This is a genomic window from Bradyrhizobium sp. BR2003, from assembly GCF_009720285.1.
Classification (GTDB): Bacteria; Pseudomonadota; Alphaproteobacteria; order Rhizobiales; family Xanthobacteraceae; genus Bradyrhizobium; species Bradyrhizobium elkanii.
Genome location: NZ_SMYJ01000035.1, coordinates 229,254 through 341,317 on the forward strand (window position 1 = coordinate 229,254; position 112,064 = coordinate 341,317).

At 64.8% G+C, this 112,064-nt stretch carries 113 protein-coding genes (2 of these 113 cut by a window edge); 56 read left to right on the plus strand and 57 right to left on the minus strand.

The window, feature by feature from the left end; translation table 11 throughout:
- Positions 1-430, plus strand: partial view of a PEP/pyruvate-binding domain-containing protein gene (locus E2I15_RS30050; RefSeq protein WP_137478363.1) — the end only. 1,196 nt of this gene lie to the left of the window's left edge; only the last 430 of its 1,626 coding nucleotides appear in the window; its start codon lies beyond the left edge, outside the window; the stop codon is at positions 428-430.
- A gap of 31 nt (positions 431-461) precedes the next feature.
- Here the strand turns inward: E2I15_RS30050 and E2I15_RS30055 are convergent, their stop codons facing one another.
- Positions 462-932, minus strand: a complete 471-nt coding sequence (locus E2I15_RS30055; RefSeq protein ID WP_137478362.1) for a nuclear transport factor 2 family protein — start codon at positions 930-932, stop codon at positions 462-464.
- Positions 933-955: 23 nt separating this feature from the next.
- Positions 956-1,759, minus strand: coding sequence for an alpha/beta hydrolase (locus E2I15_RS30060; protein ID WP_137478361.1), 804 nt, complete (start codon positions 1,757-1,759; stop codon positions 956-958).
- A gap of 229 nt (positions 1,760-1,988) precedes the next feature.
- Here E2I15_RS30060 and infC point away from each other — a divergent pair, with 229 nt between their 5' ends.
- From infC to rplT, 3 genes are all read left to right on the plus strand, one after another.
- Positions 1,989-2,528 (plus strand): translation initiation factor IF-3, encoded by a 540-nt coding sequence (infC, locus tag E2I15_RS30065; protein ID WP_026192043.1) that lies wholly within the window; start codon positions 1,989-1,991, stop codon positions 2,526-2,528.
- Between the two features lie 294 nt (positions 2,529-2,822).
- Positions 2,823-3,023: a 50S ribosomal protein L35 gene (rpmI, locus tag E2I15_RS30070; protein ID WP_137478360.1), complete on the plus strand. Its 201-nt coding sequence runs from the start codon at positions 2,823-2,825 to the stop codon at positions 3,021-3,023.
- Between the two features lie 75 nt (positions 3,024-3,098).
- The gene (gene rplT / locus E2I15_RS30075; protein WP_018269297.1) at positions 3,099-3,458 is read left to right on the plus strand and encodes a 50S ribosomal protein L20; all 360 of its coding nucleotides are present in this window, start codon (positions 3,099-3,101) and stop codon (positions 3,456-3,458) included.
- A 14-nt stretch (positions 3,459-3,472) separates the two neighbouring features.
- Here the strand turns inward: rplT and E2I15_RS30080 are convergent, their stop codons facing one another.
- Positions 3,473-3,883, minus strand: a complete 411-nt coding sequence (locus E2I15_RS30080) for a hypothetical protein (protein ID WP_155262627.1) — start codon at positions 3,881-3,883, stop codon at positions 3,473-3,475.
- A gap of 207 nt (positions 3,884-4,090) precedes the next feature.
- Between E2I15_RS30080 and pheS the strand changes: the two genes are divergently transcribed.
- The 5 genes from pheS to E2I15_RS30105 all read left to right on the plus strand — a co-directional run bounded on the left by pheS (position 4,091) and on the right by E2I15_RS30105 (position 10,173).
- Positions 4,091-5,173, plus strand: coding sequence for a phenylalanine--tRNA ligase subunit alpha (gene pheS, locus E2I15_RS30085; protein ID WP_137478359.1), 1,083 nt, complete (start codon positions 4,091-4,093; stop codon positions 5,171-5,173).
- Positions 5,174-5,364: 191 nt separating this feature from the next.
- The gene (locus E2I15_RS30090) at positions 5,365-5,799 is read left to right on the plus strand and encodes an endonuclease domain-containing protein (RefSeq protein WP_137478358.1); all 435 of its coding nucleotides are present in this window, start codon (positions 5,365-5,367) and stop codon (positions 5,797-5,799) included.
- Positions 5,796-8,204 (plus strand): phenylalanine--tRNA ligase subunit beta, encoded by a 2,409-nt coding sequence (gene pheT, locus E2I15_RS30095; RefSeq protein WP_137478357.1) that lies wholly within the window; start codon positions 5,796-5,798, stop codon positions 8,202-8,204. The genes E2I15_RS30090 and pheT overlap by 4 nt, the downstream gene beginning before the upstream one ends.
- A gap of 214 nt (positions 8,205-8,418) precedes the next feature.
- Entirely contained in the window at positions 8,419-9,195 is a 777-nt protein-coding gene (locus tag E2I15_RS30100) for a sulfite exporter TauE/SafE family protein (RefSeq protein ID WP_137478356.1), read from the plus strand.
- A gap of 33 nt (positions 9,196-9,228) precedes the next feature.
- Positions 9,229-10,173, plus strand: coding sequence for an MBL fold metallo-hydrolase (locus E2I15_RS30105; protein ID WP_137478355.1), 945 nt, complete (start codon positions 9,229-9,231; stop codon positions 10,171-10,173).
- Between the two features lie 395 nt (positions 10,174-10,568).
- Here the strand turns inward: E2I15_RS30105 and E2I15_RS30110 are convergent, their stop codons facing one another.
- Complete coding sequence (locus E2I15_RS30110; RefSeq protein ID WP_137478354.1) at positions 10,569-11,978, minus strand: flavin monoamine oxidase family protein; 1,410 nt, start codon at positions 11,976-11,978, stop codon at positions 10,569-10,571.
- Between the two features lie 199 nt (positions 11,979-12,177).
- On the opposite strand from E2I15_RS30110, the gene E2I15_RS30115 reads away from it, so the two are divergent.
- On the plus strand, positions 12,178-13,059 hold the full coding sequence (locus tag E2I15_RS30115; RefSeq protein WP_246668012.1) for a YiiX/YebB-like N1pC/P60 family cysteine hydrolase: 882 nt from the start codon (positions 12,178-12,180) through the stop codon (positions 13,057-13,059).
- 3 nt (positions 13,060-13,062) lie between these two features.
- Here E2I15_RS30115 and E2I15_RS30120 read toward each other — a convergent pair whose 3' ends face one another.
- Complete coding sequence (locus E2I15_RS30120) at positions 13,063-15,267, minus strand: TonB-dependent receptor (RefSeq protein ID WP_422109830.1); 2,205 nt, start codon at positions 15,265-15,267, stop codon at positions 13,063-13,065.
- Between the two features lie 146 nt (positions 15,268-15,413).
- Here E2I15_RS30120 and nikR point away from each other — a divergent pair, with 146 nt between their 5' ends.
- Complete coding sequence (gene nikR, locus E2I15_RS30125) at positions 15,414-15,851, plus strand: nickel-responsive transcriptional regulator NikR (RefSeq protein ID WP_137478352.1); 438 nt, start codon at positions 15,414-15,416, stop codon at positions 15,849-15,851.
- Between the two features lie 113 nt (positions 15,852-15,964).
- On the opposite strand, the gene E2I15_RS30130 is transcribed toward nikR, so the two are convergent.
- Both E2I15_RS30130 and E2I15_RS30135 read right to left on the minus strand, forming a co-directional pair.
- Entirely contained in the window at positions 15,965-16,912 is a 948-nt protein-coding gene (locus E2I15_RS30130) for a hydroxymethylglutaryl-CoA lyase-like TIM-barrel protein (protein ID WP_137478351.1), read from the minus strand.
- 7 nt (positions 16,913-16,919) lie between these two features.
- Positions 16,920-18,089, minus strand: coding sequence for a CaiB/BaiF CoA transferase family protein (locus E2I15_RS30135; protein WP_137478350.1), 1,170 nt, complete (start codon positions 18,087-18,089; stop codon positions 16,920-16,922).
- A 169-nt stretch (positions 18,090-18,258) separates the two neighbouring features.
- Here E2I15_RS30135 and E2I15_RS30140 point away from each other — a divergent pair, with 169 nt between their 5' ends.
- The 3 genes from E2I15_RS30140 to E2I15_RS30150 all read left to right on the plus strand — a co-directional run bounded on the left by E2I15_RS30140 (position 18,259) and on the right by E2I15_RS30150 (position 21,739).
- Positions 18,259-19,182 (plus strand): LysR family transcriptional regulator, encoded by a 924-nt coding sequence (locus E2I15_RS30140; RefSeq protein ID WP_137478349.1) that lies wholly within the window; start codon positions 18,259-18,261, stop codon positions 19,180-19,182.
- 186 nt (positions 19,183-19,368) lie between these two features.
- Positions 19,369-20,781 (plus strand): MFS transporter, encoded by a 1,413-nt coding sequence (locus E2I15_RS30145; protein WP_137478348.1) that lies wholly within the window; start codon positions 19,369-19,371, stop codon positions 20,779-20,781.
- Positions 20,782-20,986: 205 nt separating this feature from the next.
- Positions 20,987-21,739 (plus strand): sulfate transporter family protein, encoded by a 753-nt coding sequence (locus E2I15_RS30150; protein ID WP_137478347.1) that lies wholly within the window; start codon positions 20,987-20,989, stop codon positions 21,737-21,739.
- Positions 21,740-21,862: 123 nt separating this feature from the next.
- Here E2I15_RS30150 and E2I15_RS30155 read toward each other — a convergent pair whose 3' ends face one another.
- From E2I15_RS30155 to nth, 6 genes are all read right to left on the minus strand, one after another.
- Positions 21,863-23,365: a DHA2 family efflux MFS transporter permease subunit gene (locus tag E2I15_RS30155; RefSeq protein WP_137478513.1), complete on the minus strand. Its 1,503-nt coding sequence runs from the start codon at positions 23,363-23,365 to the stop codon at positions 21,863-21,865.
- Between the two features lie 62 nt (positions 23,366-23,427).
- A complete protein-coding gene (locus E2I15_RS30160) occupies positions 23,428-23,940 on the minus strand; it encodes an isoprenylcysteine carboxyl methyltransferase family protein (protein WP_137478346.1) in 513 nt (170 codons plus the stop codon).
- On the minus strand, positions 23,937-24,989 hold the full coding sequence (locus E2I15_RS30165) for a type III polyketide synthase (protein ID WP_137478512.1): 1,053 nt from the start codon (positions 24,987-24,989) through the stop codon (positions 23,937-23,939). Before E2I15_RS30165 ends, E2I15_RS30160 begins: the two co-directional genes overlap by 4 nt.
- Positions 24,990-25,127: 138 nt before the next feature.
- The gene (locus E2I15_RS30170) at positions 25,128-26,756 is read right to left on the minus strand and encodes an MFS transporter (RefSeq protein WP_137478345.1); all 1,629 of its coding nucleotides are present in this window, start codon (positions 26,754-26,756) and stop codon (positions 25,128-25,130) included.
- Positions 26,743-27,894, minus strand: coding sequence for an HlyD family secretion protein (locus tag E2I15_RS30175; RefSeq protein ID WP_137478344.1), 1,152 nt, complete (start codon positions 27,892-27,894; stop codon positions 26,743-26,745). The genes E2I15_RS30170 and E2I15_RS30175 overlap by 14 nt, the downstream gene beginning before the upstream one ends.
- 106 nt (positions 27,895-28,000) lie before the next feature.
- Positions 28,001-28,786: an endonuclease III gene (gene nth, locus E2I15_RS30180; RefSeq protein ID WP_137478343.1), complete on the minus strand. Its 786-nt coding sequence runs from the start codon at positions 28,784-28,786 to the stop codon at positions 28,001-28,003.
- Between the two features lie 22 nt (positions 28,787-28,808).
- On the opposite strand from nth, the gene E2I15_RS30185 reads away from it, so the two are divergent.
- Together E2I15_RS30185 and E2I15_RS30190 are read left to right on the plus strand one after the other, a co-directional pair.
- Positions 28,809-29,360, plus strand: a complete 552-nt coding sequence (locus tag E2I15_RS30185) for a DUF2244 domain-containing protein (protein ID WP_137478342.1) — start codon at positions 28,809-28,811, stop codon at positions 29,358-29,360.
- Positions 29,361-29,417: 57 nt separating this feature from the next.
- Positions 29,418-30,314, plus strand: coding sequence for a methylated-DNA--[protein]-cysteine S-methyltransferase (locus tag E2I15_RS30190; RefSeq protein WP_016841513.1), 897 nt, complete (start codon positions 29,418-29,420; stop codon positions 30,312-30,314).
- Between the two features lie 123 nt (positions 30,315-30,437).
- Here the strand turns inward: E2I15_RS30190 and E2I15_RS30200 are convergent, their stop codons facing one another.
- The 8 genes from E2I15_RS30200 to dnaK form a co-directional block, all read right to left on the minus strand.
- Complete coding sequence (locus E2I15_RS30200) at positions 30,438-31,061, minus strand: 2,3-bisphosphoglycerate-dependent phosphoglycerate mutase (protein WP_137478341.1); 624 nt, start codon at positions 31,059-31,061, stop codon at positions 30,438-30,440.
- A 47-nt stretch (positions 31,062-31,108) separates the two neighbouring features.
- On the minus strand, positions 31,109-31,921 hold the full coding sequence (gene dapB, locus E2I15_RS30205; RefSeq protein WP_016841511.1) for a 4-hydroxy-tetrahydrodipicolinate reductase: 813 nt from the start codon (positions 31,919-31,921) through the stop codon (positions 31,109-31,111).
- A gap of 71 nt (positions 31,922-31,992) precedes the next feature.
- Positions 31,993-32,289, minus strand: a complete 297-nt coding sequence (locus E2I15_RS30210; protein ID WP_016841510.1) for a DUF1330 domain-containing protein — start codon at positions 32,287-32,289, stop codon at positions 31,993-31,995.
- Between the two features lie 21 nt (positions 32,290-32,310).
- Positions 32,311-33,021 (minus strand): orotidine-5'-phosphate decarboxylase, encoded by a 711-nt coding sequence (pyrF, locus tag E2I15_RS30215; protein ID WP_137478340.1) that lies wholly within the window; start codon positions 33,019-33,021, stop codon positions 32,311-32,313.
- A 6-nt stretch (positions 33,022-33,027) separates the two neighbouring features.
- Positions 33,028-33,606, minus strand: coding sequence for an NADPH-dependent FMN reductase (locus E2I15_RS30220; RefSeq protein ID WP_137478339.1), 579 nt, complete (start codon positions 33,604-33,606; stop codon positions 33,028-33,030).
- 51 nt (positions 33,607-33,657) lie between these two features.
- Entirely contained in the window at positions 33,658-34,260 is a 603-nt protein-coding gene (locus E2I15_RS30225; protein WP_069279064.1) for a class I SAM-dependent methyltransferase, read from the minus strand.
- 99 nt (positions 34,261-34,359) lie between these two features.
- Complete coding sequence (gene dnaJ / locus E2I15_RS30230; RefSeq protein WP_018269310.1) at positions 34,360-35,487, minus strand: molecular chaperone DnaJ; 1,128 nt, start codon at positions 35,485-35,487, stop codon at positions 34,360-34,362.
- A 170-nt stretch (positions 35,488-35,657) separates the two neighbouring features.
- Positions 35,658-37,559 carry a molecular chaperone DnaK gene (gene dnaK / locus E2I15_RS30235; RefSeq protein ID WP_026192053.1) on the minus strand — a complete coding sequence of 634 codons (1,902 nt, stop codon included), beginning with the start codon at positions 37,557-37,559 and terminating at the stop codon, positions 35,658-35,660.
- Between the two features lie 567 nt (positions 37,560-38,126).
- On the opposite strand from dnaK, the gene E2I15_RS30240 reads away from it, so the two are divergent.
- From E2I15_RS30240 to E2I15_RS30255, 4 genes are all read left to right on the plus strand, one after another.
- On the plus strand, positions 38,127-39,062 hold the full coding sequence (locus tag E2I15_RS30240) for a hypothetical protein (protein WP_137478338.1): 936 nt from the start codon (positions 38,127-38,129) through the stop codon (positions 39,060-39,062).
- A gap of 84 nt (positions 39,063-39,146) precedes the next feature.
- Entirely contained in the window at positions 39,147-39,857 is a 711-nt protein-coding gene (gene pncA, locus E2I15_RS30245; RefSeq protein ID WP_137478337.1) for a bifunctional nicotinamidase/pyrazinamidase, read from the plus strand.
- Positions 39,858-39,879: 22 nt separating this feature from the next.
- The gene (locus tag E2I15_RS30250) at positions 39,880-40,734 is read left to right on the plus strand and encodes an AraC family transcriptional regulator (protein WP_137478336.1); all 855 of its coding nucleotides are present in this window, start codon (positions 39,880-39,882) and stop codon (positions 40,732-40,734) included.
- A 68-nt stretch (positions 40,735-40,802) separates the two neighbouring features.
- Positions 40,803-41,222, plus strand: a complete 420-nt coding sequence (locus E2I15_RS30255; RefSeq protein ID WP_137478335.1) for a VOC family protein — start codon at positions 40,803-40,805, stop codon at positions 41,220-41,222.
- 54 nt (positions 41,223-41,276) lie between these two features.
- Here the strand turns inward: E2I15_RS30255 and grpE are convergent, their stop codons facing one another.
- Positions 41,277-41,882 carry a nucleotide exchange factor GrpE gene (grpE, locus tag E2I15_RS30260; protein ID WP_137478334.1) on the minus strand — a complete coding sequence of 202 codons (606 nt, stop codon included), beginning with the start codon at positions 41,880-41,882 and terminating at the stop codon, positions 41,277-41,279.
- 164 nt (positions 41,883-42,046) lie between these two features.
- Entirely contained in the window at positions 42,047-43,135 is a 1,089-nt protein-coding gene (gene hrcA, locus E2I15_RS30265) for a heat-inducible transcriptional repressor HrcA (protein ID WP_016841498.1), read from the minus strand.
- 182 nt (positions 43,136-43,317) lie between these two features.
- On the opposite strand from hrcA, the gene rph reads away from it, so the two are divergent.
- The 3 genes from rph to hemW are packed head-to-tail and all read left to right on the plus strand — an operon-like array spanning position 43,318 to position 45,822.
- Positions 43,318-44,031 (plus strand): ribonuclease PH, encoded by a 714-nt coding sequence (gene rph, locus E2I15_RS30270; protein ID WP_137478333.1) that lies wholly within the window; start codon positions 43,318-43,320, stop codon positions 44,029-44,031.
- Positions 44,032-44,042: 11 nt separating this feature from the next.
- On the plus strand, positions 44,043-44,678 hold the full coding sequence (gene rdgB, locus E2I15_RS30275; protein WP_137478332.1) for an RdgB/HAM1 family non-canonical purine NTP pyrophosphatase: 636 nt from the start codon (positions 44,043-44,045) through the stop codon (positions 44,676-44,678).
- Positions 44,665-45,822, plus strand: a complete 1,158-nt coding sequence (hemW, locus tag E2I15_RS30280) for a radical SAM family heme chaperone HemW (protein WP_137478331.1) — start codon at positions 44,665-44,667, stop codon at positions 45,820-45,822. Before rdgB ends, hemW begins: the two co-directional genes overlap by 14 nt.
- An 88-nt stretch (positions 45,823-45,910) precedes the next feature.
- On the opposite strand, the gene E2I15_RS30285 is transcribed toward hemW, so the two are convergent.
- Positions 45,911-47,125 carry a penicillin-binding protein activator gene (locus tag E2I15_RS30285; RefSeq protein ID WP_137478330.1) on the minus strand — a complete coding sequence of 405 codons (1,215 nt, stop codon included), beginning with the start codon at positions 47,123-47,125 and terminating at the stop codon, positions 45,911-45,913.
- Between the two features lie 321 nt (positions 47,126-47,446).
- Here E2I15_RS30285 and rsmI point away from each other — a divergent pair, with 321 nt between their 5' ends.
- The 5 genes from rsmI to E2I15_RS30315 all read left to right on the plus strand — a co-directional run bounded on the left by rsmI (position 47,447) and on the right by E2I15_RS30315 (position 51,388).
- The gene (gene rsmI, locus E2I15_RS30295; RefSeq protein WP_137478328.1) at positions 47,447-48,400 is read left to right on the plus strand and encodes a 16S rRNA (cytidine(1402)-2'-O)-methyltransferase; all 954 of its coding nucleotides are present in this window, start codon (positions 47,447-47,449) and stop codon (positions 48,398-48,400) included.
- Complete coding sequence (locus tag E2I15_RS30300) at positions 48,345-48,773, plus strand: YraN family protein (RefSeq protein WP_422109829.1); 429 nt, start codon at positions 48,345-48,347, stop codon at positions 48,771-48,773. The genes rsmI and E2I15_RS30300 overlap by 56 nt, the downstream gene beginning before the upstream one ends.
- 25 nt (positions 48,774-48,798) lie before the next feature.
- Positions 48,799-49,746 (plus strand): glutathione synthase, encoded by a 948-nt coding sequence (gene gshB, locus E2I15_RS30305; RefSeq protein WP_137478326.1) that lies wholly within the window; start codon positions 48,799-48,801, stop codon positions 49,744-49,746.
- Positions 49,747-49,929: 183 nt separating this feature from the next.
- Complete coding sequence (locus E2I15_RS30310) at positions 49,930-50,901, plus strand: MBL fold metallo-hydrolase (RefSeq protein WP_137478325.1); 972 nt, start codon at positions 49,930-49,932, stop codon at positions 50,899-50,901.
- 211 nt (positions 50,902-51,112) lie between these two features.
- The gene (locus E2I15_RS30315) at positions 51,113-51,388 is read left to right on the plus strand and encodes a hypothetical protein (RefSeq protein WP_137478324.1); all 276 of its coding nucleotides are present in this window, start codon (positions 51,113-51,115) and stop codon (positions 51,386-51,388) included.
- Positions 51,389-51,430: 42 nt separating this feature from the next.
- On the opposite strand, the gene E2I15_RS38895 is transcribed toward E2I15_RS30315, so the two are convergent.
- Positions 51,431-51,571 (minus strand): hypothetical protein, encoded by a 141-nt coding sequence (locus E2I15_RS38895; RefSeq protein WP_170991467.1) that lies wholly within the window; start codon positions 51,569-51,571, stop codon positions 51,431-51,433.
- 90 nt (positions 51,572-51,661) lie between these two features.
- Between E2I15_RS38895 and E2I15_RS30320 the strand changes: the two genes are divergently transcribed.
- The 5 genes from E2I15_RS30320 to E2I15_RS30340 all read left to right on the plus strand — a co-directional run bounded on the left by E2I15_RS30320 (position 51,662) and on the right by E2I15_RS30340 (position 57,699).
- Positions 51,662-52,408 (plus strand): DUF3800 domain-containing protein, encoded by a 747-nt coding sequence (locus E2I15_RS30320; protein WP_137478323.1) that lies wholly within the window; start codon positions 51,662-51,664, stop codon positions 52,406-52,408.
- Entirely contained in the window at positions 52,405-52,617 is a 213-nt protein-coding gene (locus E2I15_RS30325; RefSeq protein WP_137478322.1) for a hypothetical protein, read from the plus strand. Before E2I15_RS30320 ends, E2I15_RS30325 begins: the two co-directional genes overlap by 4 nt.
- Before the next feature lie 534 nt (positions 52,618-53,151).
- Positions 53,152-54,702 (plus strand): YifB family Mg chelatase-like AAA ATPase, encoded by a 1,551-nt coding sequence (locus E2I15_RS30330; RefSeq protein WP_137478321.1) that lies wholly within the window; start codon positions 53,152-53,154, stop codon positions 54,700-54,702.
- Positions 54,703-54,833: 131 nt separating this feature from the next.
- Positions 54,834-55,355, plus strand: coding sequence for a hypothetical protein (locus E2I15_RS30335; protein WP_155262631.1), 522 nt, complete (start codon positions 54,834-54,836; stop codon positions 55,353-55,355).
- A gap of 103 nt (positions 55,356-55,458) precedes the next feature.
- The gene (locus tag E2I15_RS30340; protein ID WP_137478320.1) at positions 55,459-57,699 is read left to right on the plus strand and encodes a PAS domain-containing hybrid sensor histidine kinase/response regulator; all 2,241 of its coding nucleotides are present in this window, start codon (positions 55,459-55,461) and stop codon (positions 57,697-57,699) included.
- Positions 57,700-57,868: 169 nt separating this feature from the next.
- Here the strand turns inward: E2I15_RS30340 and coaA are convergent, their stop codons facing one another.
- The 7 genes from coaA to hisB all read right to left on the minus strand — a co-directional run bounded on the left by coaA (position 57,869) and on the right by hisB (position 62,703).
- The gene (gene coaA, locus E2I15_RS30345) at positions 57,869-58,825 is read right to left on the minus strand and encodes a type I pantothenate kinase (protein WP_026192056.1); all 957 of its coding nucleotides are present in this window, start codon (positions 58,823-58,825) and stop codon (positions 57,869-57,871) included.
- A gap of 35 nt (positions 58,826-58,860) precedes the next feature.
- A complete protein-coding gene (locus E2I15_RS30350; RefSeq protein ID WP_028335793.1) occupies positions 58,861-59,184 on the minus strand; it encodes a phosphoribosyl-ATP diphosphatase in 324 nt (107 codons plus the stop codon).
- A 149-nt stretch (positions 59,185-59,333) separates the two neighbouring features.
- Positions 59,334-60,110, minus strand: coding sequence for an imidazole glycerol phosphate synthase subunit HisF (gene hisF, locus E2I15_RS30355; RefSeq protein ID WP_028335794.1), 777 nt, complete (start codon positions 60,108-60,110; stop codon positions 59,334-59,336).
- Between the two features lie 9 nt (positions 60,111-60,119).
- Entirely contained in the window at positions 60,120-60,848 is a 729-nt protein-coding gene (gene hisA / locus E2I15_RS30360) for a 1-(5-phosphoribosyl)-5-[(5-phosphoribosylamino)methylideneamino]imidazole-4-carboxamide isomerase (RefSeq protein WP_137478319.1), read from the minus strand.
- Positions 60,845-61,495 carry an imidazole glycerol phosphate synthase subunit HisH gene (gene hisH / locus E2I15_RS30365; protein ID WP_137478318.1) on the minus strand — a complete coding sequence of 217 codons (651 nt, stop codon included), beginning with the start codon at positions 61,493-61,495 and terminating at the stop codon, positions 60,845-60,847. The genes hisA and hisH overlap by 4 nt, the downstream gene beginning before the upstream one ends.
- Positions 61,492-62,022 carry a DUF2628 domain-containing protein gene (locus E2I15_RS30370; protein ID WP_137478317.1) on the minus strand — a complete coding sequence of 177 codons (531 nt, stop codon included), beginning with the start codon at positions 62,020-62,022 and terminating at the stop codon, positions 61,492-61,494. Before E2I15_RS30370 ends, hisH begins: the two co-directional genes overlap by 4 nt.
- 87 nt (positions 62,023-62,109) lie before the next feature.
- The gene (hisB, locus tag E2I15_RS30375; protein ID WP_016841476.1) at positions 62,110-62,703 is read right to left on the minus strand and encodes an imidazoleglycerol-phosphate dehydratase HisB; all 594 of its coding nucleotides are present in this window, start codon (positions 62,701-62,703) and stop codon (positions 62,110-62,112) included.
- A gap of 182 nt (positions 62,704-62,885) precedes the next feature.
- On the opposite strand from hisB, the gene hslV reads away from it, so the two are divergent.
- The 5 genes from hslV (at position 62,886) to E2I15_RS30400 (ending at position 67,169) form a co-directional block, all read left to right on the plus strand.
- Positions 62,886-63,443: an ATP-dependent protease subunit HslV gene (gene hslV / locus E2I15_RS30380; RefSeq protein ID WP_028335798.1), complete on the plus strand. Its 558-nt coding sequence runs from the start codon at positions 62,886-62,888 to the stop codon at positions 63,441-63,443.
- A gap of 2 nt (positions 63,444-63,445) precedes the next feature.
- Entirely contained in the window at positions 63,446-63,931 is a 486-nt protein-coding gene (locus E2I15_RS30385) for a GNAT family N-acetyltransferase (RefSeq protein WP_137478316.1), read from the plus strand.
- The gene (locus E2I15_RS30390) at positions 63,928-64,524 is read left to right on the plus strand and encodes a DUF2585 domain-containing protein (RefSeq protein WP_137478315.1); all 597 of its coding nucleotides are present in this window, start codon (positions 63,928-63,930) and stop codon (positions 64,522-64,524) included. The genes E2I15_RS30385 and E2I15_RS30390 overlap by 4 nt, the downstream gene beginning before the upstream one ends.
- Before the next feature lie 61 nt (positions 64,525-64,585).
- On the plus strand, positions 64,586-65,890 hold the full coding sequence (hslU, locus tag E2I15_RS30395) for an ATP-dependent protease ATPase subunit HslU (protein ID WP_016841472.1): 1,305 nt from the start codon (positions 64,586-64,588) through the stop codon (positions 65,888-65,890).
- 148 nt (positions 65,891-66,038) lie between these two features.
- Positions 66,039-67,169: a hypothetical protein gene (locus tag E2I15_RS30400; RefSeq protein ID WP_422109828.1), complete on the plus strand. Its 1,131-nt coding sequence runs from the start codon at positions 66,039-66,041 to the stop codon at positions 67,167-67,169.
- 18 nt (positions 67,170-67,187) lie between these two features.
- Here the strand turns inward: E2I15_RS30400 and E2I15_RS30405 are convergent, their stop codons facing one another.
- The 3 genes from E2I15_RS30405 to E2I15_RS30415 are packed head-to-tail and all read right to left on the minus strand — an operon-like array spanning position 67,188 to position 70,073.
- Positions 67,188-67,778 carry a Smr/MutS family protein gene (locus E2I15_RS30405; protein WP_137478314.1) on the minus strand — a complete coding sequence of 197 codons (591 nt, stop codon included), beginning with the start codon at positions 67,776-67,778 and terminating at the stop codon, positions 67,188-67,190.
- Positions 67,775-69,391 carry a murein transglycosylase A gene (gene mltA, locus E2I15_RS30410; protein WP_246729454.1) on the minus strand — a complete coding sequence of 539 codons (1,617 nt, stop codon included), beginning with the start codon at positions 69,389-69,391 and terminating at the stop codon, positions 67,775-67,777. The genes E2I15_RS30405 and mltA overlap by 4 nt, the downstream gene beginning before the upstream one ends.
- Positions 69,369-70,073: a Tim44/TimA family putative adaptor protein gene (locus E2I15_RS30415; protein WP_018269325.1), complete on the minus strand. Its 705-nt coding sequence runs from the start codon at positions 70,071-70,073 to the stop codon at positions 69,369-69,371. Before E2I15_RS30415 ends, mltA begins: the two co-directional genes overlap by 23 nt.
- A 420-nt stretch (positions 70,074-70,493) precedes the next feature.
- Here E2I15_RS30415 and secB point away from each other — a divergent pair, with 420 nt between their 5' ends.
- On the plus strand, positions 70,494-70,985 hold the full coding sequence (secB, locus tag E2I15_RS30420) for a protein-export chaperone SecB (RefSeq protein ID WP_137478313.1): 492 nt from the start codon (positions 70,494-70,496) through the stop codon (positions 70,983-70,985).
- A gap of 181 nt (positions 70,986-71,166) precedes the next feature.
- Here the strand turns inward: secB and dnaQ are convergent, their stop codons facing one another.
- From dnaQ to E2I15_RS30440, 4 genes are read right to left on the minus strand one after another with little or no spacing between them, the layout of a single operon-like run.
- Positions 71,167-71,892 (minus strand): DNA polymerase III subunit epsilon, encoded by a 726-nt coding sequence (gene dnaQ, locus E2I15_RS30425; protein WP_137478312.1) that lies wholly within the window; start codon positions 71,890-71,892, stop codon positions 71,167-71,169.
- A gap of 30 nt (positions 71,893-71,922) precedes the next feature.
- A complete protein-coding gene (coaE, locus tag E2I15_RS30430; RefSeq protein WP_137478311.1) occupies positions 71,923-72,522 on the minus strand; it encodes a dephospho-CoA kinase in 600 nt (199 codons plus the stop codon).
- Between the two features lie 29 nt (positions 72,523-72,551).
- Positions 72,552-73,160, minus strand: a complete 609-nt coding sequence (locus E2I15_RS30435; RefSeq protein WP_137478310.1) for a Maf family protein — start codon at positions 73,158-73,160, stop codon at positions 72,552-72,554.
- A 10-nt stretch (positions 73,161-73,170) separates the two neighbouring features.
- Positions 73,171-74,007 (minus strand): pyruvate, water dikinase regulatory protein, encoded by an 837-nt coding sequence (locus E2I15_RS30440; protein WP_016841463.1) that lies wholly within the window; start codon positions 74,005-74,007, stop codon positions 73,171-73,173.
- A 447-nt stretch (positions 74,008-74,454) separates the two neighbouring features.
- Between E2I15_RS30440 and hemJ the strand changes: the two genes are divergently transcribed.
- Complete coding sequence (gene hemJ, locus E2I15_RS30445; RefSeq protein WP_155262633.1) at positions 74,455-74,904, plus strand: protoporphyrinogen oxidase HemJ; 450 nt, start codon at positions 74,455-74,457, stop codon at positions 74,902-74,904.
- Positions 74,905-75,156: 252 nt separating this feature from the next.
- Complete coding sequence (gene rho / locus E2I15_RS30450; RefSeq protein WP_016841461.1) at positions 75,157-76,422, plus strand: transcription termination factor Rho; 1,266 nt, start codon at positions 75,157-75,159, stop codon at positions 76,420-76,422.
- Positions 76,423-76,539: 117 nt separating this feature from the next.
- Here rho and E2I15_RS30455 read toward each other — a convergent pair whose 3' ends face one another.
- Positions 76,540-76,818, minus strand: a complete 279-nt coding sequence (locus tag E2I15_RS30455; protein ID WP_246668011.1) for a hypothetical protein — start codon at positions 76,816-76,818, stop codon at positions 76,540-76,542.
- On the opposite strand from E2I15_RS30455, the gene mnmE reads away from it, so the two are divergent.
- From mnmE to E2I15_RS30480, 5 genes are all read left to right on the plus strand, one after another.
- Positions 76,718-78,043 (plus strand): tRNA uridine-5-carboxymethylaminomethyl(34) synthesis GTPase MnmE, encoded by a 1,326-nt coding sequence (mnmE, locus tag E2I15_RS30460; RefSeq protein ID WP_137478308.1) that lies wholly within the window; start codon positions 76,718-76,720, stop codon positions 78,041-78,043. The two genes, E2I15_RS30455 and mnmE, sit on opposite strands and share 101 nt — an antisense overlap.
- A gap of 234 nt (positions 78,044-78,277) precedes the next feature.
- The gene (mnmG, locus tag E2I15_RS30465; RefSeq protein WP_137478307.1) at positions 78,278-80,161 is read left to right on the plus strand and encodes a tRNA uridine-5-carboxymethylaminomethyl(34) synthesis enzyme MnmG; all 1,884 of its coding nucleotides are present in this window, start codon (positions 78,278-78,280) and stop codon (positions 80,159-80,161) included.
- A 136-nt stretch (positions 80,162-80,297) separates the two neighbouring features.
- Positions 80,298-80,963 (plus strand): 16S rRNA (guanine(527)-N(7))-methyltransferase RsmG, encoded by a 666-nt coding sequence (rsmG, locus tag E2I15_RS30470; RefSeq protein WP_137478306.1) that lies wholly within the window; start codon positions 80,298-80,300, stop codon positions 80,961-80,963.
- A gap of 31 nt (positions 80,964-80,994) precedes the next feature.
- Complete coding sequence (locus E2I15_RS30475; RefSeq protein ID WP_137478305.1) at positions 80,995-81,846, plus strand: ParA family protein; 852 nt, start codon at positions 80,995-80,997, stop codon at positions 81,844-81,846.
- A 141-nt stretch (positions 81,847-81,987) separates the two neighbouring features.
- Positions 81,988-82,878, plus strand: coding sequence for a ParB/RepB/Spo0J family partition protein (locus E2I15_RS30480; RefSeq protein WP_155262634.1), 891 nt, complete (start codon positions 81,988-81,990; stop codon positions 82,876-82,878).
- A 129-nt stretch (positions 82,879-83,007) separates the two neighbouring features.
- Here E2I15_RS30480 and holA read toward each other — a convergent pair whose 3' ends face one another.
- From holA to E2I15_RS30500, 4 genes are all read right to left on the minus strand, one after another.
- Positions 83,008-84,039, minus strand: a complete 1,032-nt coding sequence (holA, locus tag E2I15_RS30485) for a DNA polymerase III subunit delta (protein WP_137478507.1) — start codon at positions 84,037-84,039, stop codon at positions 83,008-83,010.
- Positions 84,040-84,167: 128 nt separating this feature from the next.
- Positions 84,168-84,725 carry an LPS assembly lipoprotein LptE gene (gene lptE / locus E2I15_RS30490; protein WP_069279092.1) on the minus strand — a complete coding sequence of 186 codons (558 nt, stop codon included), beginning with the start codon at positions 84,723-84,725 and terminating at the stop codon, positions 84,168-84,170.
- The gene (gene leuS / locus E2I15_RS30495; protein ID WP_137478303.1) at positions 84,712-87,369 is read right to left on the minus strand and encodes a leucine--tRNA ligase; all 2,658 of its coding nucleotides are present in this window, start codon (positions 87,367-87,369) and stop codon (positions 84,712-84,714) included. Before leuS ends, lptE begins: the two co-directional genes overlap by 14 nt.
- Before the next feature lie 388 nt (positions 87,370-87,757).
- Positions 87,758-89,449 carry a sensor domain-containing diguanylate cyclase gene (locus tag E2I15_RS30500; protein WP_137478302.1) on the minus strand — a complete coding sequence of 564 codons (1,692 nt, stop codon included), beginning with the start codon at positions 89,447-89,449 and terminating at the stop codon, positions 87,758-87,760.
- A gap of 108 nt (positions 89,450-89,557) precedes the next feature.
- On the opposite strand from E2I15_RS30500, the gene E2I15_RS30505 reads away from it, so the two are divergent.
- Complete coding sequence (locus E2I15_RS30505; protein WP_137478301.1) at positions 89,558-90,274, plus strand: YggS family pyridoxal phosphate-dependent enzyme; 717 nt, start codon at positions 89,558-89,560, stop codon at positions 90,272-90,274.
- 43 nt (positions 90,275-90,317) lie between these two features.
- Here E2I15_RS30505 and E2I15_RS30510 read toward each other — a convergent pair whose 3' ends face one another.
- Positions 90,318-91,109 carry a 2-keto-4-pentenoate hydratase gene (locus E2I15_RS30510; RefSeq protein WP_137478300.1) on the minus strand — a complete coding sequence of 264 codons (792 nt, stop codon included), beginning with the start codon at positions 91,107-91,109 and terminating at the stop codon, positions 90,318-90,320.
- Positions 91,110-91,212: 103 nt separating this feature from the next.
- Positions 91,213-91,752 carry a L,D-transpeptidase family protein gene (locus E2I15_RS30515; RefSeq protein ID WP_137478299.1) on the minus strand — a complete coding sequence of 180 codons (540 nt, stop codon included), beginning with the start codon at positions 91,750-91,752 and terminating at the stop codon, positions 91,213-91,215.
- 241 nt (positions 91,753-91,993) lie between these two features.
- On the opposite strand from E2I15_RS30515, the gene E2I15_RS30520 reads away from it, so the two are divergent.
- Positions 91,994-92,680, plus strand: a complete 687-nt coding sequence (locus tag E2I15_RS30520) for a response regulator transcription factor (protein WP_016841446.1) — start codon at positions 91,994-91,996, stop codon at positions 92,678-92,680.
- A 57-nt stretch (positions 92,681-92,737) separates the two neighbouring features.
- Positions 92,738-93,178 carry a cyclic nucleotide-binding domain-containing protein gene (locus tag E2I15_RS30525; RefSeq protein ID WP_016841445.1) on the plus strand — a complete coding sequence of 147 codons (441 nt, stop codon included), beginning with the start codon at positions 92,738-92,740 and terminating at the stop codon, positions 93,176-93,178.
- 61 nt (positions 93,179-93,239) lie between these two features.
- On the opposite strand, the gene E2I15_RS30530 is transcribed toward E2I15_RS30525, so the two are convergent.
- The 4 genes from E2I15_RS30530 to E2I15_RS30545 all read right to left on the minus strand — a co-directional run bounded on the left by E2I15_RS30530 (position 93,240) and on the right by E2I15_RS30545 (position 98,745).
- Complete coding sequence (locus tag E2I15_RS30530; RefSeq protein WP_137478298.1) at positions 93,240-94,055, minus strand: exodeoxyribonuclease III; 816 nt, start codon at positions 94,053-94,055, stop codon at positions 93,240-93,242.
- A 62-nt stretch (positions 94,056-94,117) separates the two neighbouring features.
- Positions 94,118-94,924 (minus strand): outer membrane lipoprotein carrier protein LolA, encoded by an 807-nt coding sequence (locus E2I15_RS30535; protein ID WP_137478297.1) that lies wholly within the window; start codon positions 94,922-94,924, stop codon positions 94,118-94,120.
- A gap of 100 nt (positions 94,925-95,024) precedes the next feature.
- Entirely contained in the window at positions 95,025-97,502 is a 2,478-nt protein-coding gene (locus tag E2I15_RS30540) for a DNA translocase FtsK (protein WP_137478296.1), read from the minus strand.
- A 16-nt stretch (positions 97,503-97,518) separates the two neighbouring features.
- Positions 97,519-98,745: an aminotransferase class I/II-fold pyridoxal phosphate-dependent enzyme gene (locus E2I15_RS30545; RefSeq protein WP_137478295.1), complete on the minus strand. Its 1,227-nt coding sequence runs from the start codon at positions 98,743-98,745 to the stop codon at positions 97,519-97,521.
- 178 nt (positions 98,746-98,923) lie between these two features.
- Here E2I15_RS30545 and E2I15_RS30550 point away from each other — a divergent pair, with 178 nt between their 5' ends.
- Positions 98,924-99,397, plus strand: a complete 474-nt coding sequence (locus E2I15_RS30550) for an NUDIX domain-containing protein (RefSeq protein ID WP_137478294.1) — start codon at positions 98,924-98,926, stop codon at positions 99,395-99,397.
- Positions 99,398-99,466: 69 nt separating this feature from the next.
- Here the strand turns inward: E2I15_RS30550 and E2I15_RS30555 are convergent, their stop codons facing one another.
- The 3 genes from E2I15_RS30555 to E2I15_RS30565 form a co-directional block, all read right to left on the minus strand.
- Positions 99,467-99,871 carry a GFA family protein gene (locus E2I15_RS30555; RefSeq protein ID WP_016841439.1) on the minus strand — a complete coding sequence of 135 codons (405 nt, stop codon included), beginning with the start codon at positions 99,869-99,871 and terminating at the stop codon, positions 99,467-99,469.
- A 230-nt stretch (positions 99,872-100,101) separates the two neighbouring features.
- Positions 100,102-101,550 carry an ammonium transporter gene (locus E2I15_RS30560; RefSeq protein ID WP_016841438.1) on the minus strand — a complete coding sequence of 483 codons (1,449 nt, stop codon included), beginning with the start codon at positions 101,548-101,550 and terminating at the stop codon, positions 100,102-100,104.
- Positions 101,551-101,589: 39 nt separating this feature from the next.
- Positions 101,590-101,928, minus strand: a complete 339-nt coding sequence (locus tag E2I15_RS30565; protein ID WP_026192063.1) for a P-II family nitrogen regulator — start codon at positions 101,926-101,928, stop codon at positions 101,590-101,592.
- A 675-nt stretch (positions 101,929-102,603) separates the two neighbouring features.
- Between E2I15_RS30565 and E2I15_RS30570 the strand changes: the two genes are divergently transcribed.
- The 6 genes from E2I15_RS30570 to E2I15_RS30595 are packed head-to-tail and all read left to right on the plus strand — an operon-like array spanning position 102,604 to position 110,351.
- On the plus strand, positions 102,604-102,849 hold the full coding sequence (locus tag E2I15_RS30570) for an acyl carrier protein (protein ID WP_016841436.1): 246 nt from the start codon (positions 102,604-102,606) through the stop codon (positions 102,847-102,849).
- 19 nt (positions 102,850-102,868) lie between these two features.
- Positions 102,869-104,056, plus strand: coding sequence for an acyl-CoA dehydrogenase family protein (locus E2I15_RS30575; RefSeq protein WP_137478506.1), 1,188 nt, complete (start codon positions 102,869-102,871; stop codon positions 104,054-104,056).
- 1 nt (position 104,057) lies between these two features.
- Positions 104,058-104,981 (plus strand): amino acid--[acyl-carrier-protein] ligase, encoded by a 924-nt coding sequence (locus tag E2I15_RS30580; RefSeq protein ID WP_137478293.1) that lies wholly within the window; start codon positions 104,058-104,060, stop codon positions 104,979-104,981.
- A gap of 15 nt (positions 104,982-104,996) precedes the next feature.
- Entirely contained in the window at positions 104,997-105,995 is a 999-nt protein-coding gene (locus E2I15_RS30585) for a DUF1839 family protein (RefSeq protein ID WP_137478292.1), read from the plus strand.
- Between the two features lie 46 nt (positions 105,996-106,041).
- Positions 106,042-108,552 carry a glycoside hydrolase family 2 protein gene (locus tag E2I15_RS30590; RefSeq protein ID WP_196238949.1) on the plus strand — a complete coding sequence of 837 codons (2,511 nt, stop codon included), beginning with the start codon at positions 106,042-106,044 and terminating at the stop codon, positions 108,550-108,552.
- Positions 108,549-110,351, plus strand: a complete 1,803-nt coding sequence (locus tag E2I15_RS30595) for an alpha/beta fold hydrolase (RefSeq protein ID WP_137478291.1) — start codon at positions 108,549-108,551, stop codon at positions 110,349-110,351. Before E2I15_RS30590 ends, E2I15_RS30595 begins: the two co-directional genes overlap by 4 nt.
- Before the next feature lie 213 nt (positions 110,352-110,564).
- Here E2I15_RS30595 and E2I15_RS30600 read toward each other — a convergent pair whose 3' ends face one another.
- From E2I15_RS30600 to E2I15_RS30615, 4 genes are all read right to left on the minus strand, one after another.
- Positions 110,565-111,167: an ATP-dependent Clp protease proteolytic subunit gene (locus E2I15_RS30600; protein ID WP_137478290.1), complete on the minus strand. Its 603-nt coding sequence runs from the start codon at positions 111,165-111,167 to the stop codon at positions 110,565-110,567.
- A 55-nt stretch (positions 111,168-111,222) separates the two neighbouring features.
- Complete coding sequence (locus E2I15_RS30605) at positions 111,223-111,579, minus strand: SRPBCC family protein (RefSeq protein ID WP_137478289.1); 357 nt, start codon at positions 111,577-111,579, stop codon at positions 111,223-111,225.
- Entirely contained in the window at positions 111,576-111,890 is a 315-nt protein-coding gene (locus E2I15_RS30610) for an ArsR/SmtB family transcription factor (RefSeq protein WP_137478288.1), read from the minus strand. The genes E2I15_RS30605 and E2I15_RS30610 overlap by 4 nt, the downstream gene beginning before the upstream one ends.
- A gap of 78 nt (positions 111,891-111,968) precedes the next feature.
- Positions 111,969-112,064, minus strand: partial view of an ammonium transporter gene (locus tag E2I15_RS30615; RefSeq protein ID WP_137478287.1) — the final stretch only. It continues 1,224 nt past the right edge of the window; the window shows 96 of its 1,320 coding nt (coding positions 1,225-1,320); its start codon lies off the right edge, out of view; it ends in the stop codon at positions 111,969-111,971.

A 112,064-nucleotide genomic window follows, 5' to 3' on the forward strand; every position in this document is an offset into this window, starting at 1 on the left:
CCGCGCCGTCTTCGATTCCGACGCTGCGCGGCGCCTCGCTTCATCCGGCGACCCCGTTGTCCTGATGCGTCCCGACACCAGTACGGCCGACGTTGCCGGTTTTGCCGTGGCCTGCGGCATCGTAACCAGCGTTGGCGCGCGGACCGCGCATGCCGCGCTGGTGGCGCGTCAGATGGGAAGACCATGCGTGGTGGGATGCGGCGGCATGACGATCGATGCCGCAGGCGAGCATGCCGAGCTCGGCAAATCGGCGATTTCGGCAGGAGACTGGGTGACGATCGACGGCGACAGCGGCGGGATTTATCTCGGGCGACGAGAAACGCGGACAATTCGGCCCGAAGCGGAGCTTGCCGAAGTCGCGAGATGGCGCTCGGAACTGCGAGAGAGCGCTGGTCGTCGGCGCCGGACGCGCAAATCAGCCGCGGCCTGATCCACGCCGCATTGCAGCCGGGCGCGGCTTATCATGTCGCAAGATGTTGCTTCATCTCCGGCCGCCCTTTCAGCGCGGCACCCTGCTTGCCGACGATCTTGGCGATACGCTCCGGCGCGAAGTTCAGGTCGACGAAGGCGGGCGCGGTGTTGGCGACCTCGTGGTATTCCGTGATCTTGCCGTCGCGCAGCCGCATGATCGCGACGCCCTCGAACATCGCACGCGCCCCGTTGGCTTCCGGCAAGGTCGAGCGATAGCTGAACGTATAGCGCGCGTAGAGCGTCGTGCCGTCAGTGACGGGATCGTGCATCACCCAGCGGAAATCGGTCGCGGTCCGGTAGAACCAGTCGTCGATCATCTCGGCGATCTTGGCGTGGCCTGCGAACGCGCCGTAGAACACGTCGTGATAGACGCCGTCCTCAGTGAAGAGATTGGCGAAGGCCTTGCCGTTGCGCTGTTCGACAGCATCGCAGAACGCCCGCAGCATGCTTGTCGTATCCATTGGCTTCTCCCTGTGCAGGGAGCTTAGCCGATCTCCGCCACCGCGGCGATGATCCGCGCGATGTCCTGCGGACGCGACAGGCGGTGATCGCCGTCCTGGATCATGGTCAGCACGACGTCCTCGGCCGGCAGGCGGTGCACCAGCGCGAAGGCGTGCTTCCACGGCACGTCGGGATCCTGCGCGCCCTGCAGGATGCGCACCGGGCAACCGACGTCGATCTTGCTGCCGAGCAGCAGGTGGTTGCGGCCCTCCTCGATCAGGTTGCGGGTGATCGGATAGGGCGTGCCGTCGCCATATTCGGACGGACGTAGCCACATGCCCTTGGCCTCGATCTCGGCGCGGACCTCCGGCGAGAAGGCCTTCCACATCAGCTCCTCGGTGAAGTCCGGTGCCGGCGCGATCAGCACGAGGCCGGCAAGCGAAGCACCGCCGCCGCCGGCATCGGCCCGTTTGGCAATCTCGCGCGCGAGCAGCAGCGCCATCCAGCCGCCCATCGAGGAGCCGATCACGACCTGCGGCCCGCTGCAGAACTGCGAAAACACCGCAACGCTTTCCTCGAGCCAGCGGCCGATGGTGCCGTCGGCGAATTCGCCGCCGGATTCGCCATGGCCGGAATAGTCGAACCTGACGCAGGCGCGGCCGTGCTCGGCGGCCCATGCGTCGAGCGCGAGCGCCTTGGTGCCGGTCATGTCGGACTTGAAACCGCCGAGCCAGATCAAGCCCGGGCTGCCACCGGCACGGGCCCGCACCGCGATCCGGCGTGCTTCACTGCCCTCGCCGACCTCGATGAAGGCAGGTTCCTGTTCCGATGCGGCGGTTTGGCTCATGGTTCGGTCACTCGCGTGTCAGACATCTGCTTTTCAATTGTCGCACGGCAGCGGTCAACGGCTGCAAGCCCCGCCTTGCGGAGCAGACGCGCCCGCTATATGTGCCGGGCGTGGCCAAAATGCCTCGCAATTGGCGGTTTTGCCGCTTAAAGAAGCGAGTTCGCTTGCCCGTCGCAGCATCTTGCTTCAAAATATCCGCCTTCCCTTTCACAACTTTGGAGAGTTACCCATTCGCCGTCCCAATAGAGCCCCGCCCACAGTCGCCAAAGAAGGGCCGCGCACCAATGACGAGATTCGCAACGCACAGATCCAGCTGATCGATGCGGAGGGTGTCAATCAGGGCACCGTCGAAACCATGGTGGCCATCAAGATGGCCATGGAAGCCGGCATGGATCTCGTCGAGATTTCGCCGAATACCAGCCCTCCCGTCTGCAAGATCATGGACTACGGGAAGTACAAGTATTCCGCGCAGAAGAAGGCTGCCGAAGCTCGCAAGAAGCAGAAGGTCGTCGAGATCAAGGAGATCAAGCTCCGCCCGATGATCGACGATCACGACTACGACGTGAAGATGCGCGCGATGCAGCGCTTCTTCGAGGAAGGCGACAAGGTCAAGATCACCTTGCGCTACCGCGGTCGTGAGATGGCACACCAGGAGATCGGCACCAAGCTGTTGGACAAGGTGAAGGCCGACGTCGCCGAATTCGCCAAGGTCGAGCAGGACGCGAAGTTCGAGGGCCGCCAGGTCGTGATGGTGCTGGCGCCGCGCTAGTTCGAATTTGTCGCTTTGTTGAAATGAAATGGCCCGTCAGGCGATCTGGCGGGCTGTTTCGTTTCCGTAGCCCGGTTCCGACCCCGATTTCCCGCCGCAAACGTTGCAAAACCGCCGATCCTCTGTCATAAGCCGGGCCTTCGCCGCCCGGCTGATCAAGGGCTGCCGTGGCGACGGTTCGTGCAGGTTCTTTCAATTCGGAAAAAACCTTAGCACTTTCAACGCTCTAACGAGCATTTTAGCCGGCCGGACGCCTCTCGGGGCGATTTTCGTGCTGTGCGACAGGAGAGCCAAATGCCCAAGTTGAAGACCAAGTCGGGCGCTAAAAAGCGCTTCAAGGTGACTGCCACTGGCAAAGTCATGCACGCCCAGCGCGGCAAGCGCCACGGCATGATCAAGCGGACGAAGAAGCAGATCCGTCAGCTGCGCGGCACCCGCGTGCTGTTCAAGACCGACGGCGACAACGTCAAGAAGTACTTCTTGCCGAACACCTGATCGCGCTGATCCGCTTGAACCCTCGCCGCGACTGCGCGGCGCCCCGTCACCTCTTCCAGATCAAGGATTTCCGTCATGTCTCGCGTCAAACGCGGTGTGACCGCTCACGCCAAGCACAAGAAAGTCTACAAGGCCGCCAAGGGCTATTACGGCCGCCGCAAGAACACCATCCGCGTCGCCAAGCAGGCCGTCGAAAAGGCCGGCCAGTACGCCTTCCGCGACCGCAAGCGCAAGAAGCGCACCTTCCGCGCACTCTGGATCCAGCGCATCAACGCCGCGGTCCGTCCGTTCGGCATGACCTACAGCGTGTTCATCAACGGCCTCTCCAAGTCGGGCGTCGTCGTCGACCGCAAGGTGCTGTCGGATCTCGCGATCCACGAGCCGGTGGCGTTCCAGGCGATCGCCGAAAAGGCCAAGGCTGCGCTGGCCGCCTGATCCAGCGGGCGGCCCTAACGCGATTTGGGGCCCGCCTTCAGCGCCTTCTGCGAATAGCGCTGGGCGACGATCGCCCGGCAGAACGCCGTGAACGAGCGGTACATGGTGCCGCTTTCGTTGTCGTATTTGTGGTCGCAGCGCTTGAGCTGGCTGGCATAGGCCTTCTTCTGCGACGCTCCGAGGCCGGACAGGAAGTCCCCCTCGCACCTCTTCTCGACCACGGTGCCGAACTGGACGTCTCCGCTGGCGCCGTACTCGCACGCCTCGAAGATCTTCATGGCGCGGTTGCAGCTCGGCGCCTTCTCGAGCTCCGCGATGATGTCGTCCATCTGGGTCGATTTGGCGGGACATTCCTCGGTCGCGGCATGCACCGTGGTGAGCATCAACAACACCGCCGGCACGGCCAGGCAAGATCGCAGCAACATCGCGTGGGCCTCCTTGAACTCCCCCTTGGGTAGCCCGGCCTCCGCGCGGGGTTCAATGCTGCCGGCCATCGGCCCGAAATGACCGGCTTTTTGCTTGACGTTACCGCCTTCGGGCGGCGACAACCCAGCCGAATTTTGGCGCATGGTACCGGTTGGGGTAGCGGTACTTCTACCGGATCATGCTCCGCTCAAGCGCAGGAATTGACCGTGTCCGACCTCGCAACGCTCGAACAATCCATCCTCGACCAGATCGCCTCAGCCGCCGACGAGGCCGCCCTCGAGGCGGTCCGCGTCTCGGCTCTCGGCAAGAAGGGCTCGATCTCGGCCCTGCTCGCCACCCTCGGCAAGATGTCGCCGGAGGAGCGCAAGACCGAGGGCGCGAAGATCAACCTCGCAAAGGATGCGGTGACGCAGGCGCTCGCGGCCAGGCGCGACGTGCTGAAAGCGGCCGCGCTCGATGCGCGCCTCGCCGCCGAGACCATCGACGTCACGCTGCCGCTGCGCGAGACGCCGGCCGAGACCGGCCGCATCCATCCGCTGAGCCAGGTCTGGGACGAGCTCACCACAATCTTCGCCGACATGGGCTTTGCGGTCGCCGAAGGTCCCGACATCGAGACCGACGACTACAACTTCACCAAGCTGAACTTCCCCGAAGGCCATCCAGCGCGCGAGATGCACGACACCTTCTTCTTCAACCCGAAGGAGGACGGCTCGCGCATGCTGCTGCGGACCCACACCTCGCCGGTGCAGGTGCGCACCATGCTGACCCAGCAGCCGCCGATCCGCGTGATCTGCCCGGGCCGCACCTATCGCATCGATTCTGACGCGACGCACACGCCGCAATTCCATCAGGTCGAGGGCCTCGTGATCGACAAGGGTTCGCATCTCGGCCACCTCAAATGGATCCTGCACGAGTTCTGCAAGGCGTTCTTCGAGGTCGACCACATCAACATGCGGTTCCGGCCGTCGTTCTTCCCATTCACCGAGCCGTCGCTCGAGGTCGACATCCAGTGCCGACGCGACAAGGGCGAGATCCGCTTCGGAGAGGGCGAGGACTGGCTGGAGATTCTCGGCTGCGGCATGGTGCACCCCAACGTGCTGCGCGCCTGCGGCCTCGATCCCGACGTTTACCAGGGTTTTGCCTGGGGCATGGGCATCGACCGCATCGCGATGCTGAAATACGGCATCGCCGACCTGCGCCAATTGTTCGACAGCGACGTGCGCTGGCTCAGCCACTACGGCTTCAAGCCGCTCGACATCCCGTCGATCGCGGGAGGGCTGAGTACGTGAGTCTCGTTGAGTGCCCCGATGCGGCACGAGCCCCCACCCTGCCCCTCCCCCGCAAGCGGGAGAGGGAATGGATGGAGTGTGCTCACCGGTCTCGAATGGACACGAAAACCCCCTCACCGCGAGCAGTCGAACTCCCTCTCCCGCTTGCGGGGGAGGGCTGGGGTGGGGGTCTCTCAGCACCGGGCTTGCTTATGGTCGATCCTGACCATCCGGACTGGAAGGTATCCACTCGACCGCGCGCAAATGCGCGTGCGCTCAGACGTAACTTGACTGATGCGGAGCGCATCCTCTGGTCGGAGCTGCGCAGCAATCGCCCGAACGGTGCAACCATCCGTCGTCAGGTGCCGATCGACAACTACATTGCCGACTTCGTCTGCCACGCGGCAAAGCTTGTGATCAAGCTCGACGGCGGTCAGCACTTTTCGGACGAAGGCGAACGCGCCGATACCGCACGCTCAGCCGTCATTGAGACCAAAGGCTTCAAAGTCCTTCGCTTCAGCAATCTCGACGTCATGACAAATCGTGCAGGCGTCCTTGAAACAATCGCCGCTGCCATCGCGGAGAGAGCCCCCACCCTAACCCTCCCCCGCAAGCGGGAGAGGGGACAAGAGAAATCATCGTCATGAAGTTCACCCTCTCCTGGCTGAAGGAACATCTCGAGACCGACGAGCCGCTCGACAAGCTCGCCGACAAGCTCACCATGATCGGGCTCGAGGTCGAGAACATCGAGGACAAGGCGAAGGCGCTCGCGCCGTTCACCATCGCGCGCGTGATCTCGGCCGAGCAGCATCCGAATGCGGACCGGCTGCGCGTCTGCATGGTCGACACCGGCGACGGGGCTGAGCCGGTGCAGGTGGTGTGCGGTGCGCCGAATGCGCGTGCCGGGCTGATCAGCGTGTTCTCGCCGCCCGGCACCTACATCCCCGGCAAGAACATCACGCTCGGCGTCGGCACCATCCGCGGCGTCGAGAGCCGCGGCATGCTGTGCTCGGCGGCCGAGTTGCAGATCTCCGAGGACCACGACGGCATCATGGAGCTGCCGGCGGACGCGCCGCTCGGCAAGGGCTATGCCGACTGGGCCGGGCTCGGCGATCCCACCATCGAGATCAATCTGACGCCGAACCGGCAGGACTGCACCGGCGTGCACGGCATCGCGCGCGATCTGTCCGCCGCCGACATGGGCAAGTTCAAAGACCCCGGCATCAAGCCGATCAAGGGCGAATTCCCCTGCCCGGTTCAGGTCAAGGTGGAAGACGCCACGCTGTGCCCGGGCTTCGCGCTGCGGCTGGTGCGCGGCGTGAAGAACGGCCCGTCGCCGGAATGGCTGCAGAAGCGGCTGACCTTGATCGGGCTGCGCCCGATCAACGCGCTGGTCGACATCACCAACTTCATGACCTACGACCGCGCCCGCCCGCTGCACGTGTTCGACGCCAAGAAGGTGCAGGGCAACCTCACCGTCCGCCGCGCCAAAGACGGCGAGACGCTGCTCGCGCTCGACGGCCGCACCTACACGCTCGACAGCAACATCTGCGTGATTGCCGATGAGCACGGCGTCGAATCGCTCGCCGGCATCATGGGCGGCGAGGCCTCGGGCTGCGACGACAACACCACCGACGTGCTGATCGAATCGGCGCTCTGGAATGAGATCAACATCGCGCAGACCGGCCGCAAGCTCGGCATCAATTCGGACGCGCGCTATCGCTTCGAGCGCGGCGTCGATCCGGCCTTCATGGTGCCCGGGCTCGAGCTCGCGACCAAACTGGTGCTGGAGCTGTGCGGCGGCACGCCGTCCGAGAACGTAGTGGTCGGCAAGCAGTTCGGCGAGGATCGCGTCATCGACTTCCCGCTCAGTGAAGTGAAGCGTCTTGCCGGCATCGAGGTGCCGCTGGTCGAGGTGAAGCTGATCCTCACCCGGCTCGGCTTCATGCTGGCCGGCAACGGCCCCGTGGTGAAGATCGCGATCCCGTCCTGGCGCACCGACGTGCACGGCAAGGCCGACATCGTCGAGGAGATCGTGCGCATCGTCGGCGTCGACAAGGTGCCGATGACGCCGTTCGAGCGCGGCGAGGAGCCGCGCAAGCCGGTGCTGACGCCGATGCAGCTGCGCACCCGCCGCGCCAAGCGCGCGCTCGGCGTGCGTGGCATGGTGGAAGCCGTGACCTGGTCGTTCATCACCCATGACGCGGCAAAACTGTTCGGCGGCGGCCAGAGCGAGCTCGTGCTCGCCAACCCGATCGCGGCCGATCTCTCCGACATGCGGCCGAGCCTAGTGCCCGGCCTCGTCGCGGCCGTTCAGGCCAATATCAACCGCGGCTATCCTGACGTGGCGCTGTTCGAGGTCGGCCAGGTGTTCCGCGGCGACGGACCGGAGGATCAGCTGGTGTCCGCCTCCGGCGTGCGCCATGGCTTCGCCTCGTCGAAGGGGATCGGACGGCACTGGACCGGCTCGGCTGTAGCGGATGCGATGGATGCCAAGGCCGACGCCTTCGCCGTGCTGGCGGCCGCCGGCGCGCCGATGCAGGCGCTGCAGGTCGTCCCCGGCGGCCCGGCCTGGCTGCATACGGGACGCTCCGGCACCATCCAGATCGGCCCGCAGAACGTGCTCGGCACTTTCGGCGAGCTGCATCCGCGTGCGGCCGAGGCGCTCGGCGCCGACGGCCCGATGATCGTGTTCGAGGTGATCCTCGAGCGCATCCCGCAAGGCAAGCAGCGGGCGACGCGCGCCAAGCCGGTGCTGGAGCTCTCGGCATTCCAGCCGGTGTCACGCGACTTCGCCTTCATCGTCGATCGCAGCGTCAAGGCGGGCGACATCGTCCGCGCGGCGCAGAATGTCGACAAGAAGCTGATCACCGATGTGACCGTGTTCGACGTCTACGAAGGCAAGGGCATCGATCCCGACAAGAAGTCGATCGCGATCGCGGTAACGATCCAGCCGCGCGAGAAGACCATGACCGACCAGGAGATCGACGCGGTCGCGGCCAAGGTCGTCACTGAGGTGACCAAGAAGACCGGCGGCACGCTGCGCGGGTGAGGCAGGCCACAGGCGGCTTATTGCGCCGTCACCCTGAGGAGGCCGCGTAGCGGCCGTCTCGAAGGGTCGACGGCCCGACTGTGGCCGTGCATCCTTCGAGGCTCGCTCCGCTCGCACCTCAGGATGACGGTCTGACAGAAGTGCAGTTGCGTTAGAACAGTAGTGCGGGCGGGCACGCCGGACAGCAAATCGAACCTCACTTCCAGCCTCCCGCATGACATCCTTCAGCCTGATCCCCTCCGACATCTCGACCAGCATCGCGCTCGCGATCTGTTCGATCGCCTTCGTGTCGGGGACGGCGCGCGGTTTCTCCGGCTTCGGCTCGGCGCTGATCTTCATGCCGCTCGCGAGCAGCGTCGCGGCGCCGCGGCTGGTGGCGGCGCTGCTGCTCGTCATCGACTTCATCGCCGCCACGCCGTTGCTGCCGAACGCCTGGACCCACGCCGATCGCAAGGCGACCGCAGTCATGGTCGCCGGCGCGCTGGTCGGCGTTCCCATCGGCACCTATTTCCTGACCGTGCTTGAGCCTGTCACCACGCGCGGGATCATCTCGTGCTTCGTCGCGGCGCTGCTCGCACTGCTGCTGTCGGGCTGGCGCTATCACGGCAAGGAGCACGTCGCCCTCTCCGTCGGCGTCGGCGGCCTCTCCGGCTTCTGCAGCGGCCTCGCGCAGACCGGCGGCCCGCCGATCGTCGCCTACTGGCTGGGACGCCCGATCTCGTCGGTGATCTCGCGCGCCAACATCGTGCTGTTCTTCGGCGCCTCGGATTTCTTCTCGCTGGTCAGCTACTGGTTCACCGGCTTGATCACGATCGAGTCGGTCAAGTTCTCGCTGATCGTCGGCCCGATCTACGGCATCGGCGTCTGGTTCGGCGCCGCACTGTTCGGCAAGGCGAGCGAAAAGGTGTTTCGCGCGATCTGCTACGCGCTGATCGCCGCGGCCGTCATCGTCGGACTGCCGGCGCTTGATGGCATCTTGCGCGGCGGCTAGGGTCGCAGCACTCAAAAGACCAGGGAGACACCGATGATCGATCGCCGCAATGCATTGAAACTGGCGCTCGGCAGCGCCGCCGTGCTCGCAGCGCCTCACGTGCGCGCGCAAACCGACAAGGCACGGACCCGCATCGTGTTCCTCGGCACCAAGGGCGGACCGCGCGTCGGCATCGGCGCTTCGAACCCCGCCAATCTCGTCGTCGTCGACGATACCCCGTTCGTGATCGATTGCGGCATGGGCGTCAGCCGCCAGCTCGTGCGCGCGGGCGTGCCGATCCCGCAGGTCAAGTACATCTTCATCAGCCATCATCACTCCGATCACAATCTGGAATACGGCAATCTGTTCTACAACGCCTGGGCAGCCGGCCTCTCGACGCCGATCCATTCGTTCGGCCCCAAGGGCATCGAGGCGATGACCAGGGAATATTGGGAGCTGAATAAGTTCGACGTCGAGACCCGGATCGAGGACGAAGGCCGGCCCGATCCCCGCAAGCTGCTGATCGCGAAAGACATCAGCGACGACGGCGTGGTGCTGAAGACATCGGATGTCACCGTGACCGCGTTCCGCACGCCGCATCCGCCGATCACGGATAATTTCGCCTACAAGTTCGAGACCCCGGACGGCACCATCGTGTTCTCCAGCGACACCGCCTACAACCCGAAGCTCGCCGAGTTTGCCAAGGGCGCCGACGTGCTGGTGCACGAATGTCTCTACGTCCCCGCGGTCGATCGCCTGGTCGCCACGACCAAGAACGGCGCCACGCTGAAGAAGCATCTGCTCGACAGCCACACCTCGACCGAGGACGTCGGCCGCATCGCCGCCGCTGCCGGCGTGAAGACGCTGGTGCTCAGCCACTTCGTCCCCGGCGACGATCGGCAGGTCACCGACGATGACTGGACCCGGAACGTGAAGAAGAACTATTCCGGCCGCATCGTGGTGGCCAAGGATCTGATGGAGCTGAAGCTGCCGGTGTAAAGGGGCACGCGGCAAGGCAAGCACATTGTTCAGACTCCCTCCCCTTGCGGGGAAGCCTTCCGTCGGCGCCCGGCTTTCCCTGCGCCCTCTGCTAACGGAGAGGGTGGAACGAAATGCAAAACTCGGACAAATCATGTCGCGAGATGCGGATTCATGACCACCGGCCGTGCAACATCCTCGGTGTCGTCCCTGCGAAAGCAGGGATCCATAACCACGAGTGGTTATTGGTGAACGATGGTGGAACGACGAGTTCCGATCACAACATCTGCTGCGGCGTATGGGTCCCTGCTTTCGCAGGGACGACACTTATTGTGCGGCAGCACTCGCCAGCAAATCAAATCATCGCACACACGACGGTAAGGCCGGCTACGCTCAACTGTCACCTCACCTGACCGTCAATTCATCGGCCCGGCCGATCGAGGCGTACGGCGCTTGTGTTTTGCTGCGGGCGCTGCCGGCGCCGGTGTCGCTTCCTTCACCCCGCCGATCCTGCGCAGCGCGGCGTCGGCGGCGCGTTCGCCACTGTCCCAGGCGCCGTCGATCGTGCCCCACAGCGTTTCATGCGTGGCCTCACCCGCGAGATACATCGCGCCGATCGGCTCGGACAGGATCCGGCGGGAGAATTGTGCGCCGGGGGCCGCGGCCGACATCGCACCCATAATGAAGGGCTGTGCATTCCAGCGCGTCGCGCTGGTCTGCTTCACGGTGGCGCCGACCTCGCTGCCATAAAGCTTGGTCAGCCACTCCACCGCGAAAGCCGACATCGCCTGCTCGCCCTGCGCCGACAGGTCGCGGCCGAACGAGCCCGCGACGTCGATGGTGCACAGCGAGGAGCCCGCGATATTGCCGTAGAGCAGTGCCGTCTTGGTCGAGTTGCTCTGCTCGATGATGACATCATCGCGCGACAGCCCGAGCGGATTGCCGGGGATCTGCAATGCAATGCGATCGTAGCTGCCGAGGCTGAGCTTGGCGGCGGCATCGAGCGCGCGCTTCGGGAGCTCGGGCGCGAACTTGATGTTGCCGTTCGCAAGCACGTTGCTCGACACCGTGACGATGGCGGCGCGCGCGGTGATCTTGCCGGAGGGCGTCTCGACCATGACGTCGCGATTGCTCCACAGGATGCGCTGCGCCGGCGTCGACAGCGCCAGCGGCAGTCCCTCACCGAGCTTCGCGATCAGCGCGCCGAGCCCCTGCCGGCAGGCGATCGCGGTGTTCCGATCCTGCGCGCGCACCTTGTCGACCGCGGAAAGATCCTTCAGATCTTTGCCGCAGAAATTGGGCCCGAGCAGGAATTCCGCGGTGCCGGCCCAATCGCCGAGGTCCTTCGGCATCACAGCAGCGCAGGCGACATCGGCCTTGCGCGCAGCGTCGTCGATGGCGCGATTGGCGCGCACCAGCGCCGCCAAAAACTCCTCGGTCTCGCCGGGACGGGCGTAGCGCCGGCCGATCCGGATCTTCTGGCCCGCGGGGGCCGTGACGATGTCGAGGCCCGCGGCGCGAGCCAGCCGGATCATCGGATTGGTTTCGGGATTGTGCATCCAGCGCGCGCCGCGGTCGAACGGCACACCGAATGTCGACGCGTCGGTCTGGCAGCGACCGCCGACCTGGCCGGCCGCCTCCACCACGATCACCTTGCGGTTTGCGGCAACGATCCGTCGCGCCGCAGCGATGCCTGCGGCACCCGCCCCGATCACGACGACGTCGGCCTCGCGCGGCGGCGGCGCGGCAAGCACCCGGCCGCCAAGCGCGGGCACCAGCGCGAAAGCTGCGGACGCCGACAGGAAATCGCGGCGGGTCACTGTCATGACATAGCTTCTGGCATGGTTTCCGAGGACTTGCGGAGAACGGGAACGCTTCGCGAACTGTGCCGCATCTCACCGACCGCAGCAACCATCATGGTAAATCAATCATGATTGATCCGCCGCTGGCATGAACTAAATTGCAACAGCTTGCGACCATGATTAAGTGAAACACAAGCGGTCATAGAACCGCTGGGGGGAATCCATGGGCGTAATGCTCGATACCGTCGGTAAATGGATCGCGGGGTACCTGCAAAAGGAAGTCCCCGGTTACGAGCCGTTCACGCCGAGCGATCCGGACCATCTGCGGAGCATCATGCAGCCCGGCGATGTGCTGCTGGTCGAAGGCAACAACCGGATTTCCGGCATCATCAAATACCTCACGCAGTCGACCTGGTCGCACGCCGCACTGTTTGTCGGGCCGATCGACGGCGCGTTTGAGCCTGACGGCGAACAGCATGTGCTGATCGAGGCCAATATCGGCGAAGGCGTGACCTCCGCGCCGTTGTCGAAATATCTCGCCTATCACACCCGCCTCTGCCGTCCAGTCGGCCTGTCGTTCGAGGACCGCACCACGGTGTGCCGCTACGCCATCAACCGCATCGGCTTCGGCTACGACACCAAGAACATCGTCGATCTCGCGCGCTATCTGTTTCCGCTGCCGATCCCGCAGCGCTGGCGCCGCCGCATGATCGCGTTCGGCTCCGGCGATCCGACCAAGATCATCTGCTCGGCGCTGATCGCGCAGGCGTTCGACGCCGTGCGCTATCCGATCCTGCCCAAGATCACGCGCGCCGCCAGCCGCAAGGCGCGCCGCGAGATCCTGCATATCCGCGATTCCTCGCTCTACATGCCGCGCGACTTCGACATCTCGCCCTATTTCGAAGTCGTCAAACCCACCATCGTGCACGGTTTCGACTACACGGCCCTGCACTGGGCCGACAAGCAGAAGCCGCTCCAGGAGGTAGCCGGCGAATTCGGTGTGTTTCCAGAACATAAGTCGCCGCCGCTTGTTCCTGAAGCGACTGACAAAGAGAAGGCGCTTCCGGTTGCGGAAATGACCGCGGAAGGTCGCGCGCAGGTGTGACGATCAGAAAGTCGCCGCAAGCGTCAGCCGAACGGCAAGCGGCTCGGCGGGATGCACATGGCGGTCGGCGACGCCATCGATCGGTTCGCCCGGCAGCCGCGACAAATAGTAGTATTCGATCTGGTTGGTTTGCGCGTTGAAGAGATTGAGGATGTCGAGCTGTAGCCGCATGCCGTTGTCGAATTTGTAGCCGGCGCGGGCGTTGACGATGAAGGACGACAGCGACCGCACGCTGTCGTCCTCGATCAGCGGGCGCGGGCCGAAATAGCGGGCGCGCAGGCTGCCGAACCAGCCGGTGTTGCGGCCGAAGGTGACGCCGCCGCTGGCGACCCAGGCCGGTGCGCCGGGAATGAAATTGCCGGCCGGATCGACATCCGTGAAGCGCGCGTGGGTGTAGGCGAGATCGAAATCAAGACTCATCCACGGCAGCAGCCTGTACTGGTTGGTCCACTCGACGCCGACCCGCCGGCTCGGCCGGCTCGGTTCGGTGGTACCGGCATCGCCGACGAACAGCAGCTCGGAATCGAAGTCGAGCACGAACACGGCAAGCGACGAGGTAAGGCCGTCGACCGCCCTGGTGCGGATGCCGAACTCGGCGCCCTTCGAGCGCACCAGCAGCGGCACGCGATCGAGCGGCGTCATCTTGTCGTTGGGATCGACGGTGATGGTCGCGCCCCTGATGTCGTTGGAATGCAGGCCGAAGCCGGCATTGCCGTAGAACTCGGTCTTGGCCCAGGGGCCGAGCACGATGCCGGCCTTCGGGCTCGTCATCGCCGCCTGCGCGTTGCCGGAATTCTGCGGCGTGTCGCTCAGCACGTGGCCGGTGAAATAATCCTCGCGGATGCCGACCGTGGTGCGCAGCCAGTCGGTCCAGCGTGCGGTGGTATCGGCCCACAGCGCGACGCTGCCCTCCTGCACCTGGTCGTTGCGCACGGTGGACAGGATCTCGCGCTGCGCGGTCTTGAAAAGGCCGAGATTGATGTCGTCGTAGCGGGTCTGCACGCCGACCCGGGTCTGGGTCTCGACGCCGGCGAAGCGAAAGTCGAAGGCATGGCTGGCGTCGAGGCCGTAGACGGTGCGCTTGTCGGTCTGGCTGAACTGGTCGCCATTGACGGGGTCGTCGAGGAAATAGGTGAAGTCGTTATAGAGCTGCAGCGACGAGCGGATCACATAGGCGTTGAGCATGCTCTGCCCGTAGTCGCTGGACTGCGCCCAATTGCCGGACAGGCTGAAGCGGCTCGAGGTGCCGCCGCCGGTCGGATTGAGCGAACCGTAACGGTCGATCAATTCCTGGTCGATCGCGCGCTGCGCGACCTGGTCGGTCGAGTTCCAGCCATTGGAATAGGCCATCGCCGTCAGCGAGAAGCCGTCGGTCGCGGTGCCCTGGCTGTAGCGCAGCACGCCGTTGAGCTTGCGGATGTCGTCCGGCACGTCCCACGGGCCGTTGTATTTGTTGGCCTCGAAGGCCGCAAGCAGCGTTCCATCGCCGGCCCTGGCCGAGCCAGCTGCCATCGCGCGCTGATAGCCGAAGCTGCCGACGGTCAGCTCGGCGATGTTCTTCGGCAGTCCATTCAGATAATTGATGTCGACCGCGCCGGCGGAAGCGAAGTCGCCCTTGTCCGCGTAGTAGGGACCCTTGCGGACGTCCATCGACCGGATCAGTTCCGGGATCAGGAAATTGATATCGGCATAGCCTTGGCCGTGACCATGGGTCGGCATGTTGACCGGCATGCCGTCGACGGTGATGGCCAGATCAGTGCCGTGATCGAGGTTGAAGCCGCGCAGAAAATATTGATTGGCTTTGCCCTCGCCGGAATGCTGGGTGACGATCAGGCCCGGCACCGCCTCGAGCACTTCGCCGACGCGCGCGACCGGCCGCGCATTCACTTCCTCGCCGCTGATCTGCCGCGCGCTGGCGGCGGTCGGTTGCAGATCGGACGCGAACACCGCCGCCGAGCCGCCGGTGATTCCGTCGCTCGCAGTGGTGGGCTGGCTCGGTTGCGGCGCGGCGGGCTTCCGGCCGCCGGCGGTGACATGGCGCGGACGCTGCGACGGTCTGGCGTGCTTGGGTGGCGCCTGATCGGGCGACGTCACCGTCACCGGCGGCAACTGCCCCGGCGCGGGAGGAAGCGTCTGCGCTTCGGCAACCGGCGCCAATGCTGCAATGGATGCGGCGGCGGGAAATATCCGCCATGCAGTACGACGCAACGCGCATGCCCCCGCATGATACCTGTTACAGTCACGCGACGACCGCACCAGTCCAACCAACCCGGCAAAGCGACCCTAGCAAGCACAGTATGACGTTACAAGAAAAATGTCATACCGCCGGACAATCGAGCCCCCACGGATAATCCATGCAACGCATCACCATCACCATCGAGGATGACCTGCTCGCGGAGATCGACGCCGCCGCCGAGGCGCGCGGCTATCAGAACCGCTCCGAGATCATCCGCGATCTCGCACGCGCCGGCTTGCAGCAGAGCGCGGAGAACGCACCGTCAGGACAATGCGTCGCCGCGCTGGTCTATGTCTACGACCACGCCGCGCGCGATCTGTCGAAGCGGCTGGTGCAGAATTTCCACGGCCATCACGACCTGTCGCTGGCGACGCTGCACGTCCATCTCGACGACGACAGCTGCATGGAGGTGACGGCGCTGAAGGGCGCGAGCAGCGAGGTGCGGCACCTCGCCGATCACGTCATCGCCGAACGCGGCGTGCGCTACGGCCGCGTCGTGATGATCCCGACCGCCCTAGACAAGAAGCCGCGCAAGCGCGGGCATGGACATGATTGAGAGCGTGTCGTTTTCGTAGCCCGGATGGAGCGCAGCGCAATCCGGGGCCTCGCGCCCGCGGACAGAGCTTCCCGGAATTCGCTTCGCTCCATCCGGGCTACGCAATGAATACGCTACGCCGCCCTCGCCTTGGTGCCGCGCGGCAGGCCGGCGCGGGCGAGGCCGCCATAGAGCGCCTCGTTCGGCATCTCGGATTTCAGGATCGCGCGCACCGCGACCAGACGATCGAGATCGATGCCGGTTGGAAATCCCTTGCTCTCGCAGAGGAAGACGAGGTCCTCGAACACGACATTGCCGGTGGCGCCCGGCGCGAACGGGCAGCCGCCGAGGCCGCCGAGCGAGCCGTCGAGAACGCGGGCACCCTCATCGAGCGCGGCGGACGCATTCGCGATACCCATGCCGCGGGTGTCGTGCAGATGCACGCAGACCGGCTTCGATCCCGCGATCTTCACCGCGCCGCGCGTCAGCTCGCCGACCTGCTTCGGCCCGGCATAACCCACCGTGTCCGCAATCGCGACCATGTCGACGCCGACCTCGTAGAGCTTCTCGGTGAGGCGTAGCACCTCCTTCGGATCGACCGCACCCACGATCGAGCAGCCCAGCCCCATCGAGATCGCGGCATTGACCAGCGGCTTGTGTGCGCTGGCATCGCGCAGCTCGCAGAGACGCCTGACGTTCTCGATCGCCGACTCGCGCGAGCGGTTGGCATTGGCCTGGCTGTGCTCCTCGGTCGCCGACACCACCGAGGCGATCTCGGCGACGCCGGAGGCCAGCGCCTCGTTGACGCCGCGCTCATTCAGCGCCAGCGCGACACCATGCGCGCCGGGCAGCGCGGCAATGGTGGCGACAACGTCACGGACATCGACGAATTGCGGAAACGTCTTGGCCGGCAGGAACGAGCCGACCTCGAAATGCCGGACGCCCGCGGCATATTCGTCGCGCACCCAGCGCTCTTTCGCCGCGGTCGAGGGGAACGTCTTCACCAGCTGCAAGCCGTCACGCAGGCCGACTTCGCGCAGGCTCACCTTGTCGTGGGGGTAGATGTCGTGGACGCGGGTCATGTCAGCCTCACGCAGCGTTTCCGGTTGATGAAATTGTCTGTTGTGCGAGCTCGGCGCGCACCGCGTCGGTATCGGCGCCCAGCACCGGCACTTTCAGGCCTTCGCCGATGTTGCGGCCGTTCCATTCGAGCGGCAGCGCGGGGACGCGGAACGGCTTGCCGTCGGCGTTCACGTTGTTGACCAGACCGCCGGGACGCAGCACATGCGGATCCCTGAGCAGATCCTCCGGCCGGTTGATCGGTGAGAAGCAGATGTTGAGCGCGTCGAGCCTTGCCGACAAGTCGGCCACGTTCCAGTCTTTGATCACCGCGGCGACGCGCGGAATGATCCGGTCGCGCGCCATGATGCGGTCCGTGGTCGAGCGCAGCGTCGGATCGGCGGCGAACTCAGTGAGGCCGAATTCGCGGCAGAAGCTCTGCCAATGACCTTCGGTGACGACGCCGATGAAGATGCGATCGCCGCCGGCGGCATCGAAGATGTCGTAGATCGGCCAGGCATGCTCGCGTTCCGGCATCGAGCGCGGCTTGCGTCCGGTCATCTCGTACTCGACCATGTGCTGGGCGACCAGGAACAGGCAGTTCTCGAACAGGCCGATGCGGATGTCGGCGCCGCTCCTGTCGCCGCCGCGCCTCTGATAGAGCGCGGCGAGGATCGAGATCACCCCGAACATGCCGCCCATGATGTCGTTGGCGGAGGAACCGACGCGCTGCGGCTTGTCGCGCGTGCCGGTCATCGCGGCGAGCCCCGACATCATCTGCACGACCTCGTCGAGCGCCGGGCGATGATCGTAGGGGCCGGACAGAAAGCCCTTGTGGCCGGCGATGATCAGCTGCGGATATCTTTGGCGAAGCTGCTCGGCGCCAAGCCCCTGCTTTTCGAGCTGGCCGTCGCGGAAATTCTCCAGGAACACGTCGGCGCCGGCGAGCAGCCGGTGCATGGTGTCGCGGTCCTCGGGCTGGGCGAAGTCCAGCACGACGCTGCGCTTGCCGCGGTTGAACAGCGGGAAGAACGACACCCCCATGCCGCCGAGCGAACGGGTCTTGTCGCCGGCGGGCGGTTCGACCTTGATCACCTCGGCGCCGAGTTGCGCCAGGATCATGCCGCAGGTCGGCCCCATCACCATGTGGGTCATCTCGACGACCCTCACGCCTTCCAGCGGCAGTCCGCTCCCGGTCATCGGTTTCTCCGTGCTCGTTGCGCTCTTGTTCTGACGCGTTTTCTTCATGCGAACCGGTATCCTTCGCTCGAAAACGCTTTGTGATCGGCGCAGGTTAGGCTTCCGCACGCTATCTGAAAAATATAATCTGTCGAATAGTGTATTCGCGGTTCTAGAACGCTGAACCCTCATGGATTCGCGCCAGCTTCGCTATTTCATCGCGGTTTACGAGCAGCGCAACCTGTCGCGGGCAGCGGACCAGGCCAACGTCGCGCAATCCGCGCTCAGCCACCACATCGCCAATCTCGAGGCGGAATTCGCCACGCCGCTGTTCGAGCGCAAGCCGCGCGGCATGGAACCGACCGCGGCGGGCGAGCGGCTCTATGAACATGCCCGCATCATCCTGCGCGCGATGGCGGCGGCCGAGCGCGAGATCAAGGAAGGCGCCAGCGCGATCGCCGGCGATATCTCGATCGGCATGGCCAATTCCGGGATGAAGGCGATCGGCGTGCCGCTGATGCGGACCGTGCTGACGAAATATCCGAACCTGAAGCTGTCGCTGACCGAGAGTCTCTCCGGTGCGACACTGCTGCATCTGCTGAGCTCCGAGGTCGACCTCGCGCTGGTCTACAATCCGCCGTCGGAAAAGGACCTGATCGCCGAGCCGGTGCTGGAGGAACAGATGTTCTGCGTCGGCACCGAGAAGCTGATCGGCAAGAAAACGCCAATCAGCTTCGAGGAGGTGACGCGGCTGCCCCTGATCCTGTTGCGGTACGGGCTGTCGGCGCGCGCACTGCTGGATGATCCCGTGCTGCTGAAGCGGCTCGAGGCCAATGCGATCATGCACCTCAACTCGACCAGCGGCATGATCGGCGCGCTGACCGCGGGCCTGGGCTGCACGATTGCGACCACCCATTTCGTCAGCGAGCCGCTGAAGGCACGATTGCTGGTCGCGCGCGAAGTCATCGAACCAAAGCTGACCCGCACCCTCTATCTTTGCCGCTTGCGCAACCGCCCGATGACCTACGTCATGGAGGAGATGTGCCGCCTGATCCGCGCCCTGATCGCAGACCAGGTGGGCCGCGGCGCCTGGGAGGCGACGCTCCTGATCTAGAGCGCTTTCACGCGAAGTGGGCGCCGGTTCGCGTGAAGCAAGCGTGCCAGAAACAGCGCCATCGAAAATATCGAACGTTTCCTTCGATATGTTCGTCTGGATTTCTGGCTCCCGGCTGCCCAAACATGCGCGTCCGGCACGCCCTCGCAAGAGGGGCGGCCGTTGCACCATTCGGGGAGGACCATCATGAGCGCCGTCGAACTCGGCTCGGTCGCCGATCTCGCCAACACGACCAGCGGACCCGACCAGATTTCGCGACGGCTCGAGGCGCTGCCCACCTCCGGCCTTGTCTGGCGGCTGGTGATCCTGCTCTCGCTCGGCGGCTGCTTCGAAATCTACGATCTGTTCTTCACCGGCTATATCGCGCCGGGCCTTGCCCGCAGCGGCTTGATGACCACGACGACCCAGGCGTTCTTCGGCTTCTCCGGGATCGGCGCCTTCGTCGCGGCGACCTTCGCCGGCCTGTTCATCGGCACCTTCTGCCTCGGCTTCCTCGCCGATCGTTTCGGGCGCAAGGCGGTCTTCACCTATTCGCTGCTGTTCTACAGCGCGGCATCGGTGATCATGGCGTGCCAGACCACACCCGGCGGCCTGCTGCTGTGGCGCTTCATCGCCGGGATCGGGATCGGCATCGAGGTCATCACCATCGACGCCTACATCACCGAGCTGGTGCCGAGCTGGATGCGCGGTCGGGCCTTTGCGATCAACCAGGCGGTGATGCTGTCGGCGGTGCCTGTTGTCGCCGCGCTGTCGTGGTGGCTGGTGCCGCTCTCGCCTCACGGCATCGACGGCTGGCGCTGGGTGGTGCTGATCGGCGCCACGGCCAGCATGATCATCTGGGTACTGCGGCTCTACGTTCCGGAAAGCCCGCTCTGGCTGGCCCGCCATGGCCGCACCGCCGAGGCCGAGAGGATCATGCGGACGCTCGAGGCCGCATCGCACACGGCTGCGCCGCGTCCTGCCCCCGCGATCGCAACCGCACCGGCACGCGCGCCGGCCGAGACCGGCTATGCCGACCTGTTCAGGCCACCCTACGTCTCGCTGGTCGCGCTGTTCATGATCTTCAATCTCTGCCAGGCGTTCGGCGTCTACGGCTTCTCCAACTGGGTGCCGGCGCTGCTGGTGCAAAAGGGCATCAACGTCACCAAGAGCCTGCAATATTCCTTCATCATCGCCTTCGCCTATCCACTCGCGCCGCTCCTGGCCGCAACCTTCGCCGACCGTTTCGAGCGCAAATGGATCATCTGCGGCGCGGCCGCCGCGATCTCGGTGTTCGGCCTCGCCTTCTCGCAGCTGACCGGGCCGGTGCTGCTGATCGCCAGCGGCGTGCTGGTGACGGGCGCCAACATGACGCTGTCCTACGCCTATCACGCCTACCAGACCGAGGTATTCCCGACCGCGATCCGGGCGCGCGCCGCGGGCCTCGTCTATTCGATGAGCCGGCTCAGCGCGACCTTCTCCGGCTTCATCGTGGCGTTCATGCTGAAGGAGGCCGGCGTCGGCGGGGTATTCGGCCTGATCACCGCGGCGATGGTCATTGTGATCATTGCTATCGGTGTCTGGGGGCCGAACGTCCGCGGCAGGCCGCTCGACGCCTAGAGCATGATCCGGAAAAATGCGAAGCGGTTTTCCGAAAAGATCATGCGCAAACAAGGAGCTAAAGCGCGATGATGATCCAACCTAATCTCATCGCGCTTTAGAGTCTTTCGCTCGAAAACGCTCTCACCGCGGCACAAACGGCACTTGCCGAAGCCATATTGGGTGTCTACCTCTCGCGGGTCATTTGTGCAGAGGTAACCCATTCATGTTAGCCGCCGCCGTCAAGGCGCTTTCGCAAATCCTGTCGCCGCCGATGCGCTCGATCCTGTGGCGCTCGATCGGGCTTGCGCTGGTGCTGATCACCGTGCTGGCGATCGGATTGCAGCGGCTGCTGAGCTGGTTTGCCGACTATGGCGAGGTCTGGGCCGAAGGCATGCTCGGCCCCAACTTCCATTCCACGCTGCATGTGCTGTCCTGGATCGTTTCGATCTCGGCGGGCCTTGGTGTCGTGCTCGGCGGCATCTTCCTGATGCCCGCGATCACCTCGCTGGTGGCGAGCCTGTTTGTCGACGACGTCGCCGACCATGTCGAGCGCGAGCATTATCCGGCCGACCATCCCGGCGTGGCGTTGCCGGTCACGCTCGCGACGATCGAGGGCGTCAAGACTGCGCTGCTGACGATCCTGGTCTATTTGGTCGCGCTCCCGTTCGTGCTGTTCGCGGGCGCAGGCTTCATCATCTTCTTCATCGCGACGGCCTGGCTGCTCGGCCGCGAATATTTCGAGCTTGCGGCGATGCGGTTCCGCTCGCCTGATGACGCCAAGGCGATGCGCAAGGAGAACGCGGCGACAGTCTTTACCGCAGGCCTGTTCATCGCCGCTTTCGTCTCGATCCCGATCGTCAATCTGGCGACGCCGCTGTTCGGCATGGCCTTCATGGTGCACATGTACAAGCGGCTGTCGGGCCCGCGGCGCGAGCTGATCGAGCCGGCGCGGCGAACCAACGTGTCCTCGGTCTAAAGCATGATCCGGAAAAGTGCGAAGCGGCTTTCCCTCGCGACAAACGCGGGACGCGTTTGCGCGGAGATCATGCTCAAACAAGGGACTAAAGCGCGATGACGATACACCCAATCACATCGCGCTTTAGGTGGTATCCGGGAGCACCGGCAGCGATGCCGGTACCCGATCGCTTGCGAATGGCACGAGCAGCAGTCCGACGATCGCCACGCAGGTGAGCATCGCCCATGCCTCGTTGACCGTGAGTGCGAGAGACGCCCGTTCGACCAACGGCCGGATGAACGCCACCGTCGCGTCGTCCGGCAGACCCGGCGGGCGATCGATCAGCAACTTCGGATCGAGAGCGATCGCCTGCGCCGCGGTGACATCCCCCGCCAGCAGGCGCACGCGGAAATCCTCGCCATAGATCGGGCTTCGCCCATAGAGGATGGTATCGATCAGGGCGATCCCGATCGCGCCGCCCAGATTGCGCATCAGGTTGAACAGTCCGCTGGCGTCGGCAATCTCCGTCTCCGGAAGGGCGCCCAGCGCAATGCGCGTCGGCGGCAGCAGGCAGAACATGATCGCGACACCGCGCACGACCTGCGGCCAGAACATCTCGCCAAAATCCGCCGTGCGCGGCTGAATGGCGCTCCAGCCGAGGCCGAGCGCGAACAAGGCGAAGCCCGCGCCGGTCAACCGCCGCGCACCGATGCGGCTTTCGAGGATTGCCGCGAGCGGCGCCGCGACGAGCTGCGCAACTCCCGTGACCAGCATGACGGTGCCGATCTCGAAGGCGTCATGGCGGCGGACGAAACCAAGGAATACCGGCATCAGATAGGTCGATCCATACAGGCCAATGCCGAGGCAAAAGCTCAGTGCGCAACCGATCGCGAACGGACGCCGCTTGAAAAGCGTCAATTGCGCGATCGGATAGGCCGCGCGGAGCGTGCGCCGGATCAGCAGCGCCGTCCCGGCAATGCTTCCGATCAGCAGGCCGAGACAAGGCATCGCGGCCCAACCGCGTTGCGGCGCTTCCTTCAGACCAATCATCAAGCTTGCGAGCGTCGCTGCGAGCAGGACGAGCGACCATTTATCCAGCCTGAAGAACGCGCGAAGCTGCACGCCTTCCTTCGGTAGCAGCAACGGGGTGACCACGGCTGTCACCGTTCCCGGAACCAGATTGGCCAGGAACAGCCACGGCCAGGACCAGGTCTGCGTGATCCAGCCGCCGACGACGGGTCCAACGGTCGGCGCGAGCACCGCGACGACGCCGCCGATCGTGGTGGCCACCGGATGAAGCCGTGCCGGGAACAGCGTGAACACGGCGGAGAACACTGCGGGGATCAGGACGCCGCCGGAAAATCCCTGCAGCACGCGAAACGCCAGCAGCGCCGCAAAACCGCCGCTGAGGGCGCAGCCGACCGACGCGACGGTGAACAGGCTCACGGCAAGCGCGAACAGCCATCGCAACGACAGCGCATGCGTGAACAGGCCGGTCAGCGGGATCGCGATCACTTCCGCGATCAGATAGGCGGTCTGAATCCAGCTCATCGCCGCCGGCGAGATCGCAAGCGCGCGCTGGATCGTCGGCAACGAGGTTGCGACGACCTGGATGTCGAGAATAGCCATGAACATGCCGAAGCACATCAGGAGGAAGCCGGCCCAGGTTGCAGCCGATGGGCCGTCTGTTCGGTGATCCGCCCCCTTGCTCATGGCCTGCTTGCGCGTGGCCAGTCGGAAACGGAGAGCGCGCGGTTCTCGACCCGAATCCGGAGCGCAAGCACCGCGAGATTGACGAGGGTAAAGATCAGCGCCAATCGCGGCAGGTGCAGTGCGAGGGGTAGCAGCACGATTTCACCGACCACGACTACGTAGTTTGGATGCGGGAAATATCGGTACGGCCCGGATGTGACCAGCGGCGCGCCCGGCAGCACGACGATCCGCGTGGTCCATCGCGGCCCGAGCGCGGCAAGGACCCACACCCGCAAGCCCTGCAGCAGCAGAAAACCCGCCAGCGCGGCCAGATTGACGTCCTGGTCGCAGCCCCAGATCCACAGCGCGGTCAGCCAGCCGGCGTGAACCAGGACAATGAGCGGGTAGTGATTGGCGCCGACCTCGACCGCGCCTCGTGCGAGAAGCCGCTCCGTGTTGCGACGTGACAGCACGAGCTCGCCGAGACGCTGCAGCGTGACCAGCGCGAGGATGACCGACGCGAAGCTCACGCCGCGTGCCTGAGCGCAACGCAGCTGAGCGTGAAGCCCGGCCCGAGCGCCGTGAGCAGCGAGCGCGGCGGCAATCCCTCGGCGCAGGCACGCTCGAGAACAAAGAGAACCGTCGGGCCCGACATGTTGCCACAAGCCGCGATGACGTCGCGTTCGTGATCGAGCGTGCCCTGATCGAGCGCGAGTGCCCGTTCCAGCGCGGCGATGACCTTGGCGCCGCCGGGATGGCAAAGGAAGCGGTCGACGTCATCGGCCCTCAGCTGCATCCGCGCGAGGATCTCGGTAACGGCCGGCCCAACATGGTCGCGGACGAAATCCGGAATGGTTCGCTGAAAAACCACGCCGAATCCTTCCGGATCGACCGTCCAGCCCATGATGTCGAGCGTGTCCGGCCACAGCTTTTCACCCGTCGCCTCGATCCGCGTCGCACCACCGTCCCCGGCTCGCAGCACGATCGCGGCCGCACCATCGCCGAACAGGCTGGCCGCAACGATGTTTGCCTTGGTGAGCTCGTCGTGCCGGACCGCGAGCGTGCAGAGCTCGAGCGCAACCAGCAGCACGTTCGCTCCCGGCCGCGCTTCGGCCAGCCGCGCCGCGATCGACAGGCCGGACACGCCGCCCGCGCAGCCGAGGCCGAACACCGGCACGCGCGACACATCCGTCCGCAGACCGAGCTTGCCGGCGACGCGCGCCTCCAGCGACGGCGTGGCTATTCCCGTCGAACACACCGTGACCACGATATCGATGTCTCCGCCGGTCAGGTCGGCGCGCGCAATCGCCTTGCGGGCCACGTCGACATACAGCGTCTCCGCACCCTCGAGAAACGCCAGCGTTCGCTCCGGCCAGCCGCGCCGTTCGAGATACCATTCGATCGGCTTGACGCCGTAGCGATGCTGGATGCCGGTGTTGGCGAACAAGCTGGAGAGCGTCTCGAATTCGGCATAGCGGTCGGCGAGGAGATTACGCGCGGCCTGCAGGACCTGTCCCTGATGGAATAGATGCGGTGGAACCGCCGTCGCCAGGGAAACAAGCGCGGCCGTCTGCTTTATCTCGATCATCGTGGCTCCATTCCCCCCGCTCTTGGAACCGCGCGATGAGCAAAATATTTCAACACGCTTGCGACATAGCGCGAGCGCCGCATTCACTATAAATTGACCCGGCGGCGATATCCGTGCCTTCCTCGCAAATCAGGAAGCGGCGGCGCCCGGCCTGCGGATCACGTTCTTCACGAAGCCAAGCGGCGCCGGCGACAACGGGCCCTGCGGCGCGCGCGTGATCAAGGCGACCAGGACCAGCGCCAGGATCGCGAGCCAGAAGCACAGCCAGAAGCCGTCGATATAGGCGAGCGTGTTGGCCTCGCGCTGCACCAGCGCCGCCAGCGTGCCGACGGCGCGGCCTGTCGCTGTCCCGATGCCGTGGCCGGAAAATTCACCTGCCAGCCGCTCGAGCAGGTTCACGACGTCGATATCGCCGTTCTGCACATGCTGTCCGAGATAGTTGGAATGGATCTGCTCGCGGACCCGCAGCCAGGTCCCCATCAGCGCGACGCCGATCTCGGCGCCGCCAAGGCGCATGATCTGGATATAGGCCGCGAACGCCGTCGCCCGCGACGGATCGGAATTCGACAGCGCCATGATGATGATCGGCAGCAGCGTGAACGCCTGCCCGATCGACGTGAGCAGGACGACGCCGACGAAATCCTCGCGCGCCCAGACATGGCTCAGCTGCGTGCCCCAGAGATTGGCCGCCGCGAACGCCGAGAAGCCGAGCGCCACGACGATGCGCGGATCGAGGTGGCGCAGCAGCAAAATCGAGATCGGCACCAGCGCGAACATCGGCAGCGCGCCGTAGGTGAACAGCAGCACGCCCGACTGCTCCGGCCGCAGCGCGCCGACGGTGCCAAGGAAGTTCGGCACCAGCGACGAATTCGACAGGCTGGTCAGCGTGTACAGCAGGATGACGATCAACGAGAGCCCGATATTGCGCGAGAACAGCACGTTGAAATGCGCCCAGGGCCGGCGCGCGACCATTTCGTTGATCATGAAGGCGATGATCAACAGCCCGCCACCGATCAGGAGCGCCATCACGGTGCCGGACGAGAGCCAGTCCAGCCGGTTGCCCTGATCCAGTCCGGCATAGACCATCGACACCCCGGCGCCGAGCAGCAGCATGCCGCCCCAATCGGCATGGTGCAGCAGGTCGCGATTGACGGGCTCGTTCGGCGTGCCGAGATACACCATCAGCCCCATCAGCGGCGCGATCACCACGCCCTGCCAATACAGCCACTGCCAGCCGAGATGCTCGACATAGAGACCAACCAGCGAGCTCGACGAATCGAGCGCGAAGCCGACGCGGATCGAGTACATCGCGATCGCCGGCAGCCACCATCGGATCGGCAAATTGCGCAGGATGATCATCAGCGTCGCAGGCACGAAAGTGCCGAGCAGCATGCCGTGGGCGATGCTGAGCGCGATCAACATGGTGTAGTCGCGCACGAACGGGATGGTCAGCGAGACCACGGCATAGACCAGGCTCGGAATGCCGAGCACGCGGCGCAGGCCGAACACGGTGGCAAGCCAGGCCACCGCAGGCGCGACGAAGATCTGCGAGCCGATGGCGGCCGTCGAAAGCCAGGCGCCCTCGTCGAAGCTGAGCGAGAACGCACCGCGCAAATCGGGCAGGCCGACCGAGGTCAGGCGGCTGTCGAAATTCGCCAGGAACGCGCCGAGCAGCACGGCGACGACCGCGAACAGCGGATAGCGCGCGACGTCGCCGCGCGAGACCGGACCGCTGTGTCCGTCGTCACTTTCCGCCATTGGCGACCGCCTCGCCGGTGTCGATCCGCGTGACCACCGACATGCCCGGCAGCAGGCGCTCGAGCAATGGCTGGCCGTTGTCGAACTGGATACGCACCGGGATGCGCTGCACCACCTTGGTGAAATTGCCGGTGGCGTTATCGGGCGGCAGCAACGCGAATTGCGATCCGCTCGCCGGCGCGATGCGCTCGACGACGCCGCGCAGCTTCTGGCCGGAGAATGTATCCACGGTGACCTCGACCGGCTGGCCCGGCTTGACGTTGGTCAGCTGGGTCTCCTTGTAGTTGGCGATCACATAGACGTTCGGCAGCGGCACGACGTTGATCAGATTGGCGCCGATGTTGACGTAGTCGCCCGGCTGCACCTGGCGCTCGCCGGTGACGCCGTCGAACGGCGCGACGATCTTGGTGTAGCCGAGCTTGAGCTTGGCCGATGCCAGCAGCGCCTTGGCGGCGTCGAGGTCGGCGGCACGCTGCTTCTTGGTACCCTGCAAGACCTCGAGCTGATGGCGCTGCGCCGCGATGACCGCGCGGCTGGCGCGCACGTCGGCCTCCGCCTTGGCGTAGGATGCGGTCGCCTGCTCGAGCCGCTGCCGCGTGCCGGCGTCGGTTTGCGACAACGACTGCTGACGCTCTTCCTCCTGGCGCGCCAGGGTTTGCTGCGCCTCTGCGGACAGCCGCGCAGCCTCAGCCTGCGCGATGGTCGCATATTGCAGCTCGACCTGGTTGTTGAGGTTGTCGAGCGCGGCCTGCGCACCGACCACGCCGGCCTCGGCCTGCGCCACCTGCGCCTGGTAATCGGCCGGATCGATCTGCACCAAGAGATCGCCGGCCTTGACGCGCTGGAAATCGGAGACGGCGACGGTGAGCACCTCGCCCGATACGCGGCTGGAGAGCTGGGTCAATTCGGCGCGCACATAGGCATCATTGGTGGTCTGGATCGTGGCGCTGCCGACCCAGGCATCCCAGCGACTGGTCGCCACCGCGACGAACACCAGCGCAATGAGCACGGCAAACAGCGGAATCGCGAAACGGCTCCAGAAGCCGTTTGCTACTGATTGCGGCTTGGCTGGTGCTGCCGCTACGGCAGGCGCGGTCGGGCTGGCGGGTGACGGACCATCTTCAACCTGCTCTGCCACACCGCACTCCCTCAATCACGCACCGGAACAGCCGACAAACCTATCACGCGAACCGGTATCCACTTCGCTCGAAAACGCTCTGATAGCACATGATGACAATCATGCCTCAGACGGTCTTCTCCGGCCACCGGCAGAGATCATTGATCAGGCATACGTCGCAACGTGGACCACGGGCGAGGCAGGTGTAGCGGCCATGCAGGATCAGCCAGTGATGGGCGTGCAGCATGAACTCGGTCGGGATCACCCTTTCCAATCCCAGCTCGACCTCGAGCGGCGTCTTGCCGGGCGCGAGGCCGGTGCGGTTGCCGACGCGAAACACATGGGTGTCGACCGCCATCGTGTGCTCGCCGAATGCCATGTTGAGCACGACATTCGCGGTCTTGCGGCCGGCGCCGGGTAGCGACTCGATCTCGGCGCGCGTGCGCGGCACCTCGCCGCCGAACTCGGCGATCAGCTTCTGCGAGAGCGCGATGACGTTCCTGGCCTTGTTGCGATAGAGCCCGATGGTCTTGATGTAGTCGCGCACCTTGTCTTCGCCGAGCTCGAGCATCTTCTTCGGCGTGTCGGCGATTGCAAACAGCGCCCGCGTCGCCTTGTTGACGCCGGCGTCGGTCGCCTGTGCCGACAGCACCACCGCGACCAGCAGCGTGTAGGGGTTGAGGTGCTCGAGTTCGCCCTTTGGCTCGGGATTGGCTTTGCGGAACCGGTCGAAAGCCTCGTAGACCTCCTCCGATGTCCATGGCTTCGGCTTTGTGATCCGCTTGGCGACCTTCTTGGCCGCCTTCTTTGCCCCGGGTTTGGGCAGCAGCGTTGCCGCTTTCGCGGCTTTCTTCTTCGGTGCGGAGCGAACGCTTGACGTGCTGGCGCGTTGAGAGCGGATGATTTTGGCCATGAACCGGATATACTGATACGTCATGACCGCAGGCAACGACTTTGATCCGGGCGAAGACCTCAGGGCCGATGACCTCGCGGCTGAGGCGGAGCCCAAACTGTTCTCGGCACTGCTGACGCCGCACCGCTCGCTGAACCGCACCGGCTTTATCGTGCTGATGTCGTTCGTCACCGCGGTCAGCTTCATCGCCGGCGCAGTGTTCTGGTGGCTCGGCGCCTGGCCGATCTTCGGCTTCTTCGGCCTCGACGCGCTGGTGATCTATTGGGCGTTCAGGGTCAATTTCCGCACCGCTAAGGCGAGCGAGGAGATCACCGTCACGCCGTCGGAACTGCGGGTGCGCAGGATCAGCCATCGCGGTCATGTGGCGGAATGGGTGCTCAATCCGCTCTGGGTGCGGTTCGAACAGATCTCGCACGAGGAGTTCGGCATCGAGCGACTCTATCTGGTCTCCAGGGGCCGCCGGGTGAGCGTCGGCAGCTTCCTGGGTCCAGACGAAAAGGCGAGTTTTTCCAAGGCCTTGAGTGCCGCGCTCAACGCCGCGAAACGCGGCCCGACTTACAATCCCATTGCTTGATCGAGCTTGTCGGAAATCGGGTGGTTTGGACGAGCCATGACTCCTAAATCAGACACCATGATGACACTCGCCATACACGACCAGCGTCTGGCCAAGCCGGGCCTCCAGAGCGCCGCGCTGCGCGACTATGACTCGGTTCGGCGCGCCATCGCGTTCATCTCGGAGCACTGGCGCACGCAGCCGACCATCGAAGCGATGGCCGATGCCGCCGCCGTCACGCCGGATGAACTGCACCATCTGTTCCGGCGCTGGGCCGGGCTGACGCCGAAGGCTTTCATGCAGGCGCTGACCCTGGACCACGCCAAGAACCTGCTGCGCGATTCCGCCAGCGTACTCGATGCGGCACTCGACTCCGGCCTGTCAGGGCCGGGACGGCTGCACGATTTGTTCGTCACGCATGAGGCGATGTCGCCGGGCGAATGGAAGACCGGCGGCGGCGGCATGACGCTGCGCTACGGCTTCCACCCCTCGCCGTTTGGGACCGCGATCGTGATCGCAACGGATCGCGGGCTTGCAGGGCTTGCCTTCGCCGATCACGGCGACGAGCAGACCGCGTTCGCCGACATGAAGCGGCGCTGGCCGAACGCGACCTATGTCGAGGACACCGACGGCACCACCGCATTGGCGCAGCGCGTGTTCGATACGAGGTTGTGGCGGGCAGATCAGCCGCTGCGCGTCGTCTTGATCGGCACCGACTTCGAGGTGCGGGTGTGGGAGACGCTGCTCAAGGTCCCGATGGGCCGCGCGGTCAGCTATTCCGACATCGCCTGCAAGATCAACAGCCCGAAGGCCTCGCGCGCGGTCGGCGCCGCGGTCGGCCGCAATCCGGTGTCGTTCGTGGTGCCCTGCCATCGCGCACTCGGCAAGAGCGGCGCGCTGACCGGCTATCACTGGGGCATCACCCGCAAGCAGGCGATGCTGGGCTGGGAAGCCGGCCAGGTCGGATTGCACTAGCCTCTATCTCGTCATTCCGGGATGGTCCGAAGGACCAGACCTCGGATGCGCAATTGCGCATCGGGGAATCTCGAGATTCCGGGTTCGATGCTGCGCATCGCCCCGGAATGACAACATCAAACCTTACCCCGCGAGATCGACCTTTGACGCGACGGTGGAATCGGCATTGAGCCGATAGACCACCGGCGCGCCGGTTGCGAGCTCGCGCTTGAGGATCTGCTCCGGCGTCAGCTTCTCCAGCACCATGATCAGCGCGCGTAGCGAATTGCCGTGCGCGGCGATCAGCGTGCGCTCGCCGCGCAGCACGCCGGGCAGGATCTCCTGCACGTAGTAGGGCAGCGTACGCGCCAGCGTGTCCTTCAGGCTTTCGCCGCCGGGCGGCGGCACGTCGTAGGAACGGCGCCAGATCAGGACCTGGTCCTCGCCCCACTTTTTGCGGGCCTCGTCCTTGTTGAGGCCGGAGAGATCGCCGTAGTCGCGTTCGTTGAGCGCGAGATTCTTCGTGGTCGGCAATCCGGTCTGGCCGATCTGCTCCAGCATCAGCTTCAGCGTGTGCTGCGCACGGGTGAGATCGGAGGTGAACGCGACATCAAACGACAAGCCCTGCGCCTTCAGCTTGCGGCCGGCCTCCTTGGCTTCGTTGACACCTTGCTCGGTGAGATCAGGGTCCTTCCACCCGGTGAACAGGTTCTTCAGATTCCATTCGCTTTGGCCGTGACGAACGAGCACAAGAAGACGATCACTCATTTCAGATTCCGTTTTCGCTTAGCTGGATTTCATTCCGTCGAGCGGCGTCAGTCGCTCAACCCGAGGACGTCGGCCATCGAATACATGCCGGGCTTCTTGCCATGGGCCCACAGCGCCGCCTTCAGCGCGCCCTGCGCGAACAGCGCGCGATCTTCTGCATGGTGCGAGAGCGTGATGCGCTCGGAGGGGCCGGCAAAGATCACGCTGTGATCGCCGGCCGCAGTGCCGCCGCGCAATGAGGCAAAGCCGATATCGCCCGCGCGCCGCGCGCCGGTGAGACCGTCGCGACCGCGCGCCGAATGCTGGTCGAGCGCGATTCCGCGTCCCGCGGCCGCGGCTTCACCGAGCATCAAGGCGGTGCCCGACGGCGCATCGATCTTGGACTTGTGGTGCATCTCGAGAATTTCGATATCAAAGCTCTGGTCGAGCGATTGCGCGACGCGCTTGACGAGCGCGGCGAGCAGATTGACACCGAGGCTCATATTGCCTGATTTCACCACGATGGCGCGGTTGGTCACGCTGCGGATCACCGCATCGTCGGACGGCGACATCCCGGTGGTGCCGATGACGTGAACGAGGCCGCGCTCGGCCGCGATCGCGACATTGGCGATGGTCGCGGCCGGCACGGTGAAATCCAGGATGCCGTCGGCGCCGGCCGACATCGACCACAGATCGGCCGACAGCTTGACGTCATTGGCGGGGAGGCCGGCGAGCACGCCGGCGTCCTTGCCGAGCAGCTCCGAGCCCGGCGCTTCCAGCGCACCGACCAGCACCGCCCCCGGGGTCTCGGAAATCACCCGCGTCAGCGTGCGGCCCATCCGGCCGCCGGCTCCCGCAACAATCAGACGCATGTCAGCCATGGCTCACCTCTCCACGCGATATAGCGAGCCAAGGCTGTTCCGGCAACCGAACCGGCCACCCGCGATCAGGGCTACGGGCTGTCGTGCCCCTCAATGATGATGAGGTCGGCAATCGAATGCGGCTGCCGCACCTTGACGTTGGCCTGGTATTCCGGCGACTGGTAGCAAGCGAGCGCGGTCGCGTAATCGGGGAATTCGATCACGACGTTGCGCGAGCGGCTCTGGCCCTCCACGCCGGTGAACTTGCCACCGCGCACAATGAACTTGCCGCCGAATTTCTGGAAGATGGCAGGGTTGGCCGCCATGTAGGGCTTGTAGCCCTCCTCATTGTGAACGTCGACGCGTCCAATCCAGTATCCCTTCGCCATCTCTGTTCTCCCTCTTGTTGTTCAGGCAAGCGCCTGGGCGATCTCGGTGTGAATGGCTTCGGCTGCGGCCTTCGGATCGGCGGCTTCCAGCACCGGACGTCCGACCACAAGATAGTCGGCGCCGGCGGCAATGGCACGGGCCGGCGTCATGATACGCTTCTGGTCGCCGGTCGCCGAGCCTGCCGGGCGAATGCCCGGCGTCACCAGGTTCATCTGATCGCCGACGATCTTGCGCAAGGCGGCGGCCTCCTCAGGCGAGCTGACGAGGCCGTCGACACCAAGCGCCTGCGCCTGTTTGGCGCGCGCTTCGACGAGATCGGAGACGTTGAGGCGATAGCCCGCCGCATGCAGATCAGTGTCGTCGTAGGAGGTCAGCACCGTCACCGCGAGGATTTTCAGGCCGGAGCCGGCGCGGGCCTCGACCGCTGCCTTCATGGTCTGCGGGTAGGCATGCACGGTGAGAAAGGTCGCGCCGAGCCCGGCGACGCTTTCGACCCCGCGCGCGACGGTGTTGCCGATGTCGTGCAGCTTCAGATCGAGGAATACCTTCTTGCCGCTGCCTGCAAGCTGTTTCGCCAGGATGAGGCCGCCGGCATAACCGAGCTGATAGCCGATCTTGTAGAAGGTGACGGCATCGCCGAGCCGGTCGATCATCGCCTCGGCGCTGGCGACGGACGGCAGATCGAGCGCCACGATCAACCGGTCTCTTGGAGCGATCCTGGCTGGCTGCATGTCACCTCACATCATGCGTTGGGAATGGTCGATCAGCTGCCGCACCACCGCGTGCATCGCGTCGATGTCGGCCTGGTGCTTCAGATGATCCATATCGTCGTAGGCCTGCTCGGCGAATGACAGCGCGAGCTGGTTCGGGATCACGGTGGCGTGGCACGCCGTCAGGATCAGGCGCAGCGCAGCCAGCGCGCGCGTGCCGCCGAGTCGGTTGCCGGATGCGGCTGAAATCGCGAACGCGCGGCCGTGGAACACCTGGCCTCGCACCTCATGCGGATCCTGCACGCGGCTTACCCAGTCGATCGTGTTCTTCACCAGCGCCGGCACCGAGGAATTGTATTCCGGCGTCACGATCAGCACGCCATGATGGGCGCCGATCATCCGCTTCAGATTCACGGCATGCTGCGGCACGCCGGATTTCGCCTGCAGGTCGCCGTCATAGATCGGCAGCGGAAAATCGCCGAGCGAGATGCGGGTGACGCCGGCGCCGGATTGCGCCAGTTCGTACGCCAGGACGGCGGCCAGCTTCGCATTGAGCGAGCCTGACCGAAGCGATCCGGGGATCACGAGGATTTTCAGCGCGGACATTTTGAAATCGCAGGTATTCGTCGCACGCCCGGCGCGACGGGCGCTGGGTGGTTAGCCCTTGCGATACACCCAGACCCGCGCGGGCGGAAGGTTCATCCAGATCCGCTCGGAGGCCTCTGTGGACACGCCCGGCAGCGACTTCGGAATCGGAGGCACCACCGAATAGGTGAACTGAATGAACGGCGCGCCGGGTGCGAGCGCCAGGAAGGCGTCACGGACCAGCCTCAGGCGGGTCAGCATCGGCTTGGTGACGAGCGGCAGGCCGGAGACCACGGCCGAGGCGGGCGATTTCAGCACCTCCCACACAGTATCGCGCAGCGTGTAGGCGTCCCCCTGGACGACCCTGGCCTGCGGATAGCGTTCGCGCAGCAAGGCGCAGAAGCCGGGATTGTATTCGACCAGGACGAGACGCTTTTGATCGACGCCGTGCTCGATCAGCGCGTTGGTGATCGCCCCGGTGCCGGGTCCAAGTTCGATGACCGGCCCCTCGGCGTCGCGATCGACATATTGCGCCATGGTGCGGGCGAGCAGCCGTCCGGACGGCATCACCGCGCCCATATGCAGCGGCTTCTCAATCCATGAACGGAGAAATCGAACCTCGTCGTCGAGACGGAGGGGCTTCTTCGACGCACGCACGGACGATTGCAAAGGCATGTCGCTACCAGGCGGGGACCGCACAATCGAGCGGTTGTCAGAAAACAGTCATAAAGACGTATAGGTCGAAGTCGTTACGGTCAAGCATAACGACTGCGGCTAGACGGAGCGATTGCCAAAGAAGTCCTTGACCTTAGAGAAGAAACCCGCGGCCTCCGGCTGGGTTGCGCCGGACGACAGTTTTTCGAACTCCATCAGCAGTTCTTGCTGCTTCTTGGTCAGATTCTGCGGCGTTTCGACCACGACCTGGACATACATGTCGCCGGTCTGGCGCGAACGGAGCACCGGCATGCCCTTTGATGCGATGCGGAATCGGCGGCTGGACTGGGTGCCGGCCGGCACCTTCACCTTGGTCTTGCCCTTGTCGATGGTCGGCACCTCGAATTCGCCGCCGAGCGCTGCGGTCACCATCGAGATCGGCACGCGGCAGTGCAGGTCGGCGCCGTCGCGCTGGAAGAACTGGTGCGTGGTCAGCGACAGGAAGATGTAGAGGTCACCCGGCGGTCCGCCGCGGACACCGGCCTCGCCTTCGCCGGCGAGACGAATCCGGGTGCCGTCCTCGACGCCCGGGGGAATGTTGACCGACAGCGTGCGCTCGCGCGTCACCCGGCCGGAACCGGCGCAGGAGGTGCAGGCATCCTCGATCATCTGGCCGCGGCCCTGACAGCCGGGACAGGTCCGCTCGAGCGTGAAGAAGCCCTGGGCCTGCCGGACACGGCCGGCGCCGCCGCAATGCGAGCAGGTCTTGGGCTTGGTGCCGGCCTTGGCGCCGGTGCCCGAGCAGGATTCGCAGGTGACCGAGACCGGGATCTCGATCTGCGCGGTCTTGCCCTGGAAGGCCTCCTCGAGCGTGATCTCCATGTTGTAGCGCAGGTCGGCGCCGCGCTCGCGGCCGCCGCCGCGGCGCTGCCCGGCCATGCCGAACAGGTCCTCGAAGATGTCGGAGAAGGATGAGGCGAAGCCGGCGCCGAAGCCGGGGCCGCCACCGCCCATGCCCTGCTCGAACGCGGCATGGCCGAAGCGGTCATAGGCGGCGCGCTTGTCGCCGTCCTTCAGCACCTCATAGGCTTCGTTGATTTCCTTGAACCGGATTTCGCTGTTGGCGTCGCCCGGATTCTTGTCCGGATGCCACTTCATTGCGAGCTTGCGGAAAGCCGATTTGAGCTTGGTCTCGTCCGCGTTCCGCTCAACCTCGAGGGTCTCGTAATAGCAGCGCTTGGTGGACATCCTTCAATTCCGTCCGAAGTTCATCGCGATCGCCAAAGATTGCGCTGAGGATCGCGTCAAGGATTGCGCCTGTCTGGAAGATGCAGCGATCGCCTTAAAGAAAAATGACCCCCACTCCTCCGAGACGCGGCGCGTGCTCATTGGTGTGAGGGTCATGATCGCAAATCCGCTTAAGCAGACTTCTTGCTGTTCTTGTCGTCGTCGACCTCGGTGAATTCCGCGTCGACAACGTCATCCTTAGCAGCGTCCTTGGCCGCATCGGCCTCGGCCTGCTGCTTGTACATGGCTTCGCCGAGCTTCATCGAAGCCTGCGCCAGCGTGTTGGTCTTGGCCTTGATCGCCTCGGCGTCGTCGCCCTTCAGCGCTTCCTTGAGGTCGCTGACGGCGTCTTCGATCGCGCGGCGCTCGGTGTCGGCGATCTTCGAACCGTGTTCGGCCAGAGCCTTCTCGGTCGAGTGAACCAGACCGTCGGCATGGTTCTTGGCGTCGACAGCCTCGCGGCGCTTCTTGTCCTCGGCCGCGTTGACCTCGGCGTCCTTGACCATCTTGTCGATGTCGGCCTCGGACAGACCGCCGGATGCCTGGATCCGGATCTGCTGTTCCTTGCCGGTCGCCTTGTCCTTGGCCGAGACGTTGACGATGCCGTTGGCGTCGATGTCGAAGGTCACCTCGATCTGCGGCATGCCGCGCGGAGCCGGCGGAATGCCCATCAGGTCGAACTGGCCAAGCATCTTGTTGTCGGCCGCCATTTCACGCTCACCCTGGAAGACGCGGATGGTGACGGCGCCCTGATTGTCTTCGGCGGTCGAGAACACCTGGCTCTTCTTGGTCGGGATCGTGGTGTTGCGGTCGATGATGCGGGTGAACACGCCGCCCAGCGTCTCGATGCCCAGCGACAGCGGGGTCACGTCGAGCAGCAGCACGTCCTTGACATCGCCCTGCAGCACGCCGGCCTGGATCGCAGCGCCGATCGCGACGACCTCGTCGGGATTGACGCCCTTGTGCGGCTCCTTGCCGAAGAACTGCTTCACGACTTCCTGGATCTTCGGCATGCGGGTCATGCCGCCGACCAGCACCACTTCGCCGATCTCGCCGGCGGTCAGGCCGGCATCCTTCAGCGCCTTGCGGCACGGCTCGATGGTCTTCTCGACGAGGTCGGCCACCAGCGCCTCGAACTTGGCGCGGGTCAGCTTCATCGTCAGATGCTTCGGACCGGTCTGGTCAGCCGTGATGAACGGCAGGTTGATTTCGGTCTGCGTGGTCGACGACAGCTCGATCTTGGCCTTTTCCGCAGCCTCCTTCAGGCGCTGCAAGGCAAGCTTGTCGTTGCGCAGGTTGATGCCCTGTTCCTTCTGGAATTCATCGGCGAGATAGCCGACCAGGCGCATGTCGAAATCCTCGCCGCCGAGGAAGGTGTCGCCATTGGTCGACTTCACCTCGAACACGCCGTCGCCGATCTCGAGGATCGAGACGTCGAAGGTGCCGCCGCCGAGGTCGTACACGGCGATCGTGCCCGACTTCGACTTGTCGAGACCGTAGGCGAGCGCGGCAGCCGTCGGCTCGTTGATGATGCGCAGCACTTCGAGGCCGGCGATCTTGCCGGCGTCCTTGGTGGCCTGACGCTGCGCGTCGTTGAAATAGGCGGGAACCGTGATGACAGCCTGCTCGACCTTCTGGCCAAGATGCGCCTCAGCGGTCTCCTTCATCTTCTGCAGGATGAAGGCCGAGACCTGCGAGGGCGAATAAGTCTTGCCATCGGCTTCGACCCAGGCGTCGCCGTTCGATGCCTTGACGATCTTGTAGGGAACGAGCTTCTTGTCCTTTTCGACCATCGGGTCGTCGTAGCGGCGGCCAATGAGGCGCTTCACCGCAAAGAACGTACGCTCGGGATTGGTCACCGCCTGGCGCTTCGCCGGCTGGCCAACGAGGCGCTCGCCATCGTCAGTGAAGGCAACGATCGACGGCGTCGTCCGCATACCCTCGGCATTCTCGATCACCTTGGCGTTCTTGCCATCCATTACGGCGACGCACGAATTCGTGGTGCCGAGGTCGATCCCAATGACCTTACCCATGGTTTTGATATCCTCTTTGCTACGGCAGGTTGGTTGGGCCCTAACGGCGCTCCGTACCGAACCCCCAGACGTTCACATACTCGCGATATTGCGACGGTGAGCCTGATATAGGAGAGAGGGTCCTGCCCGCAAGGACTGGACGCAACGTTGAGGCCTGAAAAGACTGACGTTTGAAAGATTGTGTCAGCCCGGCTGCAGCGCCGGTTCAAGCCCGATCCAAGTTAACAAATCGGCAATGATGCCGCGCGCCGTCGACCGCGAACATCCGCTACACGACGTCCGTGCTGTTGAGTGAACACTCACAAACGTCGTATGCGAGGGCGGCGCACAGGCTGAGGGCGCGCTGTTTGGCCGCTGGCAGCCGATCATCGGAAACGTCGGAAAACTGGAAAGTGCCAGCCAATCGGGGCGAAAAGCCCATGGAATCGGGCCTGCAGGCCCGGAGCGGAGCTTTGGCGGCCTGTTGCAGGGTCATTAAAACCGCTAAAAGCGGTCCGACTGAAAGAGGCCATCCAGCCCTGCACCGGCCCCGTTGCGCGGCCACCAAGCAAAACCGGTAGATCCCCCATGACGCCTTTTCGACTTCTCGTTGCGGTTGTCTTGCTGCTTGCTGTCACCTGTCGTGGCTTTGCCGCCGACGTGGTGTTTCCGCCGGGCGCGCATGTCGGGATGAAGCCGCTGGTGGGCCTCAACCGCGCCAAGTCGTTCATCGGCTTCGAGACCGAGGACCAGGGCGTGAAGGTCTTGATCGCCGATCTGCCCGCGGACGCCTACAACGAGGTCGTAAGCGCCTTCAAGGCCAACCCGGCCGGTAGCGGAAACATCAAGCCGGAGAGCCTCGAGACGCCGGCCGGCCTTGCCTATTACACCGTGGAGAGCGCGCGTGACGGCACCACCAATGTGCGGCGCTATTCGATGATCCTGCCGGGACCGACCTTCTCCGGCTATGTCGCGGTGCAGGTGCCGGAGAACGCGAGCAAGATCTACACCGACGACGCCGTGCGGCAGATGTTCGCCACCGCCCAGATCCGCAACGAGGTGCCGGTCGACGAACAGCTCGGCATGATGCCGTTCAAGGTCACCGAGCTCAGCAGCTTCAAGAATGTCCGCATGCTGGCGCCGGGCGCGGCGCTGCTGATTGCCGACGGCGACGACAGGGGCCTTGAGACCAAACCCTTCATGCTGCTTGGCATCATTGGCTCGGCCCCGGCCACACCGGATGATCGCGGCCGCTTCGCCCAGCAAATCGCCACCACCATCCCCGGCGTGCGCGACGGGCGGATCACCATGTCCGAACCGATCCGGATCGACGGCCAGCCCGGCTTCGAGACGCGCATCGACGCCGTCAGCGGCAAGGACAACACCCCGGTGACCATCGTGCAGTGGCTGCGGTTCGGCGCGCAAACATCGATGCGCATCATCGGCAGCTCCCCGCGCACCGATTGGGAGAAGGCCTTCCCGCGCTTCCGCGCGGTGCGCGACGGCATCCAGCCGCGCGGCTGACGGGCTCGCCGAAAAATCGGACTTTCGCAGCTCCACGAACGGAACTAGCCTCCTCGCACGGCTATCAGAGCGAGGAGGGGCGCGATGTTGGATCGACGACAGGTCGTTGCAGGGCTCGGTACGCTGGCGCTTGCCGCGCTGGTTCCAAAACATCTCTGGGCGGCTGCGATCAAGCCCGACGACGGCTCCGCGCTGCTCGTGATCGACGTCCAGAACTGCTTCCTGCCCGGCGGCAGCCTCGCGGTGAAGGACGGCGAGCAGGTGGTGCCGGTGATCAACCGGATCGCCAAGAGCTTTGCCAATGTGGTGATGACGCAGGACTGGCACACGCCCGGACATATCTCCTTTGCCTCGACCCATTCAGGCAAGAAGCCGTTCGAGACCGTCGACCTCGCCTATGGCAAGCAGGTGCTGTGGCCCGACCACTGCGTCCAGGGCACCGACGGCGCTTCGCTGTCGAAGGATCTCGCGATCCCGCAGGCCGAGCTGATCATCCGCAAGGGTTTTCACAAGGACGTCGACAGCTACTCCGCCTTCACCGAGGCCGACGGCAAGACCACCACGGGGCTCGCCGCCTATCTGAAGGCGCGCAACGTCGAGCGGGTTTTCGTGGCCGGGCTCGCCACCGACTTCTGCGTGGCATGGACCGCGCTCGATGCGCGCAAGGCCGGCTTCGAGACCTATGTGGTGGAAGATGCCTGTCGCGGCATCGACACCCAGGGATCGCTCGCCAAGGCCTGGGACGACATGGCCAAGGCCGGCGTCAAGCGCATCCAGTCCTCGGATATCGCGTAAGACGCAGCCTCGCGAGATCCGCATGGCCGCGTCTGCGTCACCCCTGGCATTCGATCTCGCGCAGCGCCTGCCATCGCCGCCCCTGGCGGGCCTGATCGTCCGGATCACCGGTTATCGCGAAACCGCGACGGGCCGGTTCGCACAACGGCAGACCGCGCCGCTGATCGTCCCGCTGATCATCAGTTTCGGCTCGCCGTTCCTGATCGCGCTGTCGCGCGAGCCCGGCGCGGCCGATCGTCAGCTCAGCTTCGCCGCCGGCCTGCATGCCGGGCCGGTTTACATCGAGTCCGACGGCCACGCTGCCTGCGTGCAGGTGGATTTCACCCCGCTCGGCGCCTACGGCTTCTTCGGCGGCGCCGTGACCGACCTGGTCGGGCGCATGGTCGATATCGACGATGTGCTCGGCCATGATGGCCATCGTCTGCGCGAGCAGCTCGGCGCCGTGACGTGCTGGCAGCGCCGCTTCGACCTGATCGAGGCGTTCGTGCAGCGTCGCGCCGGCCGCATGCCATCTCCCGAAGTCGCGTTCGCCTATCGAAAGCTGGCGCGTTCGGCCGGCGCTGTCAGCATCACGGCATTGGCCGACGAGATCGGCTGGAGCCGCAAGCATCTGGCCAGCCGGTTTCGGTCCGAGCTCGGCCTCGCCCCCAAATCGCTGGCGCGCATGATGCGGTTTCACCGGGCGAGCCGGCTGGCACAAAGCCAAGCCGCGCTTGGCTGGGCGGGGATCGCGGCGGAAAGCGGCTATGCCGACCAGGCCCATCTCGCCCGCGAGTTCGTCGAATTCGCGGGCGAACCGCCAACCGCCTGGGCGCGCCGCCAAGCGCTGACCGATCGCCGGCTGGTTCACGCCGGCGATGGGCTGGCGGACTGGTAACAAACCTTCAAGCCGACGCCGCGTTGCCTCGTGCAGGATGGCGCCGTCAACCAAGGAGGTGAGCGACCATGACGCACGACATCGAACCGCCCCGCATCTACCCGACCCTGCGCTGCAAGGACGCCGAGGCGATGACCAATTGGCTTACGACGGTGCTTGGGTTCACCGAACACGTCGTCTACCGCGATGGCGGCGTGATCCATCACGCCGAGCTCGCCTATGGTTCCTCGATGCTGATGCTGGGCCAGGGCCGTGACGACGCATATGGCAGCCTGGTCGGCGACCTCGACAACCGCCGCACGGACTCGATCTATATCGCCGTCGACGATCCCGACGCGCTGCACGCGAAGGTCAAGGCTGCCGGCGCAAAGATCGAGATGGAACTGCGCGACACCGACTATGGCAGCCGCGACTTCGCCTGCCGCGATCCGGAAGGAAATCTCTGGAGCTTCGGCACCTATTGGCCGAAGGCACACGAAAAGCCGTGACCGTGAGCCCGCGCAATCCGCGAGCTCACAAACAGGCAGCCGGGATCGGACGGATCAGGCGGTGATGTCGGCGGTCGGGGCGGCCTTGGCGCCGCCCTTGGAGACGCCGACCAGTGCCGGACGCAGGATGCGCTCGCCGATCATGTAACCGGCCTGCACGACCTGCACCACGGTGCCCGACGGCACCGAAGGATCAGGCACCTCGAACATCGCCTGCTGGAAGTTCGGATCGAACTTCTCGCCGATCGGGTCGAACTTCTTGACGCCGTTCTTTTCCAGCGCGTTGAGCAGCGAACGTTCGGTCAGCTCGACGCCTTCGATCAGCGCCTTCAGGCCGGGATCGGCGGCTTCCTTGGTCTCGGCCGGCACCGCATCGAGCGCGCGCTGCAGGTTGTCGGCGATATCGAGCACGTCGCGGGCAAAGCCGGTGATGCCGTAGGTCTTGGCGTCGGCGACCTCGCGGCGAGTGCGCTGGCGGAGATTCTCCATCTCGGCCAGCGTGCGCAGCGTCCGGTCCTTCGCCTCGGCGAGTTCCTTGGTCAGCGCCTCTGCCGATCCGGCCTCGGGCTCGTCAGGCATGATGTAGGGCTTCGAGACCACGGGCTCACCCGTCGGCGCCGAATTCTCGGTGTTGTCATTGGCCCGGTTCGGATCGGTCATGGCTTGCCTTCTCGAAAACTCGCGTCGGTTCAAATCTTGGGGATTGCTTGCCGGGATATCGTGCTTTGGGCGGCGAAAATCAAGCGCAACATACCGGTTTCGGGAACTGGGATCTCCGGCTTGGGTGAAGAAAGCCCGTCAAATGAAAGCGAAATCGCCTCCGGTCAGCCGCCCAGCATCTTGCTGACGATGCGCGCGGCATAATCGACGGTCGGGATCACCCGCGCATAGTTCAGCCGCGTCGGTCCGATCACGCCGAGGACGCCCACGATCCGGCCCTGGGCGTCGCCGTAGGGCGCGATGATGGTCGAGGAACCCGACAACGAGAACAGCTTGTTCTCCGAGCCGATGAAGATCCGCACGCCCTCGCCGCGTTCGGCGCGGCCGAGCAGATCGATCACGCCGCGCTTGGTTTCGAGATCGTCGAACAGCGATTTGATGCGCTCGAGATCGTCGAGCGCATGCAGGTCCTCGAGCAGATTGGCGTGACCGCGCACGATCAGCTGGCGGTCCTCGTTCTCGCCGCCGGACCAGCTCGCGATACCCGCCGCGACCACCTTTTGCGTGAGCTGATCGAGCTCGGCGCGGTTTTGCGTCAATGCCGTCTCGAGCTCGAGCCGCGCTTCAGCCAGCGTCCGGCCGCGGATCCGCGCATTGAGGAAGTTGGTCGCCTCGGTCAGGGCCGAGGATGGAACACCCGGCGGCAGCGCCAGCACGCGGTTTTCGACCTGGCCGTCTTCGCCGACCAGCACGACCAGCGCCTTCTCCGGCTCCAGCCGCACGAACTCGATGTGCTTCAGCCGCGCATTCGACTTTTGCGTCAGCACCACCGCCGCGGCACGGGTCAGCCCCGACAGCCGCGTCAAGGCTTCGCCAAGCGCGGCCTCGACGGATTGCGCGCGGCCGACGGCCGCAAGCTGGGTCTGGATCGATTGGCGCTCGGCCTCGGTGAGGTCGCCGACCTGCATCAGCGCATCGACGAAGAAGCGCAGCCCGAGTTCGGTCGGTAACCGGCCGGCGGAGGTATGCGGCGCATAGATCAGGCCGAGCTGCTCGAGATCCGACATCACGTTGCGGACCGAAGCGGGCGACAGCGGTAATGCGATCAGGCGCGAAATGTTGCGCGAGCCGACCGGCTCGCCGGTCGCGAGATAGCTTTCGACGATTTGACGAAAAATGTCGCGCGAACGCTCGTTGAGCTGGGCGAGCCCGGCATGCGGCGCGATCAGGCCGATCGGATCGTGGTGAGTCACACTCCAGTCCCTCACAATTACTGCATAATTTGTCGATCCGGGAGGCCGATGACAAGCATGCATTCGGCCCCGTGGTACCGGACCATACCGGGGCCGAAAACCCTCGCCAAAACCCTTGCCGCTGCCCCTTCCCCCTCCTACAAGCACGGCCAGCCAATTTTCTCGGATTTCTGGAGGATTTCATGCGGCCAAGCCGCCGTGCACCCGATGAACTGCGTCCCGTGTCGCTGGAACGCGGCGTCGTCAAATATGCCGAGGGTTCCTGCATGGTGAAGTTCGGCGACACCCATGTGCTGGTGACCGCCACGCTGGAAGAGCGGTTGCCGCCGTGGCTGAAGGGCCAGGGCCGCGGCTGGGTCACCGCCGAATACGGTATGCTGCCGCGTGCCACCTTGGAACGCACCCGTCGCGAGGCCTCGGCCGGCAAGCAGGGCGGCCGGACGGTCGAGATCCAGCGGCTGATCGGCCGCTCGCTGCGCGCGGCCATCGATCTCGAGGCGCTCGGCGAGCGCCAGATCACGGTCGATTGCGACGTCATCCAGGCCGACGGCGGCACCCGCACCGCCTCGATCACCGGTGCCTGGGTGGCGCTGGCCGACTGCATCAACTGGATGAAGACCCGCAACATGCTGAAGACCAATGTGTTGCGCGACAATGTGGCGGCGATCTCCTGCGGCATCTACCAGGGCACGCCGGTGCTCGATCTCGACTATGCCGAGGATTCCGAAGCCGACACCGACGCCAATTTCGTCATGACCGGCGACGGCCGGATCATCGAGGTGCAGGGCACCGCCGAGAAGACGCCGTTCTCGGAAGGTGAATTCCTGGCGCTGATGGCGCTGGCGCGCAAAGGTGTCGCGCGTCTGGTCGACTTGCAAAAGATCGCGGTGGCGTAGTCAGATTGGTCATGCATCGCCGAATCACCGGAAGGCTCGTCATCGCCACCCATAATCCCGGCAAGCTTGCCGAGATGCGGGAACTGCTGGCGCCGCACGGCGTGGAGGTGGTGTCGGCCGGCGAGCTTGACCTCACCGAGCCCGAGGAGACCGGCGACAGTTTTCGCGCCAACGCGGCGATCAAGGCGATCGCGGCAGCGAAGGCGACCGGACTGCCCGCCTTCGCCGACGATTCCGGCATCGTGGTCGACGCGCTCGACGGCGCGCCCGGGATCTACTCGGCGCGCTGGGCCGGCGAGGGCAAGGATTTCATGGCGGCGATGACGCGGATCGAGCGGCTGCTGCAGGAACGCGGCGCCACCGCACCGGACCGGCGCAAGGCACACTTCGTGTCGGCGTTGTGCGTGGCCTGGCCCGACGATCATCTCGAAGAGGTCGAGGCCCGCGTCGATGGAACACTGGTCTGGCCGCCGCGTGGCACTGCCGGCTTTGGCTACGATCCGGCCTTCCTGCCCGACGGCTACACGCGGACCTTCGGTGAGATGACGAGCATCGAGAAGCACGGCCTGCCACCGCTCGGGCTCGGCCTGTCGCACCGCGCCCGCGCCTTCGTGAAGCTCGCGGAGATCTGCCTTGAGCCACGCTGACCGAGAAGCCTTCGGCGTCTACGTGCACTGGCCGTTCTGCCTGTCGAAATGCCCGTATTGTGATTTCAACAGCCACGTGCGGCATGCGCCCGTCGACGAGGAGCGTTTCGTGCGCGCGTTCGCCCGCGAGATCGAGACGACGGCCGCGCGCGTGCCGGGGCGCGAGGTCTCTTCGATCTTCCTCGGCGGCGGCACCCCGTCGCTGATGCAGCCGCAGACCGTCGGCGCCGTGCTCGATGCGATCGGCAAGCACTGGCAGGTCTCGCGCGATGTCGAGGTCACGCTCGAGGCCAATCCGACCAGCGTCGAGGCGACGCGCTTTCGCGGCTATCGCGCAGCCGGCGTCAATCGCGTCTCGCTCGGCGTGCAGGCGCTCGATGACGCCTCGCTGAAGGCACTGGGCCGCCTGCACACCGCGCGCGAGGCGCTCGACGCTGTCGCGATCGCGCGCTCTGCATTCGACCGTTATTCGTTCGATCTGATCTATGCCCGCCCCGACCAGACACCGCGGATGTGGGCCGATGAACTGAAGCAGGCGATCTCGGAAGCGGCCGAGCATCTGTCGCTCTACCAGCTCACGATCGAGGAAGGCACGCCGTTCTTCGGGCTGCATGCCGCCGGCAAATTGCAGACGCCGGATGAAGCGACCGCGCGCGCGCTCTACGACGTGACGCAGGAGGTCTGCGCCCGCGAGGGATTGCCGGCCTATGAGATCTCCAATCACGCCCGCGCCGGCGCGGAGTGCAAGCACAACCTCGTCTACTGGCGCGGTGAGGAATATGCCGGCATCGGCCCCGGCGCACATGGCAGGCTCGACATCGATGGCGTCAGGCACGCGACCGCAACCGAGCGGCGCCCCGAGGCCTGGCTACTAAACGTCGAGGAGCGCGGTCACGGCGTCGTCAGCGATGACAGCCTCAACAGCGAAGAGCGCGCCGACGAATTTCTGCTGATGGGGCTGCGGCTCGCCGAGGGCATCGATCCCAAGCGCTATGCGAAGCTCTCCGGCCGCCAGCTCGATCCGAACCGGATCGCGATGCTGCGCGAGGAAGGCGCGATCGCCGTCGACGCCGACGGACGGCTGCGGGTGACCAAGTCGGGATTCCCGGTGCTTGACGCCGTCGTTGCGGATCTCGCCGCCTAGATGCACGCCGCCAAAATATCGAAAACAACCCCATGCAAAGTAGCTGGCGGGTGTTTTAAAGCGATTTCAGGCCAGCGCCTGACGAAAATCAAGCGCCAAAACTCTTCGGCGAGCCTGCGACCGGCGTGCTGCCGCCTGAGGCCACCTTCATGACCGCAAGGCCGCGCTCATTGGTGCCGTCGGAGCGGAAGCGGAACAAACCGTCGATGCCGGCAAAGCCGGACGGATTGGTCAGCGTCTCCGGCGCAAAGCGCTGCGCGCCTTGCGTGCGCGCGAGCGCCGCCATCAGCGCCACGGCATCATAGGCAAGCGTCGCGGTGCGCACCGGCTCGCCGCCATATTTGCTGCGGTAGCGGCCGGCGAAGCTGCGGAAGCCGGACGGATCGGGCGCGGCGTAGAGGCCGCCCTGCAAGACGGGGCTCGCGAACACCCGCGGATTGTCCCACAGCCCGGTGCCGAGCAGCTGGATGTTGCGCAGATTGGCGCCGGCTGCGGTCAAGGCATCGGCGGTCGCGACCACCGAATCGCCGTCGTCGGCGATCAGCAGCGCATCGGCCTGGCCGAGCGCCTGCGCCACGGTTCGCGCCGGCGTCGCACGATCGGCGCCATATTTCTCGAATGCGACCACGCGGCCGTTCTTGCGGCCGACCGCCTGCTTGAACGCGGCCTCGACCACGTTGCCATAGGCATTGTCCGGCACCATCGCGGCGAACGAGCGCTTTCCGATCCCGGCGGAATAGTCGACGATGCGATTGATGTCGGACTCCGGCAGGAAGCTCAGCAGATAGACGCCGCGCCCGGCCACGCTCGAATCGGTGGAGAACGCGATCACCGAGGTTCCGCGCGGCCGCGTCAGTTGCGCGACGGCCGGCACCGAGCCTGCGAACAGCGGCCCCAGAATGATTTCGGCGCCTTCGGACAGGGCCTGCTGGGCACCCTGCGATGCGCCCTGCGGGCTGCCGCCATCGTCCTTGATCAGGAGCTGGATGTTCGGGTTCTGAAATTCCGCCAGCGCCATTTCGGCTGCGTTCCGCATCGACTGGGCGGCAAGCCCGGCATTGCCGGACGCCGACAGCGGCAGGATCAGCCCGATCTTGACCTGCCCGGTGCCGACCGCCTGCGGCTGCTGCTGCGGGCCGGCGGGACCGCCTTCCTGGTTACCGCCGAACGGGCTGGAAAACTGGCTCAAGCTCTGCTGCACGCCGGAACAGGCCGTCAGCAGCGGCGCGCCCACGATGAGGCCGAGCGCGGTCCGCCGGGTGGCGCCCGACGGCGGGGACTTGCGGTGATGCGGGCCTTCCATCGTCTCTCTTCTCTTGGCCGACCGTGATCGGCCAGGACTCCATCCAGCTCTGATGAGGCGGGTGGATTCAGGCATATTGTCGGCGAATAGTTAACTAAAACAAAAGGATTATGGCCCCGCGGCGCCCTTGCCGCGGCCTCCATACCCCCCTCAGGCAGCGTTCCGTCACCGCCCTTTGCGGATGTGGCGCTAGCGCCGCCATCCCTCTAGAGCTTATCCCGTTCCGATTGAATCGGAACGGGGCTCTAGATTCTCGGTTTGACGCGTTTTCTTCACGCGAACCGGTACCCACTTCGCTCGAAAACGCTCTAGATTGGCATTATGCGCGCAAAAGCCAGTTCCCTCCACCATTCGGATGCCACGACGGGCGCTGCCACCAAAACCTTTTCGATCGGCGGCCAGCAGCTGGCCGCGCCAAAGGCCAAGCCTGGACTGCATCTGGTCGCGACCCCGATCGGAAATCTCGCCGACATCACCCTGCGCGCGCTGGAAACGCTGGCCGGTGTCGACGTCATCGCCTGCGAGGACACAAGGATCACGCGCCGGCTGACCGAGCGTTATGCGATCACCGCCGAGCTCGCGCTCTATCACGAGCACAACGCGGCCCAGGCCCGCCCCAAAATCCTGGAGCGCCTGGCGCAGGGCGCCGCGATCGCGCTGGTTTCCGACGCCGGCACGCCGCTGATCTCCGATCCCGGCTTCAAGCTGGTGCGCGACGTCTGCGCCGCCGGACATGCCGTCATCGCGGTGCCGGGGCCATCGTCGGTGCTGACGGCCCTGTCGGTCGCGGCATTGCCGACCGACCGGTTTTTCTTCGAGGGATTTTTGCCCGCGAAGGAGCACGCGCGCCGGGCGCGGCTCAACGAGCTGGCGAGGGTCGATTCGACGCTCGTGATGCTCGAATCGGGCAACCGCGTACAGGACACGCTGCGCGATCTCGCCGCGATCATGGCCGGCCGCGATGCCGCGATCTGCCGCGAGCTGACCAAGCTGCACGAGGAGGTCACGCGTGCGCCGGTCGCCGAGCTGGCGGCAAGCGCGGACGCGCTGGAAACACGCGGCGAGTTCGTGCTCGTCATCGGACCTCCGGCCGGTGATGCCGGGGTGATGGATCAGGATAAACTCGACGATCTGCTGCGGGCGCAGCTCGCCCGCGGCAGCGTCAAGGACGCGGTCGCCCATGCGGTCGAACTGTCGGGCCGGCCGCGCCGCGAGGTCTATGCCCGCGCCCTCGAGCTTGCGAAGATCATCGGGGACGGCAATGGCGAAGAGTGACAGCGCCTCGCCGGAGCGCGTCGCGGCGTTCCGGGCCGGCATCTCGGCCGAGAGCCGCGCCGCAGCGCTTCTGATCGCCAAGGGTTATCGCATCCTGGCACGACGCTTTCGCACCCCCTTCGGCGAGATCGACCTGGTGGTGCGCCGGCGCAATTTGCTGGCCTTCGTCGAGGTCAAGGCCCGTGCCAGCCTCGACGACGCCGCCTATGCGGTGACGCCGCGGCAGCAGCTGCGCATCATCAATGCCGCCCAGGCCTGGCTGATGGCGCATCCCGAACATGCCGAATTCGATCTCAGATTCGACGCCGTGCTGATTGCGCCGAAGAGCCTGCCGCGCCATCTGTTAGCGGCATTCGACGCCAGCCCTAATTAACCTCAAGACCTCGCGGGACACGCTTATGAAATTGAAGATCGCCGTCCAGATGGATCCCATCGCGCGCATCAATATCCGCGGCGATTCGACGTTCGCGTTGCTGCTCGAGGCGCAAAAGCGCGGCCACGGCATTTCCTACTACACGCCCGACAAGCTGTCGCTGCGCGGCGAGGAGCTGGTGGCGCCGGTGCAGCCTCTCACCGTGCGCGACGAGGCCGGCGATCACTTCACGCTGGGCGAGGCGAAGCGCGAGCCGCTCAACGGCTTCGACGTCGTGCTGCTGCGCCAGGATCCGCCGTTCGACCTCGCCTACATCACCTCGACCCATTTGCTCGAGCGCATCCATCCGAAGACGCTGGTCGTCAACAACCCGGCCAGCGTACGCAACGCGCCGGAAAAGCTGTTCGTGATGAATTTCCCGCAGCTGATGCCGCCGACCCTGATCTCGCGCGATCTCGACGAGATCAACGCATTCCGCGACCAGCATGGCGCCGTCGTCATGAAGCCGTTGCACGGCCATGGCGGCGCCGCCGTCTTCCGCGTGATGCCGCAGGACATGAATTTCGGCTCGCTGTTCGACATGTTCTCGGTCACCTTCAAGGAGCCCTGGGTGATCCAGCGCTTCCTCCCCGAGGTGAAGCATGGCGACAAGCGCATCATCCTGGTGGATGGCGAGTTCGCCGGCGCCGTCAATCGCGTGCCGGCAGCGGACGATCTGCGCTCCAACATGGTGCGCGGCGGCGCGGCCAAGGCGACCGAGCTCTCGGATCGCGAGCGCGAAATCTGCGCCACCGTTGGGCCCTCGTTGCGCGAACTTGGTCTGATGTTCGTCGGCCTCGACGTGATCGACGGCAATCTGACCGAGATCAACGTCACCTCGCCGACCGGCATCCGCGCAATCCAGCGGCTCAATGGCCCCGACGTCGCGGCGATGATCTGGGATACCATCGAGAAGAAGCGCGCCGCCAGATAACCCTTGTGCGCCGCACAGCCGGCTGAAATCCAGCCGGCGTTCGATCGCGCATGCGTTCTCCTTATTCTTCTTGCCAGCTTGCGCGGGCGAGGGCAGCATCCTCTTGCCTGCGTCAGGTCAAGCAGCGGGTCAACGCGCGGGCAACAACGCGAAAATATCATAAAAATTGTGGAGGAAGACGTTATGACGCTCAATGTCTCACGACGATCCTTGCTCGCGCTCGGCGCCGGTCTCGGCGCCAGTACCCTGCTCGGGGGCACCGCACAGGCACGCGCGCCGAAGCTCGGCACGCAGACACCCTACTGGCACCGCTTCATGCTCGGCGAAGCCGAAGTGACCGTCGTATCCGACGGGCCGCTTCCGCTCGGCGACCCCTCCGGCACCTTCACCGGTGTGCCGAAGGAGGAGGTGAAGAAGATGCTCTCCGACAACTTCCTCTCGCCCGACAATGTCGTGCTCGAGCAGAACTCGCCGATCGTCAACACCGGCGACAAGCTGATCCTGTTCGATACCGGCATGGGCACCTCGAAGGCCTTCGGTCCGACCACGGGCCGGCAGCAGAAGAGCATGAAGGAAGCCGGCATCAAGCCGGAAGACATCGACGCCGTCGTGCTGTCGCACGCGCATATCGATCATATCGGCGGCATTGTCGGCACCGACGACAAGCCGCTATTCCCGAACGCGCAGTACTACATCGCGCAGAGCGATCTCGAGTTCTGGACCGACGAAGGCAAGATGGGCAGCCCGTTGAAGGATTTCATCGTGCACGCCCGCAAGAACCTGCTGCCGGTGCGCGACCGCATCGTGTTCTTCAAGGACGGCCAGGAATTCCTGCCCGGCGTGACGGCAATCGCAGCGCCCGGCCACACCGTGGGCCACACCATCTTCATGGTGAGCTCGGGCGGCAAATCCTTCGCCTTCCTCGGCGACCTCTCGCATCACGCGGTGCTGCTGCTCGAGCGTCCGCGGATGGAGTTCTCCTACGACACCGATCCGAAGCAGGCGGCGAACTCGCGGGTCAAGCTGCTGGAGATGCTGGCCGCGAACAAGACCGCCGTGATGTCCTATCACTTCGCCTGGCCGGGCTACGGCCACGTCGCCAAGGCCGGCGAGGGCTTCCACTACTATCCGGAGCCGATGCAGATGAACCTGTGACGGCGGCGCAGCCGGGGGCGATGCGCTTGCCCCCGGATGTTCTCCTAATGCTCTTGCGCTGGAGCCGGGAATTGTGAGCTTTGCACACCCCTCCCGTGGATAAGCCTTAATTTCCAGTGGGTTGAGTCAGATTCAATTTTGAGAATTTCCGGTCACGGATCATGAGTCCTACAGGTTGCTACAACCGAATCGGCTCAACCGGAGATTCTGCATGCCTGAGGTCACCGAGGCGGACTACGAACATCTGCAGGGGCGCGTTCAAGCCCAGAACCTACTGCTGCGCGCCCTCTACACTAACTGGGCCGAGCGACAACCCGACCCCATCGGGAATATGCGCAAATCTATCGGCCTTCTGATTGATTCCGTCCGAGACACGAATCCGCCACAGGACGATTTTGAACATCGGGTTTGGGATCACATAGACGCCGAACTCGATCAGTTCGCAGAGGCCGTTGCAACTCGCCTAAAGGCTTTGGGCCATAGCTAAACGGCTCGCCGGGCACGACGACAAGGCAGCGCACCATTTCATTCATCGCTTGGCTGACTTCTTTGTGGGCTTCTGCTTGGCGATCTTGCCCAGCCTCTCGCTGAACCGCTTTTCGCTGTCGTCCGCTTCGAGGTCGCGGGCGGCTTGTTTGAACTTCTCGATTTGAGACTTTTTGACAGCCATGCCTAAAGTTTCCTACGTGGCGTACATTGACGAATCCGGTGACGATGGAGTCGCCAGCGTTCGCCCGATCGATCCTAGCGGCGCGAGCGAATGGTTCGTTCTCTCTGCCTTGGTTGTCCGCGCGAGGCTCAGCGCGAGACTGTTTGGGTGCGCGATATCCTAAAGCAGATTCGCCTAGAACAGCGCCGGACCCTGCATTTTCAGCCCCTAGACGATTGGCGGCGCGCAATGGTTTGCGCCGGCATAGCGAAATTACCAGTGCGCTGCTTCGCGGTCATCTCGAACAAAGCCAATATGCACGGCTACCGGAACAAGAGGGCGGAAGCTGCATCGGTACTCGCCGGCAGAACCTGGTTCTATTGGTGGATCACCCGCCTCTTGCTGGAGCGCGTGACCGACTTCTGCGAGCAGCGATCCTACCGCGACTATGGAGAGCCGCGGATTGTCCGCCTTGAGTTCGCGCGCCGCAAAGGCCTGCGATACGGGCATCTACAAGCGTACCTGTGTTGGCTAAGAATGCAGAGCCGGGCTAACGCATTATTTTTGCGGCGAGGCGATCTCAAATGGTCCGTGGTAGATCCAATCCACCAGATCGCCGCCATCGATAACTCCGAACGCGCGGGCCTTCAATTGAGCGATTCAATCGCCTCATCGTTCTATCAGTCGGTCACAAGCGCGGACGTTTCTCCGGCCATCGCACTTGAGCCCCGAATGGCGCGAGGTCGCGACGGTCAGGTCTTCGAGTACGGCCTCAAGCTGATGCCCGACAACTTTCTTAGCCGCGCGACGCCTGAGCAGAGACGCATTTTCGATCACTACAAGGCGGGAACGAAATGAATAGACCAATTTGGGGCCGTTTAATCGCCTTGGCTGTGGTTGAATTGGTAATAGGCGGTATGTGGCTGTTCGGCACTATGAACCCGGCGGTTTTCGCTGTGCTGATGCTAGGTGTGCCCTTTGTCGCTCTGACGGTTGCTATGCCAATGATGTATTTGATCAGGTCCAATCGTTCTTTAAACAAGCCGCCTGCAAATTTGAAAAAGTGAGGCAGGCCCCCGGACCCTGAGGACACCGCTGGTTTGTAGTCCCACCCTCACGGTGAGGCATCCATACGGCTGTCATGCAAAGCATGACTCGGGTTTTTTCCGGCGTTGCCTGCCTTGTGATTCTGTACCAGATTCCTGTTGTCGAATCAAGTGGTTAGCTAACCAACTGACGACGAATCACTTTTCGCGTCGCAGGAAATCGAACTCCAACTGCACGCCCTTGGTGCGCATTCGAGCCGCGCCGCTCTAGCTTACCGGGACGGTGAGCGATCAGCGGCACGATAAGTGAGTCGCTTGCTTAATGGCCTTCTCGGCCCGATCCTGATCGTCCACGCCAAGCGCAACGCGGTTGCTTGTAGCGGAAATCGACATGTTCCTTTTATCATCGGCCGCCACTGTGCCGACGGCCGTCGCGCAGTTATCTACGATAAGCAACAGAGCCGGGGGCCGGCGCCGCCGCCCCCAATGTTCTCTTAATGTTCTTGCGCCGGAAGGCCCGCTCCGCTACCTTGGGTGGCGGAAGATAGGGGCAGCATGGTTCAGCGCGTTTCCACCGTCGCATTCGAGGGGATCGAGGCCCGCGCGGTCGACGTGCAGGTGCAGGTCGCGCCGGGATTGCCGGCATTCGCGATCGTCGGCCTGCCCGACAAGGCGGTGTCGGAAGCCCGCGAACGCGTGCGTTCGGCGCTGATCGCGTCCGGCCTCGCGCTTCCCGCCCGCCGCATCACCGTCAACCTCGCACCCGCCGACCTGCCCAAGGAGGGCAGCCATTACGACCTGCCGATCGCGCTCGGCCTGATGGCGGCGATCGGCGCGATTCCGCCGGATGCGCTGAACGGCTTCACCGTGCTCGGCGAGCTCGGGCTCGACGGCTCGCTCGCGCCGGTGGCCGGCGTGCTGCCCGCGGCAATCGGCGCCAATTCGCGCGACGAGGGATTGATCTGCCCGGCGGCCTGCGGCTCGGAAGCCGCCTGGGCCAGTCCGGACATCCAGATCATCGCGGCACACTCGCTGATCCAGATCGCCAACCACTTCAAGGGCACGCAGGTGCTGTCGCGCCCGCAGCCGAAGGTGCAGGACCAAAACGAGGCGCGCGAGGAAACGCTTTTGGACCTGCGCGACATCAAGGGCCAGGAGAGCGCGAAACGCGCGCTCGAGATCGCCGCCGCCGGCGGCCATCATCTCTTGATGATCGGCTCGCCCGGCGCCGGCAAATCGATGCTGGCGGCGCGACTGCCCTCGATCCTGCCGCCGCTGTCGCCATCGGAGCTGCTCGAAGTCTCGATGATCGCCTCGGTTGCCGGCGAGATCCGCGACGGCGCGTTGACCGCGCGGCGCCCGTTCCGCAGCCCGCATCATTCCGCCAGCATGGCCGCGCTGACCGGCGGCGGCATGCGCGCCAAGCCGGGCGAGATCTCGCTCGCGCATCAGGGCGTGCTGTTCCTCGACGAATTGCCGGAGTTCGATCCGCGCGTGCTGGATTCGCTGCGCCAGCCGCTGGAGAACGGCGAGGTATCGGTGAGCAGGGCCAACCACCGCGTCACCTATCCGGCGCGCTTCATGCTGGTCGCGGCGATGAACCCGTGCCGTTGCGGCCATGCCTATGAGCCCGGCTATTCCTGCAAGCGCGGCCGGCTCGACCGCTGCACCGCCGACTACCAGATGCGAATCTCCGGCCCGCTGATGGATCGCATCGATCTCAGGATCGAGGTGCCCGCCGTGACCGCGGCCGATCTGATCCTGCCGCCGCCGGCGGAGGGATCGGCCGAGGTTGCCGCCCGCGTCGCGGCCGCGCGCGACATCCAGCTCGCGCGCTATGCGGCTGCCGGCATGCCGCATGTCCGCACCAATGCGGAAGCGCCGAGCTCGCTGCTCGAGACCATCGCGCAGCCCGACGCGCATGGACAGAAGCTGCTGCGCGAGGCCGCCGACAACATGCACCTCACCGCGCGCGGCTATCACCGGGTGCTGCGGGTGGCGCGCACGCTTGCCGATCTCGACGGCGCCGAGACGATCGGCCGGCTGCACCTCGCCGAAGCGCTGTCCTATCGTGCATTGGCCGACGATTTGCGCCGCGCCGCGTGATCCAAACCGAAGCCCTGTCCCGATTCGTGCCGCAATGCCCCGCGTCAACGCCGCGGTAACGAGTTTTGTTTACGCTGCGCAAACCATAAGCACCGCGATCCGCGGCAAGCTTGGGTCGAGCGAGTTGTGTCATGTTGCGTTTGAAGATTTTGACGTCTGTGGTCCCCCTTGCCGTGGCCGCGGTCCTTGCCCGCGCCGAGTTCCTGCCGGGCCCGCGGCCCTGCATCGAGGTGGGTGGCGCCACGATGCAGATCGCATCGATCCCCTGGCTGGCGCAGCTTCACGTCAGCTTCACTGACGACCCCAGCCAGGCCACCGTCCGGGTCCAGATCGCCGACAGCGCCGATGCCGCCGACTTCACCGTGATCGACGACATCGACGATGCCGAGGCCGGCGCCTGCGAGCGCAGCGCGGCCGCGCAACTGATCGGGATTTCCAGCGATGCCTCGGCGACCGGCCCCGTCATCTATCTGACGCATGATGACGGCCCATCCGACTACCGTGTCTTCGTGCAGTCGAAGACGTTCTCGGCGCGCGATGCCGCGGCCCTGATCGTCAGCGCGCGCGGCGGACACCGCCGCCTTGAAGCCGCATCGCCCGAACCTGACACGCGCGTCCCGAACCGGGTCATGGCGGAGTTAACCCCCCGCTAACCTTGTTATCAGGGCAGCGCGAAATGGCCACCAACTTCAAGCACTTTGCAAGCTGGCCGACGCATCGTCACCGCCAGATCAAGCTGTCTCAGGGTCACCATTGATGGGGCGTTTCTTCCGGATCAAGTTGCGCCTTCGCCGCTTCGTCCGGCGCCATTCCTGGGTCGCGACGATCGTCCGTTCGTTCACGATCTTCTCCGTCGCATTCGGCAGCGCTTTCGGATTCATTTCGGGCGCGCTCTCGCAACAGAGCGGCTACGATCCCAATGCATTCGCGATCGGGGTCAGCTTCCTGTTCGCGCTCGCCTGCCTTTGGATCGTGACGCTCGGCATCCGCCTGCGGCTGATGCGCAAGCGGCTCCGCACCATCGCCATGCACAATGAAGCGATGGCCGACCGCAACTGGGAACTGCAGGAGGCCGAGCAGCGCGCCTCGACCCTGTTCGAGGCGCAGGACGATTTGATCGTGCTGCGCGACCTCGACGGGCTCATCACCTATGCCAACGACGCCTATTGCGAGCTGGCGCAGATTTCCCGCAGCGAATTGATCGGCAGCACCGCAACGCTGAAGGTGCTCGAACAAGGCGACACCGCGCTCGAATCCAACGGTACGCGGGTCTACGACCAGAAGATCGAGGGACCGCTCGGGCCGCGCTGGATCGCCTGGCGGGAAGGCCTCGTGCGCAATGATGCCGGCGCGCCGGCGGAGATGCAGAGCGTCGGCCGCGATGTCACCGACCGCACCGAGAGCGAGCACGCGCTCGCCGAAGCGCGCGATCAGGCCGACGCCGCCAACCGCGCCAAGTCGCGCTTCCTTGCGATGGCGAGCCACGAGATCCGCACCCCGCTGAACGGCATCATCGGCATGAGCGGATTGCTGATGGATACGCAGCTGACGCCGGAGCAGATGACCTACGTCAAGGCGGTCAAGACATCGGGCGACGCGCTGCTCGCGCTGATCGAGGAACTGCTCGACTATTCCAAGATCGAAGCCGGCAAGATCGATCTCGAGCACCGCGCGTTCGCGCTGTCCGGCCTGATCGAGGACATCACCGAGCTGCTGGCGCCGCGCGCGCAGACCAAGGGCATCGAGATCGCCGCCTATGTCGACGAGCGGCTGCCGACGCAGGTGACCGGCGACGCCGCGCGGCTGCGTCAGGTGCTGCTCAATCTCGCCGGCAACGCCATCAAGTTCACCGCGACCGGTGGCGTGGCGCTGATCGTCGAGCCCGGCATCTGGCCGAACGAGATCAGCTTCCTGGTCCGCGACACCGGGATCGGCATCGCGCCGGAAGCGCAGCAGCGTATCTTCCGGGAGTTCGAGCAGGCCGACGAACGGATCGCGCGCAGCTATGGCGGCACCGGCCTCGGCCTCTCGATCAGCGACCGCATCGTCAAGCGGATGGGCGGCCGCATCACGCTCGCAAGCACGCCTGGCGCAGGCTCGACCTTCGAGGTTTCGATCCCGCTCGTCGCCGCCGATACCGGCGAGGCCAGCGGCTTCGCCGCGCCCGACTTGACGGGACAGTCGATCATGCTGGTGGCGCCGCACAGCATCGAGGTCTCGCTGATCTCGCGGCGGTTGCAGCGCTGGGGCGCGCAGACCTGCATCGTGTCGGATGCCAATGTCGCCGAGGCGTTGCTGCCGGAGCGGAGCTGGCACGCGGTGCTGATCGACCACACGCTCGGCACCCCGGCGATGGAGGCGTTTGCCGAAGCCGCCCGCCTCCACGCGACCCATCGCATCGTGATGTTCACGCCGGCGACGCGGCAGGATCTTTCGGCCTCCGAGTCAGCCATGTTCACCGGTTACCTGGTGAAGCCATTGCGCGCGTCGTCGCTCGCCGCACGCCTGACCGCATCGCCGGAAATCGCTGCGCCGAGCCTCGCGATCGAGGCGGCCGCCGGGTCTGCGCCCGCTTCCGCGCTGCCGGACAAGGGCCTCTCGATCCTGGTCGCCGAGGACAATGAGATCAACGCGCTGTTGATGCGCTCGCTGCTCACCCGGCTCGGCCACAACGTGGTCATCACCACCAATGGCGAGCAGGCGATGGAGTCCTGGCTGTCGGCGACCTCAGCCGGCACGCCCTACGATCTCGTGCTGATGGACATCCAGATGCCGCGCCTCAACGGCATCGAGACCACCAAGCAGATCCGCGCCCATGAAGCGGCGCAATCCGTCCGCCGGACCCCGATCCTGGCACTGACGGCAAATACGCTGGTGGAAGACCGCTACGCCTGCTTCGAAGCCGGCATGGACGGTTTCCTGATCAAGCCGCTCGACCGCGAGAAGCTGGAAGAAGCGCTCGCGGGCCTCGCCGCCGCGCGGCATATCGCGGCGTAGTCGACCGATTCTCTATCGTCGTTCCTGCGCAAGCAGGGACCCATAGCCACGAATGCCAATTGGTGAACGACCGTCTTGCCGCGTACCTTTTGCAAGGGCCGCGGAGTATGGGTCCCAGCTTTTCGCCGGGACGACACCGTTGATGTGGTCAGCTCTAACGGGTCAAAACTTACAGCCGGCGCAGCGCGACCGACTGCACCACGTGATCGGCGCCCTTCTTCAGGATCAGCGTCGCGCGCGGGCGGGTCGGCAGGATGTTGTCCTCGAGATTGGCGAGGTTGGTGCGCTCCCAGATCGCGATCGCGGTCGCGGTCGCTTCCTCGTCCGAGAGCGGCGCATAGCGGTGGAAGTAGGACCGTGGATCGGTGAACGCGGTGTCGCGCAGCGCCAGGAAGCGCTTGATGTACCACTCCCGCAGCACGGCCTCGTCGGCGTCGATATAGACCGAGAAATCGAAGAAGTCGGAAACGAACGGCACCGCCTTGCCGTCGCGCGGCAGCCGCCCGGTCTGCAGCACGTTGACGCCCTCGACGATCAGGATGTCCGGCTGGTCGATCTCGACCCATTTGTTCGGCACGATGTCGTAGGTCAGATGAGAATAGACCGGCGCGCGCACGCGGCGCCGCCCCGCCTTGATGTCGCTGAGGAACGACAGCAGCGTCGGCAGGTCGTAGCTTTCCGGGAAGCCCTTCTTCTGCATGATGCCCTGCCGCTCGAGCACCGCGTTCGGAAACAGGAAACCGTCGGTCGTGATCAGATCGACCTTCGGCCGCGGCGACCAGCGCGCCAGCAGCGCCTGCAGCACGCGTGCCGTGGTCGACTTGCCGACCGCGACGGATCCGGCGACGCCGACGATGTAGGGCATCTTGCGGTCGCGGATGTTGAGGAACTGACGCTGCGAGTAATACAGCCGCTGGGTCGCATCGACATAGATCGAGAGCAGCCGCGACAGCGGCAGGTAAATGTCCTCGACCTCCTGCAAATCGAGGCGGTCGTGCATCGAACGCAGGCGGTCGAACTCGCCCGGCTCGAGCGTCATCGGCGTATCGTCACGCAGATGCGACCATTGCTGGCGCGTGAAGATGCGGTAGGGGTTGTACTGTTGATCTGGTGCCCGGATGTCCATGAGGCTGCCCCTCTCGATGCGCTCGATCATTTGCGCTAGTCGCGCTTGCGCGACGCCTTCTCTTCCAGTCCCGACATCGAGGTGCGCTTCTCGAGCGCGGCCTCGACATCCTCCAGCCTCACGCCGCGTGATTTCAACAGAACCAGCAGGTGAAACACGAGATCGGCACTTTCCGCGATGAGGTGATCGCGGTCATTCTCGACCGCGGCGATCACGGTCTCGACCGCTTCCTCGCCCAATTTCTTGGCGCAATGCTCCGCGCCCTTGTCGAGCAGCTTGCGGGTGTACGACGCCTCGCCGCCCGTCGCAGCGCGGGCGTCGATGGTGGCGGCCAGATCGTGGACCGTGAAACGCGACATCAACTCAACTCAAGCATGCACAGCGACACCCATGGGTGCCATCCCTTATGTGGGGACTTAGCATTTTTGTGACAAGGAGTCCTCAACCACTCCGTTTGAGCGTGGTCTTTTCGGAAAACCTGTTTCCACTTTTCCGGACCACGCTCACGCTAGGGATCGAGCCGCATCGGCAGGCCGGCGCGCACCATGTGATCCTTGGCCTGACGGATGGTAAATTCCCCGAAGTGGAAGATCGACGCGGCCAGCACGCCGGTGGCGTGACCCTCGCGGACGCCGTCGACCAGGTGATCAAGATTGCCGACACCACCGGACGCGATGACCGGTACGGGGACACTGTCCGCGATCGCCCTGGTCAGCGGCAGGTCAAAGCCTTGCCTGGTGCCGTCCCGGTCCATCGAGGTCAGCAGGATTTCGCCGGCGCCGAGCGCGACGACTTCCTGGGCATATTCGATGGCGTCGATCCCGGTGGCATTGCGCCCACCATGGGTGAAAATCTCCCAGCGGTCCGAGCCGCCGGCGCGCTTGACCCGCTTGGCGTCGATCGCGACCACGATGCATTGCTCGCCGTATTTCTCGGCCGCTTCCTTGACGAATTCGCGCCGGCTGACGGCCGCCGAATTGATCGAGACCTTGTCGGCGCCGGACCGCAGCAGGGTCTTGATGTCGTCGACGGTGCGGACGCCGCCGCCCACGGTCAGCGGCATGAAGCAGGCTTCCGCCGTCCGCCGCACCACGTCCAGCATGATGCCGCGGTTTTCATGGGTGGCTGTGATGTCGAGGAAGGTGAGCTCGTCGGCGCCGGCGGCGTCATAGGCGATCGCGGCCTCGACCGGGTCGCCGGCGTCGCGCAGATCGACAAAGTTGACGCCCTTGACCACGCGGCCGTCCTTGACGTCGAGGCAGGGGATCACGCGAACCTTGAACATGATCTCCTCCTACGCGCCGCGGATCAGCTGAAGGGCAGCGGCCGGATCGAGCCGTCCGTCATAGAGCGCACGGCCGACGATCGCGCCGGCGAGCTTTTTGGCACGCGGCTGCAGCAGCGCCTTGACGTCGTCGATCGAGGCGAAGCCGCCGGAGGCGATCACCGGAATCGAGATGCGGTCGGCAAGCGCAATGGTCGCGTCGAGGTTGAGGCCCTTGAGCAGGCCGTCGCGGGCGATGTCGGTGAAGATGATCGCGGCGACGCCGGCGTCCTCGAAGCGCTGTGCGATCTCGAGCGCGGTCACATGCGAGGTCTCGGCCCAGCCTTCGACCGCGACCTTGCCGTCGCGTGCATCGAGGCCCACGGCCACGCGACCTGGGAATGCCTTCGCCGCGCTCTTCACCAGCTCGGGATCGCGCACCGCGGCGGTGCCGATGATGACGCGCGTGACGCCCTTGTCGAGCCAGGCTTCGATGGTCTTGAGGTCGCGGATGCCGCCGCCGAGCTGCATCGGCATGGTGACGGCCTTCAGCATCGCCTCCACCGCATGGGCATTCATCGGCTTGCCGGCGAAGGCGCCGTCGAGATCGACGACGTGGAGATATTCGAAGCCCTGCGCGGCGAAGCTCGCCGCCTGCGCCGCCGGATCGAGATTGAACACGGTGGCGCGCGCCATGTCGCCCTGCTCCAGGCGCACGCACTGGCCGTTCTTCAGATCAATCGCTGGAAAGAGAATCACGGCTTCCACTTCAAAAAATTGGCGATCAAAGCGAGGCCGAAGCGCTGGCTCTTCTCGGGGTGAAACTGGGTGCCGATCGCGGTGTCCTTGCCGACGATCGCGGTCACTGGCCCGCCATAATCGGCGCGCGCGAGCACGTCCGCCTCATTGGCGGCGTTGAGGTGATAGGAGTGCACGAAATAGGCGTGACGACCCTTCGGTCCGAGCGGCAGCCGCTCCAGCACCGGGTGCTCGCGCACCAGGTCGAGCGTGTTCCAGCCCATATGGGGGACCTTCAGGCTCTCGTCGCGCGGCTCGATCTTCTCGACATCGCCGCCGATCCAGTTGAAGCCCTGGGTGATCACGTGCTCCTTGCCGCGCGTCGCCATCAGCTGCATGCCGACACAGATGCCGAAGAACGGCCGCGCCTTGACCCGCACCGCCTCGGTGAGCGCTTCCAGCATGCCGTCGACTGCATCGACGCCGCGGCGGCAATCGGCAAACGCGCCGACTCCGGGCAGCACGATCCGATCGGCGCGATACACCGCATCGGGATCGCGTGTCACCTTGATGGCTTGCGGATCCTCCATGCTGTGCGCGGCGCGCTCGAAGGCCTTGGCCGCCGAATGCAGATTGCCGGAGCCGTAATCGATGATTGCAACGGTCATCGCGATCCTCCTGGCTCTGGAAACAATCCGATAATGCCGCCCTGCGGCACCATTGGGGGTTTTGAGAATGATTGACCCGGAACGTCGCGGGTCGGAGGCGGACCGCCGCGATCGACCGAGCGCTGATCGTTGACGGCGCCGCGATGCCGCGCGGTCCAGCGCGCGAAGAAGCGGCGCTCGGCGGCCTCTGCATCGTCGCCCACGACGATGTCGATCTGGCGCCATCTGCGCCGCGACAGCGTCCAGCGTTGCAAGCTCGCCGCTTCGAGCCCGAGCAACACCATCAGCACCAGGTCGACGAAGAAGATCGCGCTGCGGCCGACGCCAAGCTTGGTCAGCGCGTAATCGATCACGAAAGTGAGAACGAGCCAGCCGATCAGCGCCAGCCAAAGCCGATGCCAGGCCAGCCAGATCACGCCCGCAACCGCGGCCCAGAAATGGAAGCCGTCGCGCACGAAGACGAACTTGTCGGTCGCCGCGAGATCGGCGCCGTTGGCCACGGGGGCATGCACTGTATAGACCGGCATCGAACGCTCCGCCGAGGATGGACCCTTGTTTAAAGCACGATCTTTCGGAAAACCGGCATCATGCTCTTCCGGATCATGCTCCAGAGATCAGCCGCCGAGCTGACCCTTGGTCGAGGGCACTTCGCCCTGGGCGCGCGGATCGATCGCAATTGCCGTCCGTAGCGCCCTCGCCAGACCCTTGAAACAGGATTCGGCGATATGATGGCTGTTCTCGCCATATAGGGTCTCGACGTGCAGAGTCACGCCGGCGTTCATCGCGAAGGCGTTAAACCACTCGCGCACCAGCTCGGTGTCGAACTCGCCGATCTTGTCGCGCGGGAATTCGGCCTTGAACACCAGCACGGGGCGGCCGGAAATGTCGATCACGACGCGCGACAGCGTCTCGTCCATCGGCATGTGGATCGAGGCGTAGCGGGTGATGCCGGCCATGTTGCCGAGCGCCTGCTTCACGGCCTGTCCGAGCGCGATCCCGACGTCTTCGGTGGTGTGGTGGTAATCGACATGGAGATCGCCATCCGCCTTCACCGTGATGTCGATGCGCGAATGCCGGGCCAGGAGGTCGAGCATATGATCGAAGAAGCCGATCCCGGTCGAAACCGTGGATACGCCTGCTCCGTCGAGGTTGACCGTCACCTCGATGTCGGTCTCCTTGGTCTTGCGCTTGATGGTTGCGGTGCGCATGAAAATTGAGCTTTCCCGTGCCGAAAACGCCGGTCTTTTAACAGGCTGATGTCACCTTCGCTACTGCGGGATGACCCCTAAACGCCCTAACTTCGGGCCATGGTGACCCAAATTCCTTGCCAAATCGCCCGATTGTAACCCCCTGCCCGACCGCCTAAATCTGCCCGGAAGAGAGGTAACCTATGCAAGCATCCCCAAATGAGCTGCCGGTCTGGCATGGCACCACGATCTGTACGGTCCGCAAGGGCGGCAAGGTGGTGATCGGCGGCGACGGGCAGGTCTCGATCGGACAGACCGTGATCAAGGCCAATGCCAGGAAGGTCCGCCGGATCGGCAAAGGCGACGTGATCGGCGGCTTTGCCGGCGCCACCGCCGACGCCTTCACCCTCTTCGAGCGGCTGGAAAGCAAGCTGGAGCAATATCCGGGGCAGCTGACCCGGGCAGCCGTCGAGCTCGCCAAGGACTGGCGCACCGACCGTTACCTGCGCCGGCTGGAGGCCATGATGATCGTGGCCGACAAGGACGTTTCCCTGGTGCTGACTGGCACCGGCGACGTGCTGGAGCCGGAATCCGGGGTCATGGCGATCGGTTCCGGCGGCAATTACGCCCTCGCCGCGGCCCGCGCGCTGGTCGATACCGACAAGGACGCCGAGACCATCGTCCGCCGTGCACTGGATATCGCCGCCGACATCTGCGTCTACACCAACCGGAACGTGACGATCGAGACGATCGGCGGCTGAGCATGGCCAGCCCCTATCATTTCCGCCCGATGACGCCGGCCGACCTGCCGCTGGTCAAGGAGTGGCTGGCGTTGCCGCATGTCCGGGAATGGTGGGGCGATCCGGCCGAGCAATATGCGCTGGTCAGCGGCGACCTCGATGAGCCGGCCATGGACCAGTTCATCGTCGCGGCCGATGGCGGCGACCTCGGCTATATCCAGTGCTACGACCTGACGGCGTGGAATTCCGGCTTCGGGGCCCAGCCGGAGGGTACGCGCGGGATCGACCTCTTCATCGGCGAGCCCAGCATGATGGCAGGTGGCCACGGCTCGGCGCTGATCCGCGCCTTTGTCGACGACCGGCTGGCGCAGGGCGCGCCACGTATCGTCACCGATCCCGATCCGGCCAATGCGCGTGCGATCCGCGCCTATGAGAAGGCGGGTTTTCGGAAGATCGGTATGGTCGATACGCCGGACGGGCCGGCGCTGCTGATGGCGCGCGACGCATGACGATCGCGCGAAAGCCCATCACCGGCATTTCAGCGTGGCATTGGCTGGCGATCGCGGCAGCGCTGCTCGTGCTGCAGGCGGCGCTGCTTTATGCGATGGGCCGTTTGCCGATCTGTGCCTGCGGCTATGTCAAGCTCTGGCATGGCTCGGTTCAGAGCTCGGAAAACTCGCAGCACATCGCCGATTGGTACACGCTGTCGCATGTGCTGCATGGCCTGCTGTTCTACGGTCTGACCTTCCTCGCGCTGCCGCGCCTCGCCTGGCCCGGGCGGCTGATTGTCGCGATTCTGATCGAAGGCAGCTGGGAGCTCGTCGAAAACTCCAACTGGATCATCGAGCGCTACCGCGCCGGCACAGTCTCGCTCGATTATTACGGCGACACCATCGTCAATTCGGTGTCGGACACGCTTGCGATGGTTATCGGTTTCCTGCTGGCGCGCAGGCTGCCGATCGCCGCGACCGTCGCGCTCGGCGTTTTGTTCGAGACCGTGTTGCTGCTTCACATTCGCGACAATCTGACACTGAACATCATCATGCTGATCCACCCGTTCGAGGCGATCCGGCAGTGGCAGGCCGGGCCGCCGATTCTTTAGGGGACCATGCCCCGGAGAACTGCCGCTTGCCGAGACCGCGATTCCAACCTAGCTAGAGCCAATGACTCACTTCTCTCCCCGTGAAATCGTTTCTGAACTCGACCGCTTCATCGTCGGCCAGACCGACGCCAAGCGCGCCGTCTCGATCGCGCTGCGCAACCGCTGGCGGCGGCTGCAGCTCGCCGGTTCCCTGCGCGAGGAGGTTCTGCCCAAGAACATCCTGATGATCGGGCCGACCGGCGTCGGCAAGACCGAGATCGCGCGGCGACTGGCCAAGCTCGCCGGCGCGCCGTTCCTCAAGGTCGAGGCCACCAAGTTCACCGAGGTCGGCTATGTCGGCCGCGACGTCGAGCAGATCGTCCGCGACCTCGTCGAGGTCGCGATCGCGCAGACCCGCGAGCGCAAGCGCAAGGACGTTCAGGCCCGCGCCCAGCTTGCCGCCGAGGAACGCGTGCTGGACGCGCTGGTCGGCCCGGGATCGAGCCCGGCGACGCGCGAGTCGTTCCGCAAGAAGCTGCGCGCCGGCGAGCTCAACGACAAGGAAATCGAGATCGAGACGCAGTCGGGCGGCAGCGGCATGCCGATGTTCGAAATCCCCGGCATGCCCGGCGCCCAGATGGGCGCGATCTCGCTCGGCGACATCTTCGGCAAGATGGGTGGGCGCAGCAAGACCCGCCGCCTGACGGTGGAGGGCTCGCACGAAATCCTCGTCAACGAGGAATCCGACAAGCTGCTCGACACCGATCAGCTGGTGCAGGAGGCGATCAACGCGGTCGAGAACAACGGCATCGTATTCCTCGACGAGATCGACAAGATCTGCGTGCGCGAGAACCGCGCCGGCGGCGACGTCTCCCGCGAGGGCGTGCAGCGCGACCTGCTGCCGCTGATCGAGGGCACCACGGTCTCGACCAAGCACGGCGCCGTCAAGACCGACCACATCCTGTTCATCGCCTCGGGTGCGTTCCATATCGCCAAGCCGTCGGACCTTTTGCCGGAGCTGCAGGGCCGCCTGCCGATCCGCGTCGAGCTGCAGGCGCTGACCCGCGACGACATGCGCCGGATCCTGACCGAGCCGGAGGCGTCGCTGATCAAGCAATATGTTGCGCTGATGAAGACCGAGGGCGTCACACTCGACATCACCGACAACGCCATCGACGCGCTGGCCGATGTCGCCGTGGCGGTGAATTCCACGGTCGAGAACATCGGCGCAAGGCGGCTGCAGACCGTGATGGAGCGGGTGCTGGACGAGATCTCCTTCACCGCGCCCGATCGCCACGGCGAGACCATCCAGGTCGACGCCGACTACGTCACCAAGCATGTCGGCGACCTCGCCAAGAACGCCGATCTGAGCCGGTTTATTTTGTAGGCGGTGTAGCTAAAATCGTCGTCCCTGCGAAAGCAGGGACCCATAACCTCCGGCGCCCATTGTTGAAGCAAGCTGCAGCACCAGTCTTGGTCAAACGCAGACCTGTGGTTATGGGTCCCGGCTCGCGCTTCGCTTGGCCGGGACGACAATGACTTTGAACTCGCGATGGTGGCAAAACCCCTGGCGCCTGATGCTGGTCGTCAATGCGGCCGTGCTGGTCGGCGTGTTCCTGCACAAGATCGCGCTGCCGCCCTTCGTTCCCTACATCCATTTGCTGGTCGACTATCATTACGGCTTCACCAAGCGCGCGCTGGTCGGGGCGATCGTGTCGCTGGTCACCGACAAGGTGCCCGTATGGCTGGTGTTCGCGCTGGCCGGCGCGATCTGGCTGGTGACGCTCGGACTGTTCATCAAACTGTTCCACCGCACATTCGGCTTCAACGACGCGCATGGGCCGTTGTTCGTCTTCATCGCGGGTTCGCCGTTCTTCCTGAAGAACTTCATGCACACGCTCGGCCATTTCGACATCTATGGCTGTGCGCTGACGATCGTGCTGCTGCTGATCCCGGCGCGTTTGGTGGTGTATGTGCTGATTGCCGCGCTGTTCTCGATCCTGCTGATCCTGGTCCATCACATCTTCGTCCTGATGTATGTGCCGACCATCGCGGCGATCGTGGTGCTGCGCTTCTACCTGGTGCGGGGCGTGACGCCACGCAGCGCCGTCTTCGGCCTCGCGGCGCTCGCGGGGGTCGGCATCCTGTTCCTGGTCGCGCAATTCGCCGGCACGGTCGACGTGCCCTATGACGAATTCATCCGTCATCTGCAGAGCCGGATGGCCGATCCGTCGCGCACCGACCTGCTTCAGTTCGGCTACATCTGGTACCAGCCGCTGTCCAAGGAGTTCGCCGACACCTGGGCGCGCATGCCCTCGAACATCCTGGGCGTTCCGGTGTTCGCGCTGCTGATCTGGCTGCACACGCCGCTATGGCGCTATTTCGCGCGACTGATTGGTGCGCTCGCGAGTGAACTGCATCGCCGGATCGTGATCGGCGCGCTCGTCATGATCAGCGCCGGCTATTTCGTGATGTTCGTGACCGTGTTCGACTATTCGCGCTGGATCTCGAACTGGGCGGTCTGCATGTTCCTGATGCTGCATGCCACCAGGATGCTGCCGGCGTCGAAGGACGTGCCGGTGATCCCGGCGGACGATAGCAAGACCACAATCGTCGGCTGGATCGTGACGCTGATCCCGCGCGTCGGGATCGTCAGGCCGTTCTAGCATTTTCGTTGAGCATGCTCAGCGCGCGCGCCGGACACGCACGTAAAGCGCGCCCTCGCCGCCATGGCCGATATGCGCTTCCTCAAAGCCGACCACCAGCGAGCGGAATTCCGGCAGGCTAAGCCATTCCGGCACCTGGCGGCGCAGCACGCCGCGTTCAGAATCGAGCCCGCCGACCTTGCCCTTGCCGGTGATGACGAGCACGAAAGTGAGCCCGTCGCTGTGCGCGCGCTGCAGGAAAGTGAACAGCACGCGATGCGCGCGCATCTGCGTCATGCCGTGCAGATCAAGCCGCGCATCGATCTCCTGCCGGCCGCGCGAGAGCTTTGCACGTTCGCGGCGGCCGATCGGCGCCAGCGGCGGCACGTGCGGGCGTTGCGCCGGCGCAGCCTTGACCGTTGTCGCCGGCTTGACAGGGATGGGTTTGGCAATCGCGTGATGGGTGGCCGGATCGGAGGCGACGGCGTGGGCCTTCGCGGCGACCGGCCGCTTGCGCAGTGGCTTGACCTGCTTTGCCACGCTTTCCCAGAGCGCACGCTCCTCTTCGCTCAACGCGCGCTTGCGCCGCGACGGAGCGGACAGATCGGGGATCGGCGCGGGACGTTTCATTGATCGCGGTGATGGCGATAGCGCCGGAAGCGCCGCTTCTCCGGTTGCGGAATATCTGGCCGGGCAACCGGCAACGGCACCGGTTCTGCCACAGGCGCGGCCTGCGCGACAGGGGTCGTTGCTTCGGGCGCTGCCGGCGCGGCATCCTTCGCGGCCGGGTTCTTGGCGGCACTATTGCCTGTGTCTTTTGCCGCGCTCTTGGCGATGCCGGCGGTCGGCATATCGGCGGCCTTCGCCGCCGGCTTGTCCTTCGGCGGCTCGGTCTGCGGAAACAGCTTTGCGATCTTGGCCGAGGGCCGCTCATCCGGAACGGGCAGCTTGTGGCCGCGCGCGACGGGATCGAGGCCCTTCGGCACCAGCATGATGAACTGCATGTTGTGCCGCAGCCGGCCCGAGACCTTCCCGGCATCCGCGCCGGCGCCGAAATAGAGATCGGCGCGCGCCGGGCCGACGATCGCCGAGCCAGTGTCCTGCGCGATCATCAGCCGGTGGAACGGCGTCTTCGACTGCTCGGATTCGATCGGCAGCTCGCCGGCGATGAAGAACGGCGTGCCGTAGACATGGAGTGCCTTGTCGACCGCGATCGAGCGGCCCGGCGTCAGCGGCACGCCCTGCGCGCCGACGGCCTCGTCCTTGTCGGACAGCGGGACCTCGCGGAAAAAGACGTAGGAGCGGTTCTGCCGCCGCAGGTCCTTGGCGCCGTCAGGGTTCTGCTCCATCCACTCCCTGATCTTCTGCATCGACATCTGATCCTTCGGGATGATGCCGCGGTCGATCAGGACGCGTCCGACCGGCGTATAGGGATAACCATTATGCGCGTCGTAATTGATGCGCAGCGTGCTGCCGTCCTCGAGCTTGATCCGCGCCGAGCCCTGGATCTGCGCGAACAGGAGATCGGTCTGGCTCTTCAGCCAGCAGATCTCGAGCCCGCGGCCGGCGATCGCGCCGTCCTCGATCTGGCCGCGGTCGTAATAGGGCACGAGCTTGCGCCGGCCGATCTTGCGATACACCGCGCCGCCATTGGGCAGGCCGACCGAATTCTGCGTCTTGCCGCGCACGAACAGGTTGGACGGACGGCGATAGACCGGCACGTTGTAGACGTCGGTCTGGGTCCGCGATCCATCGAGCACCGGCTCGTAGTAACCGGTGACGAAGCCGGCGTCCTCGCCGAGCCGCGAGATGCGCAGCGGCACAAAATTCTGCTCGAAGAAGTCCTTCGCCCTGACGCCGTCACTCAACGCGAGTCCCTTGGCGATCCGGCAGGGATCGCGCAGCGAGCTCCCGAGCGCTTTCGAATCCGCGGGCGCACCCTGCTGGGCCGCGATCGGCTTGCAGCTGGTGCGGAACGCCTTGTAGGCCGCCAGATGATCGTCGGCGCTCCAGCCGGCGACGCTGGACCAGGCAAGCGGCTCATACTGGCTGCCGCTGACCTGCAGCGGCATTTCCAGATTGGGATAGGGAATCGGGTGGCTACGCTCGTGTCGCGGCGGAGGGTGCCGGCTTGATCTGCAGCGCGCCGCGATCGCTGCGGTGGAGCACAGCACCGCGAGCGCGCAGCACGCGACCGCGAGCCGCCCGTAGCTGAGATGCTTAGTGAGCGCTTCCAGTGCCAACCAGCTTCCAATTCGGATCGCGGGAAGTCGAGTCGCGGGCGAATGTCCAGATATCGGTGATGTCGGCGACCTTGTCCGGGCTGCCGTCGACGATGGTGCCGGCCTTGTCGCGCGTGACCGAGATCATCTGCGACACGAAGCGGACGGTGAGCTGGGTCGAGCGGTCGCGCGTCTCCGCGCTGACGATCTCGGCCTTGTCGATCGAGACGAACCGCGTCTCGGTCTTCTGCTCGTGCTTCTCGCGATCCTTGATCGCGGCCTCGAAGCTTTCATAGACCTCGGTCGACAGCAGGTCGCGCAGCGCGCGGCGATCGCCATTGGCGAAGGCCAGTACGATCATTTCATAAGCCGAGCGGGCGCCTGAGAGGAAATGCCGCGGATCGAATGAGGAATCCTGGGCGGCCACCGCGTCGAGACCCTGCGCCAGCGCCGTGCCGGGCTCGGCGATGCCCTTCCAGCGTTCCGTGGGCTCGACCGGCTCGGCAGGCGCGGCCGAGGCCGGCTGGTCGATCACCGATCCCGGGATCGGAACGACGTTGTTATCCTGACCGCGCTGCACGACGTTGGGCGCGGCGCGATCATAAGGCGGCCGCTCGCTTCCCGTGCGCTGTCCGAGAACGCTGCGCAGGCGCAGGAAGATAAACACGGCCAGCGCCAGGAAGATGATGGTGTAGATATCCACGTCGAATTCGCTTTCTGGTCTCTGCCGGCAACGGGCCGGCCGTCAAAGCGTTCCCGGTCGGGAACAGCAGAGATTACATCACCGATAGAGTCCGCAGATGTAGGCACGAAACTATGCCCGGCCAATGGCGCTTTTTGGCACGGGCAAGTGTAGCGCGTTTTGACCCCCGGGGGAAACCGTTCCTTTCAGGAAATCGCGTATCTTCAATAATTTAGGAAGCTGTTAAGAGATCGGCAGGCTCGCGCGCGCTGCTCTTTGCCGGCAGAACTTGCCGCAGGCCCGCCGGAACGCGCCCGTTCGTCGTCCTTGTGGACCGAGCCGGGCCTATGATAGCCACTCGCCCGGCATCGGCATTCTCAACACCTTAACGCGTGCCGTCGGACATTCTGTCCATCGAGCGCTGCTCCAGGAGACATTTTCATGACCAATGGCAACGGCGCCCCCGTCGAACAACAGCCCGCTCCCCAGCTCAACGTATTGGCGCAATACACCAAGGACCTGTCGTTCGAGAACCCGAATGCGCCGGCCTCGCTCGGCCAGCAGCAACAGCAGCCGGCGATCAACATCCAGATCAACGTCTCCGCCAACAATCTGTCGGAGAACGAGTACGAGGTGATCCTCTCGATCGAGGGCAAGGCCGAGACCGGAGGCAAGGTGATGTTCAGCTTCGACCTCGCCTATGCCGGCGTCTTCCGGATCGTGAATGTGCCGAAGGAGAACCTGCACCCGCTGGTCATGATCGAGTGCCCGCGACTGCTGTTCCCGTTCGCACGCGAGATCGTCGCGACCTCGGTCCGCGACGGCGGCTTCCCGCCTTTGTTGCTCGATCCCGTCGATTTCCTCGGTCTCTACCGCCAGAACATGGAGCGGCAGGCGGCCGCCCAGGCTGCTCCCGGCGTCAAGCCGAGCTGATTTAAGTCAGAGAATACCGGAGCCTAATCCGTCATCCCGAGGAGGCCGCGACGCGGCCGTCTCGAAGGATCGACGGTCCGACTGTGGCGGCGCATCCTTCGAGGCTCGCTCCGCTCGCACCTCCCGCGCAAAGGCGAACCCCTTTGCGCGGGGATGACGGGGATAGAATGCAATAAAGGGCTCAAGCCGCCGGTGCTGCAGCAGGCGCTGGCGGCGGCAGGTAATCGTTCCAGATCGGCTTGTCGCCGAGCGTGGCAATGAAGGCCCGGTGGGCCTCCCGATCGGCGTCACTGACCAGCGCGAGCAGCGGGGTCTCGCGCTGCCGCCGCGGCGTATCACCACTATGGCCGCCCGCGCGCGCATCCGATGTTTCCGACGCCAGGATCAGCTGCGACTGCCGCGCTCCGATCAAGTCGATATAGACCTCGGCCAGCAGCTCGGCGTCGAGCAAGGCGCCGTGCTTGGTGCGGCGGGAATTGTCGATCTGATAACGCGAGCAGAGATCGTCGAGCCGGTTCGACACGCCGGGATGCTTGCGCCGTGCCAGCAGCAGCGTATCGACCAGCCGGTCTTTCGGGATCGCCTGCCGCTTGATGCGGTCGAGCTCGGCGTTGATGAAGCTGATGTCGAACGACGCGTTGTGGATCACCAGCGGCGTATCGCCGATGAAGGCCAGGAACTCGTCGACTACCTCGTTGAACAGCGGCTTGGAGGCCAGGAACTCGGTCGACAGCCCGTGCACGGCGAACGCTTCCGCCGGCATGTCGCGCTCGGGATTGATGTAGACGTGGTAGGTCTGTCCGGTCGGCATGCGGTTGTAAATCTCGACGCAGCCGATTTCCACCAGCCGGTCGCCGCGCAGCGGATCGAGTCCAGTGGTTTCGGTATCGAGAACGATTTCGCGCATGACGTGAAGGAATCCGAAAAGGCGGGCGAATCAGGCGCGCCGCTTCGGCATCTTAACAACCTCGGCCAGAATGTCGCGGATACGCGCCCGCACCGGATCGAGTCCGTGCGAGGTATCCACTATGAAATCCGCGCGCTTGCGCTTCTCGGCGTCCGGCATCTGCTTGGCGATGATGGCGTCGAGCTTGGTCGCATCCATCGTGCCGCGGGCCAGCACCCGCTCGCGCTGCAGTTCCGGCGAGGTGGTGACGACAATGACGGCATCGACACGCTTCTCGCCGCCGGTCTCGAACAACAGCGGCACGTCGACAACCACGATCGGGCTACCTGCGGCTTCCGCATCGGCGAAGAATTTCTGGCGCGATGCACCGAGCATCGGATGCACGATCTGCTCGAGCTGCTTCATCGCAGCAGGATCGTGCACCACGCGCGCCGACAGTTTCGCGCGGTCGACCTTGCCGCCGGCGGTGGTGCCGGGAAAGGCAGCCTCGATCGCCGGCGCGGCTTCGCCTTCGTAGAGTTGATGCACGGCCGCATCGGCGTCATAGACCGGCACGCCGGCCTCCATGAACAATTTAGCCGTGGTGGATTTCCCCATCCCGATCGAACCGGTCAGTCCAACTATCAACATCGGTTCAGCATCTCTCCCGTCGCCACGCCTCACACCGCGAGCAGTTTCTCAGCACGCAGGAACGCCAGCAGCGACAATAGCGGCAGGCCGAGGATGGTGAAATGATCACCTTCGATCCGCTCGAACAGATGCACGCCGAGGCCCTCGAGCTGGTAGGCACCGACGCTGGTCGTCACCGCCTCCCCAGCATGGTCCAGATAGCTCTCGACCTCGCCCGCAGCGAGCTGCCGCATCGTCATGCGGGCCACGCTCACATCACCGAACAGGACCTTTCCATCGCGTGCGACCGAGACGGCGGAATGCAGCTCATGAGTCCGTCCGGCGAGGAGGCCGAGTTGCTCGGCAGCCTGCGTGCGGCCGGCGGGCTTGCTGAACATCCGCTGCCCCAGCGCCAACGTCTGGTCGGCGCCGACGACATATTGACCGGGCCTCTGCCTGGACACGAACAACGCCTTCTCGCGCGCGAGGAGCAACGCGATCTCGCCCGGCGCCGAAAGGCCGGAGTTCTTCTGCACTGCGCGTTCGTCGATGTCGGCCGGCAGCGCCTCGAAATCGAGGCCGGCATTTTCGAGCAGCATCCTTCGCGCGCGGCTCTGCGACGCGAGGATCAGCTTCTGCGGGCCGCGCCAGATGCTCATGATTTGGCGGTCACTCCGACGGCCGCGCGCGCTGGCGGTCGTTGAACAGTTTCATCACTGCCGCCGCCGTCTCCTCGATCGAACGCCGTGTGACGTCGAGCAGCGCCCAGTTGAATTTCGCGCTGAGGCGCCGGGCAAAGGCGACCTCGTCGGCTACCGACTGCTTGTCGATGTAGGTGTCATTGTCGCGGTCGCCCATGGTGAGCAGGCGGTTCTGCCGGACCTGGATCAGGCGCTCGGGCGTGGCATGCAGGCTGACCACCAGCGGCTTCTTCAAGGTCTCGAGCTGGTGCGGCAGCGGGATGCCCGGCACCAGCGGCACATTCGCCGTTCTGATGCCGCGGTTGGCGAGATAGATCGACGTCGGTGTCTTCGAGGTGCGCGATACCCCGACCAGCACGACATCGGCCTCCTCAAGGCCTTCGACATGCTGACCATCGTCATGCATCATCGTGTAGTTCAGCGCATCGATGCGGCGGAAATATTCCGCGTTCAGCACGTGCTGCGCGCCGACGCGCCCGGTCGTCGCGGCACCCAGATACGCCTCGAACAACTGCATCACAGGCCCGATGATCGACAGGCTTGGAACGTTGATCTCCTTGCACTTGCCCTCGAGCCGGCCGACCAGATCCTTTTCCAGCAGCGTGAACAGGACGATGCCGGGCGATTCCTCGATCTCGTCGAGCACGCGATCGAGCTGCTTCTGGCTGCGCACCAGGGGATAGACATGCTCGACCGCGGTCACATTGGCGTATTGCGCGGCGACCGCGCGCGCCACGGTAATCAGCGTCTCGCCGGTCGAGTCCGACACCAGATGCAGGTGGAAATAATTGGAAGTCGTCGGCACCAGAGCCCCTGTCTAACCTGTGAATCCCTGTGGAGGTCGAGGAGAAGAATCCGGGTCCGCCGCCCGGGCTCTGTATATCCCGTCCCTTTCTTCACAGCACCCCGCAATAGGATAAGTCGACGTCACAGGCAGGATGATAGTGAACCCGTGTGGATTTGTCTCTTCATAAGCTGGCCACAGACGCGCGCAACCGATTGAGTCCTGCGAGAGATTCCGGATATCCGCTGCCATCGAGCGGAATGTTGAGGGATGTGAACAAGCCCGCAAGAACCGCTGGACCGGATTGCATGAGTCAAATTCACTGCCATTAAGACTCAAACCTTAGATTCTAAAATTAATTAGGTTTAGGAGAGCCGTGTGTGCGGATATGTATCCGTCCCTCGCTGGCGAAGCCTTGCGCGCAACGCTGAGTCCTCCCGAACTGTTCCCCCGAAAGGCGTCACTGCGATGTTCGACTGGATCAACGCCCTGCCGATCTATGCCTGGGTCAAGGCCCTGCACATCGTCGCCGTGATCTCCTGGATGGCCGGCATGCTCTATCTGCCGCGGCTGTTCGTCTATCATTGCGAGGCCGAGGCCGGCTCCAGGCAGTCCGAGACATTCAAGGTCATGGAGCGGCGGCTTTTGAAGGGGATCATCAACCCCGCGATGATCGTGACCTGGCTGGCCGGGCTTTTCCTGGTCTGGGCCGGACACTGGTACCTATCTGGCTGGTTTCACGTCAAATTTGCGCTGGTGCTCGCCATGTCGGGTATCCACGGCTTTTTGTCCCGCTGCGTGAAGGATTTCGCCGCCGACCGGAATCAGCGCAGCCAGAAATTCTATCGTATTATCAACGAGGTGCCGACGGTCCTGATGATCCTGATCGCGATCATGGTGGTGGTGAAGCCGTTCTAGACATCACGATGCTCAAGACGCATGCTTCAGTCCTTCTTGCGAAGGACGAATCGATTTTCTATATAGGATTTATCCCACCCCACGCAGGCGGATGTGGTCGCGTTCCGGTTCTTTTCGGACCGGCGCCGCATCAGGTTTGAAAGCCCAAACGGCACTTTCCTGGCTGAGACCTGCGGACCTTCCTTTGGCGTCCGCTTTTTCCAAAGCCACCTCGCACCCCTTCCCTAGTTACTTCCTCACAGGACGACCCCAATGCGGGAAATCAAACTCCAGGACCTCAAATCGAAAACGCCGGCCGAGCTCGTCTCGTTTGCGGAAGAGAATGGGGTCGAGAATGCCAGCACCATGCGCAAGCAGGAGCTGATGTTCGCAATTCTCAAAAACCTCGCCGCCGCCGAGACCGACATTGTCGGCGAGGGCGTCGTGGAGGTGCTGTCCGACGGCTTCGGCTTCCTTCGTTCGCCCGACGCGAACTACTTGCCCGGCCCCGACGACATCTACGTTTCGCCGTCGCAGATCCGCCGTTTCGGCTTGCGCACCGGCGATACGATCGAAGGCCATATCCGCAGCCCGAAGGAAGGCGAACGCTATTTCGCGCTGTTGAAGGTCAACACGCTCAATTTCGAAGATCCGGAAAAGTCGAAGCACAAGGTAAATTTCGACAACCTCACGCCGCTGTTTCCCAATCAGCGGTTCCGCATGGAGCTCGAGGATTCCACCAAGAAGGACCTTTCCGCCCGCGTGATCGATATCGTCGCGCCGATCGGCAAGGGCCAGCGCGCGCTGATCGTGGCGCCGCCGCGCACCGGCAAGACGGTGCTGATGCAGAACATCGCACACTCGATCACCGCCAATCATCCCGACTGCTATCTGATCGTGCTGCTGATCGACGAACGTCCGGAAGAAGTCACGGACATGCAGCGCTCGGTGAAGGGCGAGGTGGTGTCGTCGACCTTCGACGAGCCTGCGGTGCGTCACGTCCAGGTCGCCGAGATGGTGATCGAGAAGGCCAAGCGCCTCGTCGAGCACGGCCGCGACGTCGTGATCCTGCTCGATTCGATCACGCGCCTTGGCCGCGCCTACAACACCGTCGTGCCGTCATCCGGCAAGGTGCTGACCGGCGGTGTCGACGCCAACGCGTTGCAGCGGCCGAAGCGCTTCTTCGGTGCCGCGCGCAACATCGAGGAGGGTGGTTCGCTGACCATCATCGCGACCGCGCTGGTCGATACCGGCAGCCGCATGGATGAAGTCATTTTCGAAGAGTTCAAGGGTACCGGTAACTCCGAACTGATCCTCGACCGCAAGGTCTCGGACAAGCGGACCTTCCCGGCGATCGATATTGCCCGTTCTGGCACCCGCAAGGAGGAGCTGATCACCGATCCGCAGGTGCTGAAGAAGATGTACGTCCTGCGCCGCATCCTCAATCCGATGGGCACCATGGACGCTATCGACTTCCTGCTCGACAAGCTCCGCAACACGAAGAGCAACTCGGAATTCTTCGATTCCATGAACACCTGAGGCCACGGCCGAAAGACACAGGGCGCTCCGCACAAACGGGGCGCCTTTTTTCATGCTGCGGATTTGCTGCAGCGAAGTGCAGCATAAATGGAGCCGCCTTCTGAGCCTATTTTTCATTTAATTACCTGATATTATTATATTATTTCTTGGATTTGCGATCCAGCTGGACGACACTGCAGCAAAATTGCTGCGCAGCTGCAGTGAAATCAGGTTATGCTGCGATGCAACATCCTGCGGGATGAGGTGTGGAATCGGCGCGGCATTGCCTTTACCGATTTGCTGGAAGAAATAGGCGATGCATCCACGCGACCAGACCATCTTTGCGTTATCCTCAGGGCGGCCGCCGAGTGCGATCGCCATCATCAGGCTGTCTGGTCCAATGGCCCAGTCGGTCATTGTAGGACTGGCGGGCAAGACGCCGATGCCGCGGCTGGCGACCCGCGCGCTGCTCCATGATTCGAACCATCAACCGATCGATGACGCTGTCGTGCTGTGGTTTCCAGGCCCGGCCAGTGCGACCGGCGAAGACGTCGCCGAATTTCATGTCCATGGCGGACGCGCGGTGTTGTCGGCGATGTTCGATGCGATCGCGGCATTCGACAACGTGCGGCCGGCTGAGCCGGGCGAATTTACCCGGCGGGCCTTCGAGAACGGCAAACTCGACCTGACTGAGGCTGAGGGCCTGGACGACCTGATCCACGCCGATACTGACCGGCAGCGGCGCCAGGCGTTGCGCCAGCTGAAGGGGCTGCTCGGCGACCGCGCGCGGGACTGGCGCGAGCGGATCATCGCGGCGTCGGCGCTGATCGAGGCCGGCATCGATTTCTCCGATGAAGGCGATGTGCCGGCCGAGCTGATCGCACCGGCGCTCGAGAAGATCCGGTCGCTGCATGAGGAGATCGAGCAAGTCCTTGCAGGGCAGGGGCAAGGCGAGCGGCTGCGCGACGGCCTCGTGGTCGCGATCGCCGGTCCACCGAATGTCGGCAAATCGACCCTGATCAATCAGCTCGTCAAGCGCGAGGTCGCGATCGTCTCGCCGCATGCCGGCACGACCCGCGATGTGATCGAGGTGCAGCTCGACCTCGATGGCTATCCGGTGACGGTCATCGACACGGCCGGCATCCGCGAGACCGATGACCCGGTCGAGCAGGAGGGTGTCCGCCGCGCCCGCGCCCGCGCCGCGGAGGCGGACCTGGTGCTGTGGCTTACCGACAGCGGCGATGCGAAGGCGGGACATGGCGGCGTGACGCCGACCTGGCTGGTGCGGAACAAGATCGACCTCGTCAGGACCACGATGGGTGAGGGCGGCAGTTATCCAGAATTCAGGATCTCGGCTGCTCGTGGCGACGGGTTGTCAGAGCTCATCGCAGCCTTGGTCGGGTTCGCTCAGGACTATTTTGGAACCAGCGAAGGAGGCTTGATCAGTCGGACGCGGCAGCGTGGATTGCTGCAGGAGACCGTCGAATCTCTCCAGTGCAGCATCGACGTGGTCGGGCAGGGCGAAGAGCTGGCGGCGGAGGAACTCCGCCGGGCCGCCAACTCACTCGGTCGTCTGCTCGGCCGGGTGGACGTTGAAGACATCCTGGATGTCATCTTCCGCGAATTCTGCGTCGGGAAGTAGCGGGCGCCCAGCTGTTTCACGTAAAACATGGTTTCGATCCGGTTAAGGAACCCTCGTCCTGTTTCACGTGAAACAATTGCCGGTCAGACAGCTGCCCTGTTTCACGTGAAACAGCTCAGTCCGTCATTGCGAGCGACGCGAAGCAGTCCATATTTGCCTTGGGCTTCGGTCTCAGAGCGGCGATCCCAACTTCGTTCTTCCGGCTTTCATGACTTCACGATAGAAGTCCCCGCCATGGTTTCCAGGGCAGACTCATTTGACGTCATCGTCATCGGCGGCGGCCATGCCGGCTGCGAGGCCGCGAGCGCTGCTGCCCGGATGGGCGCAAAGACCGCCCTGGTGACCCATCGTTTCGCGACCATTGGCGCGATGTCCTGCAATCCCGCCATCGGCGGGCTCGGCAAGGGCCATCTGGTCCGCGAAGTCGACGCGCTGGATGGTCTGATGGGCCGGGTGGCCGACGCCGGCGGCATCCAGTTTCGCATGCTCAATCGCCGGAAGGGTCCGGCGGTCCGTGGTCCCCGGGCCCAGGCTGACCGCAAGCTCTACGCCGCGGCGATGCAGGCGGCGATCACCGAGACCGCGAACCTCAGCGTCATCGAGAGCGAAGCGGATGAATTGGTTATCGCCGATGGTCGCGTGACCGGCATTTGCCTGGGCGATGGCCGCCGGTTGTCGACGGGTGCGGTTGTCATCACGACCGGCACCTTCCTGCGTGGTCTGATTCATCTCGGAGAGAAGAACTGGCCGGCGGGCCGGGTCGGCGAGGCGCCGGCCATGGGCCTGTCTGCCTCGTTTGAGCGAGCAGGTTTTGTGCTCGGCCGGCTCAAGACCGGGACACCGCCGCGCCTCGACGGCACCACGATCGACTGGTCCGCGGTCGAAATGCAGCCCGGAGACGAGCCGCCTGAGCCGTTTTCGGTCATGACCGACGGGATTACGACCCCGCAGATCCAATGCGGTATCACCCGGACCACGCCCGCGACCCATGAGGTGATCCGGGCCAATGTGCATCGCTCGCCGATGTATTCCGGTCAGATCAAAAGCTCCGGACCGCGCTATTGCCCCTCGATCGAAGACAAGATCGTCCGCTTTGGCGACCGCGACGGCCATCAGATATTCCTGGAGCCGGAAGGGCTCGACGACACCACGGTCTATCCGAACGGCATTTCGACCTCGCTGCCGGAAGAGGTCCAACTCGCGATCCTCGCCAGCATCCCCGGTCTCGAGCGGGTGAAGATGGTTCGGCCGGGCTACGCGATCGAATACGACCACGTCGACCCGCGCGAGCTTGATCCGACCCTGCAGACCAAGCGTCTGCGCGGGCTTTTCCTGGCCGGCCAGATCAATGGCACCACGGGTTATGAGGAGGCGGCGGGGCAGGGCGTTGTTGCCGGGCTCAATGCCGCTCTCGCTGCCGGCAGTTCCGATCCGATCGTGTTCGACCGTGCCGACGGCTATCTCGGCGTGATGATCGACGATCTGGTGACTCGCGGGATCACCGAGCCGTATCGCATGTTCACCTCGCGCGCCGAGTACCGGCTGACGCTGCGGGCCGACAATGCCGACCAGCGCCTGACCGATAAGGGCATTGCGCTCGGATGCGTCGGAACGGCCCGGGCCGAGCGCCATCGGACCAAGATGGCGGCATTGGAGGCGGCCAAGCAACTGGCGAAGTCGCTCGCGATCACGCCGAATGAAGCCGCCAAGCACGGTCTCGCGCTCAATCGCGACGGCCATCGCCGGTCGGCCTTCGAGCTGCTGGCTTACCCTGAGATAGAATGGCCCGCGGTCCAGGCGATCTGGCCGGAGCTGTCGGCCATTGACCCTGCGATCGCGGTGCATCTCGAGATCGATGCCAAATACGATGTCTATCTGAAGCGCCAGACCGCCGATGTTGATGCCTTCCGGCGCGACGAGGGTCTGGTTCTGTCCGACGTCGACTATGCCGATGTCCCCGGTCTTTCGAACGAGGCGCGCGCCAAGTTGCAGAAGGCGCAGCCGCGGACGGTCGGGCAGGCGGGCCGGATCGACGGCATGACGCCGGCGGCGCTGGGTATTCTGGCAGCCTATCTGCGGCGTGAGGCGAGGCGGAAGGCTGCAAAGGCATCGGCGTAACGTTTCACGTGAAACGGGAGGCCGGCAATGTCATTGCGAGGAGCGGAAGCGACGAAGCAATCCATCGCTTCCTCGGGTGGCACCATGGATTGCTTCGCTTCGCTCGCAACGGCGAGCTCGACCGGCATTCCAGAGAATGACTTCCAATTCGCAATCCGCCGAATTCAGCGTCGCCGTCAAGGACAAGGCCGCGGCGCTCGCGTTGACGCCTGTTTCACGTGAAACAGAAGCGCGGCTCGACCGCTACATCGCCCTTCTCCTGGCGTGGCAGGCCAAGACCAATCTCGTCGCGCCATCGACGTTGCCTGCCCTCTGGACCCGCCACGTCTCCGATTCGCTGCAGCTCCTGAGCCTGGCGCCGACGGCCAAGTCCTGGGTCGACCTCGGCAGCGGCGGCGGCTTCCCCGGCGTCGTGCTGGCCTGCGCGCTGGCCGAGACCCCGGGCGCGTCGATTCATTTGGTTGAGCGAATCGCCAAGAAGGCGGCATTCTTGCGCGAGGCGATACGGGTGACGGCGTCCCCGGGAACGGTGCATCTGGCTGATATCGGGGATACTGTGGATAGAATCCCAAGGCCCATCGATTGCGTCACCGCACGGGCGCTGGCTCCGTTACATCAACTCATCGGCTTTGCGGAGCCGTGGGTCAAAAACGGCGCCAAGGCGCTGTTTTTGAAGGGTCAAGATGTAGAGGCCGAATTGACCGAGGCCACTAAATATTGGATTATTGAGTCAAAGCTACACGCCAGCCTGACCGGCGGACAGGGCTGGATCGTCGAACTCGGGTCAATCGAGCGGCGCTAGGGGACTCCGCGAGAGCAAATGGTATTTTGGTATGACTGTGATGGACGAGGTTTATCAAGAGGATAAGGCGTCCCAGCCGCCTGGCCATCCGCGCATCCTGTCGCTCGCCAACCAGAAGGGCGGCGTTGGCAAGACCACCACAGCGATCAATCTTGGTACGGCACTCGCTGCGATTGGCGAACGCGTGCTGATCGTCGATCTCGATCCGCAGGGCAATGCCTCGACCGGCCTCGGCATCGATCGCCGCAACCGCAGCTGCTCGACCTATGACGTGCTGATCGGCGAGGCGCCGCTGCGCGATGCCGTGGTCGCGACCGCGGTGCCGCGGCTGCATATCGCCGCTTCCACCATGGATCTCTCCGGCCTCGAGCTCGAGCTCGGCGCCACGCCGGGCCGCGCGTTTCGGCTGCGCGATGCGATCGCAGGGCTGAACAACAACGTCTCGCCGGAAGCCGACTACACCTATGTGCTGATCGACTGCCCGCCCTCGCTCAATTTGCTCACGGTGAATGCGATGGCGGCGTCGGACGCGATCCTGGTGCCGCTGCAATGCGAGTTCTTCGCGCTCGAAGGTCTGTCGCAATTGCTGCAGACCGTGGAGCAGGTGCGCTCGACGCTCAATCCGAACCTGTCGATCCACGGCATCGTGCTGACCATGTTCGACTCGCGCAACAACCTCTCCAACCAGGTCGTTGCCGACGTGCGCCAGTTCATGGGCGACAAGGTCTACGACACCATGATCCCGCGCAACGTGCGCATCTCCGAGGCGCCGTCCTACGGCAAGCCGGTCCTGGTCTACGACCTCAAATGCGCCGGCAGCGATGCGTATCTCAAGCTCGCCACCGAAGTGATCCAGCGCGAGCGCGAGCTGCGCACGCTTTGACGATGCGCAGGATGGGCGCCGCGAAGCGAACTCCGTCCTGGCACGCAACGAGAGCGATGGGTGTCGCCGCGCGCGGCCCATCCTGTGATTCTGAAATTCAAGTCTGGAGTACTGCGTGTGAATCCAAGGGAGCTCGCAACAATGGCCGATGAAGCGCGTTCGCGACTGGGGCGCGGGCTGGCAAGCCTGATCGGAGATGTAGGCGGCGAAGCGGCCGCGCATGTCGAGCGGCCGCGCAACCAGCGCAAGGTGCCGATCGAATTCCTCAAGGCCAACCCGCGCAATCCGCGGCGCACCTTCGCCGATACCGAGCTCGGCGAACTCGCCGATTCGATCAGGCAGCGCGGCGTGATCCAGCCGATCGTGGTGCGCGCGATCAAGGGCGCACAGGACCGCTACGAGATCATCGCCGGCGAGCGCCGCTGGCGCGCCTCGCAACTTGCCGGCCTGCACGAAGTGCCGATCGTGCCGGTCGAGGTCTCTGATTCCGACGCGCTCGAGATCATGATCATCGAGAACGTTCAGCGCGAAGACCTCAACGCAATGGAAGAGACGCAGGGCTATCACGCGCTCGCCGACGAGTTCAAACGCAGCCAGGAAGACATCGCCAAGATCGTCGGCAAGAGCCGCAGCCATGTCGCCAACATGATGCGGCTGACCAAGCTGCCCGCCGAGGTGCAGGCGCTGATCTCGAAGGGCGATCTCTCCGCCGGCCACGCTCGCGCGCTGATCGGCGTGCCGGATCCGCTCACTGCTGCGAAGCGGATCGTCGCCGAAGGCCTCAACGTCCGCCAGGCCGAGGCGCTGGCGCATGAGGAGGGCGTGCCGGAGCGCAAGCCGCAGAAGGCCCGCAGTGGCAGCGCGGCCAAGGTGGACAAGGATGCCGACACCTTGGCGCTGGAGAAGCGCGTCAGCGATGCGCTCGGCCTTGCCGTCACCGTCAGCCATCGCGATCCCGGCGGCACCGTCCAGATCAGCTACCGCAACCTCGAGCAGCTCGACGAGGTGGTGCGGCGGCTCGAGGGCGGTTAGCGGTTTCGTCATCCCGGGGCGCGCGCCAGCGCGAACCCGGAATCTCGTTTGATCATCTCTGGATTCCCCGATGCGCAATTGCGCATCTGAGGTTCATGCTTCGCATGCCCCGGAATGACTCCATCAGTCTCACCCCCGCCGCTTCGCATTCGCCGCGATCGAGAGCAGCGCGCGCTGCGCGATCACGGCGGCGAGCGAAGCCTGCTTGCGCATGTCGAGCGCTGCGGTCGCGAGCTGATCGATCACGGTCACCAGCCTAGGCGGCGTGAAATTGCGCAGCGCGATTTCGACCGCGGGCTTGCGCGAGAAGTGCAGCCGCGGAAATCCGCCCTCGAGCACGGCTGACGCCGGCGTGCCGTCCGCGATCGCCAGCGCCGATTTGTGCAGCCATGCCGCCTGGCGCTGCGCGGCCGAGATGATCACGCCGGGATAGGTGCCGGCGACCATTGCTTTCGTGAACTCGCTCTCGACCAGCGCGGCATTGCCGGCGAAAGCGCCGTCGACAATCGGGTCGAGCTTCAGCTCGGAGGCGTCGGACACCACGGTCATGACGTCCTCGAGCGTGATCTCGCCCTTGCCGTGCGCGAACAGCGCAAGCTTGCGCAGCTCGTTGCGCGAGGCCATGCGGTCGCCGCCGAGCAGCGACATCAGCACCGCGCGCGCATCCTGCGCGAGCCGCAGATTCGATACGCGCAGCTCGTCCTCGATCAGCTTGGTCAGGTCGCGCTCGGTGTCGGGATAGCAGCCGATCGCCACCGCATTCTTGGCGCGCTCGCAGATCTTGCGCAGCGGCGATTCCGGCCTGAGCTCGCCGGCCTCGATCACGATGCGGCAATCCCTGAGCGCGGTGGTCTCGGTCAGCGTCTCGACGCCGCTTGAGAAGTTGCGCGAGCCGGCGCGGACGCGGATGGCGCGGCGGCCGCCGAACAGCGGCACCGTCATGGCCTCGTCGACCAGCCGCGACGGTTCGGCGGCGAGCTCGTCGCCATCGAGCCGCACCAGCGAGAATGGATCGTTGGGATCGTCGACCGCGGAGGCCATCAGCGCGTCGGCACGCTCGCGCACCAGGCCTAAGTCCGGGCCGTACAGCAGGATGATGGGACGGCCGACGTCAGGCCGGGCGAGGAAGCTGTCGATCTCTTTTCCGCGAAGCGCGACCATCTCGCTCAAACTGTCATTCCGGGGCGTTTCGTCAGAGGCGAACCCGGAATCTCGATCTACAGATTCCCCGATGGCGCGATTGCGCATCTGAGGTTCGCGCGTTGCGCGCTCCGGAATGACGTCCCGCCTCAGGTTCCGGTGGAGAAGAAGGAGGCGAGCCGGGTCTGGATGTTGTCGGCGATCTCCTGCGCGGCGCGGTCCTCGGCGTCGCGGAAGGCGCGGGCACGGGCGAAACGCTGGTAGGAGCCGGGCATGTCGTAGGACACGCGCGAGAACGTGGTGCCGGTCATCACCGACTTGTTCGACGCGATCTCGATCAGGTTGAACTGGGCGTCGATGCCGTAATTCTCGCTGGTCGGCAACGCGGTGGCCTGGTCGATCATCAGCGAGGAGCGGCTGGTGGTAAACCGCAGCACCAGCCGATGCGTCGGCGGTGCGCCGGTGGCGGTGCCGTAGAGCTTGAAGGCGAGGGCGTTGCGGACCTCGACGCCGACCCGGGCCTCGCGCGAGGCGTTCGGCTTGTCGACCGGCGGAACCTCGACCCCCATCAGCTTCTCGCGCAGGGCGGACGACTGGCCGTCGAGGGTGCGCTCGGCATACATCGGCTGGAAGCATCCGGCCGTCAGCGCGGCCAAGGCAGCCACGGCCACGAGCCGGGCGGCGATCCTGATCCTAGCCGACAACATTGACGATCCTCATGGGCACCACGATCACCTTGCGGACGGGTTTGCCGCCCAAGGCGGCTTTTACCGCATCGAGCGCCAAAACGGCAGCCTCTATATCCGCATTTTGCGCTGCCCGTGGCACGGTAACATCACCCCGTTTTTTACCGTTGACCTGGACGACCAGGGTCACGCTGTCCTCGACCAGCAAATCGCGCTCGATTTGCGGCCAATCGGCCTCGGAAACCAGCCCGGTCTGGCCCAGAACCACCCAGCACTCCTCGGCCAGATGCGGCATCATCGGCGAAAACAGCTGCACCAGGATGGTCGCGGCCTCCTTGACCGCCCAGGCGAGGTCCGGCGCCGGCTTGTCGCCTTTCGCCAGCACCTCGGACAGCGCATTGGCGAATTCGCGGATATGGGCGAGACACACGTTGAAATGCAGCCGCTCGATCCCGGACGACACCTTGTCGAGCGCGCCATGGGCCGCCTTGCGCAGCGCCAATGCGTCCGGCCCGAACGTCGCCGGCCGGGCCGCCAGCGCCGTCCTGGTGTCGGCAGTCTTGGCGATCTCGGCCGATTCGTTCACCAGCCGCCACAGCCGCTGCACGAAGCGCGAGGCGCCCTGCACGCGCTCGTCGCTCCAGATCACGTCGCGGTCCGGCGGCGAGTCCGACAGCATGAACCAGCGCGCGACGTCGGCACCATAGCTCGCGATGATGTCGTCGGGGTCGACGGTGTTCTTCTTCGACTTCGACATCTTCTCGATCGGGCCGATCGCGACGTCCTCGCCGGTCGCCATCAGCACCGCGCGGCGGCCATTGCCGCTAACCTCGATCTTCACCTCGGCCGGCGTGACCCAGCTGCCATCGGCCTTCTGATAGGTCTCGTGCACCACCATGCCTTGGGTGAACATGCCGGCGAACGGCTCGCTCATGTCGATGTGGCCGGTCGCCTTCATCGCGCGGGTGAAGAAGCGGCTGTAGAGCAGATGCAGGATCGCGTGCTCGACGCCGCCGATATACTGGTCGACCGGCATCATCCGGTTGGCGACCGCGGGCGTGGTCGGCGCATCCTTGTTCCAGGGATCGGTGAAGCGCGCGAAGTACCACGATGAGTCCACGAAGGTGTCCATCGTGTCGGTCTCGCGCACGGCCTCAGCCCCGCACTTCGGGCAAGTCACATGCTTCCAGGTCGGATGATGGTCGAGCGCGTTGCCCGGCTTGTCGAAGCTGACATCCTCCGGCAGCGTCACCGGCAGCTGGTCGTCGGGCACCGGCACCACGTCGCACGTCGGACAATGGATCACCGGGATCGGGCAGCCCCAATAGCGCTGGCGCGAAATGCCCCAGTCGCGCAGGCGGAAATTCACCTGCCGCTCGCCGACCGGCGCCAACCTTCCTTCCCCTGGCAAGGCGCGCAGCTCGCTCTCCAGGCGCTTCGCGACCTCTTCCTTCGCCGCTTCGATCGTCATGCCATCGAGGAAGCGCGAATTGATCATGCGGCCGTCGCCGTCATAGGCGACATCCGTGATCACGAACGTCTTCGGGTCCTGGCCCTCGGGGCAGACCACCGGCGTGTTGCCGAGATTGTACTTGTTGACGAAGTCAAGGTCGCGCTGGTCGTGCGCCGGGCAGCCGAAGATTGCGCCGGTGCCGTATTCCATCAGCACGAAGTTCGCGACATAGACCGGCAGCTTCCAGTTCGGATCGAACGGATGCACCGCCTTGATGCCGGTGTCGAAACCCTGCTTCTCGGCGGTGTCGATGATCGACTGCGCGGTGCCGATCTTCTTGATGTCGGCGATGAACTCCGCGAGCTTCGGGTTCTTCGCGGCGGCGGCGACCGCCAGCGGATGATCCGCCGAGATCGCCATGAACTTGGCGCCGAACAGCGTGTCCGGCCGCGTGGTGAAGATCTTCAGCTCGGTCTCGCCGGCCGGCGTAGTCGCTGCATCGAGGGCGAAGCGGATCAACAGGCCTTCCGAGCGGCCGATCCAGTTGCGCTGCATCAGCCGCACCTTGTCGGGCCAGCGGTCGAGACCATCCAGCGCTTCCAGGAGCTCCTGCGAATACTTCGTGATCTTGAAGACCCACTGGCTCATCTCGCGCTGCTCGACGACGGCGCCGGAGCGCCAGCCGCGGCCATCGATCACCTGCTCGTTGGCGAGCACGGTCATGTCGACCGGATCCCAGTTCAGCTTGCGCTTCTCGCGCTCGGCGAGGCCGGCGCGCAGCATGTCCAAAAACATCTTCTGCTGATGCTTGTAGTAGCTGGGATCGCAGGTCGCGAATTCTCTGCTCCAGTCGAGCGACAGCCCGATCGACCGCAGCTGCTTCTTCATCGCGGCGATGTTGTCGTAGGTCCAGGCCTTCGGCGCCACCTTGCGCTCGATCGCGGCGTTCTCCGCCGGCAGGCCGAACGCGTCCCAGCCCATCGGGTGCAGCACGTTGTAGCCCCTGGCGCGCATGAAGCGCGCCAGCACGTCGCCGAGCGTGTAGTTGCGGACATGGCCGATATGGATGCGCCCCGACGGGTAGGGGAACATCTCGAGCACGTAGTATTTCGGCCGCGGATCGTCGTTCTTGGAGGCGAAGATCGCCTTTTCGTCCCACAGGTGCTGCCAGCGGGGTTCGGATTCACGGGCGTTGTAGCGTTCGGCGGTCATGAAATAGCTGGGCTTTGGGTGATTTTTGGGTCCCGTCCGGGGACGGCGGACTAGGCCACAAAAGCGCCTGCGCGGTCAACGGCTTGGGGCCTGCCAAATGCTCATGGCCCGCCGTCAGTGAAGGTGAGAGCCGTACGTGAAGGTGAGAAATGGTCAGCCGGTCTGGAACCCATCCGGGGGTCGTCACCCGGCTTGACCGGGTGACCCAGTACGCCGCGGCCTATCGGCTCAATAACGGCGGCCTCTGGAATTCTGGATCGCGGTCAAGCCGGGCGATGACAGGGTCACATGGGGCACGATTTCGCGCGCTCCCGCCCCCTCTGCTAGCTGAGGGGCGCAGGGAAAGGAGGGGAGCTGCGCTCATCGCGCCGCTCGACCACGCACGATCTCAGCTCGCCAGCGCCATCCCGGCTTCGTCCAGCCTCTGCAGGAAGCCGTGCTCGATCACGGCATTCCTGCCGCGGCGCTTAGCGGCGTAGAGCGCGGCGTCGGCGGCTTCGATCAGGTCGCCGGGGCGCTGGGTCTCGTTCGGCTTGGTCGTCGCGACGCCGACGCTGACGGTGACGATGCAATGGCTCGAGGATGCATGCGGCACGGCGAGGCCGAGCACGGCGGTGCGCACGGTCTCGCCGATCGCGAGCGCATGCGCGGCGTCGGTGTTCGGCAGCAACAGGCAGAATTCCTCGCCGCCATAGCGGCCGGCGAAGCCCATGGTGTCGGCGGCGATCCCGGACAGTACTTCGCCGATCCGGGTCAGGCAGGCATCGCCCTCGGGATGGCCATAGGTGTCGTTGTAGAGCTTGAAGTGATCGACATCGATCATCATCAGCGACAACTCGCATTCATATTGCTGTGCCCGCATCCACTCGAAGTCGAGCCGGCTCTGGAAGCCGCGGCGGTTGGCAAGGCCCGACAGCGCGTCGATCGAGGCCATCACGGTGAGACGATCGTTGGAGGCGACGAGCTCGCGCTCGCGCTGGCTGAGCTGCGCCGCCATCGCGTTGAAGGCGCGCGCCAGCGGCACGAATTCCGCCGGCAGCTTGTGCTTGGCGACGCGTGCCGACCAGTCGCCCTCGCCGAACCGCCGCGCCATGCCGGTCATCAGCTCGATCGGATGGATGACGAGCCGCTCGGCGCCGACCAGGGCACCCAGCAAAACGAACAGGCAGACGAAGCCGAGCTGCAGATAGGCGGTGCGGATCTCGCGGTTGATCGCCGCTGTCACCTTGGCCTCGTCCATGCTCACGATCAGCCGGGATTGCGTGCCGGCGATGCGCGCGAAGCTCAGCGTGCGCTGCGCGCCATCGGACGCCGTGAACGACACCGAGCCGGATGGTTCGTCATAGCTCAGCGCCTTCTCGGCGATCGCGGCCATCAACGGGATGGTGTCGAGCGAGCGGCCGATCAGGCTCGCATGATCCGCGGGCGCGGCGATCACGACGCCGGTGCTGTCGACGAGAACGGCCGACATGCCGGGCTGGCCGCCGAGATTGGCCATGATCTGCGACAGCCAGTCGATATTGATGCCGGCGACGACGACGGCGTCCTGCTCCGGATTGATCGCGGCCACCGGATAGGCGGCCATCATCATCGGGCGGCCATTGGTTCTGCCGCGCAGATAGTCGCTGAACACGAAGCCTCGGTTGTCCTGGGCCTTCTTGAAATAGTCACGGTCGCCGACATTGAGGCCGACCTGGGCGTTGAGGGTCGAGCATTGCACCAGCCCGTCCCTGGAGACGAACATGATGCTGCGGATCCAGGGCAGGACCGTTGGCAGGCTGGCGCGCAGCACCTCGCAGCTCTGCGCGATGCCGCCGGAAGCACGGATATAGGCCGCGGACTTCAGCATGGTCTCGACCGAGGAGACCACCTCGCGCTGGGTCTCGGCGGCATGCGCGGTGAGGCTGGCATAGCCGGCCGCGGCCTGCGCGATCTGCTTGCTGCGGGAATCCTCCAGGGTGCGGACGCGGTCGAGCATCAGGGGCGCGACCAGCATCAGCGCAAGCAAGGCCAGCCGGGCACGAATTCCCAGAACCTTCTTGAGCCTGACCCGGTTGCGGTTGAAAGTGACGCCCGACATTCTATTCCCTTGCCCGTACGCAAGGTAGAATGCAGGGCTTCAAAAAGCCTTTCCCGAATTTGGTAAAATTCGAGCCAACCCCCGCACCTGTCAGAGAACGGCACAAGCATGACGCAAAGCCCGACCACGCCGTTACCGCCCGGTTCACCACATGACCCTGCCTCTGGCCTCGCCGCCGTCGAACGCGAGATCGCGCATGCCTGCAAGGAAGCGCGGCGCGACCGCGCGTCGGTGACCTTGATCGCGGTGTCGAAGACGTTCGCGGCCGACGCAATTTTGCCGATTATCGGTGCCGGACAGCGCGTATTTGGCGAAAACCGCGTACAGGAGGCCAAAGGCAAGTGGCCGGTGTTAACCCAGGCTCACCCGGGATTGCAGCTGCATCTGATCGGGCCGTTGCAGTCGAACAAGGCCAAGGAGGCGGTCGCGCTGTTCGATGCGATCCATTCGGTCGATCGCACCAGCATTTGCGAAGCGTTAGCCAAGGAAATCAAAAATCAAGGGAAGCACCCGGAACTGTTCGTCCAGATCAATACCGGCGAGGAGCCGCAGAAGGCCGGCGTCGCGCCGCAGGACGCGGATACCTTCATCGCGGCATGCCGCGACACCTACGGCCTGTCGATCTCGGGACTGATGTGCATCCCGCCGGTCGACCAGGCGCCGGCGCCGCACTTCGCGCTCTGCGCCAAGATCGCCGCGCGCAACGGCCTGACGAATCTCTCGATGGGCATGAGCGCGGATTACGCGGTGGCGATCCAGATGGGCGCGACCCATGTGCGGGTGGGCTCGGCGATCTTCGGCGCGCGGACGGTGCCGCACAACTAGTGTCGCTTGGTGTCCGCCAGGATCACACGGAGGCTTGCCGTCATCAGAACTGCGCGAACTTCACCGACACTTTTCCGATCGCGCCGAAATCGGCCGCGAGTTTATCGCCGGCTGAGATCGGCAGCGGTGGATGGCAGGTGCCTGTGGTGACGACTTCCCCTGCCCGCAGCGTCAGACCGAGCGCGCGCAGCTCGTTGGCACACCAGGCGAGCGCTATCCGGGGATCGCCGAGCACGTTCTTGCCGTGGCCGATGTAGCGCTCGCCGCGCAGCGTGATGGTCGGGCGGTCCTCGACCAGATCGATCGCGCGCCAGTCCGCTGTCGTTGCGGGTCCGAGCACGAACAGATGCGCGCAGGCGTTGTCGGCGATCAGCTGGGCTTCGCCGGCGGCGACGAAATCGGCAAAACGCGAATCCGGAATCTCGATCGCCGGATGCAGCGTGCCGACGGCATCCAGCACCTCCTGCACGCTGTAAGGCATCGTGCGAGGCGCGAGATCGCGCGCCATGCGGAAGGCGTATTCCGGCTCGCCGACGCGCATCTCGTTGCCCTGCATCGACGCGGTGGCGCCATCCGGTATCACTGTCTCGGCGAGGATGCGCCCGGCGAGCGGTCCCGCGACGTTGATGTGCTTCTGGCCGGCCGCGCTGGTCGCCGCGATCTTCCAGCCGAACAGTTTTTCCCGCGAGGTCTTTTCCAGCTGAGCCTGCACCGCATAGCCCTCGACGCGATCGCGCGGCCGAATTGAGCTATCGAGTGCGTCGAGTTTTGTTCCGGCGAGCCAGTGATCGTGCAGAAACTTCGAGGCGGCGGTGATCTGGTTGTTGTCGAGCATGCTGTTTCACTCCCGCAGGAATTATTTTCTGTTGTGTGCAATCTCAGCACAAACGCGTCGCGCCTGTCGCGTGGGAAAACCGATGCTGAGCTATTCCACCACCCTACCCAATAACGATCCGGGTCTGCGGCGACATCCGCCGCAACAGCCGCAGCATCGAGGCCTTCGTCATCGAGACACAGCCGGCGGTCGGCGAGAAATTCGGCCGCGCCAGATGCAGGAAGACGGCGCTGCCGCGACCGGCGACGCGCGGCGCGGCGTTGTGGTCGATCTCGATGATGAAGTCGTAGAGATGGTCCTCGCGGGTCAGGCGGTCGCCGCCCTGCTCGCGGTCGAGGCGGATCGGCTGGTTGTAGTGACGGTCGGCGGGGTCCTCGCACCAGGCATCCTCGCGGCGGATCGGCCGGGTCGGCAGGAAAGTCGTCGGACGCTGGTGCCGGTCGGCGCGCCACCAGAGCTGGCGCGGATGGAAGACGCCGCGCGGCGTGCCGCCGTCGCCCTCGCGCTTGTTGGCGACGATTCCGCCGCGCCCGAGTGCCACCGGCACGGTCCAGCCGTCGGCCGACAGCCAGCCCCGGCGCGGGTCGCCGGCGGCTGCTCGGACCTCGACGATGGAGAGCGGGCGATCACGTTTGTCTGTCATATAAGTGATTGAAATAGCTGACCTTCCCCTAAGAATCGTTCCAAACTGAGCTTGCCTTGGAGGTTCAGAACATCCTATCTCCCGGCATTACAGGACATTCACGTCCTGCCCCGCCGGATTTGAGGTAGACTGCGTTGCCTTGTGAATCGGTAACAATCGCCTACCTGAGCACATATCTAGCCGATGTTACGGCCATAAGCGCCCTCCGCTTCTGACCGCCCCGCCCCGAAGGATTGTACCTATGGCCAATGCCCGCAAGATCTTGATCGTGGATGACGATACCGATCTGCGCGATACGCTGGTCGAGCAGCTGTCGCTGCACGAGGAATTCGAAGCCTCCGCAGTCGACACCGGCGCCAAGGGCGCCACTGCCGCCAAAGCCAATTCCCCCGATCTGGTCCTGATGGACGTCGGCCTGCCCGACACCGACGGCCGCGAAGTGGTCCGCTCGCTCCGCAAGGGCGGCTTCAAAGCTCCGATCATCATGCTGACCGGCCACGATACCGATTCCGATACGATCCTGGGGCTCGAATCCGGCGCCAACGACTATGTGGCGAAGCCATTTCGGTTCGCGGTGCTGCTGGCCCGGATCCGGGCGCAGCTCCGCCAGCACGAGGCCAGCGAGGACGCGGTGTTCTCGGTCGGCCCCTACTCGTTCCGGCCCGGCTCAAAGATGCTGACCGGCGCCAATGCCAGGAAGGTTCGGCTGACCGAGAAGGAAACCGCGATCCTCCGCTTCCTCTACCGCGCCGGCCAGATGCCGGTCTCGCGCGAGACCCTGCTCCAGGAAGTCTGGGGCTACAATTCCGGTGTCACCACCCACACGCTGGAAACCCACATCTACCGCCTCCGCCAGAAGATCGAAAAGGACGCCGCCAACCCGGAAATCCTGGTGACGGAAGCCGGTGGCTACAAGCTGGTGCCGTGATACGCTTTGCGCTCAACGATTCGTGAAATCGAGGCGCGCCGCGGTTACCGGACCTGAATGTCGATCGATGATGATGTAGCCCTGCTCGAGCGGGTCCCGACAATGCGTCTGTTGGGCGAGAGCTCCTTGCGCATGCTGGCGATCGGATCCGAGCAACGTGATTTCAACGCAGGCGACGTGCTGTTCAAGGCCGGCGACGCCGCGGACGCCGGCTATGTCGTGCAGCGCGGCACCTTCCGCGTCGAGGAAGGGGGCGCCGAGATCATCGCCGGTCCGGGCGCGCTGATCGGCGAGCTCGCATTGATCGTCGCGATGAAGCGGCCGTCGACCGCCACCGCGCTGGAGCGCGGCTCCGTGATCCGCGTCGCGCGCAGCCTGTTCCAGCGCGTGCTGGAAAGCGATCCCGCCGCGGCCCGCCGGCTGCGCGACGAGCTCGCGCTGCGCACCAGCCAGCTCGCTAGCGATATTTTGATGGCGGGCGGGAAGCTGAGCACGTAGCCGCTGTCGTCTTCGCGAAAGCTCATTGATCCTCGGGATGACGGGTGGGGCGGCGGCGCCCTTAAACCTCCATCACCGCCGTCACCGGCACGTGGTCCGACGGGCGCTCCCAGCCGCGCGCGTCCCGGGTGATCTTGAAATCGCTGACCTGATCCTTCAGCGCGCGCGAGACCCAGATGTGATCGAGCCGTCGGCCGCGATCGCCGACGGTCCAGTCCGCCGCGCGGTAGCTCCACCAGGTGTAGACCTTTTCCGACATCGGGATTCGCTCGCGCGCGATGTCGAACCATTCGCCATGCGCCTGGGCGGCGAGCAACTTCTCGGTCTCGACCGGGGTGTGCGAGACCACCTTGAGCAGCTGCTTGTGCGACCACACGTCGTTCTCGTGCGGGGCGACGTTGAGGTCACCGACCAGAATGTGGCGGTCGTCGCCGCGCGGATGCAGCGGCTCGCAAGCTTTCATCTCGTCGAGGAATTGCAGCTTGTGCTCGAATTTAGGGTTGAGCGCGGGATCGGGAATGTCGCCGCCGGCCGGCACGTAGAAATTATGCAGCACCAGCGGCTTTGACAGCTGCGCCTTCTCGCCGAAGGACACCGAGATGTGCCGTGAATCGATCTTGTCGCAGAACGTCCTGATGTCGGTCGTCTCGAACGGCAGGCGCGAGACGATGGCGACGCCGTGATAGCCCTTCTGTCCGTTCAGCGCGACGTGCTCATAGCCAAGCCGCTTGAAACGTTTCAGCGGAAACGCATCGTCGATGCATTTGGTCTCCTGCAGGCACAGCACATCCGGCCGCGCGCTCTTGAGGAATTTGGCGACGGTGTCGATGCGCAGGCGCACCGAATTGATGTTCCAGGTGGTGACGGAGAACCGCATGAGAGGTGCGTCTTAGCACGGTTCTCGCAGCGGATTTCAATTGTCCACAGGGAGCAGAATGGCTAGCCCGGCGAGGTGCCGGGATAGGTCGTGAAGTCGATCTTGAACAGCGCCGGATCGGGCTTCTGCGTCGCGTCGAGATTGTAGACTGCAACGGTCGTGTCGTAGCCCTGCGGGTCGGTGACGGTCCACTGCTTGAGCTTGCCGTCCTTGGCGCCGATCATCAGCAGGAAGCGGCTGGTGCCGACCAGCGCCTGCTTCTCCTCGATCGTGATGCTGACGAACACGTCGTCGGCGGTGACGCTGATGACGTTGGTGTCCTTCATCAGGTCGATGCGATCCGACAGCAGATAGCGCAGCGGGGTCTGCGACAGCGGATAGACGTCCTGGGTGGCGAGCCTGCGGTCGCGCACCGCGACCGAGGAGCCGTCCGCGATCACCTCGATCGGGCTCGGATCGTCATATTCGAAGCGCAGCTTGCCGGGCTTCTGGATGTAGAAATCGCCCTTGGTCTTGGTGCCGTCGGGGCCGACCTGGACGAAATTTCCGACCAGGGTTTGCAGCGACGAGAGATAGGCCGAAACCTTGGCCGCCTGCGCCTTCTGGTTGGCGTCGAAGGTCTGGAAGATGTTGGCGGGCACGTTGCGGCGCGGATCGGGAATCACCGGGTTCGGCGGTGCCTGGGTGGCTCCCGTCGTCGTCGGGCCCTTGTCCGCATTGGTTTGCGCGCCGGCGTCCTTCTTTGGCGCGACCTTGGGTGCGGGCTTCGGCGGCGGCGCATTCTGCGCAGTCGCAGCGCCGGCGATCGCGGCGGTGACGAGAAGAGCCAGCGCGGTGCGCGTGCCGCGGTCAATGAGGTGTTTTGCCATCAGATATGTCAGGTCTCTGTTCGACGCTCGTCCCGCTGCGCCGGATTTTATCCCGCCTCTTCCGAGGGAGATATGGTTTTTCCGTGATGATCGCCCCCGATCAGAACTGGCCTTCTTCCTCCCCGACCAGGATTTCGCGCTTTCCGGCGTGATTCGCCGGGCCGACGATGCCCTCAAGTTCCATCCGCTCCATCAGCGAGGCGGCGCGGTTATAGCCGATCTGCAGCCGGCGCTGGATGTAGGAGGTCGATGCCTTGCGGTCGCGCTTGACGATCGCAACCGCCTGCGTGAACAGATCGCCGCCGCCGTCGCCGCCCATGCCGGTGGCATCGAACACGGCGCCGTCCTCGTCGGTCGGCTCTTCCGCGGTGACGGCTTCCAGATATTCCGGGGCGCCTTGCGTCTTGAGGTGACGCACCACCTTCTCGACTTCCTCGTCCGAGGCGAACGGTCCGTGCACGCGGCTGATGCGGCCACCGCCCGCCATGTAGAGCATGTCGCCCTGGCCGAGCAGCTGCTCGGCGCCCATCTCGCCAAGGATGGTGCGGCTGTCGATCTTCGACGTCACCTGGAAGGCGATGCGGGTCGGGAAGTTCGCCTTGATCGTGCCGGTGATGACGTCGACCGATGGACGCTGCGTGGCGAGGATGACATGCAGGCCGGCGGCGCGCGCCATCTGTGCGAGGCGCTGCACCGCGCCTTCGATATCCTTGCCGGCGACCATCATCAGGTCGGCCATCTCGTCGACGATGATGACGATGTAGGGCAGCGGCTCGAGGTCGAGCTTCTCTTCCTCGTAGATCGCCTTCCCGGTCTCCTTGTCGAAGCCGGTGTGGACGGTGCGCGTCAGCTCTTCGCCCTTGGCCTTGGCTTCGACGAGGCGCGCATTGTAGCCGTCGATGTTGCGCACGCCGAGCTTGGCCATCCGCTTGTAGCGCTCTTCCATCTCGCGCACGGCCCATTTCAGCGCCACCACCGCCTTCTTCGGATCGGTGACGACGGGCGTCAGCAAGTGCGGGATGCCGTCGTAGACGGAGAGTTCGAGCATCTTCGGATCGACCATGATCAGGCGGCACTGATCCGGCCGCAGCCGGTAGACCAGGCTCAGGATCATGGTGTTGATCGCGACCGATTTGCCGGAGCCGGTGGTGCCGGCGATCAGCATGTGCGGCGTGCGCGCCAGGTCGATGATGACGGGGTCGCCGCCGATCGTCTTGCCGAGGCACAGCGGCAGCTTCGCAACCGAATCGACGCTTTCCTTGGCGACCAGAAGCTCGCGCAGATAGACCTTCTCGCGATGCGCGTTCGGCAGCTCGATGCCGATCGCGTTGCGGCCGGCAACCACGGCGACGCGGGCCGACAGCGCGCTCATCGAGCGCGCGATGTCGTCGGACAACCCGATCACACGCGACGACTTGATGCCGGGTGCCGGCTCGAGCTCGTACAGCGTGACCACCGGGCCGGGATTGGCCTTGACGATCTCGCCGCGCACGCCGAAGTCCTGCAGCACGCCTTCGAGCGAGCGCGAATTGGTTTCGAGCTCGGCCTTGCTCAGCGGCTGTCGATCGCTGGCTTTCGGCGCACTGAGCACGGAGACCGAGGGCAGCTCGAACTTGTCGGAATTCTTCTTCTTTGGCTTCGGCTCAGCCTTCTTGCGCGGGGCGCGGGCGGCGGGAGCTTCTTCCTCCTCGTCCTCCTCTTCCTCGACGTCGAAAGCTTCAGCTTCGTCCTCATCATGATCTTCATGCGCGGGCGCGATCGAGGGCGCCGAGCGGCCGCCGCCGATATTCGGCTCCTGGCGCTCGAACGCAGCGCTGCGGCCCTGCGCGCCGCTTGAGACCAGCGATTTGTAGGCGGTGGCCAGCAGCCAGCCAAGCCGCGCTTTGGCACTCATCAGCGCATGGAACAGCCAGCCCAGCGAGACCGAGCTGCGGTCGTTGTCTTCTTCCTCGACGAACGGCTCGTCGTCGTCAGAGATCGGCGTCAACTCGTCGTCCTGCTCCTTGGCGCCCCAGCCGCAGGCGAACAGGAAGCTTGCCGCCATCGCGACGAACAGGATCGAGCCGAGCATGACGCGATAGATGAAGCCGGGCGGGCCGAACACGACAGCCGGCGCACGCAGCAGCGCGTCGCCGACCACGCCGCCGAGCCCGGTCGGCAGCGGCCATGCAGTGTTGTGCGGCCAGCAGCTGGCGAAGCCCGCCGCGATCACCGTGCACAGGATCCAGCAGCCGAGCCGCAGCGCCTCGCGGTCGAACGGGCGATGCGTCAGCATCCGCCAGCCCCACACCGCGACCGGCAGCACCAACATGATCGCGCCAAGCCCGAGGATCTGCATCAACAGGTCGGCGCCGATCGCGCCGGGATAGCCGAGCACGTTGCGGATCGCGCGCGAGGTGGCGTGGCTCAGCGACGGATCCTGCACCGACCAGGTCATCAGCGCCGCCGTGATGGCGCCGGATAGCGCGATCAGGCCGAGCCCGGTGAGTTCGCGCAGCCGTCGCGCCAGCGCCTCGCGGAGCGAGAGCGGCAGATGGCCGACCAGGGGGATGACACGTTCGATCGCTGGCATACTCAATCTTCGCGCTTCGCGATTAACCCAGGGTTTCGACCAGGCGATGCATCGCCTCGGCCGTCGATTCACTGTCGGAGACGAGCGCAAGGCGGATATAGCCCGCACCCGGATTGGAACCGTCGTTCTGCAGGCGCGCCAGGTAGCTGCCGGGAATCACGCGCACGCCGGCGTCGCGATAGAGCCTGACCGCCGCCGCCTCATCGCCGCCGCGCTCGGAGACGTCGAGCCAGACGCAGAAGCCGCCCGCCGGACGCTTGTAGCCGTAGCGGTTGCCGAGGATCTGGTCGGCGAAATCGAACTTGATGCGATAGAGCCTGCGGTTCTCCTCGACATGCGCCTCGTCGCTATAGGCGGCGACCGCGACATGCTGCAGCGGCACCGGCACCTGCGGTGCGGCGACATTGCGCAGCTCGTGGAACGCGGCCAGAAACTTTCTGTCGCCCGCGGCGAAGCCGACGCGCATGCCCGGCAGGTTCGAGCGCTTCGACAGCGACTGGAACGCCACGACATTGCTGAAGTCGTGACCGGCGCATTCGAGAATGCTGCCCGGCGCCTCGCGGGTGTAGATCTCCGAGTAGCACTCGTCGCTCAGGATGATGAAGCCAAAGCGATCGGCGAGCTCTTTCAGCCGCGTGAAATAAGCGCGCGAGGCGACCGAGCCCTGCGGATTGGCGGGCGAGGCAATGAAGAACGCGACGGTGCGCGCCAGCGTCGCCTCGTCGATCGAATCAAGGTCAGGCAGGAAACCGTTGCCGAGCGTGGTCGGCAGGTAGATCTGTTCGCAACCGGCCGCGCGGGCGCCGGCGCCGTAGGCCGGGTAGAACGGGTTCGGCATCAGGATCGCCGGCCGGCCCTTGCGCGGTGCGACATAGCGCGAGGCTGATATCGCGGCTAAGAACAGCCCCTCGCGGCTGCCGTTCAGCACCATCACCTCGCTCTCCGGATCGACCGGCCGCGGCAATTGGAACCGGCTTCCCAGCCAGGTCGCGACGGCGCGGCGGAACGGTTCGATGCCCTTGGCGATCGGGTAGCGGCCGAATTCGGCGGTATGTTTTGCCAGCACCGGCCCGACGAAATCGGGCACGGGGTGCTGCGGCTCGCCTAATGACAACGTAATCAAGGGCTTGGCAGGCTGATAGGGCGCCAGCAGCTCGGTCGTGCGCAGGAAAGGGGAACGCTCGGCCTGGCCGGCGGATGCGACATCGCCGGCGCCCTGCGCCAAGCCGGATGAGGCGGTCATTGCCATGATTGAAATGCCAGCACTTTCACTGCGGTCGGAGGGTAGGGGCGCCGACCGTAAACCGATCAAGTCACCATAGATAGGGCGAGGTTAAGACGCGATTAACCATCGGCGGCGCGGCACGATCGGCCGGCGCGTGATATCAGCGCTGACCCTAGAAAGCGTATCGAAATTGCTCCGAGACATGATCCACCGCCGCGCCGTCCGGGCGCTCATCATCACCGGCAAGCGCGAAGTGCTGCTGATGCGGATTCGCCCGCCGCACGGCGGCGAGTGCTTCTGGATCGCGCCGGGCGGCGGCGCCGAGGGCGACGAGACGGCGGAAGCGACGCTGCAGCGGGAACTGGTCGAGGAGTTGGGGCTGGTCGATTTCGCCTACGGCCCCGTCGTCTGGCGGCGTCACCACACCTTCAATTGGGACGGCCGGCGGATCTCTCAAAAGGAAGAGTACCGGATCGTTCACGCGGATCGCTTCGCGCCCGTGATGGCCGACGAGGCCGAGGCAAGAGTGCTCGATTGCTTCCGCTGGTGGCCGATCGCCGATCTATCCCGCGCGCGGGAGCGCCTGACGCCGCTCGCGCTTGCCGACATCCTCGAACGCTATTTGCGCAACGGCGCGCCGGCCGAGTTGCCCGCCGAGGAGGTCCTGATCGACTGACAGGGCTCGAGCATCGTAGCCCGGATTGCGCTGCGCTCCATCCGGGCTACGCACCCCGATGCGGGGCGGCTACCGCGCCGGCAGCTTCTCGAACGACGGCTTGCCCTCGGGCAGGTGGTGGAAGGTCTGCTTGTCGCAGGTGTAGATCGTCATCTGCGGGGTGAACACCGAGGGGTCGTCGAAGGTGCCGACCTTCAGGATGGTGGCGGGCAGGCCCGGCACCTTGGTCACGAGATGCGTGCCGCATTCCGGGCAGAACTCGCGCGTCACGGCGCGGTCGAGGTCCTTGCGGGTGAACTGCTTGGGTTCGCTGGCGGTGTATTTGAAGCCGGTGGTCGGCATCGCCATGAACATGTTCGGTCCGCCGCCCGTGATGTACTGGCATTCCCGGCACAGGCACTGCGCCGCCATCATCGGCTCACCCTCGGCCTCATAGCGCACGTTGCCGCAATAGCACCTGCCCTGCACCTTCATGACATCCTCCCGTTTTCGTTGTTTGTAGCCTGTCATTCCACAATGGCAGGCAATTCCGACAATATTTTCTCAAGCCGCGGAAAAAAGAAAGGGGCCCCAGCTTGCGCTGGAGCCCCTCAACGGCCCGGACATTGCCGGGTATGTGTCCGGACCGTAGTTCTGGGAACGACCGCTTGGGGAGGTCGCGCCCCGGGAGAACCCAAATCAACGGCCCTCGAGGGCCGTTAATTTTACATGTTGTAGGCGCGCTCCGTGTGCTCGGTGATGTCGAGGCCTTCACGCTCGGTCTCGACGTTTGCGCGCAGGCCGACGATCACGTCGACGATCTTGTAGAGGATCGCCGAACCGATGCCCGACCACACCAGCGTAGTGCCGACACCCCAAACCTGCGAGATCATCTGCGCCGCGAAGTCGTAGTCGGCGACCTTCGGCGGGATCGCGGTGTAGTCGATGATCCCTGCACCGCCGAGCGCCGGGTTGACGAGGATGCCGGTGCCGAGCGCGCCGACGATGCCGCCGACGCAGTGGACCCCGAACACGTCGAGCGAGTCGTCATAGCCGAGCGCGTTCTTCACCACCGTGCAGAAGAACAGACAGACCACGCCGACCACGAGGCCGAGCACGATGGCGCCCATTGGACCGGCGAAGCCGGCCGCCGGGGTCACCGCGACGAGGCCCGCGACCGCACCCGACAGCGCGCCGAGCAGCGAGGGATGGCCCTTGATGATCCATTCCGCGAACATCCACGACAGCGCCGCCGCGGCGGTGGCCACGAAGGAGTTGGTCATGGCGAGCGCAGCGCCGCCATTGGCTTCGAGGTTGGAGCCGGCGTTGAAGCCGAACCAGCCGACCCAGAGCAGCGAGGCGCCGATCATGGTCATGGTCAGCGAGTGCGGAGCCATCAGCTCCTTGCCGTAACCGGTGCGCTTGCCGATCAGCAGCGCGCCGACCAGGCCGGCGATACCCGCGTTGATGTGCACGACGGTGCCGCCCGCGAAGTCGATCGCACCCTTCTTGAAGATCCAGCCGGCATCGGCGTTGATCTCGTCGAGCTTGGCCTGCGCCGCGGTTTTGGCCGCACCGTCAGCCGCGGCGGCGAGCGCCTTGGCGGCATCCTGGATCGCGTCCGGACCCGGCCAGTACCAGACCATGTGCGCGATCGGGAAGTAGATCAGGGTCACCCAGAGCGGGATGAACAGCGCAATCGCCGCGAACTTCATGCGTTCGGCGAAGGCGCCGACGATGAGGGCCGGCGTGATCGCCGCGAAGGTCATCTGGAAGCACATATAGACGAGCTCCGAGATGTTGGCGTCGACCGAGAAGGTCGCCGCCTTCGAGTCCGGCGTGACGCCCATCAGGAAGGCCTTGGAGAAGCCGCCGATGAAGTCGGAGCCGCCGGTGAAGGCGAGGCTGTAGCCGTAGAGGGCCCAGAGCACGGTGACGAGGCAGACCGTGTAGAACACCTGCGCCAGCACCGAGAGCATGTTCTTGGAGCGGACCAGGCCGCCATAGAACAGCGCGAGTCCGGGGATGGTCATCAGCAGCACCAGCACCGTCGAGGTCAACATCCAGGCGTTGTCGCCCTTGTTGACGGTCGGCTCGGCATAGGCGGCGGTCGCGGCGAACAGGCCGACTGCAAGGGCCGCAAGTCCCGCGCCGTAGGGACGCTTGAACGTCATGTTATTTCACTCCTGAGGTCTTAAGGTTTGAGCGCGAAATCAGAGGGCCGCGGCATCGGCCTCGCCGGTGCGGATGCGCACGGCGTGATCGAGGCTGATGACGAAGATCTTGCCGTCGCCGATCTGACCGGTCTTGGCGGCGGAGGTGATGGCGTCGATGGTCTTGTCGACCTGATCGGAATTGACCGCGACCTCGATCTTGATCTTGGGCAGGAAGCTCACGGCATATTCGGCGCCGCGATAGATTTCCGTGTGGCCTTTCTGGCGGCCGTAGCCTTTGACTTCCGTCACCGTGAGACCGTGAACGCCAATGGCGGTCAGGGCGTCACGGACCTCTTCGAGCTTGAATGGCTTAATGATCGCCATAACAATTTTCATGAGTCCTATCCCCGCTTGGGCCCGGTGCGAATGAACACCGGGAGTTTCGACTGAGGTTCACCACGCGGAGGACATCCACTACGCGGGCACAGCCTGGACCCTTAGAATCAAATGCCGTGCCAAACGGTCGGAGTTCGCTAATGGATTATGAATCCGGACCTTTTCCCGCTTTGCGGGAGGGAGTTGCCCCTGCGCTATTCCGTCGCGCCTAAAATATGGTCAGGCCTGTCTAGAACGCAGGCACGGCCAACTCCGAACACAATTCTGCTCAGCCACAGTGCAGGGTACGGTATCCAGACACAGCTGCCAGGCTGTTCCGCAGCCTCTCGATCGGCCGCCGATTCGCGAGCCCGCCGGACGGATTGCGCCGAGGGAATTTGCCGTTGGGCTTCATCGGCTTGCCTGAAATTCCCGCCCCCGGGACGTGACCTGCGCCGAGATCCGCGAAGACAAGCGAAGCCAGTGGCGGGCATCATCGCCGCGCCGTTCTGCGCGAGGCGGACCAGGGCCGTATGCGGCAAAGCGCACCAGGACGGTACAAGTCCCGCACTTTCGGCAGTGCTCGTTACTGAACGTTAGCCGTCTGCCACGTTGTATTTCCGGCGTTAACGCTGCCGATGCTGTCGGTGCGCTATTGGCCGCCTTTATACGTACTTCAGTGACAGGTGGGCCATCATGATTGATCGTATCCGCGCGCTGCTCGAGCAGCAGCCGATGATTTCGCTGGATTTCAGCACGATCACCGACGACACGAATCTCTATGACGCAGGGCTGACATCCTTCGCCACGGTGCAGGTGATGCTGGCGCTTGAGGAAGAGTTCAACATCGAGTTTCCCGAAGCGATGCTCACGCGACGGACCTTCTCGTCGCTCTCCAACGTCGCGGACGCCGTTTCGCGGCTTACACAGCAGGCGGCGTAACACCATGAGCGTGGTGAGAATGATAGAGCCGGTGCCGGCCTCTGCCGGCACGCCGGCCGAGCGCATGCGTCGGGTCGCCAAGATCGCCGCGCAGCAGGTCGACGCGGTTGACCGCGAGAGCCGTTTTCCGGCCGACACCATCGAAGTATTGAAGCGCGAGCGCCTGCTCGGCGTCGCGATCCCCGTCGAGCATGGCGGGGAGGGATTGGGCACGATGGAGATCGCTGATCTCATCGTCCAGCTCGCCCAGGCGTGCGGCTCGAGCGCCATGATCTACGCCATGCATCAGATCAAGACGTCGAGCTTCGTCAGCCACGGCGGCGCCAGCGACTGGCATCTGGCCTATATGCGTCGCATTGCGGCTGAGCAGTTGCTGATGGCCTCCGCGACCACGGAAGCCGGGATCGGCGGCAATTTGCGGAATTCGATCTGTGCGGTTGAAGTGGCGGACGGCCGTTTCTCGCTGACCAAGGAAGCGACCGTCATTTCCTACGGCCGCCATGCCGACGCAATTCTCGCCACGGCGCGGCGCGCGCCGGACGCCGCAAGCTCCGATCAGGTGATGGTTGTCATTCCCGCAGACCTGAACCGCACGCTGGAGCGCACCTCCGTATGGGACACGCTCGGAATGCGCGGCACCTGTTCGGACGGTTTCCATCTTGTCGCGCACGGTGACGCGGCGCAGATCTTCCCCAAGCCGTTCTCGGAGATCGCGGCGCAGTCGATGCTGGCGAGCTCGCATATCTTCTGGGCCGCGACCTGGTTCGGTATCGCCACCGACGCCTTCAATCGTGCGCAAGCGTTCGTCAAGGCTGCGGCGCGCAAGCAGGCGGATGGAAGTCTCCCGCCGGGCGCGCTACGGCTCGCCGAAGCGGCCGCCCTGCTTCAGGAGATGAAGGGTCATCTCACGGCGGCCATTCACCGCTTCGATGCGGCCAAGGGCAATGACGACGCGCTCTCCTCGATCGGCTTCACCGCCGAGATCAACGCGCTGAAGGTCGCCGCGAGCGAGAAGGCGGGGGCGATCGTGCGGCTCGCCATGCAGATCAACGGCATCGTCGGCTACAAGAACGGCACGCCGTTCAGCGTCGGCAGGCATCTGCGCGACGTGACCTCCGCGCCGGTGATGATTTCGAACGACCGCATTCTTTCCAACACCGCGACGCTCCTGCTGATGAGCCGCTTTGATACCAGCCTGAGAGGTTGAGATGGACGCCAAGACGTTCGATGCCACGAGCCTGCTCGACACTCTGTTCGACAAGAGCATCCTGTTCAGGACCGGAGTAGACGGGCTTTATGGCCGCTCCGGCGTTTTCGAAGACGTGATCGAGCGCTTTGAGCGGCTCGTGACCAGCATCGGAGCGCCGGACAAGGCAACCCGCATCCACTTCCCGCCGGGCATGAGTCGCGCCACGCTTGAAGGCAGCGGTTACATGAAGAGTTTCCCGCAGCTTGCGGGCTGCGTGCATTCCTTTATGGGCGGCGAGCGCGAGCATGCGCAGCTTCTCGGCATGATGGCCGCGGGAGAGGACTGGACCGAACTGCAGCAGGCGACGAACGTGGTGCTGACGCCGGCCGCATGCTATCCGCTCTATCCGACCGTTGCCGCGCGCGGTCCGGTGCCCGACGACGGTGTCCTGTTCGAGCTTTCCTCCTATTGCTTCCGCCACGAGCCTTCCAAGGATCCGGCGCGCATGCAGCTGTTCCGCATGCGCGAATTCGTCCGCATCGGGACGGCCGAGCAGGTGTGCGCCTTCCGCGAAAGCTGGCTGGAGCGCGGCAAGGCGATGATCGAATCACTCGACCTGCCATGCGAGGTCGACCTCGCCAACGATCCGTTCTTCGGCCGCGGCGGCAAGATGATGGCCAACAACCAGCGCGACGAAGGACTCAAGTTCGAGCTGCTGATCCCGGTGACCAGTATCGAGAAACCGACGGCCTGCTTGTCCTTCAACTACCATCGCGACCATTTCGGCCAGACCTGGGGCTTGAAGTTCGCGGATGGCAGCCTGTGCCACTCGGCCTGCGTCGGCTTCGGGCTGGAGCGCGTGGCGCTCGCGCTGTTCCGCCATCACGGCCCTGACGTCGAGGCCTGGCCGGCTTCCGTGCGCGAGACGCTTTGGAGCAACTGATTTGGGACAACTGAAATGAAGAGCGCCATCGCCGGGCTCGATCCGGCCGCCCACAAGCCGCACTGGTTGCACGATCCGGAGCGGCGATGGCCACAGACCAACTGCTATGTCGATCTGCTGATCGAGGTGATGCATGCCACCGGGAATGACCCGGTCGCGGCGCTCGGCTTCACCGTCGCGCAGGATTTCGAAGGCGACCAGTTCACGTTCTTCAAATTCCCGACGGCCGACCTGCAGCGATTGGCCGGCCTGGATATCCAGGAACTGTCCGTGTTCGATCGCCTGGAGACGCATGTTCTCAATCAGATCGAGCGCGGGCGGCTGCCGCTGGTCGAGGTCGACGCCTTCCATCTGCCCGACACTAAGGGCATCACCTATCGCACCGGCCATTCCAAGACGACGGTCGGCATCAATGTGCTCATTCCCGGGCGCCGCCACATGGCCTACTTCCACAACGACGGCTACTTTGCGCTCGACGGCGAGGACTACGACGGCATTTTCGGACAGCGCGACGGCGCGCCGGCCGGCGGCCTGCCGCTGTTTCCTTACGCCGAGTTCGTCAAATTCGACGCCACGCGCCCTTCGCGCGATCCGGTCGGTGCGGCTACCGAGATCCTCGCGCAGCATCTGCGGCGCAGGCCGAAGCGCAATCCGCTCGATGCCTACGCGGCCGTGTTCGGCCGTCATGCCGAGGTGCTGGCCGGCCGGTCACCGGAGTATTTTCACGTCTACGCCTTCAACACGTTGCGGCAGGTGGGCGCCAATTTCGAACTCCTTTCCAGTCATCTGGAATGGCTGGGCCGGCAAGGCGAGACCAGTCTCTCTGAGGCGATCGAAGCCGCCGCGGCGATCGCCGAGGGCGCCAAGGTCATGCAATTCAAGCTCGCCCGCGCCATGGCCCGACATCGGTTCGACGGGCTCGCGGACGGTATCGGGCCTATGGCCAAGGCCTGGCAAACGGTGATGGACGCGCTGGACGGCCGTATGACGGATCTCGCCAGTAAGGCAGCATAGGACTGGCTTGCCGGTCATGGGAATGCGTGTGTGCACGGACACTTTTGTGTCGACGACCGAGACGGCCGAGCTCCTGGACGGCGGCTGGCGCATGGTCGTCTCGCCGGCCGGCGCGTGGGCGTCTCCGGCCGCGGCCGACGGCAGTGCCGAATGGCTGGAGGCGGCGTGCCCCGGCACGGCCGCAGCCGCGCTGGAAGCACTTGGCCGCTGGGACCGCAACCATCCCGCTCCGCTGCACGACCAGGACGTCTGGTATCGTCGCCGGCTCGATGCCGCAGGACCCGTCCGTCTTGTATTTGACGGCTTGGCGACGGTCGCGGAGGTCTGGCTCGACGATCGCCTCGTGCTGTCCTCGACCTCGATGTTCGAGCGCCATGATGTGGCTCTGACGCTTGCCGGCGGCGAGCAACTGGTCATCGCATTCCGCAGCCTCAAGCGCCATCTGGAAACCTTGACCGGTCCGCGTGCGCGCTGGAGGCCGCGCATGATCGATGATCAGCGGCTGAGGCTCGTGCGGACCACGCTGATCGGCCATATGCCGGGTTGGTCCCCGGGCTTCGACATCGTCGGACCGTGGCGGCCGATCAAGCTGATCCGCGAGACCGATCGTCAAGCCGTGCGCGATGTGCAGATGCGGGCCGACCTCTCCGGTACGACAGGGCATCTTTCAGTCACGGTCACGCTGGTCGAGCCGTTGGACGCCACGCCGGCCATGATCGCCTGTGCGGGCGCTGTCGCCGCGTTGACGGCCGAGACAGTCACGCGGCTGACGGCAAGACTGGATATCGCTGATGTTGCGCCATGGTGGCCGAACAGCCATGGTGAGCCGGCGTTGCACGAGGTCGTCCTGACGCTCGGCCCGATGCGAATTGCACTCGGCCGCGTCGGCTTCCGGCATATCGAGATCGATCGTGGCGCCGACGGCCGCGGCTTTCGGCTGGTCGTCAATGGCGTATCCGTCTTTTGCCGCGGCGCCGTGTGGACGCCGTCCGATCCGGTGCGGCTGCCGTCCTCACGCGCGGACGTCGCGCGTGACCTCGATCTTGCACGGCGGGCCGGGGTCAACATGCTCAGGGTCGGCGGCACGTTCGTCTATGAGAGCGACGCATTTCACGAGCTTTGCGACGAGATGGGCATCCTGGTCTGGCAGGACCTGATGCTCGCCAATTTCGACTATCCGGCGAAGGACGAAGCCTGGCAGGCGTCGCTCTCGCGCGAGGTCGGGAATCTGCTCGGGCGGCTCAGGCATTCGCCATCGCTCGCCGTTCTGTGCGGCGGCAGCGAGGTGGCGCAGCAGGCGGCGATGATGGGCTTGCCGATGTCGATGGACCCGACGCCCTGGTTCGACAAGGTGGTGCGCCCCATCGCCGAAGCGCAGCGTCCCGACGTGGTGCTTGTGACGTCATCGCCATCCGGCGGCAACCTGCCGTTCACGGCCGATGGCGGGCCGACGCATTACTACGGGGTCGGTGCCTATTGCCGTCCGCTGGATGACGCGCGCCGGGCCGAGGTGCGCTTTGCGAGCGAATGCCTTGCCTTTGCCAACGTGCCTGACAAGGCAACGCTGGATGCGCAACTGCCTGTGCCGCCGGTGCACGATCCGCGCTGGAAGGCGGGTGTGCCGCGCGACGTCGGCGCCTCCTGGGACTTCGAGGATGTGCGCGAGCATTATCTGGAGACGCATTTTTCCGTCGACCCGCGCCGGCTGCGCATCGAGAATACCAGTCGCTATCTCGAGCTTTCCCGCGCGGTGACAACCGAGGTGGTGGAGCGCACCATCGACGAATGGCGCAGGCCCTGTTCGCTGACGGCCGGAGCGCTGCTGTTCTTCTGGAAGGATTTGCGGCCGGGTGCGGGCTGGGGCATGGTCGATTCGACCGGCCGGCCGAAACCCGTCTGGCACGGGCTCAGGCGGGCATTTGCCCCGCTGCGGCTGATCCTGAGCGACGAGGGCGTCAACGGGCTGACCGTCCATGCCGTCAACGATACCGTGAAGATTGTCCAGGCGACATTGTCCCTGACCTGTCTACGGGACGGCGTCACGGCGGTGGTGTCGGCGCGCCGGCCGATCAGCGTGCCGGCGCACGGTGGCATGTCGCTTTCGGCCTTCTCGGTGCTCGGCTCCTTTTTCGATATCTCCTACGCCTATCGCTTCGGGCCGCCCGGACATGAAGTCACCGTGGCAAGGCTTGAAGACGACGACGGCAAGGTCCTTGCCGAGGCCTTCCATGTGCTGCCGGATGTGATGACCGCGCGGCGCGATGTGGGCCTGACTGTGAGTTTGGTGCGCCGGAAGGACGCGTGGCGGCTGCGGCTCGCCTGCAAACGCGCGGCCTATCACGTGTCCATCCAGGACGATCTGTTCGTTCCAGGGGAGAACAATTTTCACCTGATGCCGGGTACCGAGCGGGAGGTCGGCCTTGACGGTCCCGATGTGGCGACGCCTGGCGGCACAGTGACGGCGCTCAATGCCGATCGCGACATGAGCTACGAGGCGCCCAGAGCAGAAGAATTGGAAGTCGGGCGGACAAATGAGTCCGCCGGGAGCATGACATGAAACCAGTTGTCTTTGCCGATACCATCGGCTGGCTGAACGAAGCGAAGGGAAGGCGGGGTGTCGTCATTGCCGGCGCGCACGGTCATGAGGATCTGTGCAGTCGCCGGTTCCTGAAGCTGTTGTCCGACAAGGCGGCCGCGGCGGGCCTGCCTACCCTGTTGTTCGACTATCCCGGCTGCGGCAACGCGGCCGGCGACCACGCGGCGCCAGGCCAGGTGATGGCCTGGACTGCAAGCATCGGCGCGGCGATCGACCGGTTGAAGCGGGATTGCGGCGTGGAGGATGTCGTCCTCGCCGGCTTCCGGCTCGGTGCGCTGCTGGCCCCGCTCGCCGCAGTGGGACGCGATGACGTGGCGGGCCTTGCTTTGCTGGCGCCACCGGGTTCCGGCAAAACCTATGTGCGCGAAATCACGGCGATTTCGCGCGTGATCGATGGGGCGCTCGCCAAGAGCGCTGCGAGCGAGGCGACTCTCGCCGAGGGACGCGAAGCCGTCGGTTTCCTGCTTTCGCATGAGACGCTCGCCGATCTGTCGACGCTCGATTGGCGGCGGGCCGTCGCGGCCCTTCCGCCAATGCCGATGCTTTTGATCGCGAATGGACAGCCGTTGGCAGTCTCTGAAATCCGCGATGGCCGGACTTCGGTCGAAAGCACGACGATTGTGCAGTTCAAGGACTATCATCTGCTCATGTGCGACCCGACCGTGAACCGGATTCCGGCCGACGTTGTCGGTTGCTGGACGGACTGGCTGTCCGATCGAGCCGTCGCCGGCGCGGTTCAGCGCGTCGAATCCTTGCCCGGCCGCGAGGTACTGGAGGGGGCGCACTACACGGAAGAGCCGGTTGTGATCGGGCAGGCGTCATCGATCTGTGGGGTGCTGACCCGGCCGCGTGTCAGCCATGCTGCGGCCGATCCGGTCATCTTCCTCAACTCCGGCGGCGTGCCGCATGTCGGCTGGGCGCGCGGCACGGTTGAGGCGGCGCGCGAGCTGGCGGCCGCCGGCGTGGCGTCGCTGCGCATCGACCTGCCGGGCATCGGCCTGAGCGACGATGCTGCAAGCGATCGTCTGTTCCTCTATGATTCCAGCACCCACCTCGACGTCAGCGCGGCGATCGACTGGATGCAGCGGGCGGGCTTTGCCAAGGTCGAGCTTGTGGGTACATGCTCGGGCGCCTTCCAGGCCCTGCACACCGCGCGCGCAGACCGCCGCGTACGTGCCCTGACCATGATCAACCCGCTCTGCTTTGCCTGGAACAGTTCCTATGCGCTGGAGCTGACGGTCTGGAAAGCATACGAAGCCTCGAAGGCGAATCTCGGAAATCAGCAGCAGGTCGATCCGGCGGAGAAGCCTGCGATCACGACCAGGTCGGTCTGGAAGCTGCCAATGGCAGGCAAGGCCGCGCGGCTGGTGCGGCGCTGTTTGGAAGCCGTCAAGTCGACGTTGTCGGCGACGCATCCGTCAGCCCTGCTTGGTCGTAACCGCGTCGAGCGCTGGATGCGCGAGCTTTGCAGTCGCGACGTACGCGTCCTCATGGTCACCTCGGACGGTGATCTCAGCCTGCAGGAGATCGCACGCCATTTCGGCCACGACGGCAAACGGCTCACGAGCATCCCTGGCGTGACGCGGCTGACGCTGCCGAACGCCGACCATTCGCTTACGCCTCGTTCCGCGCGGCGCACTGTCGTCGCGAGCCTGATCGATCGCCGCGGCGGCAAGCGTGGAGGATCGATCGGTCCCGATGCCGCGCGGGCCGTCGCGCCGCACACCGAGCTGAAGCGTAAATCGATGGCGCTGTCATGAAACGGTGCGGCCGCTCTAGTGTCCCGAATCCGAAGTTCGCATCATTCGCCGCACCTTCGGGACGAACTTCGGATTCGATAAGGACACTAGCAAACTTATGATTCTAGTGTGCTTTATGAATGCGAAGTTCGTGAAGGTGGTTGCCGCGAAATCGCACGAACTTCGCATTCAGCACACTAGCGGCCGATATCGGCGCGGCACCGGATCATACTTTTAGGCGGCGTCGCGTTCGGCGAAAACCCTGTCGATCAGCCCCCATTCGAGCGCCTGCTGCGCGGACATGAAGTGATCGCGATCCAGGGTCCGTTCCACGTCGCCCTCGGTGCGCCCGCAGTGCTGCGCATAGAGCCGGATGATGCGCCGCTTGGTCTCCTGCATTTCGGTGGCATGGATCAGGATGTCGGATGCCTGGCCCTGGAAGCCGCCGAGCGGCTGATGCACGTGGAGGCTCGCATTCGGAAGCGCGGCGCGGTGACCGGGCTCGCCGGCCATCAGCAGAAACGATCCCATCGAGCGCGCCGTGCCCATGCAGAGCGTGTGCACCGGCGCCTTGATGAACTGCATGGTGTCGTACATCGCAAGCCCGCTGGTGATCACGCCGCCATAGGAGTTGATGTAGAGGTTGATCGGCTTGTGCGGATTCTCGGCCTCGAGGAACAGCAGCTGGGCGCAGACCAGGCCGGACATCGCATCATTGACCTCACCGTTCAGGAAGATGATGCGCTCGCGCAAGAGCCTGGAATAGATGTCGAAGGAACGTTCGCCGCGGCTCGACTGCTCGACGACCATAGGGACGAGTTGCATCATGTCGCGCATCGGCGACCTCCATGTCTGCAGGTGATGAAGTCTCAGCGGGTGATGAAGTGCGGGGTCAGGCCGCGCGCATCAACGTGCGGCAGTTGGTGTTGGCCGCTTGCGGCCGGTTTGCGCGATGGCCGCAGGCTTCCTGGATGATGCGAAAGCGGGTGCCGCCGGCCTCGCTCGGCTCGATCCGGAAGGTGACATGGCTTTCGCGAAACGGCGGCTCGGACTCGCGCAGCCGGAAGCGCACCTCCTCGCCAGCGATTGATGAGAGGGGTTCAGCCTCCGCGAGGTCGCAATCCGGGAGCCAGCGTTCGCGCAGGGCCGGAATCGTCACCGCACGCCACACTTTCTCAGGCGGTGCATCGAGCTCGTATTCGAGCACCAGGTCGGCGTCGGCATGATCAGGCTCAACTGCGTCACTCATTGATCCATGTCCTTCAACAGGTCGGAGAGCGCTTCGATGCGCTTCGGCCAATAGGCGCGGTAGCGGGCGAGCCAGATCCCGATGCTGGCGATGCCGTCCGGGTCGACCTCATAATTCACGAAGCGGCCCTGGCGCTGCTCGCGCACCAGCCCTGCCGCGCGCAGCACCGCCAGATGCTGCGATATCGCCGGCTGGCTGATCTCAAGTCCGTCGCGCAAGGCGCTGGCGTTCAGGCTGCCGCCGGCCAGCTTCTCAAAGACCTTGCGGCGGGTCGGATCGGCCAGCGCCTTGAAGATGTCGGTATCGACCATGACGATACATAAGCATACACTTATGTGTCGCGCAAGCCGGAACTGGCGCGAGGTTCAGGACGGGGCGAGCCGGACGGCTTATTGCAACGCCTCGCCATGCTGGGAGATGTCGAGACCTTCGAGCTCCTGCTGCATCGAGACACGTAGCGGGACGAAGGCGCTGACCAGCTTGAG

Bases quoted from the DNA above. Each gene is read 5' to 3' on its own strand.
- rplT (WP_018269297.1), top strand. From the start codon at position 3,099: ATGTCTCGCGTCAAACGCGGTGTGACCGCTCACGCCAAGCACAAGAAA.
- E2I15_RS30535 (WP_137478297.1), bottom strand. From the start codon at position 94,924: ATGGCAAAACACCTCATTGACCGCGGCACGCGCACCGCGCTGGCTCTT.
- E2I15_RS30185 (WP_137478342.1), top strand. From the start codon at position 28,809: ATGACCGCAGGCAACGACTTTGATCCGGGCGAAGACCTCAGGGCCGAT.
- E2I15_RS30200 (WP_137478341.1), bottom strand. From the start codon at position 31,061: ATGAGTGATCGTCTTCTTGTGCTCGTTCGTCACGGCCAAAGCGAATGG.
- E2I15_RS30190 (WP_016841513.1), top strand. From the start codon at position 29,418: ATGATGACACTCGCCATACACGACCAGCGTCTGGCCAAGCCGGGCCTC.
- lptE (WP_069279092.1), bottom strand. From the start codon at position 84,725: ATGTTGTCGGCTAGGATCAGGATCGCCGCCCGGCTCGTGGCCGTGGCT.
- E2I15_RS30325 (WP_137478322.1), top strand. From the start codon at position 52,405: ATGAATAGACCAATTTGGGGCCGTTTAATCGCCTTGGCTGTGGTTGAA.
- E2I15_RS30135 (WP_137478350.1), bottom strand. From the start codon at position 18,089: ATGACCGGGAGCGGACTGCCGCTGGAAGGCGTGAGGGTCGTCGAGATG.
- rdgB (WP_137478332.1), top strand. From the start codon at position 44,043: ATGCATCGCCGAATCACCGGAAGGCTCGTCATCGCCACCCATAATCCC.
- dapB (WP_016841511.1), bottom strand. From the start codon at position 31,921: ATGGCTGACATGCGTCTGATTGTTGCGGGAGCCGGCGGCCGGATGGGC.
- E2I15_RS30145 (WP_137478348.1), top strand. From the start codon at position 19,369: ATGAGCGCCGTCGAACTCGGCTCGGTCGCCGATCTCGCCAACACGACC.
- E2I15_RS30550 (WP_137478294.1), top strand. From the start codon at position 98,924: ATGATCCACCGCCGCGCCGTCCGGGCGCTCATCATCACCGGCAAGCGC.
- E2I15_RS30100 (WP_137478356.1), top strand. From the start codon at position 8,419: ATGACATCCTTCAGCCTGATCCCCTCCGACATCTCGACCAGCATCGCG.
- E2I15_RS30520 (WP_016841446.1), top strand. From the start codon at position 91,994: ATGGCCAATGCCCGCAAGATCTTGATCGTGGATGACGATACCGATCTG.
- coaA (WP_026192056.1), bottom strand. From the start codon at position 58,825: ATGGACATCCGGGCACCAGATCAACAGTACAACCCCTACCGCATCTTC.
- mnmE (WP_137478308.1), top strand. From the start codon at position 76,718: ATGCATCCACGCGACCAGACCATCTTTGCGTTATCCTCAGGGCGGCCG.
- E2I15_RS30600 (WP_137478290.1), bottom strand. From the start codon at position 111,167: ATGCGCGACATGATGCAACTCGTCCCTATGGTCGTCGAGCAGTCGAGC.
- hisH (WP_137478318.1), bottom strand. From the start codon at position 61,495: ATGACCGTTGCAATCATCGATTACGGCTCCGGCAATCTGCATTCGGCG.
- E2I15_RS30525 (WP_016841445.1), top strand. From the start codon at position 92,738: ATGTCGATCGATGATGATGTAGCCCTGCTCGAGCGGGTCCCGACAATG.
- E2I15_RS30405 (WP_137478314.1), bottom strand. From the start codon at position 67,778: ATGAAACGTCCCGCGCCGATCCCCGATCTGTCCGCTCCGTCGCGGCGC.
- E2I15_RS30140 (WP_137478349.1), top strand. From the start codon at position 18,259: ATGGATTCGCGCCAGCTTCGCTATTTCATCGCGGTTTACGAGCAGCGC.
- E2I15_RS30585 (WP_137478292.1), top strand. From the start codon at position 104,997: ATGAAGAGCGCCATCGCCGGGCTCGATCCGGCCGCCCACAAGCCGCAC.
- E2I15_RS30150 (WP_137478347.1), top strand. From the start codon at position 20,987: ATGTTAGCCGCCGCCGTCAAGGCGCTTTCGCAAATCCTGTCGCCGCCG.
- hslU (WP_016841472.1), top strand. From the start codon at position 64,586: ATGACTCACTTCTCTCCCCGTGAAATCGTTTCTGAACTCGACCGCTTC.
- E2I15_RS30475 (WP_137478305.1), top strand. From the start codon at position 80,995: ATGACTGTGATGGACGAGGTTTATCAAGAGGATAAGGCGTCCCAGCCG.
- E2I15_RS30060 (WP_137478361.1), bottom strand. From the start codon at position 1,759: ATGAGCCAAACCGCCGCATCGGAACAGGAACCTGCCTTCATCGAGGTC.
- E2I15_RS30080 (WP_155262627.1), bottom strand. From the start codon at position 3,883: ATGTTGCTGCGATCTTGCCTGGCCGTGCCGGCGGTGTTGTTGATGCTC.
- E2I15_RS30240 (WP_137478338.1), top strand. From the start codon at position 38,127: ATGACGCCTTTTCGACTTCTCGTTGCGGTTGTCTTGCTGCTTGCTGTC.
- nth (WP_137478343.1), bottom strand. From the start codon at position 28,786: ATGGCCAAAATCATCCGCTCTCAACGCGCCAGCACGTCAAGCGTTCGC.
- E2I15_RS30555 (WP_016841439.1), bottom strand. From the start codon at position 99,871: ATGAAGGTGCAGGGCAGGTGCTATTGCGGCAACGTGCGCTATGAGGCC.
- E2I15_RS30500 (WP_137478302.1), bottom strand. From the start codon at position 89,449: ATGTCGGGCGTCACTTTCAACCGCAACCGGGTCAGGCTCAAGAAGGTT.
- rpmI (WP_137478360.1), top strand. From the start codon at position 2,823: ATGCCCAAGTTGAAGACCAAGTCGGGCGCTAAAAAGCGCTTCAAGGTG.
- E2I15_RS30530 (WP_137478298.1), bottom strand. From the start codon at position 94,055: ATGCGGTTCTCCGTCACCACCTGGAACATCAATTCGGTGCGCCTGCGC.
- E2I15_RS30605 (WP_137478289.1), bottom strand. From the start codon at position 111,579: ATGAGTGACGCAGTTGAGCCTGATCATGCCGACGCCGACCTGGTGCTC.
- E2I15_RS30310 (WP_137478325.1), top strand. From the start codon at position 49,930: ATGACGCTCAATGTCTCACGACGATCCTTGCTCGCGCTCGGCGCCGGT.
- hisF (WP_028335794.1), bottom strand. From the start codon at position 60,110: ATGTTCAAGGTTCGCGTGATCCCCTGCCTCGACGTCAAGGACGGCCGC.
- E2I15_RS30115 (WP_246668012.1), top strand. From the start codon at position 12,178: ATGGGCGTAATGCTCGATACCGTCGGTAAATGGATCGCGGGGTACCTG.
- E2I15_RS30340 (WP_137478320.1), top strand. From the start codon at position 55,459: ATGGGGCGTTTCTTCCGGATCAAGTTGCGCCTTCGCCGCTTCGTCCGG.
- E2I15_RS30155 (WP_137478513.1), bottom strand. From the start codon at position 23,365: ATGTGCTTCGGCATGTTCATGGCTATTCTCGACATCCAGGTCGTCGCA.
- grpE (WP_137478334.1), bottom strand. From the start codon at position 41,882: ATGACCGATCCGAACCGGGCCAATGACAACACCGAGAATTCGGCGCCG.
- pheT (WP_137478357.1), top strand. From the start codon at position 5,796: ATGAAGTTCACCCTCTCCTGGCTGAAGGAACATCTCGAGACCGACGAG.
- E2I15_RS30510 (WP_137478300.1), bottom strand. From the start codon at position 91,109: ATGCTCGACAACAACCAGATCACCGCCGCCTCGAAGTTTCTGCACGAT.
- coaE (WP_137478311.1), bottom strand. From the start codon at position 72,522: ATGTTGATAGTTGGACTGACCGGTTCGATCGGGATGGGGAAATCCACC.
- dnaQ (WP_137478312.1), bottom strand. From the start codon at position 71,892: ATGCGCGAAATCGTTCTCGATACCGAAACCACTGGACTCGATCCGCTG.
- E2I15_RS38895 (WP_170991467.1), bottom strand. From the start codon at position 51,571: ATGGCTGTCAAAAAGTCTCAAATCGAGAAGTTCAAACAAGCCGCCCGC.
- holA (WP_137478507.1), bottom strand. From the start codon at position 84,039: ATGGTCGCGCTTCGCGGAAAAGAGATCGACAGCTTCCTCGCCCGGCCT.
- E2I15_RS30390 (WP_137478315.1), top strand. From the start codon at position 63,928: ATGACGATCGCGCGAAAGCCCATCACCGGCATTTCAGCGTGGCATTGG.
- E2I15_RS30400 (WP_422109828.1), top strand. From the start codon at position 66,039: ATGACTTTGAACTCGCGATGGTGGCAAAACCCCTGGCGCCTGATGCTG.
- E2I15_RS30370 (WP_137478317.1), bottom strand. From the start codon at position 62,022: ATGCCGGTCTATACAGTGCATGCCCCCGTGGCCAACGGCGCCGATCTC.
- E2I15_RS30505 (WP_137478301.1), top strand. From the start codon at position 89,558: ATGACGCAAAGCCCGACCACGCCGTTACCGCCCGGTTCACCACATGAC.
- gshB (WP_137478326.1), top strand. From the start codon at position 48,799: ATGAAATTGAAGATCGCCGTCCAGATGGATCCCATCGCGCGCATCAAT.
- E2I15_RS30055 (WP_137478362.1), bottom strand. From the start codon at position 932: ATGGATACGACAAGCATGCTGCGGGCGTTCTGCGATGCTGTCGAACAG.
- E2I15_RS30250 (WP_137478336.1), top strand. From the start codon at position 39,880: ATGGCCGCGTCTGCGTCACCCCTGGCATTCGATCTCGCGCAGCGCCTG.
- E2I15_RS30515 (WP_137478299.1), bottom strand. From the start codon at position 91,752: ATGACAGACAAACGTGATCGCCCGCTCTCCATCGTCGAGGTCCGAGCA.
- E2I15_RS30170 (WP_137478345.1), bottom strand. From the start codon at position 26,756: ATGGCGGAAAGTGACGACGGACACAGCGGTCCGGTCTCGCGCGGCGAC.
- hslV (WP_028335798.1), top strand. From the start codon at position 62,886: ATGCAAGCATCCCCAAATGAGCTGCCGGTCTGGCATGGCACCACGATC.
- secB (WP_137478313.1), top strand. From the start codon at position 70,494: ATGACCAATGGCAACGGCGCCCCCGTCGAACAACAGCCCGCTCCCCAG.
- E2I15_RS30560 (WP_016841438.1), bottom strand. From the start codon at position 101,550: ATGACGTTCAAGCGTCCCTACGGCGCGGGACTTGCGGCCCTTGCAGTC.
- E2I15_RS30105 (WP_137478355.1), top strand. From the start codon at position 9,229: ATGATCGATCGCCGCAATGCATTGAAACTGGCGCTCGGCAGCGCCGCC.
- E2I15_RS30320 (WP_137478323.1), top strand. From the start codon at position 51,662: ATGGTTCGTTCTCTCTGCCTTGGTTGTCCGCGCGAGGCTCAGCGCGAG.
- E2I15_RS30285 (WP_137478330.1), bottom strand. From the start codon at position 47,125: ATGGAAGGCCCGCATCACCGCAAGTCCCCGCCGTCGGGCGCCACCCGG.
- E2I15_RS30385 (WP_137478316.1), top strand. From the start codon at position 63,446: ATGGCCAGCCCCTATCATTTCCGCCCGATGACGCCGGCCGACCTGCCG.
- E2I15_RS30580 (WP_137478293.1), top strand. From the start codon at position 104,058: ATGGACGCCAAGACGTTCGATGCCACGAGCCTGCTCGACACTCTGTTC.
- E2I15_RS30350 (WP_028335793.1), bottom strand. From the start codon at position 59,184: ATGTCGCGTTTCACGGTCCACGATCTGGCCGCCACCATCGACGCCCGC.
- E2I15_RS30110 (WP_137478354.1), bottom strand. From the start codon at position 11,978: ATGACAGTGACCCGCCGCGATTTCCTGTCGGCGTCCGCAGCTTTCGCG.
- E2I15_RS30565 (WP_026192063.1), bottom strand. From the start codon at position 101,928: ATGAAAATTGTTATGGCGATCATTAAGCCATTCAAGCTCGAAGAGGTC.
- E2I15_RS30545 (WP_137478295.1), bottom strand. From the start codon at position 98,745: ATGGCAATGACCGCCTCATCCGGCTTGGCGCAGGGCGCCGGCGATGTC.
- pyrF (WP_137478340.1), bottom strand. From the start codon at position 33,021: ATGCAGCCAGCCAGGATCGCTCCAAGAGACCGGTTGATCGTGGCGCTC.
- E2I15_RS30315 (WP_137478324.1), top strand. From the start codon at position 51,113: ATGCCTGAGGTCACCGAGGCGGACTACGAACATCTGCAGGGGCGCGTT.
- E2I15_RS30330 (WP_137478321.1), top strand. From the start codon at position 53,152: ATGGTTCAGCGCGTTTCCACCGTCGCATTCGAGGGGATCGAGGCCCGC.
- pncA (WP_137478337.1), top strand. From the start codon at position 39,147: ATGTTGGATCGACGACAGGTCGTTGCAGGGCTCGGTACGCTGGCGCTT.
- E2I15_RS30610 (WP_137478288.1), bottom strand. From the start codon at position 111,890: ATGGTCGATACCGACATCTTCAAGGCGCTGGCCGATCCGACCCGCCGC.
- E2I15_RS30300 (WP_422109829.1), top strand. From the start codon at position 48,345: ATGCCCGCGCCCTCGAGCTTGCGAAGATCATCGGGGACGGCAATGGCG.
- E2I15_RS30255 (WP_137478335.1), top strand. From the start codon at position 40,803: ATGACGCACGACATCGAACCGCCCCGCATCTACCCGACCCTGCGCTGC.
- rsmI (WP_137478328.1), top strand. From the start codon at position 47,447: ATGCGCGCAAAAGCCAGTTCCCTCCACCATTCGGATGCCACGACGGGC.
- rho (WP_016841461.1), top strand. From the start codon at position 75,157: ATGCGGGAAATCAAACTCCAGGACCTCAAATCGAAAACGCCGGCCGAG.
- E2I15_RS30210 (WP_016841510.1), bottom strand. From the start codon at position 32,289: ATGGCGAAGGGATACTGGATTGGACGCGTCGACGTTCACAATGAGGAG.
- dnaK (WP_026192053.1), bottom strand. From the start codon at position 37,559: ATGGGTAAGGTCATTGGGATCGACCTCGGCACCACGAATTCGTGCGTC.
- E2I15_RS30570 (WP_016841436.1), top strand. From the start codon at position 102,604: ATGATTGATCGTATCCGCGCGCTGCTCGAGCAGCAGCCGATGATTTCG.
- rsmG (WP_137478306.1), top strand. From the start codon at position 80,298: ATGACTTCCAATTCGCAATCCGCCGAATTCAGCGTCGCCGTCAAGGAC.
- rph (WP_137478333.1), top strand. From the start codon at position 43,318: ATGCGGCCAAGCCGCCGTGCACCCGATGAACTGCGTCCCGTGTCGCTG.
- leuS (WP_137478303.1), bottom strand. From the start codon at position 87,369: ATGACCGCCGAACGCTACAACGCCCGTGAATCCGAACCCCGCTGGCAG.
- E2I15_RS30090 (WP_137478358.1), top strand. From the start codon at position 5,365: ATGGTCGATCCTGACCATCCGGACTGGAAGGTATCCACTCGACCGCGC.
- nikR (WP_137478352.1), top strand. From the start codon at position 15,414: ATGCAACGCATCACCATCACCATCGAGGATGACCTGCTCGCGGAGATC.
- hisB (WP_016841476.1), bottom strand. From the start codon at position 62,703: ATGCGCACCGCAACCATCAAGCGCAAGACCAAGGAGACCGACATCGAG.
- dnaJ (WP_018269310.1), bottom strand. From the start codon at position 35,487: ATGTCCACCAAGCGCTGCTATTACGAGACCCTCGAGGTTGAGCGGAAC.
- E2I15_RS30595 (WP_137478291.1), top strand. From the start codon at position 108,549: ATGAAACCAGTTGTCTTTGCCGATACCATCGGCTGGCTGAACGAAGCG.
- E2I15_RS30335 (WP_155262631.1), top strand. From the start codon at position 54,834: ATGTTGCGTTTGAAGATTTTGACGTCTGTGGTCCCCCTTGCCGTGGCC.
- E2I15_RS30220 (WP_137478339.1), bottom strand. From the start codon at position 33,606: ATGTCCGCGCTGAAAATCCTCGTGATCCCCGGATCGCTTCGGTCAGGC.
- E2I15_RS30575 (WP_137478506.1), top strand. From the start codon at position 102,869: ATGATAGAGCCGGTGCCGGCCTCTGCCGGCACGCCGGCCGAGCGCATG.
- E2I15_RS30455 (WP_246668011.1), bottom strand. From the start codon at position 76,818: ATGACCGACTGGGCCATTGGACCAGACAGCCTGATGATGGCGATCGCA.
- E2I15_RS30435 (WP_137478310.1), bottom strand. From the start codon at position 73,160: ATGAGCATCTGGCGCGGCCCGCAGAAGCTGATCCTCGCGTCGCAGAGC.
- E2I15_RS30130 (WP_137478351.1), bottom strand. From the start codon at position 16,912: ATGACCCGCGTCCACGACATCTACCCCCACGACAAGGTGAGCCTGCGC.
- E2I15_RS30480 (WP_155262634.1), top strand. From the start codon at position 81,988: ATGGCCGATGAAGCGCGTTCGCGACTGGGGCGCGGGCTGGCAAGCCTG.
- mnmG (WP_137478307.1), top strand. From the start codon at position 78,278: ATGGTTTCCAGGGCAGACTCATTTGACGTCATCGTCATCGGCGGCGGC.
- hemJ (WP_155262633.1), top strand. From the start codon at position 74,455: ATGTTCGACTGGATCAACGCCCTGCCGATCTATGCCTGGGTCAAGGCC.
- E2I15_RS30225 (WP_069279064.1), bottom strand. From the start codon at position 34,260: ATGCCTTTGCAATCGTCCGTGCGTGCGTCGAAGAAGCCCCTCCGTCTC.